Source organism: Halotia branconii CENA392 (assembly GCF_029953635.1).
GTDB classification, from domain to species: Bacteria; Cyanobacteriota; Cyanobacteriia; order Cyanobacteriales; family Nostocaceae; genus Halotia; species Halotia branconii.
Map to the genome: position 1 here is coordinate 5,824,823 of NZ_CP124543.1, position 115,343 is coordinate 5,940,165.

At 38.7% G+C, this 115,343-nt stretch carries 69 protein-coding genes and 3 pseudogenes (1 of these 72 cut by a window edge); 42 read left to right on the plus strand and 30 right to left on the minus strand.

Annotation, left to right across the window (positions count from 1 at the left end):
- From QI031_RS25670 to QI031_RS25695, 6 genes are all read right to left on the minus strand, one after another.
- A protein-coding gene (locus QI031_RS25670) for an ABC transporter ATP-binding protein/permease (RefSeq protein ID WP_281482411.1) crosses the window boundary here: on the minus strand, positions 1-556 show its 5' portion. 1,454 nt of this gene lie to the left of the window's left edge; 556 of the gene's 2,010 nt are visible here — the first part of the coding sequence; it begins with the start codon at positions 554-556; its stop codon lies off the left edge, out of view.
- A gap of 45 nt (positions 557-601) precedes the next feature.
- Complete coding sequence (locus tag QI031_RS25675) at positions 602-12,943, minus strand: non-ribosomal peptide synthetase (RefSeq protein WP_281482412.1); 12,342 nt, start codon at positions 12,941-12,943, stop codon at positions 602-604.
- A 332-nt stretch (positions 12,944-13,275) separates the two neighbouring features.
- A complete protein-coding gene (locus tag QI031_RS25680; RefSeq protein ID WP_281482413.1) occupies positions 13,276-17,541 on the minus strand; it encodes a beta-ketoacyl synthase N-terminal-like domain-containing protein in 4,266 nt (1,421 codons plus the stop codon).
- Between the two features lie 2 nt (positions 17,542-17,543).
- Positions 17,544-27,419: a non-ribosomal peptide synthetase gene (locus QI031_RS25685; RefSeq protein ID WP_425526045.1), complete on the minus strand. Its 9,876-nt coding sequence runs from the start codon at positions 27,417-27,419 to the stop codon at positions 17,544-17,546.
- A gap of 175 nt (positions 27,420-27,594) precedes the next feature.
- A complete protein-coding gene (locus QI031_RS25690; protein WP_281482415.1) occupies positions 27,595-27,846 on the minus strand; it encodes an acyl carrier protein in 252 nt (83 codons plus the stop codon).
- The gene (locus tag QI031_RS25695) at positions 27,843-29,411 is read right to left on the minus strand and encodes a class I adenylate-forming enzyme family protein (protein ID WP_281482416.1); all 1,569 of its coding nucleotides are present in this window, start codon (positions 29,409-29,411) and stop codon (positions 27,843-27,845) included. Before QI031_RS25695 ends, QI031_RS25690 begins: the two co-directional genes overlap by 4 nt.
- 732 nt (positions 29,412-30,143) lie before the next feature.
- Here QI031_RS25695 and QI031_RS25700 point away from each other — a divergent pair.
- The 16 genes from QI031_RS25700 (at position 30,144) to gntT (ending at position 62,688) form a co-directional block, all read left to right on the plus strand.
- Positions 30,144-32,105: a patatin-like phospholipase family protein gene (locus QI031_RS25700; protein WP_281482417.1), complete on the plus strand. Its 1,962-nt coding sequence runs from the start codon at positions 30,144-30,146 to the stop codon at positions 32,103-32,105.
- A gap of 591 nt (positions 32,106-32,696) precedes the next feature.
- The gene (locus QI031_RS25705; RefSeq protein WP_281482418.1) at positions 32,697-36,905 is read left to right on the plus strand and encodes a non-ribosomal peptide synthetase; all 4,209 of its coding nucleotides are present in this window, start codon (positions 32,697-32,699) and stop codon (positions 36,903-36,905) included.
- A complete protein-coding gene (locus QI031_RS25710; protein ID WP_281482419.1) occupies positions 36,906-41,675 on the plus strand; it encodes a non-ribosomal peptide synthetase in 4,770 nt (1,589 codons plus the stop codon).
- Positions 41,676-41,756: 81 nt separating this feature from the next.
- The gene (locus QI031_RS25715; protein ID WP_281482420.1) at positions 41,757-42,356 is read left to right on the plus strand and encodes a LysR family transcriptional regulator; all 600 of its coding nucleotides are present in this window, start codon (positions 41,757-41,759) and stop codon (positions 42,354-42,356) included.
- A 9-nt stretch (positions 42,357-42,365) separates the two neighbouring features.
- Positions 42,366-43,052 carry a cupin domain-containing protein gene (locus QI031_RS25720; RefSeq protein WP_281482421.1) on the plus strand — a complete coding sequence of 229 codons (687 nt, stop codon included), beginning with the start codon at positions 42,366-42,368 and terminating at the stop codon, positions 43,050-43,052.
- Positions 43,053-43,065: 13 nt separating this feature from the next.
- Positions 43,066-43,860, plus strand: a complete 795-nt coding sequence (locus tag QI031_RS25725; protein WP_281482422.1) for an SDR family oxidoreductase — start codon at positions 43,066-43,068, stop codon at positions 43,858-43,860.
- A gap of 129 nt (positions 43,861-43,989) precedes the next feature.
- Positions 43,990-48,897, plus strand: coding sequence for a non-ribosomal peptide synthetase (locus QI031_RS25730; protein ID WP_281482423.1), 4,908 nt, complete (start codon positions 43,990-43,992; stop codon positions 48,895-48,897).
- A gap of 7 nt (positions 48,898-48,904) precedes the next feature.
- Positions 48,905-50,140 (plus strand): aldo/keto reductase, encoded by a 1,236-nt coding sequence (locus QI031_RS25735; RefSeq protein WP_281486122.1) that lies wholly within the window; start codon positions 48,905-48,907, stop codon positions 50,138-50,140.
- Positions 50,141-50,168: 28 nt separating this feature from the next.
- Positions 50,169-51,971, plus strand: a complete 1,803-nt coding sequence (locus QI031_RS25740; protein ID WP_281482424.1) for an ABC transporter substrate-binding protein — start codon at positions 50,169-50,171, stop codon at positions 51,969-51,971.
- 130 nt (positions 51,972-52,101) lie between these two features.
- Positions 52,102-53,358, plus strand: coding sequence for a glycosyltransferase family 4 protein (locus QI031_RS25745; protein ID WP_281482425.1), 1,257 nt, complete (start codon positions 52,102-52,104; stop codon positions 53,356-53,358).
- 322 nt (positions 53,359-53,680) lie between these two features.
- A complete protein-coding gene (locus QI031_RS25750) occupies positions 53,681-54,658 on the plus strand; it encodes a hypothetical protein (RefSeq protein WP_281482426.1) in 978 nt (325 codons plus the stop codon).
- A gap of 96 nt (positions 54,659-54,754) precedes the next feature.
- Positions 54,755-59,323, plus strand: coding sequence for a non-ribosomal peptide synthetase (locus QI031_RS25755; RefSeq protein ID WP_281482427.1), 4,569 nt, complete (start codon positions 54,755-54,757; stop codon positions 59,321-59,323).
- 61 nt (positions 59,324-59,384) lie between these two features.
- Positions 59,385-59,978 (plus strand): adenylyl-sulfate kinase, encoded by a 594-nt coding sequence (cysC, locus tag QI031_RS25760; RefSeq protein WP_281482428.1) that lies wholly within the window; start codon positions 59,385-59,387, stop codon positions 59,976-59,978.
- A gap of 35 nt (positions 59,979-60,013) precedes the next feature.
- Complete coding sequence (locus QI031_RS25765; RefSeq protein ID WP_281482429.1) at positions 60,014-60,172, plus strand: hypothetical protein; 159 nt, start codon at positions 60,014-60,016, stop codon at positions 60,170-60,172.
- A 454-nt stretch (positions 60,173-60,626) separates the two neighbouring features.
- Positions 60,627-60,998, plus strand: coding sequence for a nuclear transport factor 2 family protein (locus QI031_RS25770; RefSeq protein ID WP_281482430.1), 372 nt, complete (start codon positions 60,627-60,629; stop codon positions 60,996-60,998).
- Between the two features lie 379 nt (positions 60,999-61,377).
- Positions 61,378-62,688, plus strand: coding sequence for a guanitoxin biosynthesis MATE family efflux transporter GntT (gene gntT / locus QI031_RS25775; protein WP_281486123.1), 1,311 nt, complete (start codon positions 61,378-61,380; stop codon positions 62,686-62,688).
- Between the two features lie 356 nt (positions 62,689-63,044).
- On the opposite strand, the gene QI031_RS25780 is transcribed toward gntT, so the two are convergent.
- Both QI031_RS25780 and QI031_RS25785 read right to left on the minus strand, forming a co-directional pair.
- Positions 63,045-65,126 carry a cation:proton antiporter domain-containing protein gene (locus QI031_RS25780; protein WP_281482431.1) on the minus strand — a complete coding sequence of 694 codons (2,082 nt, stop codon included), beginning with the start codon at positions 65,124-65,126 and terminating at the stop codon, positions 63,045-63,047.
- A 112-nt stretch (positions 65,127-65,238) separates the two neighbouring features.
- A complete protein-coding gene (locus tag QI031_RS25785; RefSeq protein ID WP_281482432.1) occupies positions 65,239-65,529 on the minus strand; it encodes a hypothetical protein in 291 nt (96 codons plus the stop codon).
- A 590-nt stretch (positions 65,530-66,119) separates the two neighbouring features.
- On the opposite strand from QI031_RS25785, the gene QI031_RS25790 reads away from it, so the two are divergent.
- From QI031_RS25790 to crtE, 3 genes are all read left to right on the plus strand, one after another.
- Positions 66,120-67,487 (plus strand): AAA-like domain-containing protein, encoded by a 1,368-nt coding sequence (locus QI031_RS25790; RefSeq protein ID WP_281482433.1) that lies wholly within the window; start codon positions 66,120-66,122, stop codon positions 67,485-67,487.
- A 735-nt stretch (positions 67,488-68,222) separates the two neighbouring features.
- Positions 68,223-71,756, plus strand: a complete 3,534-nt coding sequence (locus QI031_RS25795) for a WD40 domain-containing protein (protein ID WP_281482434.1) — start codon at positions 68,223-68,225, stop codon at positions 71,754-71,756.
- A 607-nt stretch (positions 71,757-72,363) separates the two neighbouring features.
- Positions 72,364-73,269: a geranylgeranyl diphosphate synthase CrtE gene (gene crtE, locus QI031_RS25800; protein ID WP_281482435.1), complete on the plus strand. Its 906-nt coding sequence runs from the start codon at positions 72,364-72,366 to the stop codon at positions 73,267-73,269.
- A 284-nt stretch (positions 73,270-73,553) separates the two neighbouring features.
- Here crtE and QI031_RS25805 read toward each other — a convergent pair whose 3' ends face one another.
- Positions 73,554-74,630 carry an AI-2E family transporter gene (locus QI031_RS25805; RefSeq protein ID WP_281482436.1) on the minus strand — a complete coding sequence of 359 codons (1,077 nt, stop codon included), beginning with the start codon at positions 74,628-74,630 and terminating at the stop codon, positions 73,554-73,556.
- Between the two features lie 272 nt (positions 74,631-74,902).
- Here QI031_RS25805 and QI031_RS25810 point away from each other — a divergent pair, with 272 nt between their 5' ends.
- Positions 74,903-75,700, plus strand: a complete 798-nt coding sequence (locus QI031_RS25810; protein ID WP_281482437.1) for a peroxiredoxin-like family protein — start codon at positions 74,903-74,905, stop codon at positions 75,698-75,700.
- A gap of 11 nt (positions 75,701-75,711) precedes the next feature.
- Here the strand turns inward: QI031_RS25810 and QI031_RS25815 are convergent, their stop codons facing one another.
- The 3 genes from QI031_RS25815 to QI031_RS25825 are packed head-to-tail and all read right to left on the minus strand — an operon-like array spanning position 75,712 to position 78,072.
- Entirely contained in the window at positions 75,712-76,329 is a 618-nt protein-coding gene (locus QI031_RS25815) for a response regulator transcription factor (protein WP_281482438.1), read from the minus strand.
- A complete protein-coding gene (locus QI031_RS25820) occupies positions 76,326-77,141 on the minus strand; it encodes a S1C family serine protease (protein WP_281482439.1) in 816 nt (271 codons plus the stop codon). Before QI031_RS25820 ends, QI031_RS25815 begins: the two co-directional genes overlap by 4 nt.
- A 25-nt stretch (positions 77,142-77,166) precedes the next feature.
- Positions 77,167-78,072, minus strand: a complete 906-nt coding sequence (locus QI031_RS25825) for a S1C family serine protease (RefSeq protein ID WP_281482440.1) — start codon at positions 78,070-78,072, stop codon at positions 77,167-77,169.
- Between the two features lie 605 nt (positions 78,073-78,677).
- Here QI031_RS25825 and QI031_RS25830 point away from each other — a divergent pair.
- The 3 genes from QI031_RS25830 to QI031_RS25840 all read left to right on the plus strand — a co-directional run bounded on the left by QI031_RS25830 (position 78,678) and on the right by QI031_RS25840 (position 80,227).
- A complete protein-coding gene (locus QI031_RS25830) occupies positions 78,678-79,268 on the plus strand; it encodes a ParA family protein (RefSeq protein WP_281482441.1) in 591 nt (196 codons plus the stop codon).
- Positions 79,265-79,543, plus strand: a complete 279-nt coding sequence (locus QI031_RS25835; RefSeq protein ID WP_281482442.1) for a CopG family transcriptional regulator — start codon at positions 79,265-79,267, stop codon at positions 79,541-79,543. The genes QI031_RS25830 and QI031_RS25835 overlap by 4 nt, the downstream gene beginning before the upstream one ends.
- A 66-nt stretch (positions 79,544-79,609) precedes the next feature.
- Positions 79,610-80,227, plus strand: a complete 618-nt coding sequence (locus QI031_RS25840) for a Uma2 family endonuclease (RefSeq protein WP_281482443.1) — start codon at positions 79,610-79,612, stop codon at positions 80,225-80,227.
- Between the two features lie 590 nt (positions 80,228-80,817).
- Here the strand turns inward: QI031_RS25840 and QI031_RS25845 are convergent.
- Complete coding sequence (locus QI031_RS25845) at positions 80,818-81,381, minus strand: GerMN domain-containing protein (RefSeq protein WP_281482444.1); 564 nt, start codon at positions 81,379-81,381, stop codon at positions 80,818-80,820.
- A gap of 174 nt (positions 81,382-81,555) precedes the next feature.
- Here QI031_RS25845 and QI031_RS25850 point away from each other — a divergent pair, with 174 nt between their 5' ends.
- Entirely contained in the window at positions 81,556-83,034 is a 1,479-nt protein-coding gene (locus QI031_RS25850) for an integrase (RefSeq protein ID WP_281482445.1), read from the plus strand.
- Positions 83,035-83,258: 224 nt separating this feature from the next.
- Positions 83,259-85,324: pseudogene (locus QI031_RS25855) on the plus strand (PAS domain-containing sensor histidine kinase); the annotation flags it as partial.
- Positions 85,325-85,331: 7 nt separating this feature from the next.
- Here the strand turns inward: QI031_RS25855 and QI031_RS25860 are convergent.
- The gene (locus QI031_RS25860) at positions 85,332-85,910 is read right to left on the minus strand and encodes a Uma2 family endonuclease (protein WP_281482446.1); all 579 of its coding nucleotides are present in this window, start codon (positions 85,908-85,910) and stop codon (positions 85,332-85,334) included.
- A 310-nt stretch (positions 85,911-86,220) separates the two neighbouring features.
- On the opposite strand from QI031_RS25860, the gene QI031_RS25865 reads away from it, so the two are divergent.
- Together QI031_RS25865 and QI031_RS25870 are read left to right on the plus strand one after the other, a co-directional pair.
- Entirely contained in the window at positions 86,221-86,859 is a 639-nt protein-coding gene (locus QI031_RS25865; RefSeq protein WP_281482447.1) for a Uma2 family endonuclease, read from the plus strand.
- Positions 86,860-87,161: 302 nt separating this feature from the next.
- Positions 87,162-87,437, plus strand: a complete 276-nt coding sequence (locus QI031_RS25870) for a hypothetical protein (protein WP_281482448.1) — start codon at positions 87,162-87,164, stop codon at positions 87,435-87,437.
- A gap of 36 nt (positions 87,438-87,473) precedes the next feature.
- Here QI031_RS25870 and QI031_RS25875 read toward each other — a convergent pair whose 3' ends face one another.
- Complete coding sequence (locus tag QI031_RS25875; protein WP_281482449.1) at positions 87,474-88,325, minus strand: DUF4351 domain-containing protein; 852 nt, start codon at positions 88,323-88,325, stop codon at positions 87,474-87,476.
- 98 nt (positions 88,326-88,423) lie between these two features.
- Here QI031_RS25875 and QI031_RS25880 point away from each other — a divergent pair, with 98 nt between their 5' ends.
- Together QI031_RS25880 and QI031_RS25885 are read left to right on the plus strand one after the other, a co-directional pair.
- Complete coding sequence (locus QI031_RS25880) at positions 88,424-88,840, plus strand: XisH family protein (protein WP_281482450.1); 417 nt, start codon at positions 88,424-88,426, stop codon at positions 88,838-88,840.
- Complete coding sequence (locus QI031_RS25885) at positions 88,828-89,163, plus strand: XisI protein (RefSeq protein WP_281482451.1); 336 nt, start codon at positions 88,828-88,830, stop codon at positions 89,161-89,163. Before QI031_RS25880 ends, QI031_RS25885 begins: the two co-directional genes overlap by 13 nt.
- On the opposite strand, the gene QI031_RS25890 is transcribed toward QI031_RS25885, so the two are convergent.
- Complete coding sequence (locus QI031_RS25890) at positions 89,110-89,433, minus strand: nucleotidyltransferase family protein (RefSeq protein WP_281482452.1); 324 nt, start codon at positions 89,431-89,433, stop codon at positions 89,110-89,112. The genes QI031_RS25885 and QI031_RS25890 overlap by 54 nt on opposite strands.
- Before the next feature lie 213 nt (positions 89,434-89,646).
- Between QI031_RS25890 and QI031_RS25895 the strand changes: the two genes are divergently transcribed.
- A complete protein-coding gene (locus QI031_RS25895; RefSeq protein WP_281482453.1) occupies positions 89,647-90,189 on the plus strand; it encodes an REP-associated tyrosine transposase in 543 nt (180 codons plus the stop codon).
- A 188-nt stretch (positions 90,190-90,377) separates the two neighbouring features.
- Here QI031_RS25895 and QI031_RS25900 read toward each other — a convergent pair whose 3' ends face one another.
- Both QI031_RS25900 and QI031_RS25905 read right to left on the minus strand, forming a co-directional pair.
- Positions 90,378-92,240, minus strand: a complete 1,863-nt coding sequence (locus tag QI031_RS25900; protein WP_281482454.1) for an SUMF1/EgtB/PvdO family nonheme iron enzyme — start codon at positions 92,238-92,240, stop codon at positions 90,378-90,380.
- Positions 92,241-92,302: 62 nt separating this feature from the next.
- Positions 92,303-92,686 (minus strand): Pepco domain-containing protein, encoded by a 384-nt coding sequence (locus QI031_RS25905; RefSeq protein WP_281482455.1) that lies wholly within the window; start codon positions 92,684-92,686, stop codon positions 92,303-92,305.
- A 195-nt stretch (positions 92,687-92,881) separates the two neighbouring features.
- On the opposite strand from QI031_RS25905, the gene QI031_RS25910 reads away from it, so the two are divergent.
- Complete coding sequence (locus QI031_RS25910) at positions 92,882-93,055, plus strand: CopG family transcriptional regulator (RefSeq protein ID WP_343217823.1); 174 nt, start codon at positions 92,882-92,884, stop codon at positions 93,053-93,055.
- Positions 93,042-93,380 (plus strand): type II toxin-antitoxin system PemK/MazF family toxin, encoded by a 339-nt coding sequence (locus QI031_RS25915; RefSeq protein WP_281482457.1) that lies wholly within the window; start codon positions 93,042-93,044, stop codon positions 93,378-93,380. The genes QI031_RS25910 and QI031_RS25915 overlap by 14 nt, the downstream gene beginning before the upstream one ends.
- 24 nt (positions 93,381-93,404) lie before the next feature.
- Here QI031_RS25915 and QI031_RS25920 read toward each other — a convergent pair whose 3' ends face one another.
- Both QI031_RS25920 and QI031_RS25925 read right to left on the minus strand, forming a co-directional pair.
- The gene (locus tag QI031_RS25920; RefSeq protein WP_281482458.1) at positions 93,405-93,719 is read right to left on the minus strand and encodes a HigA family addiction module antitoxin; all 315 of its coding nucleotides are present in this window, start codon (positions 93,717-93,719) and stop codon (positions 93,405-93,407) included.
- A gap of 11 nt (positions 93,720-93,730) precedes the next feature.
- The gene (locus QI031_RS25925; protein WP_281482459.1) at positions 93,731-93,874 is read right to left on the minus strand and encodes a type II toxin-antitoxin system RelE/ParE family toxin; all 144 of its coding nucleotides are present in this window, start codon (positions 93,872-93,874) and stop codon (positions 93,731-93,733) included.
- 205 nt (positions 93,875-94,079) lie between these two features.
- Between QI031_RS25925 and rsmA the strand changes: the two genes are divergently transcribed.
- The 3 genes from rsmA (at position 94,080) to QI031_RS25940 (ending at position 96,265) form a co-directional block, all read left to right on the plus strand.
- Positions 94,080-94,895 (plus strand): 16S rRNA (adenine(1518)-N(6)/adenine(1519)-N(6))-dimethyltransferase RsmA, encoded by an 816-nt coding sequence (rsmA, locus tag QI031_RS25930; protein ID WP_281482460.1) that lies wholly within the window; start codon positions 94,080-94,082, stop codon positions 94,893-94,895.
- A 19-nt stretch (positions 94,896-94,914) separates the two neighbouring features.
- Complete coding sequence (gene ispE, locus QI031_RS25935) at positions 94,915-95,859, plus strand: 4-(cytidine 5'-diphospho)-2-C-methyl-D-erythritol kinase (RefSeq protein WP_281482461.1); 945 nt, start codon at positions 94,915-94,917, stop codon at positions 95,857-95,859.
- Positions 95,860-95,953: 94 nt separating this feature from the next.
- Entirely contained in the window at positions 95,954-96,265 is a 312-nt protein-coding gene (locus tag QI031_RS25940) for a DUF3082 domain-containing protein (protein ID WP_281482462.1), read from the plus strand.
- A 5-nt stretch (positions 96,266-96,270) separates the two neighbouring features.
- Here the strand turns inward: QI031_RS25940 and QI031_RS25945 are convergent, their stop codons facing one another.
- The gene (locus tag QI031_RS25945) at positions 96,271-97,164 is read right to left on the minus strand and encodes a response regulator transcription factor (protein ID WP_281482463.1); all 894 of its coding nucleotides are present in this window, start codon (positions 97,162-97,164) and stop codon (positions 96,271-96,273) included.
- A 124-nt stretch (positions 97,165-97,288) separates the two neighbouring features.
- Complete coding sequence (locus QI031_RS25950; RefSeq protein ID WP_281482464.1) at positions 97,289-98,467, minus strand: PAS domain-containing sensor histidine kinase; 1,179 nt, start codon at positions 98,465-98,467, stop codon at positions 97,289-97,291.
- A gap of 1,863 nt (positions 98,468-100,330) precedes the next feature.
- Here QI031_RS25950 and QI031_RS25955 point away from each other — a divergent pair.
- A complete protein-coding gene (locus tag QI031_RS25955) occupies positions 100,331-100,597 on the plus strand; it encodes a HetP family heterocyst commitment protein (RefSeq protein ID WP_281482465.1) in 267 nt (88 codons plus the stop codon).
- Positions 100,598-100,728: 131 nt separating this feature from the next.
- Complete coding sequence (gene trpC, locus QI031_RS25960) at positions 100,729-101,595, plus strand: indole-3-glycerol phosphate synthase TrpC (RefSeq protein ID WP_281482466.1); 867 nt, start codon at positions 100,729-100,731, stop codon at positions 101,593-101,595.
- A gap of 185 nt (positions 101,596-101,780) precedes the next feature.
- Here the strand turns inward: trpC and yidD are convergent, their stop codons facing one another.
- On the minus strand, positions 101,781-102,035 hold the full coding sequence (gene yidD / locus QI031_RS25965; RefSeq protein ID WP_281482467.1) for a membrane protein insertion efficiency factor YidD: 255 nt from the start codon (positions 102,033-102,035) through the stop codon (positions 101,781-101,783).
- A 61-nt stretch (positions 102,036-102,096) separates the two neighbouring features.
- On the opposite strand from yidD, the gene QI031_RS25970 reads away from it, so the two are divergent.
- The 4 genes from QI031_RS25970 (at position 102,097) to QI031_RS25985 (ending at position 109,076) form a co-directional block, all read left to right on the plus strand.
- The gene (locus QI031_RS25970; protein ID WP_281482468.1) at positions 102,097-102,804 is read left to right on the plus strand and encodes a diacylglycerol/polyprenol kinase family protein; all 708 of its coding nucleotides are present in this window, start codon (positions 102,097-102,099) and stop codon (positions 102,802-102,804) included.
- Positions 102,805-102,937: 133 nt separating this feature from the next.
- Positions 102,938-103,648: a hypothetical protein gene (locus QI031_RS25975; RefSeq protein WP_281482469.1), complete on the plus strand. Its 711-nt coding sequence runs from the start codon at positions 102,938-102,940 to the stop codon at positions 103,646-103,648.
- 1,348 nt (positions 103,649-104,996) lie between these two features.
- On the plus strand, positions 104,997-106,817 hold the full coding sequence (locus tag QI031_RS25980) for a beta-barrel domain-containing protein (protein ID WP_281482470.1): 1,821 nt from the start codon (positions 104,997-104,999) through the stop codon (positions 106,815-106,817).
- Between the two features lie 96 nt (positions 106,818-106,913).
- Positions 106,914-109,076 carry a peptidase domain-containing ABC transporter gene (locus tag QI031_RS25985; RefSeq protein WP_281482471.1) on the plus strand — a complete coding sequence of 721 codons (2,163 nt, stop codon included), beginning with the start codon at positions 106,914-106,916 and terminating at the stop codon, positions 109,074-109,076.
- Positions 109,077-109,300: 224 nt separating this feature from the next.
- Here the strand turns inward: QI031_RS25985 and QI031_RS31800 are convergent.
- The 7 genes and pseudogenes from QI031_RS31800 to QI031_RS26015 all read right to left on the minus strand — a co-directional run.
- Positions 109,301-109,406: pseudogene (locus tag QI031_RS31800) on the minus strand (IS982 family transposase); the annotation flags it as partial.
- A gap of 16 nt (positions 109,407-109,422) precedes the next feature.
- Positions 109,423-109,998 (minus strand): retropepsin-like aspartic protease family protein, encoded by a 576-nt coding sequence (locus tag QI031_RS25990; protein ID WP_281482472.1) that lies wholly within the window; start codon positions 109,996-109,998, stop codon positions 109,423-109,425.
- Between the two features lie 678 nt (positions 109,999-110,676).
- Positions 110,677-110,868 (minus strand): RNA-binding S4 domain-containing protein, encoded by a 192-nt coding sequence (locus QI031_RS25995; protein WP_281486124.1) that lies wholly within the window; start codon positions 110,866-110,868, stop codon positions 110,677-110,679.
- A 73-nt stretch (positions 110,869-110,941) separates the two neighbouring features.
- Complete coding sequence (locus tag QI031_RS26000; protein ID WP_281482473.1) at positions 110,942-111,118, minus strand: hypothetical protein; 177 nt, start codon at positions 111,116-111,118, stop codon at positions 110,942-110,944.
- Between the two features lie 184 nt (positions 111,119-111,302).
- Complete coding sequence (locus QI031_RS26005) at positions 111,303-111,656, minus strand: S-layer homology domain-containing protein (protein WP_281482474.1); 354 nt, start codon at positions 111,654-111,656, stop codon at positions 111,303-111,305.
- Positions 111,657-111,736: 80 nt separating this feature from the next.
- Positions 111,737-112,510, minus strand: coding sequence for a nucleoside phosphorylase (locus QI031_RS26010; RefSeq protein WP_281482475.1), 774 nt, complete (start codon positions 112,508-112,510; stop codon positions 111,737-111,739).
- A gap of 320 nt (positions 112,511-112,830) precedes the next feature.
- Positions 112,831-113,526 (minus strand): annotated as a pseudogene (locus tag QI031_RS26015) (ISKra4 family transposase); the annotation flags it as partial.
- A gap of 589 nt (positions 113,527-114,115) precedes the next feature.
- Here QI031_RS26015 and QI031_RS26020 point away from each other — a divergent pair.
- The gene (locus QI031_RS26020; protein ID WP_281482476.1) at positions 114,116-115,078 is read left to right on the plus strand and encodes an NADH-quinone oxidoreductase subunit B family protein; all 963 of its coding nucleotides are present in this window, start codon (positions 114,116-114,118) and stop codon (positions 115,076-115,078) included.
- The last annotated feature ends 265 nt before the right edge of the window (positions 115,079-115,343 follow it).

Below are 115,343 nucleotides of genomic sequence, written 5' to 3' on the forward strand. Positions count from 1 at the left end.
TTAAAAAAGCTGTCATTTCCAGTACTTTTTCTAGCAAAGTAGCTGAAAAACTCAGAGCATTGCTGGCAATCGGTTCAATTTCTTGTGAAAGACGCTGATCTGGGTTGTCTACATCAGATTTGAAGTTGATTTTATAATAAGCCCGGCTACTTAAATATTTTGATAATATCTGGTTATTTAGCCATTGATACCAATCAAGGGCAATTTGTTTTCTGACAAATTTAGAAAACCCTACCAAGAGTGTTACCAATACAAGAGTGAAACCATAAAGCCATAAAGTATCAAAAAACTTAGAAAGGTCTTTATCTATGATGATAGTATCGAGCAAATAGCGATTAACGAAGCTATTAAAAACAGTTGTAGATACAAGGGCAATGATTAAGAATATTAACAAAAAGAGCATTCCCCACGCACGAATTACGTCTGAAAATGCTCTCTCACCTGCCTTAGTTGGATACCAATAAGGGCCTGCAATTAGTTTTACATCATCCCAAAATTGAGTAAAAGCAGAAGTATCTTTCTTTAAAGTTTGATTTTGAATTACTTGGGTTGTCATTTGCTCGAAATAATCTGAGATTTTACTTAATCAGTATGTTTGTCTTTAGATATTTGTTTGTGCTTGCTTTATGCAAACTTTCAAGCATTCAGCTAAAGCTTGGACATGGGGTGGATTCATCATCGTAATATGATTACCGGGAATAAAATGGAGATTTACGGGTTTAGTAGAAAATTTGCTCCAACCCCAGGTTGAATCTTGCAAAATCTGAGAATGTAATTCACTATCAGGTTTTTCAACCGCACCTTCATTAGCACGTAACAAAGTAATGTGGGTGGCATAAAACCGTTGTGGTACATAATTAACTAGAGAGTTAGCTTTGAGAATTTGCACCATATTATTTAGCTGCGTAATTTCAGCATCGGGAGGTAGAATATCAACCATTTTTAAACGCTGTAGAACGTATTTCAGTTGCTCCTCCCAAACTAAAGATCGCAGAATATCGTCAGCAATATCCAAGTTTTTTGCAAAAACTAATTCTGTTGCACGAGCAAATTCTACTAACCATTTAGCATTATCCCAGTCATGACCTATGAGGTTTTCCTGCTCAAACGGTGCTTTACTATCAATAATGGCAACTAAAGCTACTTCATGACCTTTGGAAATCAACTGTTGCGCCATTTCAAAAGCTACTTTACCGCCAAAAGAATGTCCTGCCAAAAAATATGGCCCCTGCGGTTGAATAGCTAAGAGTTCTTGAATGTAATTGACGGCTATATCTTCAACTTGGGTAATTGCTTCTAATTCTCCAGAAAGGTTATTTGCTTGAAAGCTGTAAAATGGCTGGTCTTGTCCTAAACAACGCGCCAAGTTAGACAAGTAAAAAGGCGTTCCACCAGCACCAGGTAAACAAAACAAAGGTGGTTTAGAACCATCTGGTTGAATTGCAACTAAACAAGAACAATTTGCACTATCTGAATCTTGCTGTAAAATTGTCGCTTGCTGTTCAATAGTTGGGTTTTGGAAGAGGGTGGCTATAGAAATATCTTTACTAAACTGTTGTTTTATTCTGGCGCTTAAATAGGGAGCTAACAGAGAATGTCCGCCAAGGTCAAAAAAGCTATCTTTTACTCCTACTTCCTCAACTTTTAAAATCTGTGACCAAATTTGTGTTAGTTGCAGTTCTAATTGGTTACGAGGTGCAACAAATCTGTCTGAATTACTGTTTTGAAAAGGTGCGGGTAAGGTTTTGCGGTCTATCTTACCGTTAGAGGTGAGGGGTAAAGACTCTAGCATCACAAAAGCACTGGGAACCATGTATTCTGGTAGTTTTGCTTTGAGGTATTGGCGTAGTTCTGTAGCGGTGGGAGATTGTTCTTTAGTTACTACGTAAGCAACTAAACGTTTACTTCGACTTCTCTGCGAGACGCTACGCGAACGCTCAGTACAAGTATCCCCTGGTTCATCCTCGCGCACCAATACCACAGTTTCCCAAATATCAGGATGAGATGCTAATAACGCCTCAATTTCTCCTAACTCAATCCGGAAACCACGAATTTTAACTTGATGGTCTATGCGTCCTAAATATTCTAACTCGCTATTGGGTAAATAACGCGCTAAATCCCCTGTTCTATATAGTTTTGAGTTGTGGTTAAAGGGATTTAAAATAAATTTTTGTGCTGTCAGATCAAAACGATTTAAATAACCTGTTGTCACCCCAGCACCACCGACATACATTTCACCGGGAACGCCTAGAGGGACTGGTTGAAGATATTCATCCAGCACATACACCTGTAAGTCGGGTATGGGACGACCGATAACGCTGGCTGTACTATGTAAATCGGCTTTACTCAAGGGACGATAGGTAACGTGTACAGTAGTTTCTGTAATTCCGTACATATTCACTAATTGCGGTTTGATGTCTCCATGTCGCTCAAACCAAGGTTGTAAACTCTGAATTTCTAAGGCTTCTCCACCAAATATGACTAGGCGTAAGTTTAATTCTCCGGTTGTTATTCCTGAGTTTTCCGCTTGAATTAATTGACGGAATGCTGAGGGTGTCTGATTGAGAATTGTGACTTTTTCTTGACACAATAACTCATAGAAAGATTCTGGAGAACGAGTAATTAAATAAGGAACTATTACCAATCTTCCACCATATAATAATGCTCCCCATATTTCCCACACAGAGAAATCAAAGGCGTAGGAATGGAACATTGTCCACACATCGTCTTGATTGAAGTGATACCAAGCATCTGTAGCAGCAAATAACCGCACGACATTGTAGTGGTTGACTAATGTACCTTTGGGGTTCCCTGTTGAACCTGATGTGTAGATGATGTAGGCTAGATTTTCTATTGTGCAGTTGTTAATAATATTTTTACTACTTTGATGAGAAATATTTTGCCAGTCTTTATCTAAACAAACTACTTTGGCGTTATGTTCTGGTAGGGTGTTGAGTAATTTTTCTTGTGTTAATAAAACTGGTATTTGTGAATCATTTAGCATATATGCTAAACGGTCAGCCGGATAGTCTGGATCTAATGGCACATAAGCTCCACCTGCTTTAAGTATGCCTAGTAGTCCGACTATCATTTCTAATGAGCGTTCTACACACAAACCCACTAAAGTATCTGCACTTACACCCAATGTTTTGAGGTGATGTGCTAATTGGTTAGCGCGAGTATTTAATTGATGGTATGTCAGTTTTTGCTGTTCATATACAACTGCTACAGCATCGGGTGTACGTTGAACTTGCTCTTCAAACAATTGATGAATGCATTTATCCGAGGGATAATTCGCTTGAGTATCATTCCATTGAGTTAATAACTGTTGTTGTTCAGGCTGTGTTAGCAATGGTAATTGCCAAATCCTCTCTTCTGGATTGCTGACAATTCCTGCTAGCAATATTTGAAAATGTCCCAACATTTGGGTAATTGTTGCATCATCAAATCTGCCAGTGTCATAGCTAATTTTTACTAAGAATTGCTCACGAGGGATAGCAACTACAGTCAAAGGATAATTGGTTTGTTCAACAGCGTGAATATTATCTATTGAGAAACCGTGATTTGCTAATTGCGTCGCAGATGCAGCATCAACAGGATAATTCTCAAAGACAACAATACTCTCAAACAAAGATTTTCCTCTAGGTACTTCACTCCAACCTTGAATTTCTACTAATGAACTATAGGAGAATTGCTCAGATTCAATTTGTTGTGTCTGTAAGTCTTTCAACAAATCCAGCACTTGAGTTTCTGGTGAAACTTGAACTCGCACTGGCAAGGTGTTAATAAATAATCCCACCATTGACTCTACACCAGTCAGCGCAGGTGGACGACCGGAAACAGTTGCACCAAAAACTACATCTGTTTCTCGACTGTAGCGACAAAGCAACATTGCCCAAGTAGCTTGTACCAAATTATTTAAAGTTAATTGATGCTGTCTAGCAAAAGTTTGTAGGGCTGCTGTTACTTGTGCTGGGAGTTGAATTTGCTGTTCGCTGTAGCTAGATTTTTGTTGCTTGCGGTTTGATAATGGTTTATCTACCGTCAAAGGCGTAGGTGCGGTAAAACCTTTGAGTTTTTCTCGCCAAAATTCCTCAGCTAAAGTTAAGTCTTGTTGCTGTAGCCAAGCAATATAGTCACGGTAGTTTCTAGTTGATTGCTCAGATAAACTTTCTCCTTGAGAAATTGCTTGATAGAACTTTAATAAATCTTGGAAAACTAAAGGTAATGACCAGCCATCGAGTAATATATGATGAGAACTCCAAATAAATTGATATTTCTCAGCACCCAACTTAATTAAATTCAGGCGCATTAATGGTGCTTGAGATAATGACAAGCCTTTTTGTTGCTGTGACTGCAAGAAAAGCTCTACTTCTTGTTGCTGTTGTTGTGGAGATAAATCTTGCCAATCATGGATTTTAACAGTAACTTTTAGCTGGTAATAAACTACTTGTAATGGTTTTTGCTCATTTTTCCAAACAAAAGCAGTCCGGAAAATTGAATGTTTGGCTACAATTTGCTGCCAAGCTTTCTCAAAGGCGATCGCATCTATTTTTCCTGATAGAGAACAATTTAACTGTTCAAAATATACTCCGGAATCTGGAGCATATAAACTCTCGAACAGCATACCCTGTTGCATCGGAGAAAGCGGATAAATATCCTCAATATTACGCCAGTTATTTTGGGCTTGTAAGCTGCCTAAAAGTTGGTCTAATTCTTGTTGATTGAGCTTAATTAACGGAAAATCGGAGGGTGTATAACCGCCATTTTCTGATGCTAAACAATGAGCAATTAACTTCTGTAATGTGTTGAAAAATTCTTGTGCTAAATTCTCAATTGTCTGGTGCTGGTGAAGATTTTTGCTATAAGTCCAATTTATTTGCAGACTTTCTTCAATGATAATGCTGTTGATATCCAAAAGATGAGGGCGATCGCTTTGCAAACTTTGGTTATACCCCGCAGACTCACTAGCTGGTTGTATCCAAGCATCTGTATTCAGGAGTTGATCGAATTGTCCTAAATAATTGAAGCTGATTTGCGCTGGTGGTAACGCTTCTAATTGAGCCGCAATTTCTGTATTTTGGCTCAAATAACGCAATAAACCATAGCCAATTCCTTTATTGGGAATCGCTCGCAGTTGTTCCTTAACAGATTTTAAAGCATCTGCGAGATTTTCTGTTGCTCCCAGTTCCAAAAGTACAGGAAAAATGGTTGTAAACCATCCGACAGTACGCGATAAATCTACACCATCAACAATATCTTCCCGCCCATGACCTTCTAAATTGAACAGCACAGAGCTAAAATTCGTCCATTTGCTCAAAACCAACGCCAAAGCAGTTAATAGGACATCGTTAATTTGAGTGTTATAAGCTTTCGGCACATCTTGCAATAAAGCACGAGTTTCTTCCTCAGTTAAGCAGACTAATACTGTATCAGCAGATGCAACTGTATTCGCTTCTGATGTAAAGTCAACTGGGATAGAAGGAACTGCGGCGCGAGAGTCATTGAGCCAATAATTTACTTCAGATTTAAGAGTTTTTGACTGAGCATATTCTGTTAATTTTTCAGACCAATCTTTAAAAGAACTGGTTTTAGCAGGAAGCGCAATTTTTTGACATTCAGCAAGTTGTTGATAAGCTGTTTGTAAATCTTCTAATAAAATTCGCCAAGAAACACCATCAATTATTAAGTGATGGATAACTATTATTAATCGCGCCCTTTGATTAATACCCAGATAGAAAAAGCCAACTTGGACTAAATTTTCTGATAAATGTAAACTAGCTTGTAAAGAATTTGATTGAGCTTCAATAGCTACTTTTTGTTCACTTTCAGAAAGTGTAGATAAGTCTAATTCAGAGAATGCAATATTACGATCTGGTTGGGAATAAGTTTGCTGCCAAGTCGAGTCAGATTGTATAAATCGTAAGCGCAAAGCATCGTGATGTCCGAGCAATTGCTGTAATGCTTGCTTTAACAAATCTGGCTTGGTGTCAGAGGGAACTGAGAGCAAAAATGTTTGATTAAAGTGGTGGGGATTGGAGAAATTTTGCTCAAAAAACCAATGTTGAATCGGCGTTAGCGGTAATGTTCCGGTGACTAAATCTTGTTCAGCCTCAACAGCTTTAATTGTACCTGCTACTGCTGCCAATTGCGCGATCGCTTGATTGGCAAATAGTTGTTTCAGACTCAGTTGTAAACCCGCTTGCTTGGCTTTCGCCAGAATTTGAATACTGAGAATAGAATCTCCGCCGAGTTCAAAGAAGTTATCATGAATACCGACTGGCTCGACTCTGAGAACTTCTGACCAAATCTGCGCTAATGTTTCCTCAATTTGGTTACGTGGAGCAACAAAACTGGCTTCCAATCCCTCACGGGTGTCTGGTGCTGGTAAAGCGCGACGGTCAACTTTACCATTAGGAGTTAAAGGTAAAGATTCTAGCAGCACAAAAGCATGAGGAATCATGTATTGTGGCAATTGACTAGAAAGGAGCGATCGCAACTGATTAATTGTCGGTGGATGCTGTGGATTTCCTACCACGTAAGCAACCAAGCGTTTACTTCGACTTACCTCGGCTCCGCTCGGCACAAGTCTCTCAGTACAAGTTTCACCTGGGTTATCTTCACGAGCAATAACACAAGCAGCTTGTACATCCTCATGTTGGTTGAGTAATTCTTCAATTTCTCCCAATTCGATGCGGAAGCCGCGAATTTTTACCTGATTATCGATGCGTCCCAGGTATTCAATAGTCCCATCTGTTAAATAACGCGCTAAATCGCCAGTTTTATATAATCTACTACCTTCTGCCTCCTGCCTCTGGTTGGTGAGCGCAGTCGAACCACTGCCTTCTGCCTTCTCAAACGGATTAGGAATGAATTTTGCTTTCGTCAACTCTGGACGATTAAGATAGCCTCGCGCCAACCCAGCACCGCCAATGTGCAGTTCTCCTGGCACACCCACAGGTACAGGTTGGAGATATTCATCTAAAATATAAACCTGCGCGTTAGCGATCGCACGACCAATAGGTACAACTTGTCTGTCACTACCACGTTGACAAGTCCAGAAAGTTGAGTCAATACAAGCTTCTGTCGGCCCGTAGAGATTGTATAAATTCACATTCAGCTTGCTTAATAAATCCTCTTGCAAAGCAACTGGTAAAACTTCACCACCACAAAAGACTTGTTTGAGAGAATCGCAAGTTTCAATTCCTCCCTGTTCTAAAAGGATTCGTAATAAAGATGGAACAAATTGAACGGTAGTAACTTTTTGTTGAGCAATTACATTTAACAGGTAAGCACCATCAGCATGACCTCCAGGTTGAGCTAATAGCAACTGTCCGCCAACTAACAAAGGGGCGTAAAATTCCCAAACAGAAGCATCAAAGCTAAAGGGAGTTTTTTGTAAAACCTTGTCTGTTTCATTTAGGGGGAATGTTGCTTGCATCCAGAACATATGGTTGCAAAGGTTGCGGTGAGTAAGCATCACCCCTTTAGGCTGACCTGTAGAACCAGAGGTGTAAATTACATAAGCCAAGTTACTAGCTTGTACATTGGTAATGCAATTTTCCTGGCTGTACTCAGCGATTAAATGCCAGTTAGTATCTAAACAGACAAATTTTGCTTGATGCTGAGGTAAATTCTTGCTCAAATGCTGCTGAGTCAACAATACAGAAACCTGAGCATCTTGCAGCATAAAGCTCAAACGCTCTTGAGGATAATCTGGATCAAGTGGTAAGTATGCTGCACCTGCTTTGAGAATCCCCAAAAGTCCTATGACCATTTCTAAAGAACGTTCTACACAAATACCCACTAAAGTATCTGGTTTTACACCCAATGAACGCAAATAATGAGCTAACTGATTAGCATGAGTATTCAATTCGTAGTAAGTCAGTTGTTGATTGTCAAACACCACAGCTACAGCATCAGGTGTACGCTCAACTTGTTCCTCAAATAACTGATGGATGCACTTATCTAATGGATAATCTGCTTGGGTATTGTTCCATTCAACTAATAATTGATGTTGCTCAGGTTGTGTCAGCAATGGTAATTTTGCAATCTTTTGTTCTGGGTTAGCAACAATACCTTCGAGCAATGTTACAAAATGCCCTGCCATGCGTTTAATTGTGCTGGCATCAAATAAATCGGTGCTATATTCCCACACCCCTATCATTCCATTAGGAGTGTTCTGCATTGATAAACTCAAATCAAACTTCGCTGTTGAACTTTCTGCCGCCAACGGAGTCACAGTCAAACCAGCCAACTCTATCTCAGACATCGGCGCATTCTGAAGAGCAAACATCACTTGAAACAGTGGTGTATAGCTGAGGTCTCTTTCCGGCTGCAAAGCATCCACCAGCATTTCAAACGGCAAATTCTGATGAGTGTATGCTTCCATTGCTGTTTCTCTAACACGAGTCAGCAATTCGCTGAAGCTGGGATTACCTGCTAAATTGCTTTGCATGACTAAGGTATTGACAAAAAAGCCAATTAACCCTTCTAGTTCAAAGCGATCGCGGTTAGCAATTGGTGTCCCTACCAAAATATCAGACTGTCCTGTATAGCGATAAAGCAAGGTATCATAAGCCGCTAACAGCGTCATGAATAGAGTACAACCTTGCTCCTGACTCAGTTTGACTAAATTATTGGTTAATTCAACTGACAGCGCAAACTGTTGATATGAGCCTGTAAATGTCTGTTCCGCAGGTCTTGGTCTATCTGTGGGTAAAGCTAGTAAAGCAGGTGCATTTGCTAATTGCTGTTCCCAATACGAGAGTTGACTTTGCAGTACATTCCCTTGCAACCAGTTTCTCTGCCAAATAGCGAAATCTGCATACTGTATGGGTAATGGTGCTAATGGTGACGGTTGATTTTGAGAATAAGCGTTGTATAGTGCTGCTAGTTCTTGAATAAACACACCCATTGACCAACCATCACTGACAGCGTGGTGCATACAAACTAACAAGATGTGTTCTGTATCATTCAGTACTACTAATTTTGCTCTAATTAACGCTTCAGAAGCTAAGTCAAACGGTTTAATAGCTTGTTGCTGCGCTAACTGCTGCGTGGCTACTTCCTGTTGGGTTGCAGATAAATCCTTGAAATCAACTATTGATAATGTTCCCTGCGATGCACTGAGCTTGTCGAAGTGTTCCCTAATTATTTGTGTTGGCTGTCCATCAACTGTAATGAAGTTGGTACGTAAAGCTTCGTGGCGATGAATTATTTCAATGAAGCTTTGTTCTAAAGCTGCTTGATTGAGATTCCCTAGCAGACGCAAAGCGATAGGAATGTTGTATAAAGCACTATTCGGTTCTAGTTGGTCTAAAAACCACAAACGTTGTTGAGCAAACGACAGTGGTAAATCTGAATTTTTTACTTTTGGTAAAATGGGCGGTTCAGAAAGTTCTTTGTTTTGTTGCTGTAATTGTCCAATCTGATGAGCTAATTCTGCTAATGTGGCTGTAGCAAACAAATCACGCAATGGTAACTCTACTTTAAAAATGCTGCGAATGCGTGAAACTAATTGCGTTCCTAATAGCGAGTGTCCACCTAATTCAAAGAAGTTATCGGTAATGCTTACTTGCGCTACTTTGAGAACTTGCGACCAAATTTGTACTAACAGTTCTTCGATTGGGTTGCGCGGTGCAATATAGTTGTCTGTGCTGGTACTGTATGAATCTGGTGCGGGTAAAGCACGACGGTCTACTTTACCACTAGGTGTAAGTGGTAGAGAATCCAGAAATACAAAAGCACTGGGTATCATGTATTCTGGGAGTTTTGCTTTCAGATATAGCCGTAGTTCGCTAATTGTAAGTGTAGAGTCTTGATTTGCGATCGCATAAGCAACTAAGCGTTTACTTCGACTTTGCTCAGTACAAGTATCACCAGGTGTATCTTCACGTGGAATCACGCAACAAGCTTGTATATCACTATGTTGACTGAGTGCGGCTTCAATTTCACCTAACTCAATGCGAAAACCACGTATTTTTACTTGATTATCAATACGCCCTAAGTATTCTATATTGCCATCTGGAAGATAACGCGCCAAATCCCCAGTTTTATATAATCTATTACCTTCTGCCTCCTGCCTCCGGTCACCGAGCGAAGCCGAGGTGCTACCTTCTGCTTCTTCAAAAGGATGAGGAATAAATTTTTCTTGTGTCAATTCAGGACAGTTGAGGTAGCCTCTAGCCAAACAGACACCGCCAATATATAACTCTCCTGGTACACCGACGGGTACGGGCTGTAAATATTTATCTAATATATAAATTTCTGTATTAGCAATCGGTTTGCCAATCGGAGGAAGCAACGGCCAAGTTTCTACGGGATTAGTTAGTGTAAAAGTAGTAACCACATGGCTTTCCGATGGCCCATAATGATTGTGCAGAGTACAATCACCAAGTTTGCTGAACCATTGAGAAATTGCGGGAGTAATCTGCAACTGTTCCCCAGCCGTAATTACTTCTCGTAAATGACTAGCAAATATTTCACTATCAACAGCTACTTCCGCTAGTTGCTGTAAGGCGACAAAGGCAAGAAACAACCTTTCAACAGCTTTTTGTTTCAGAAAACCTAATAAAGCCACAGCATCACGGCGCAATTCTTCCGTAATTAACAGCAATGTGCCGCCAGAACACCAAGTAGAAAAGATTTCTTGAAAGGAGACATCAAAGCTGATGGGCGCAAATTGCAGAGTTTTTGCCCCATGAGAAATTGTTGTGTTTTGCAGTTGCCATAAAATCAGGTTGCAAAGGGGAAGCTGATTCATTGCTACTCCCTTGGGTTTCCCTGTAGAACCAGAGGTATAAATTACATAACCTAAGTTATTTGCTTGTACGCCAGATATGAGATTGTTTTTACTGAATTGGGAAATTAGTCCAGCGTCAGTATCTAAACAAACGAGCTTTGCTTGATAAGAGGCAGAATAACTCAAGGCTCTCTCTTTCCCCCTGCCCCCTGCTCCCGGTCGCCGAGCGAAGCCGAGGTGCTGCCCCCCTGCCTTTTCACACTGGGGTAGTCTGTTAATGAGTGCCTGCTGAGTTAGCAATACTGAAACTTGAGCATCTTTGAGCATAAAACTCAGGCGTTCAGTGGGATATTCTGGGTCAATTGGTAAGTATGCACCACCCGCTTTCAGAATCCCCAATAGTCCCACAACCATTTCTAAGGAACGTTCGACACACAACCCCACTAGTACATCAGGTTTTACACCCAATGAACGCAAATAATGAGCTAACTGGTTAGCACGACAGTTCAATTCATGGTAAGTAAGTTTTTGATTGCCAAACTCTACTGCAACTGCATCAGGTGTATGCTGAACCTGTTCCTCAAATAATTGATGAATACATTTATCTTGGGGATAATCGGTTTTTGTATGATTCCACTCAACGAGTAACTTTTGTTGTTCGGGTTCTGTCAGCAGAGGTAATTGGGAAATTTGCTGCTGTGGGTTAGTAACAATCCCTTCCAGCAAGGTTTGCAAATGACCAGCCATCCGTTCGATAGTGGTTGCATCAAACAAATCAGTATTGTATTGCCAAACAGCTACTAGTCCTTGGCTAGTGTTCTGCATTAATAAAGTTAAGTCAAACTTGGCGGTTGTCCTGCCTGTCGCTAAGGGACTCACAGTTAAACCAGTTAATTCTGCTTGCGATGTGACTCCATTCTGAAGCACAAACATTACCTGAAACAGTGGTGTATAGCTGAGGTCGCGCTGTGGCTGCAAAACCTTAACCAACTCCTCAAAAGGTAAGTCTGGATGAGCGTAAGCTTCTAGTGTCAACTGGCGCACTCGATGCAGTAACTGCTTAAAACTGGGATTACCTGATAAATCGGTGCGTAAAACTAAGGTATTGGCAAAATAGCCAATTAACCTTTCAATTTCTATGCGATCGCGGTTAGCGATCGGCGTACCCACTACAATATCATCTGAGCCTGTATAGCGATAAAGTAAGGTGACAAATGCTGTAAACAGGGTCATGTATAAAGTAGCTCCCTGTTGCCTGCTGAAATTAACGAGAGCTTGGCTCAAATCCTGAGGAAGGTGTACATATTTAAGTGCGCCTTGGAAAGTTTGAATTGCAGGTCTGGGTCTGTCTGTGGGTAATTCTAATAAGGTGGGAGCGTTTTTAAGTAGTTGCTGCCAGTAGTTTAGCTGTTTTTGCAGTACCTCTGTTTGCAACCATTTTCGTTGCCAAACAGCAAAATCAGCATACTGAATTGGTAATACAGGTAACTCTGGAGACGAATTATGACAGATAGCTGAGTAAATGGTTGCTAACTCTCGCATTAACAAGTCCATTGACCAACCATCAATAATGATGTGGTGTATTGTTATTAACAATATATTTTCTATATCTGTGAGTTTCAGCACAGAAACTCGAATTAAAGGAGAATTAGCGAGGTCAAAGGGTTTGGTCGTTTCTTCTATAGCTAATTGCTGAGTTGCGATCGCTCTTTCACCCTCTGGTAAATCTGTTAAATCTAATACTAATATATTTAAAGTTAAGTTGTCAGCAATTACCTGAACTGGCTGGTCGTTGATGGTGCGGAAGTTGGTGCGTAAAGCTTCGTGGCGAGTGATAATTTGGTTGAGGCTTTGTTCTAGTGCGGTAATGTTTAACTGACCGTGAAGTTTTAGAGCTAGTTGTTCGTTATAAAAGGGGTTATCTGGTTCTAATTGGTTCAATAACCACAGTCTTTCTTGAGCAAAAGATAGAGGTAAGTTTTGAGTGCGATCGCATTTAATTAAAGGTGAATCTGTGTGAGTACTAATTTTATTTTTATTGTGTAGTAGTAAAATAAGTTCTGCTTTATTTTTAGCCAGTAAATCACGAGTTTCTGCTGTTAAAATTCCCTTAGGAGCATTAACACGTAACTGCTCACCATCAACCCACAACTTTACACCTTGCTTATTTAGATCGGCTACCAATTGCTCAATATTCACAGAAACATTACCTCCAACTCTTCACCTAACTTCTGCTTTACCTGTTCATTAAGGAATAAAAAAATAATTAAAAACGAACCACAAAGACACAAAGAACACGAAGTAAAAAATGCTTTAAAGAGTTATTGCATAAGTCATAATAATTTCAATAAATACAGTAGACTTAAACTGTCCGTAAAAATATTTTCTGTGTTATTTATTATTTTCTTCTTTGTGTACTTTGCGGTTCGTCATAATAATTTTTTGTTCACGACTTATCAGAAATTGCTTTCAATCATTCATCTTATGGGGTGGCCATCTTATCCACCCCAAATCTTAGTCAATTTCCTTCTCTAAATTGCAATTTCTTCTCTCTCAATCGCACTCGAATCAGTATCGAATTTTATTTGTTTCTCCAGCCTCAACGCTATTTCAGCTATTGTAGGAGAATCAAACAGATTTGCCACAGCTAATTGAATATCAAAAGCATTCCGCAATCGAGACATTACTTGAACAGCTATTAATGAATCTCCTCCTAGTTCAAAAAAGTTATCATAAATTCCTACCTGTTTTAGCCCTAACAATTCTTGCCAAATCTCCGCAATTTTATCTTCAATCTCATTACGGGGAGCTATATATGAGTTAGATAAATTAGGTCTTGAGTGGAATGTAGATAAACTGGCTTGCAGCTGTGATAAACTCTGTGATTTTTTTTCAAAGTTATTGCTAAATGCTGTTTGCACAGCAGCTTGAGCCATAATAATTTGATGTTCAAAAGCTTCACTTTGAGGAAAAGCAGCAACTTCAATAAAGCCTTGATATTGTAATGCTTCAAACCATTGTTCTTCAGTGATAAAAGGCTGACCAAGGCTGCGTCTTTTATCATCTAAAGGTTTCAGCAATAAACCCCAACTCATATCAAAATCTATCTTCGGCTGAGTTACTTCCCACAGTAAAAGGAAACCGCCAGGAGCTAATAAAGAGCGTACATGATGGAGAGTTTTATCGATGTTTTGAGTTGCGTGTAAAACATTAGAAGCTATGACTACATCAAAGCTATACTTCTCAAAACCTTGCTCAGTAGGCGACTTATCTATGTCTAGTAATTGGTAGTCAATAAATGGATATTCTTGAAACTTTTGTTGTGCTTGAGTTAAGAAACCGCTACCAATATCTGTAAAAGTATAGCTGGTTTGTTGCGCGGGTAACACTGGTAATATTGCTTGGGTAGACATACCAGTACCCCCGCCGATTTCCAAAACTCTTATGTGAACTGATGGCGGTAATAACTTAACCATCTGTTCTAAACTAAAACGCAAAATAGAGTTGTAATAAGCAACCAAAGGCGATTCTAAATGCGAACCGTTTTGCTTATCTTGGTAAACCAATTCATCAAAAAATTCTAATGGTTCTTGTTTACCAACAACAACAGCAGCTAAATTGTCACCGCAGCGTTGTACTAAATCTAAATCTATAGGAGTTGTAGCAGCAAATCTTTCTTTAACTTCTGCTAAATGTTCATCGATAAAATCTGGCGAACATGGTACAAATTCAGTAAATAATTGATGCTGTTGCTGTAGTTGTCCTTGTTCTACTAATATTTGCAACCATCTAAAAAACAATTGTTGATAGTGGGGTATAATTTGACATTCCGTTATCAAATCTTCTCCAGAATATCTTTTTTTGCGATTACTAAAAGCCCCTAATTGTTGGAAGGTAATATTAATATAGGCTGTACATAAACTATCTAAATACTGTTTGTTTTCCTGATATGTGACTTCATTGAGTTTTACATTTTGAGCATTGGCTTGTTTTTCACCTGCTTTTATCAGCGATGTCCATAATTTTGCTGTTGGAGGTACAATTTGCAACTCTCCCCAAGCTGTCTTTTGTGGTGGTTCAATCCAATAACGTTGGCGTTCAAAGGGATAAGTTGGTAAGGGAATCCGATAATATTCATTCTGACTATAAAATCCCAACCAATCTATCTTGACTCCAGCCAACCAAAGTTGACCTAATGTTGTAAATAAAATAGCCAAATCCGATTGTTTATCTTGCGGATGGCGTAGCGAATTTAAAATTGTTTGTGTTGCGGCTTTGTCTGGATGTCTTTTAGCTAATGTCGTGAGTGTGTGTCCTGGCCCTACTTCTAATAAGACTTGCTCAGGTGTTGCTAATAATTTCTCGATACCTTGAGCAAACAACACTGTAGAACGCAGATGTTGCGCGTAGTAGTCGGGGTTTGTGGCTTGGCTAACTGTAATCCAAGTACCTGTAAGGTTGGAAATATAAGGAAGTTTTGGAGGATTTAAAGTAACTTTTTTGACTCGCTCTGCAAATGCCTCTAAGATTGGTTCCATCATCTGAGAATGGAAAGCATGGGAAGTATGCAGACGGCGACATTCAACACTTTGATTAGCAAGCTGATGTTGTAGTGTATCTATTGCTGTTATAGAACCAGAAACTACACATTGCGATCGCTGATTAATCGCAGCTACAGAAAGCTCTGAGCCTAATAAGGATTTTACCTTTTCTGGGGGCAAAGGAACAGAAAGCATTGCGCCAGTGGGAAGTTGCTGCATCATCTGTCCGCGTGCTGCTACCAAAGATAAAGCATCTTCTAGGGAAAAAACTCCGGCGAGGGTTGCGGCAACATATTCGCCAATACTATGACCGATCGCAGCTTGTGGTTCCACTCCCCAAGACTGCCATAATTTAGCTAGGGCATATTCAATGACAAAAATTGCGCTTTGAGCAATGCTTGTTTGTTGAAGTTGCTGTGATGCTTCAGTAATTTTGTCATCACTAGGGTAAAGAATATGGCGTAAATCTAACCCTAGTAGGGGTTTGAGAATTTCTGAGCAATAATCAACTTGTTCTTGAAATACTATCTCTGTTTGATAAATTTCCCGCGCCATGTTGACGTACTGAGAACCTTGACCGGGAAACATAAAGACTACAGACCGTTCTGTAATCTCTGTATAGTTAGTAACAACTTGTTTTGACTCTAAATTGCTCAGAGATTGAACAGCATCGTCTAAATTTTGGCAAATCAACATCCGCCGATGATTAAAACCCCGACGACCGCTATTAAGTGTATAAGCTAAATCACCTAAATTAACTTCTGGATGCTCTTTTAAATGCGTGATTAAATTATCTGTCGCCTTCTCCAACGCACTAGCAGTTTTAGCCGACAAACACAATAGAAAATGTTGACTGTTGAGTGTTGACCCTTCGACTTCGCTCAGGGTCAAGGCTGAGCGGAGTCGAAGCCTTGACTTTTGACTTTTGACTTGTTTGGCTTCTTCCAAAATCACATGAGCATTCGTCCCCCCCATCCCAAAGGAACTAACACCAGCACGGCGAGGAGTGTTATTTGTTTTCCATTCGGTCAGAGTTGTATTGACATAGAAAGGACTGTTAGCAAAATCGATTTTGGGGTTAGGTGTTTGGAAGTGCAAACTAGGAGGCAGCGTTTTATTTTGCAATGCTAATGCTGTCTTTATTAAACCTGCAACACCTGCTGCTGTATCTAAATGTCCCAAGTTGGTTTTTAGCGAACCAATAGCGCAGAAACCTTTTTTATCGGTAGTTTCTCTAAAAGCTTGAGTTAAAGCGGCAATTTCGATGGGGTCGCCTAATGGTGTAGCTGTACCATGAGCTTCAATGTAGGTAATTGTTTCGGCATCTACACCAGCTACAGCTTGCGCTTCACCAATGACTGCGGCTTGACCACTGACACTAGGCGCAGTGTAACCCACCTTTGTTGCACCATCGTTATTGATAGCCGAGCCTTTAATGATTGCATAGATATGGTCGCGATCGCTTATTGCATCCTGTAATCTTTTTAATACCACAATTCCTGCACCACTACCGCCAATAGTTCCCTGTGCTTGAGCATCAAAAGCACGGCAATGTCCATCAGGAGAAAGTATCATTTCCTCTTGATATAAATAGCCTTTGTTTTGGGGAATGTTGAGGGTAACTCCTCCAGCTAAAGCCATGTCACATTCACCATTGAGAAGACTTTGACAAGCTTGGTGAACGGCAACTAAAGAAGTAGAACAAGCTGTTTGTACATTTATTGCTGGGCCTGTCAAGCCAAGTTTATATGCAACTCTGGTGGGTAAAAAATCTTTATCGCTGGAAATTCCTAATTGCAGAGGATCAAATGTTTCTGATAATTGATGATGAGGATAAATATTATTGAGTAAATATCTATTCATCCCCACACCACCATAAACCCCGATTAAACCGTTATAGATTTGTGGGTCATAACCAGCCTTTTCTACAGCTTCCCAAGCCAACTCTAAAAATAAGCGTTGTTGTGGATCTATTAACTCAGCTTCTTTAGCACTATACCCAAAGAAATTAGCATCAAATAATTCAATATCTTCTAGAGCCGCACTAGCTTTTACATAATGAGGATTATTTACTAAATCCGGTACAACACCAGCATTAATTAATTCCTCATCTGTCAACTGAGATATAGACTCTACACCATCACAAAGATTCTGCCAAAATTGGGCAATATCTTTTGCTCCTGGAAATCTCCCAGCCATAGAGATAATTGCAATTTCCGAATTATTAAATTCATTATTATTTAAATTTAAGTTCATTTTTACCTTTTTCTCTGAGAGCGATATTGTTGTCTTGACTGTAATCTTTGATTTTTTAATGGTTTTAATTCGCTATAAGCTTGTGTGCGGTTATGATTTTGTTTGGTTGTTTCTTCTTGGTTAATTTTATTAATCAAATGTTGGCTGAAACTATGGATAGTTGGGTAATTAAACATATCAACTATGGATAGTTCTACCCCAAATTTTTCTTGCAAATGCTGATTAATGCGTACTAGTAATAAAGAATGCCCCCCTAGTTCAAAGAAATTATGGTAAATTCCTACCTTTTCTATTGCTAAAGCTTGTTGCCAAATGCCAGCAATGATATTTTCTATCTCTGTATTTGGCATGACATAATCTGATAATTCTTGATGTAAATCTGGCTTGGGTAAAGCGTGACGGTCTACTTTACCGTTAGGTGTCAAAGGTAAAGATTCAAGAATCACAAAAGCACTTGGTAACATATACCCAGGCAATTTATCAGCCAAAAATTGACGTAGTTCACCTGTTGTAAGTGTCACGTTTTTTTGTGTCCCTACATAGGCGATTAAACGCTTACTTCGACTCCTTTCGACTTCGCTCAAGGCAAGCCGCTCAGTACAAGTATTTCCCCCAGTTTCTTCACGAGGAATAACACAACATATCTGCACATCATTATGTTGGCTGAGTGCTGCTTCAATTTCGCCCAATTCGATGCGGAATCCGCGTATTTTTACTTGATGATCGATACGTCCTAAATATTCAATTGTGCCATCTGGTAAATAACGTGCTAAATCCCCAGTTTTATACAATTTTGGACTATTAAACGTGGCTTTGCTTATTGGGATAGTTTTTGTCTCACGCAGAGGCGCAGAGACGCAGAGATTATGAGTTTGAGAAATCAAATTTTTAATTTTTATCCCTTCATTCAGCAACGCCTGAAACGGGTTGGAGATAAATTTCTCTTGTGTCAACTCTGGACGGTTGAGGTAGCCTCGCGCTAAACCTACACCATCAATGTGTAATTCTCCTGGTACACCCACGGGTACGGGTTGTAAATACTCGTCTAAAATGTAGATTTGTGTATTAGCGATCGCTTTTCCAATAGTGATTTTCTCATCTTCATAGGTGCATTGTGCGATCGTTGCACAGACAGAAGCTTCCGTTGGGCCGTAGGCATTAAAGAAATTTCTACCAACAGACCATTGCTTGATTAATTCAGGCGAACAAGCTTCTCCAGCGACAATAATTGTTTGCAATGTTGGCAATTCGTCACTCGGCATAACTGCTAACGCCGATGGTGGTAAGGTGACATGGGTAATATCATGTTTGCGTAATTGCTTAACTAATGGCTTTCCTGGGAGTAGAGAATCTTTTGTTCCTAAATACAGTGTTCCGCCTGAACCCAAAGCCATGATGATTTCCCAAATCGAAGCATCAAAACTGAAGGAAGCAAACTGGAGAACGCGACTATCAGAAGTTAAGCCAAAAGTTTGTATCTGAGCTTGAGCTAGGTTGCATAATCCTTTATGCTCCACCATCACACCTTTCGGTCTACCTGTTGAACCGGAAGTGTAAATCAAGTTAGCTAAATTAAAGGCTCTAACTTCACTAGTTGGGTTATCTTGATTGTTTTGGGCAATTTTATCCCATACATCATCTAAACAAACCTTGTTTGCTTGATAATCAGGAAGTCTCTCAAGCAGCCATTGTTGAGTTAGCAGCACCGAAACTTGAGCATCTTCTAACATAAAGCGCAAACGCTCTTGAGGATAATCTGGGTCAAGTGGTAGGTATGCTCCTCCTGCTTTGAGAATCCCCAAAAGTCCTATGACCATTTCTAATGAACGTTCTACACAAATACCTACTAGCACATCTGGCTTCACACCCAATGAGCGCAAGTAATGAGCTAACCCATTAGCGCGATAATTTAATTGGTGATAAGTTAGTTGTTGATTTTCAAATACTACAGCTACAGCATTAGGAATACGCTGAACCTGCTCCTCAAACAATTGATGAACGCACTTATCTAATGGATAATCTGCTTGAGTATCATTCCATTCAACCAATAGTTGATGTTGTTCAACTGCTGTCAGCATTGGTAATTGGGAAATCTGCGCCTCTGAATTAGCAACAATACCTTCCAGCAAAGTCACAAAATGACCAGTCATGCGCTCAATAGTGGACGCATCAAACAAATCAGTATTGTATTCCCACACACCCAGCAAGCCTTGAGTCGTGTTTTCCATCGACAAAGCTAAATCAACCTTGGCTGTTTTAGTTTCTACTGGTAATGTACTAACAGTTAACCCAGCAAGCTCTAATTCTTGTAGAGGCGCATTTTGCAGCATAAACACTACTTGGAACAGTGGTGTATGTCCCAAATCCCTTTCCGGCTGTAATGCTTCCACCAGCATTTCAAACGGCAAATTCTGATGAGTGTATGCTTCCATTGCTGTTTCTCGCACGCGAGTCAGCAACTCATTAAAACTAGGATTACCTGCTAAATTACTCCGCATGACTAAGGTATTGACAAAAAAGCCAATTAACCCTTCTAGTTCGGAGCGATCGCGGTTTGCAATTGGTGTCCCGACTAAAATATCTGACTGTCCTGTATAGCGGTAGAGTAAGGTATCATAAGCTGCCAACAGCATCATAAACAGAGTACAACCTTGCTCTTGGCTCAGTTTCAGCAATTTATCGGTTAACGCAACTGACAGTGTAAACTCATGATGTGCGCCAACAAACGTCTGTACTGCTGGTCTTGGTCTATCTGTAGGTAATGCTAATAAAGCAGGTGCATCCTTTAACTGTTGTTCCCAATACGAAAGTTGATTTTGCAGTACATTCCCTTGCAACCAGTTTCTTTGCCAAATCGCAAAATCTGCATACTGAATTGGTAATGGTGCTAAAGGTGACGGTTTATTTTGAGTATAAGCATTATAAAGTGCTGCCAACTCCTGGATAAACACACCCATTGACCAACCATCACTGACAGCGTGGTGCATACACACCAACAATATGTGTTCTGTTTGGGAAAGCACCACCAACGTAACTCTAATTAATGCTTCATCTGCGAGGTTAAATGGTGTAATTGCTTCTTGTTGCGCTATTTCTTGTACAGCATTTTCTGTTTCTGCTGTAGATAAATGCTGTAATTCAACAACTGATTCTATTCCCTGCGATGCACTGAGCTTGTCAAAGTGTTCCCTAATTACTTGTGTTGGTTGTCCATCAACTGTAATGAAATTAGTACGTAAGGCTTCATGACGATTAATTATTTCCTGCAAGCTCTTTTCTAAAGCTACTTGAGCAAGATTGCCTTGTAAACACAAAGCTACAGGAATGTTGTATAAAGCACTATTTGGTTCTAATTGGTCTAAAAACCATAAACGTTGTTGAGCAAAGGATAAAGGTACATGAGTCTTCTCTGTTCTGGGTACAATTGGGGGTTCACAAATTTCTATTTTTTGCTGCTGTAACTTATCAATTACTTGAGCTAATTCGGCTAATGTTGCAGTAGCAAACAACTCACGCAATGGTAGTTCTACTTTGAAAATGCTGCGGATACGTGAAACTAATTGTGTTCCTAATAGCGAATGTCCACCCAGTTCAAAGAAGTTATCGTTAATACCTACTTGGTCTATTTTCAGCACTTGTGACCAAATTTGTACTAACAGTTCTTCGATTGGGTTGCGTGGTGCAACATATTTATCTAAGTTACTGCTGTATAATTCCAGTGCTGGTAAAGCTTTGCGGTCTATTTTACCGTTAGGAGTTAATGGTAAATACTCTAGCAATATAAAAGCACTTGGAACCATGTAATCTGGTAGCTTTGCTTTCAAATATTGCCGAAGTTCGCTAATTGTGGGTGTAGAGTCCTGATTTACTACCAAATAAGCAACTAGCCGTTTACTTCGACTTAGCTCAGTACAAGTCTCACGAAGATTATCTTCACGGCAAATCACACAGCAAGCTTGTATATCAATATGTTGGCTAAGTGCAGCTTCAATTTCACCTAACTCGATGCGGAAACCACGTATTTTTACTTGATTATCGATGCGTCCCAAGTATTCTATATTGCCATCTGGTAAATAACGTGCTAAATCCCCAGTTTTATATAATTTTGAATTGTTGAAAGGATTAGGAATAAATCTTTCCTGCGTCAATTCTGGACGGTTGAGGTAGCCTTGAGCCAAGGAAGCGCCACCAATATACAACTCTCCTGGCACACCAATAGGTAGAGGCTGTAAGTTTGAGTCTAGAATGTAGGTTTTTGTGTTGGCAATAGGGCGACCAATGGGAGGTGATGCGATAGTATCTTGTGCATTAGAGATTACTAGCCCAGAAGTTGTAACAACAGTGTTCTCTGTTGGGCCATAATTATTCACCACCGTAAAAGGTATGAAAGCTGAAGGGTAATTATGCAGCTTATCCCCACCAACTAGCATTGTTCGCAAAGCTACGTTTTCATCCCATTCTAAAGATAGTAACTTCTCTGCAAAGGGGGTTGGTAAAAAACTGATTGTGATTTTATTTGATGTCAGCCAATTTTGTAAATCTATTGGAGAGAGAAGGGTTTCAGATGTTACCACATAAATACTTGCGCCAGTCGTGAGGTAAGGCCACAATTCCCACACCGCAGCATCAAACGCTGTTCCTGCTAATTGAGTGGCTTTGTCTAATGGGGTGATTTCAAAGTTGCATTGATGCCAAAAAATTAGATTTAATAAACTTTGATGAGTAACTAATACCCCTTTGGGTTGACCTGTAGAACCAGAGGTATAAATTACATAAGCTAAATTATTAGCTTGAACTTCGTTGATTGGATTATCTTGATTTAATGGGGAAATTTCTTGCCAATATGTATCTAAACAAATCAGCTTTGTTTGATAGTCAGGTAGTTGATTAACTAATTTTTCTTGAGTTAATAAAAAGGATAATTGGGCATCTGCTACCATGAAGTGCAAACGCTCTGTAGGGTAGTTTGGGTCAAGGGGTACATAAGCTCCACCTGCTTTGATAATCCCTAAAATTCCTACGAGCATTTCTAATGAACGTTCTACACAAATACCCACGAGAGTATCTGGTTTGACACCCAATGAACGCAAGTAATGAGCTAATTGATTAGCGCGAATATTTAACTGTTGATAAGTCAGTTTTTGATTACCAAACACCACAGCTACAGCGTCCGGTGTGCGCTCAACTTGCTCTTCAAATAACTGATGGACACATTTATCTAATGGATAATGTGCTTGAGTATTATTCCATTCAACTAATAACTGCTGTTGCTCAACTTCTGTTAGCAATGGTAATTGGGAAATCTGCGTTTCTGGATTAGCAACAATACCTTCCAGCAAGGTGACAAAATGACCTGTCATGCGGTCAATTGTGGACGCATCAAACAAGTCAGTATTGTACTCCCACCACCCGACTAATCCTTGAGTAGTGTTCTCCATTAATAATGTTAAATCAAACTTGGCAATTGTCGTTTCTACAACTAGTGGATGGAAACTTAAGCCAGTCAACTCTACTGGAGACATCGGTACATTTTCCAGCACAAACATCACTTGAAACAAGGGTGTATGAGCTAAATTTCGTTCTGGTTGTAATGCTTCTACCAGCATTTCAAAAGGTAAATGCTGATGAGTGTATGCCTGCATTGCCATCTCTCGCACGCGATTTAGCAATTCGCTAAAGCTGGGATTTCCTGCTAAATTGCTCCGCATGACTAAGGTATTGACAAAAAAGCCAATTAACCCTTCTATTTCAGAGCGATCGCGGTTAGCAATTGGCGTTCCCACCAAAATATCTGACTGTCCTGTGTAGCGATAAAGCAGAGTATCATAAGCCGCTAACAGCGTCATAAAAAGAGTACAGCCTTGCTCTTGACTGAGTTTGACCAATTTCTCAGTTAATTCAACTGACAGCGTAAACTGCTGGCGAACTCCTGTGAATGTCTGCACAGCAGGTCTTGGTCGGTCAATTGGTAAAGATAATACAGTTGGTGCGTCTTTTAGTTGCTGTTCCCAATAGGAAAGTTGATTTTGCAGTACATCCCCTTGTAACCAATGTCTTTGCCAAATGGCGAAATCTGCATACTGAATTGGCAATGGTGTTAAAGGTGACGGCTGACCTTGAGAATAAGCGTTGTATAGTGCTGCTAGTTCTTGGATAAATACACCCATTGACCAACCATCAGAGACAACATGGTGCATAAATACTAACAAGATGTGTTCTGTATCATTCAGCACAACTAATGTTGCTCGAATTAACGCCTCAGTTGCTAAATCAAAAGGTTGAATTAGTTGTTTTTGCGCTAACTGCTGTGTGGCGATTTCTTGTTCAGTCGCTGGTAAATCCTGGAAATCAACAATAGATAATATTCCCTGCGATGCACTGAGCTTGTCGAAGTGTTCCCTAATTACTTGTGTTGGTTGTCCATCGACAGTGATGAAGTTAGTACGTAATGCTTCGTGGCGATGAATAATTTCAGTTAAGCTTTGCTCTAAGGCTGCTTGATTTAGACTTCCTACTAAACGCAAAGCTGTAGGGATATTGTAAAACGCACTATTCGGTTCTAATTGGTCTAAAAACCACAACCTTTGTTGAGCAAATGAAAGTGGTAAATCTGCATTCTTCACTCTTGGTAAAATTGGGGGTACAGATATTTCTAAATCTTGTTGCTGTAATTGCTCAATCGTTCGTGCTAATTCGGCTAGGGTTGTAGTAGCAAATAACTCACGCAATGGTAGTTCTAATTTGAAGCTGGTACGAATGCGTGAAAGCAATTGCGTTGCTAGTAGAGAATGTCCTCCTAATTCAAAGAAGTTATCATCAATGCTGACTTGTTCTACTTTCAGCACTTGCGACCAAATTTGTGCTAACAGTTCTTCAATTGAGTTGCGTGGAGCGATATATTTTTTTGTGCTGGTGCTGTATGATTCCGGTGCGGGTAAGGCTTTGCGGTCTATCTTACCGTTAGAGGTTAGAGGTAAAGATTCTAGCTTTACAAAAGCGTTGGGAATCATGTACTCTGGTAGCTTTGCTTTGAGGTATTGGCGCAGTTCTATAGGGGTGGGAGATTTTTCTTTAGTTACTACGTAAGCAACAAGACGTTTACTTCGACTTCTCTGCGAGACGCTACGCGAACGCTCAGTACAAGTATCCCCTGGTTCATCTTCGCGCACCAATACCACAGTTTCCCAAATATCAGGATGAGATGCTAATAACGCCTCAATTTCTCCCAATTCGATGCGGAAACCACGAATTTTAACTTGATGGTCTATGCGTCCTAAATACTCTAACTCGCCATTAGGTAAATAACGCGCTAAGTCTCCAGTTTTATATAGTTTTGAGTTGTGGTTAAAGGGATTAAAAATAAATTTTTGTGCTGTCAGATCAAAACGATTTAAATAACCTGTTGTCACCCCAGCACCACCGACATACATTTCACCGGGAACGCCTAGAGGGACTGGTTGAAGATATTCATCCAGCACATACACCTGTAAATCGGGTATGGGACGACCGATAACGCTGGCTGTACTATGTAAATCGGCTTTACTCAAGGGACGATAGGTAACGTGTACGGTGGTTTCTGTAATTCCGTACATATTCACTAATTGCGGTTTGCTGTCTCCATGTCGCTCAAACCAAGGTTGTAAACTCTGGATTTCTAAGGCTTCTCCGCCAAATATTACTAGGCGTAAGTTTAATTCGCCTGTTGTTATTCCTGAGTTTTCGGCTTGAATTAGTTGGCGGAATGCTGAGGGTGTCTGATTGAGAACGGTGACTTTTTCTTGACACAATAACTCATAGAAAGATTCTGGAGAACGAGTAATTAAATATGGCACAATTACTAATCTTCCACCGTATAACAAAGCACCCCAAATTTCCCACACAGAGAAATCAAAGGCGTAGGAATGGAACATTGTCCACACATCGTCTTGATTGAAGTGATACCAAGCATCTGTAGCAGCAAATAACCGCACGACATTGTAGTGGTTGACTAATGTACCTTTGGGGTTTCCTGTTGAACCTGATGTGTAGATGATGTAGGCTAAATTTTGCCTTGTGGAGTTACTAACAGGATTTTCCTGACTTGCTCTAGAAATAATCTCCCAATCTTTATCTAAGCAGACAACACGGGCATGATGCTCTGGTAAATCAGCTAGCAATTTCTCTTGAGTCAAAAGCACTGAAACTTTTGAATCATCAAGCATATATAATAAGCGATCGCTAGGATAATCTGGGTCAAGTGGCACATAAGCTCCACCTGCTTTAAGTATGCCTAGTAGTCCGACTATCATTTCTAATGAGCGTTCTACACACAAACCCACTAAAGTATCTGCACTTACACCCAATGTTTTGAGGTGATGTGCTAATTGATTAGCGCGAGTATTTAATTGATGGTATGTCAGTTTTTGCTGTTCATATACAACTGCTACAGCATCGGGTGTACGTTGAACTTGCTCTTCAAACAATTGATGAATGCATTTATCCGAGGGATAATTCGCTTGAGTATCATTCCATTGAGTTAATAACTGTTGTTGTTCAGGCTGTGTTAGCAATGGTAATTGCCAAATCCTCTCTTCTGGATTGCTGACAATTCCTGCTAGCAAAGTTTGAAAATGTCCAGCCATCCGAGTAATTGTAGCTGGCTCAAATAGGTCAGAATTATACTCTAAACTTGCAGTTAGTCCTTGCTCAGTCTCGGTCATCAGCAAGGTTAAATCAAACTTAGCTGTCGGATTTTCTATTTCTAGCTGAGTCAGAGATAAACCAGGTAATTCCAATTTTCCCGGAGGTGTATTCAGCAAGACGAACATTACCTGAAACAATGGAGAGTAGTTCAGGTTTCTTTCTGGCTGTAAGGCTTCGACTACTTGCTCAAATGGTACATCTTGATGAGAGTATGCTTCTATTGCTACTTGGCGGACTCTTTGCAGTAACTCCCAAAAAGTAGGATTACCAGAAATGTCAGTACGCAACACCAAAATATTAACGAAAAAGCCAATTAAAGACTCAATTTCGCTACGGTTGCGGTTAGCGATGGGGGAACCGACAAGAATATCTTGTTGATTGCTGTAGCGCGATAATAAAATGACAAAGCCAGTTAGCAAAGTCATGAATAAGGTTGCACCTGACTGTTCGCTAAGGCTTTTGAGTTTTTGAGTCAGCTGTTCATCTAGCTGAAAGTGCAGAATACTACCACGATTTGTCTGCACAGGTGGACGCACTCGGTCAGTGGGAAGTTCTAGCAGGGGAGGCGCGTCTGCTAATTGTCGCTTCCAGTAGTTCAGTTGATTGTCAGTGACTTGACCTTGCAACCATTTTCTCTGCCAAACTGCAAAGTCTGCATACTGAATGGGTAGTTTAGGTAATGGAGAAGGTTTACCAGCCGCAAAAGCTGTGTACAAAGTTGTTAGTTCGCGCCAGAAAAGACCTTCAGACCAACCATCAAAAGCAATATGGTGGATACTCAGAAGTAAGACATATTCATTTTCATCTAGCTGCACTAGGGAACAGCGTAACGGCGAATTTTGATCTAAATCAAAGGGTTGTTGAACTTTGTTTTTAACTAGTTGTAAAACTTGAGTTTCCCTTTCTTGTTGAGAAAGTTCCTGAAGATTAATTACAGGTAACTTCAAGTTAAAGCTGGGTGCAATAACTTGAATCGGCTGATTATCCGCAGCGAAAAACCTAGTCCGCAATACTTCATGGCGTTGGATAATTTCATTAAAGCTATGCTCTAATGCAGAAATATTGAGCAAACCTTGAAGACGAAAAGCAAAGGAGACATTATAAGTAGAGCTATTTGGCTGCAATTGCTGAATGAACCATAATCTTTCTTGAGAAAAAGACAATGGTAAATGTTCATTCCGAGATACAGGCTGCAAAATTGGCGCTTGATTTTGTAATTCTAGAATACTGGCGATCGCTTGCCAAATATCTTTTCCTGTTTTAGCTGACTTATTCAGTTCTAATGGGTTGATTTCCGCAGAGTAGCTCATTGTAGTCTTCTGGCTTCAGGTCTTCAGGAATATGCAACAAAACAGCCGATACTCAAAACTATCAGCCTTGCTTGGCATTTATTAACTGCACAATCATTTCTATACTTTGGAAATTTTCTGCATTAATATCATTAACTGCAAATCTAATACCAAAATTACTCTGTAATTTTAAAACTAGTGTCATAGCATTAACAGAATCTAGACCCAGGCTAAAGAGATTACTAGATTCTGTTAAATCTTCTCTATTAATATTTGGCAATATATTTAAAACTATATTTTTAGTTTTTTCTGTAATTAAATCAATAGTTTTCATGATGTTATTTTATCAGATAAATTATCAATTAAGTTCTTTCTTAAAACCTTACCAAGTGGACTTTTAGGTATTTCATTGCGAAATTCGATAACTTTCGGTACTTTAAAATCAGCTAACTTGTCTTTGCAGTAAGATACAATCTCTTTCTCATCACAAATATCTTGGTTTTGAGTAACAATAACTGCTTTGATAATTTCTCCTGCATAAGAGCCTTTGATCCCAACCACTACAGCTTCCTTAACCTGATTGTGGGTTATCAATATTTTTTCGATTTCTAGCGGATCGACTTTATGTCCGCCTGTATCAATAAAGATTTGTTTTCTACCAGTAATATAAACCCGTCCCAATTCATCTTTTATGCCTAAATCACCAGTGAAAAATCTACCATTTTGAAATACCTGTTGATTGAGTTTTGGTTGATTACAATATCCTTTTGTTAATGCTGGACTTTTGATAACTATCTCGCCAGTAGTACCAATTGGTAATTCTTTCCCCGCATCATCAATAATTTTAATCTCAATGTTTTTTAAAGGTTCGCCTACAGAATTATAAGTGCTGGTTAAATCAGCATCGAGATTAATAGCAATAGAACCTGCTTCTGTACAGCCATAAAGTTGTCGCACCGGAATATCAAATCTTTGCAGGAATTTATCAAAAATCTCTTTTGCTAAAAAGTTACCCGCAGAAAAGCATAATTTCAGGGATGAGATATCAACTTGCGTATCATTTGGTGTTTCTGCGAGAGTGTTAAAAATATAGGGAACAGCAGGTAAAATAGTAATTTGCTCTTTTTCTATTAGTTCTAATACTCGTGCGCGTCTAAATACAAACGGTACTTCAATGGCTTTGCCTTGATTAGTAACTTGCTCTAAAACTGCCAAAGTCGCACCATTACTTAAAGCAGCTAATAAGCAATTACCTAATCCATGTGCGTGATACAGTGGCACTAAACATAAAATGTTATCTGCGGATGAGATATTAGTGGTTTGAGTAAAGTTGATGACTTCGTGATATAAATTATTTTGGCTTCTACATACTCTTTTTGGTCTACCCGTAGAACCAGAAGAATATTGATAAAGCACATCACCGCTAAAATTAGAGGCGCTTTCTGGAATTATTGAGTTATTTACTGGATAACTCAGTTTCATGTCATCAATAACAATTAATTCTATTTTTTTATCTAATTTAGAGATAATTTTACGACTAATATCTGCGCCATCACTATTGGTGATTATGGCACGAGCTTTGCTATCAATGATGTAGTAACTGAGTTCTTCTTCTTTGAGCAAAGGGTTGATTGGCAAAGCTATAGCATTTATTTTCGCAATGGCATAAAAGGCGATCGCAAACTCTGGAATGTTGGGTAAAACTAAGGCTATACAATCACCTTGGGTAATACCAGTCTTGCTTAAGTAGTGACTTAAATGTTGAATTTTAGCATACAGTTCTTGATAGCTAATCTTGACGTTATCGTAAGCGATCGCTGTTTTATTAGGGTAGCTTTTAACAACTTCTAAAAGTCTTTTTTTTAACATCACTGCCTCAATATTTAAAAATGATCGCACTCAAAATAATTCATGAATCATCATGAATTATGAGATTTATACACGAGAGTTTTATAATATAAATTAAATTATTTTGGTTTTAATTTTTGTTGACTTATGGATTATCTCAGCTTTATCTATAGAACGCAATACTAGTAACAATGTAATATTTGGAATTGAAAATAGTTAGTTATGAAATTTAAGACACTTAAGGCAATGAAGTAGACACTTAAGATAATTAAGGAGACAGTTAAGACAGTTAACTAGATAATTAAAATATTTATATAACTTTTTTAAAACATTAGATGAAAATTAATTATTAACTCTAATTACCTTGCATATAGAAATATAATTAGACTTACAATAAGCTTTTATTACGCTCTAATCTCTCAGATAGTTTTAGCAGTTAAAACTGAGGTACTTCCACCCACAGATCAACTAAATAATTGTCTAACTCAAAAATTTTCATTGCCTTTTCAGCAAATACCTGACAAAAATTTCATCGTATAGCGCCAGAGCTATGTTTTGATTTGAGAGTAGCTATTATAGTTAATTTATTCGTTCTAGTTATGTAATAACCCCAAGAAAGTTTGTAAAAATTGTAATTAAAAATACATTAGTTAGCTACTTTCTTCCGTAAGGTTAGTCTCGCAGCTAGTTCTCTGTCTCGCATAAATTTAACCTTGCTTTGACGAACAAATTTATTACTTTACATTCCCGTGCTTTAACTGAATAATTGGAGATAAAAATTTCGTGGTAAATCAAATAGTTGAGCAATCAGTTTTAACATTTAATGGTCAAAAGGATTATATAGATTTTGGCAGAAATGATGTTGGTGGCGTTTTCGCTGAGGGAAGTTCGGCTTTTACCATTTCAGGATGGGTTAATCCTCATCAATTAACAAATCAAGCCACTACATACGGAACACGCAATGTATTTTTTGCGCGTTCTTCCGATCGATACAGCGATAATTTTGAATTTGGTATTAGTGAAGCAGGTAATTTAGATATTTACATTGATGAGACTGTTAGTAAATATGTCAAAACATTTGGTAATCGAGAATTAACTATAGGACAATGGCACTTTTTTGCCATCATTTTCAATCAAGGCCAAGTAACTGTATATCTTGATGGTCATGAATACGGTGAATCTTTTACGGGTACTTCTTTAAATAAAGCAACAAGTTCTGTAACTTTGGGAGCGACTTTACATAATCACATATATTTTACAGGTCAATTAGCTCACATTAGCATCTGGAATTATCCTTGTACCCAAGAACAAATACAGAATCAACGTTCTGGGTTAATAGTCGGTGATGAACCAGGATTAATAGCTTACTGGAAATTAGATGAAGGCGAAGGAAAAACCGTCAAAAGCCAAACTAGTAACTCTTATCAAGGGACTGTGCGTGGTAATCCAAGTTGGGATTTAACACAAATTCCATTTGTAGAACAATCATCTAATGAAGGTGAAATTATCAGTGAAACTGCAACTAATTTTCAGGAAGATGTCGCATTTTTAACGACGACAACTGTATTAGCTAACGAAGAATCCGAGACTATCCCCAAAGAGGAAACTAAAACAGACCAAACTAAAGTTCCTATTAATACCCAATTAGCACAAACATTAATTCAGGAGGAATCCTCAGAAACTATGAACAATACATCTCAACCTAAATATAAAATACTGGCGATTGATGGAGGTGGTATTAGAGGTATTATTCCTGCACTCCTCTTAGCAGAAATTGAAAGACGGACACAAAAGCCTATATCTAGTTTATTTGATTTAATTGCGGGTACTTCTAGTGGCGGAATTTTGGCGTTGGGATTAACTAAACCCCGATTAAATACAGAGGTTTCTGATAATTTATCACCCGCTGAATATACAGCTGAGGATCTCTTCCAACTATTTCTTGAGTATGGCGCAGAAATATTCTATGAACCACTGTTTGAAAAAATACTTGGCCCCCTGGAAGATTTCTTTTTACCAAAATATTCTTCTGAGAGTCGAGAAGAAATTTTAAAACAATATTTTGGTAATAGCCCTCTAGAAAATAATCTTAAAGAAGTTTTTGTCACTAGTTACGATATAGAACACCGCATTCCGATATTGTTTACTAACAAATCAGCAAAGCAAAATATTGAATCCAAAAATTTCCGCAATTTTTGTGGAGGTTTTTCACTTTTAGATGCAGCCTTAGCCACCAGTGCTACTCCCACTTATTTTGCTCCCCATCGTATTGTCAATGCCCACAATAATGATAGCGTATATACTTTAATTGATGGTGGAGTTATTGCTAATAATCCAGCACATTTGGCTATTTTAGAAGCACAAATTAGTAATAGACAACAAGCAAATAGAGTTATCAATACAGAAGATATTGTAATAGTTTCTTTAGGTACAGGTTCGCTCACAAGTGCATTTCATTACAGCAAAGTTAAAAATTGGGGACTTTTACAATGGGGAAGACCACTTTTAAATATTGTGTTTGATGGCGGTAGTGAAGTGGTAGCTGGAGAATTAGAACGCTTGTTTGCACCTAATAATGAAGAAAAAAGTTCTTATTATCGGTTTCAAACATTCTTAGATGGGGATTTAGAAGAATTAGATAATACTAAATTAAATAATACCCGTCAGTTACAAGCTACAGCCCATCGGATGATTGCTGAAAATGGTCAAAAAATCGATGAGTTGTGTAGTGTTTTGTTAAGCTAAATCCAATTTATTAAATTTAAGGGAGGGTAAGATGCTCAATCCATAAAACTTTAATTAAAGTTAAAATTTGCAAAGAATATGTGTTTGAGCTTATCTGTCTCAATTGATTTGCTTAACTGTCTTATCTGTCCTTGTATGTTGGCCAAACTAATAAGAAAATATATGACTGTAAAAAGTGCCACAACACACTTCAAGATTCAGGTATTAGCTATTAAAGTAAAAATCAATGGATCTTGATAATATAGCTCAGATTTCCAAACGAGCGAGATTTATAAATCATTCAATTACATTAGTTTCAACAGCCTATTTTCTGTTGTAATGTCACTGCGATCGCGTATGCATTGACTGCATTGGGATATTGTGGATGAGATTTTCTACATCACCCAGCTACCGATCGCATCGGTTTTAAATTATGGCAATAACTGTCTTAACTGTCTTCTTAACTGTCTTAACTGCTATTGCATTTTATTGACAAAACTAAGATTATTTATCTAATGGATAATTGTAGACAAATAACAAATTATATTTATATTTTTTAATTAAAATTAATTGAAGATTATTAACATTGGAGAACTAAGGATGTAAAACCTAATGCAATTAGATAATCATAAACAGGTTTTAAAAGTTTTAAATAATAAAATTTTTACATACGAAGAAATAGAATTTGCTATTAGGTCGAGTTTGACTGTAGATGATTGTGTAGTATTAAATAGGCAAACAAAAAATTTAAAATGTGAGTTAATAGCTTATGTAGTTCCATTAGGCTTGTTTGCTATTGAACAATTGTTGTCTCACTTGCAAAAAGTTTTACCTAGCGAATTGATACCCGTAGCATTTATACCAGTTTCAAGTATACCTATTACTGATACAGTACAGTTAGATGAAGCAACTTTAGTTAGCTTAGAAGTTATTGATACTGATTTAATAACTCGCCTAGAAAAACAATTGTACTTGTTGCCAGAAATTGATAGTTTTGCAGTAGTTACTGAACCAGTGGTTATAAAGATTCCTCCTGTGCATTTGGAGGATTTACTGGACGATCATCAAGTATTCACAAATGAAAATAGCCAGCAAAATTTATCATCAATCAAACCTATTCAAAATATAGAAAACCAGAATTTATCCTATATCAACAAACTAGCCATTAGCCACGGAGAACCGCTACAATATTCCCCCGATGCTCCTAAAACTTTAGCAAAATTACTCGAAAAAACCGCTAAAAATACAAATAAAGGTATCATATATATTCAACATCATGACAGTGAGAAAATTCAGTCTTATCAAGAATTATGGCAGGATGCCCAACGAATTTTAGCTGGCTTGAGAAAGTTAGGACTCAAACCACAAGATAAAATAATTTTTCAACTAGAAGACAATCAAGATTTCCTATGTGCGTTTTGGGGTTGCGTGATTGGTGGCTTTGTTCCCGTTGCCATATCTGTAGCTAAAACCTACGAACAACTTAACACTATTACCAGCAAACTTCAGAATACTTGGCAGATATTGGGGAAACCCCTGGTACTAACTAGCGATCTTTTAGCACCCAAAATTGCTAATTTAGCAACGTTGTTAAATTTAGAAAACTTGCAACTAGCGACTATCGAACAGTTGTATGAGTGCGAAGCGGATGAAAACTTGCATCAGAGTCAACCAGAAGATTTAGCGATTTTGTTTTTAACTTCTGGCAGTACTGGTATACCCAAGTGTGTGATGTTGAATCATCACAACTTGTTGAGTATGACAAATGGCTTTGTAGTCATGGGTAATTTTTCCCATCAAGACAGTGTTTTAAACTGGATGCCTTTGGATCATGTTGGCGCGCTAGTCTCTCTCAGCATTTTGGCTGTTAATTTGGGTTGCCAACAAATTCATGTGCCTACTAATTTGATTGTAGAGAATCCCCTCAAGTGGTTAGATTTGATTGATAATCATCAAGCTACAATTAGTTGGACACCTAATTTTGCCTTTTCTTTAATCTGCGATCGCGCCAGTGAAATTCAGCAAAAGCACTGGAATTTATCGTCGATGCGTTTTATCATCAACGCTGGCGAACCCATTGTTACTAAAGTAGCTAGAAGTTTTTTAAAGTTGCTTCGTCCATACAGTTTACCAACCACCGCGATTCATCCAGCCTTTGGGATGTGCGAAACTGGTTCTGGTATTACCTACTCTAATAGTTTTTCTCTCGAATCTACATCAGATGACGTTTCATTTGTCGAATTGGGTTTGCCAATTGCGGCTGCTTCAGTGCGGATTGTTGACGAACATGAACAAATAGTGACAGAAGGCACTATTGGACGATTACAAGTAAAAGGTGCATCTGTTACTACTGGTTACTATCAAAATCCCCAAGCGAACCAAGAAGCTTTTACCGTTGATGGTTGGTTTAATACAGGTGATTTAGGATTTTTGCAAGAAGGGCGTTTAACTATTACGGGAAGAATCAAAGATGTCATTATTATTAATGGCTTAAACTACTATTGCCATGAAATCGAAGCTGCTATTGAGGAACTAGAAGCCGTAGAAGTTTCATATACAGCCGCTTGTGCAGTCAGACAACCAGGAAGCAATACCGATAAATTAGCGATATTTTTCCATACTTCTGTTAGTGGCGATCGCATCATAAATCTCCTCAAAGAAATTCGCGCCAAAGTTGTTAACAAAGTAGGCGTAAACCCAGATTATTTAATTCCCGTAGATAAAGAAATTATTCCGAAAACTGCCATTGGAAAAATTCAGCGATCGCAACTCAGCCAACGGTTTAAAAATAGTGAATTTCAATCAATTATTAAACAGATTGATATCTTGTTTGGTAACACCAATACTACTATTCCTGACTGGTTCTATAAAAAAGTCTGGCGACAAAAGCCAGCCAATATTTTGCAACCCTTACCTCAAGATGGTCTGACTGTAGTATTCCTCGACAAGCTAGGATTAGGTGAATTTATTTGTCAGCAATTACAACAGCAAAACCTACCATATACTTGTGTTTCACCCGGTTACGATTTTACTCAAATCAGTCATCATCACTTTTTTTTAAACCCTGGTAACGCTGAACATTATCAAAGATTTTTTAAAGCAATAACATCAACCAAACTAAAAATTAGCCAGATTATCCATTTCTGGAATTATCAAGAATATAGCGGAGAAATTAATAATCTAGCAGCTTTAGAAAAAGCTCAAGAGTACGGAATTTATAGTTTATTATTTATTGTTCAAGCCTTAGAAAAAGTTCGGAATGAACAACATTTCATTCAATTACTGTTTGTTTCTAACTATACGCAGTCTACGCAACTCACAGACAAAATAGCTTATGAAAAATCTCCTGTTCTCGGTGTCCTAAAAACTATTCCCCACGAAATCTCCTGGTTAAATTGTCGCCACATCGATTTGCAACTAAATTTAATTGAGGTCAACGGCAATCATATTCTACAAGAACTCCAGATTGTATCTAAAGAACAAGAGGTTGCTTACCGCGATAGACAGCGTTTTGTTGCAGGTTTAGAAAAAGTCAATTTAATAGACAAACCAAAACAAGCACTACCTTTTAAACAAGGTGGAATGTATGTAATTAGCGGTGGTCTTGGTGGGGTTGCGGTTGAAATTGCTAAATATCTGATCAAGTTTTTTGATGCTAAATTGCTCTTACTTGGTCGTTCTCTTTTACCAAGTACAGAGTCTAATATATCTGCATCAATATCAGACAAGATTCAAGCATATCAAGAATTAAAACACCTGGGAACGGTAGTTTATGAAGCAGTAGATATCTGCGATTTGTCAGCCACACAACAGGTAGTGGAAAAAGTCAAGAATATCTGGGGAAGTCAACTAGATGGCGTGATTCATCTGGCGGGAACTTACCACGAACAAATGCTAGTGGATGAAACACCAGAAAGTTTCGCTGCAATCTTACGTCCTAAAGTCTTAGGTGCTTGGGTGCTACATCAGGTGTTGAAAGGACAAGGTGTTTTTATTAGCTTTTCGTCTTTGGCGAGTTTCTTTGGTGGCGCGACAATTGCTGCTTATGCTGCGGCTAACAATTTTTTGGAAAGCTTTAATCAATATCAAAATTCTGTTGCTGGGTTACATAGCTATTGCTTTGCTTGGACAATTTGGCGTGATACCGGGATGAATAAGGGTTATCAGAGACAAGAAATTATCCGCACGCAAGGATATTATGATATGAGCCTGCAACAAGGCTTATATTCTTTCTTGGCTGGTTTATATCATGACCAAACAGGGCTGATAGTTGGTTTAGATGGCAGCCATGCTAAAATTCGGCGTTTTACTTCCCAGTTTCAAGGGTTACAGAAATTAACTGCCTATTTTACTTCCAAAGATAGTGCTGTTGTATCAAAGTTACCAGATTTGACGGTGTGCGATCGCTTCGGAACCATCGTTAACTGTGACTATGTGCAACTCTCACAAATGCCCCTCACTCTTAGCGGCGAAATTAATCGAGACTTATTAGCTAAGGGTATGGCTGATAAAAAAGCGATTACCCCACCTCGCAATGACACAGAAAGGCAGATAGCTCAAACTTGGCAAGATGTTTTAGGCATACCTCAAATCGGCATTCACGACAACTTCTTTGAACTGGGAGGAAATTCTTTGCTAGTCTTCCAAGTCATTGCGCGATTGCGCGAAGCTTTTGCTGTGGAATTATCGCCCAATCGTTTTTTTGCATCTCCGACTATCGCTGGTTTAGGAGAAAGCCTAGAAGCACTGCTAACTGTCGCCAAACAGTGGAATGAAGATATTGATGATGCAGAAAATGAATATGAGGTAGGGGTACTGTAAATGACAACAATAGAATTTGTCTCTTATTTAAATAGTTTAGGCATCAAAGTTTGGCTGGAAGACAACCAGTTAAAATTTGTCGCTCCCAAGGGAGTGATGAACCCAGACCTCAAAAACAAACTACTAGCGTACAAATCAGAAATCCTAGCTTTTCTAGAAGAAGCCAAGACAGCAACAGACTCCTCTTTTGAGCCAATAGTATCTATAGACCGTTCTGGGGAATTACCCTTATCTTTTGCCCAACAACGGATGTGGTTTCTTTATCAACTAGAGAGCCAAAGCGCATTTTATAACGAGGGTTTGCAGTTGCACCTTGAAGGTATACTCAACTTAGCTGCTCTCGAACAGAGTCTCAACGAAATTATCCGTCGCCACGAAATTCTCCGCACAACTTTTCCTGCCATTGATGGTAAACCCGTGCAGGTTATCTCTCCGAGCTTGAAAATCAACATCCCAGTGCTGGACTTGCAAGGTCTAGCAGCATCAAAGGTACAACAAATTGTCACCAAAGAAGCTCGTCAGCATTTTGATTTGAGTCATGGTGCTTTGTTGCGAGTGACTTTATTAAAGCTGGGGTCAAAGTCATATAAGTTGGTGTTGATTATGCATCACATCATCACCGACGGCTGGTCAATGGGGCTATTCATCCAAGAGTTATCTAATATCTACCGAGCTTTGACGCTGGATTCTCCTTTACTCCTGTCACAGTTGCCGATTCAATATGGTGATTTTACAGTTTGGCAGCGACAGTGGTTGACAGAGGAAGTACAAAAACAGCAACTCAATTACTGGAAGCAACAGTTAGCTGGCGCACCACCCTTATTAGAACTACCCACAGACAAATCCCGCCCCGCCGTTCAGACTTTTTGTGGTGCGACCCAGCAATTCCAAATTGACCGGAATTTGAGCGAACAAATCAAAAAATTCAGCCAACAGTCAGGGGCGACCTTATTTCATACCCTACTGGCGGCTTTTGTCGTTTTAATGTTTCGCTACAGCGGTCAAGATGATATCTGCGTTGGTAGTCCCATTGCCAACCGTAACCGCAGAGAATTAGACACATCGATTGGCTTTTTTGTCAATACATTGGTACTGCGTAACCGGATTGAGGGCAATCTCAGTTTTGTAGAGTTTTTATCCCAAGTGCGGCAAGTTGCAACTTCTGCTTACACTCATCAAGATGTTCCCTTTGAACAAGTGGTAGAAGCATTGCAACCAGAACGTTCTCTGAGTTACAATCCTCTGTTTCAAGTGGTGTTTGTCTTAGAAAATTTCTTGTTAGATAAAGTAGAATTGCCCGATTTGACTTTGACTCCTCAATTTGTAGAACGTGGTACATCTCAGTTTGATTTGACCTTGGCAGTGTGGGAGACAAAAGCAGGACTGATAGGTTCTTGGGAATATAACAGCGATTTATTTGAACCAGAAACCATTGCCAGGATGACGAGTCACTTCCAGACTTTGTTAGCTGCGATTATTGCCAATCCCCGTCAAAGTATTGGCGAATTACCATTGCTAAGTCAGCAGGAGCGACATCAGTTACTAGTAGAGTGGAATGATACTTATAGACCTTATCCTCACAGCAAATGCATACATCAGTTATTTGAAGAGCAGGTAGAAAAAACACCAAATGCTGTGGCTGTGGTCTATGAAGATGAATCGCTGACATATCAACAGTTAAATGAACGCGCCAATCAATTAGCACATTATTTACAAACTCTGGGGATAAAACCAGAAGTTTTAGTCGGAATTTGCATCGAGCGTTCGCCCCTAATGATCGTAGGAATGCTAGGCATTCTCAAGGCTGGTGGAGCATATCTACCACTCGATCCAGCATATCCCCCAGAGAGATTGGTTTATATGTTGCAAGATGCAAAAATACCAGTCTTACTAACTCAACAAGAGTTAATCTCACAGTTACCTCACACTCAAGCTAGAGTAATCTGTTTAGATACAGACTCAAAGGTAATTGAGACTTACAGTCAGGAAAACCCGACTATCGAAGTATCAGTTGATAACTTAGCTTACGTGATTTATACATCTGGTTCTACAGGACAGCCCAAAGGCGTTACTGTCATCCATCAAGCTGTCAATCGATTAGTCTGCAACACCAATTATATAAGTATCACAGCCGAACACCGGGTAGCTCAAGCCTCTAATGCAACTTTTGATGCTGCTACCTTTGAAATTTGGGGAGCTTTACTAAATGGAGCTAGGCTGGTAAGCATCGAAAAAGAAATACTGCTAGCACCACTAGAACTTGCCACACAACTGCGTCAGCAGCAGATAGATGTTTTATTTGTGACCACAGCTTTATTTAACCAGTTAGTTAATCAAGTACCGGGAATCTTCCAAACTTTAGAAACAGTATTATTCGGTGGGGAAGCAGTTGACCCGACTACAGTTAGAGCAACACTTCAAAATCAACCACCAAAGCGACTGCTTCACGTTTACGGGCCGACTGAAAATACTACCTTTTCATCGTGGTACTTAATCTCAGAAGTACCAGAGAAGGCAATTAACTTACCAATTGGTTCTCCCATCGCCAATACACAAATTTACATTCTGGATAAGCATCTGCAACCTGTACCAGTTGGAGTTATTGGGGAACTATATGTTGGCGGTGATGGTTTAGCTAGAGGTTATCTCAACCGTCCAGAGTTAACACAAAAAAGCTTTATCCAGAACCCATTTCATGATAAGAACTGCGATCGCCTGTATAAAACAGGAGATTTGGCGCGTTACTTACCCGACGGTAATGTAGAGTTTTTGGGTCGTATTGACAACCAAGTTAAAATTCGCGGTTTTCGCATTGAACTTGCCGAAATTGAGGCGATTTTGACTCAACACCCTCTGGTACGGGACGCTGTGGCGATCGCTAGAGAAGATATACCTAGTGTAAAGAATTTGGCAGCTTACGTCATCCCAGAATTGAAACAGCCAACTAGTAATGAGCTACGCCTGTTTCTCCAGTCAAAGCTTCCTAGTTACATGATACCTGCGTCATTCACATTTCTAGAAGCTCTGCCAATTACACCAAACGGCAAAGTAGACCGTCGTGCATTACCTGTACCGCAGTTAGAGTTAGATGAATCGACTGCTTTGGTCGCTCCTCGTACCCATACTGAAGAAGTCTTGGCAAAGATTTGGCAGGAGGTTTTATTACTTAAAAAAGTTGGTATCTATGACAATTTCTTTGAATTAGGTGGAGATTCGATCATTGGCATCCAAATTGTTGCTAGAGCTAATCAAGCTGGGCTAAAACTCACTCCAAAACAAATATTTCAACACCAAACCATTGCTGAATTAGCGACGGTTGCTGGTACAATTAATTCGGTTCAATCAGAACAAGGGTTAGTTACAGGATTTATCCCTCTAACACCTGTTTTACACTGGTTCTTTGAGCAAAATCAGCCAGAACCGCATCACTTTAACCAATCAGTTCTGCTAGAAGTTCCCGCAACTTTGCAACCGGAACTATTAAAGCAGTCACTACAAAAGCTACTCTATCATCACGATGCTTTACGCCTGCAATTTGTGCAGCAGGATGGAAAATGGCAGCAGTACAACAGTGATGCTGTCAATGAAGTCTCGTTGGACATTATAGATTTATCACATCTATCCCAAACAGAACAGTTAAAAGCACTGGCAGATAAAGCAGATTCAGCACAAAGAAAGCTCAACTTAGCAGATGGGTCGCTGATGCGGGTTGTGCTGTTTCAACTAGGCAATTCTCCCGGACGGTTACTCATCGTCATCCATCACGCGGCTGTCGATGGTATCTCGTGGCGAATTTTGCTAGAAGACTTATCGCAAGCATACAAACAGTTAGAAGTTGGTCAAAATATCCAACTACCTGCAAAAACCACCTCCTTTAAGGAATGGGCAATGCGATTGCAGGATTATGGCCGCAGTCAAGAACTTCGTTCACAGCTAGATTACTGGCTGGAATCAATGGGTTTTCCAACTGTGCCGTTACCGTTGGATTCTACTGCTGCTCAAGAAAATACTGTAGCCTCCAGTCAGATTGTCTCTGTAGATTTGAGCGTAGAACAAACTCGCGCTTTGTTACAGGATGTTCCCTCGGCTTACAACACTCAAATTAACGATGTGCTGCTGACGGCGTTAGCACAGACCTTCACTCGTTGGACAAATTCTCCCGCTTTACTGATTGACTTAGAAGGTCACGGACGAGAGGACTTGTTTGAGGATGTGGACTTGTCGCGCACGGTAGGCTGGTTTACCAGTATCTTCCCCGTGCTGTTAAAGCTGGAAGCACAAGACGATCTCAAAGAAGTTCTCAAGTCAGTTAAAGAACAACTGCGCCGGATTCCTAACAAGGGTATTGGTTATGGCATCTTGCGTTATTTGAGTATAAATGAGTGTCGTCATCAGTTACAAGCCCTACCCAAAGCCCAGGTGAGCTTTAACTACTTAGGTCAATACGACCAAACCCAGTTAGCCACCTTGGGATGGAAATATGCCCAAGAGTCTAGCGGTTCTATTCACAGTCCTCAAGGACAACGCAGCCACTTAATAACGGTGGATGGTTTAGTGATAGAAGGACGGCTGAAACTGGAATGGTACTACAGCGAGAAATTCCATCGCCGAGAGACTATAGAACATTTGGTGCATGAGTATATAGCAGCGCTAGAAGCTATTATTGCTCACTGCTTATCTCCAGAAGCAGGTGGTTACACTCCTTCAGACTTCCCGGATGTTGAGTTTAGCCAAGAAGCTTTGGACGAACTGTTAGCAGAAATTGAATAAAAACTAAGTTCTAGGAGGTTATCGAACGCTAAACAACTAATAAATCGCTGCCAAAAATATGATGATTACTCAAAAATAACTATGCTGGAATTTCAGATTGAATTTGAGCTTCATATCCCTACTTCAAACAATTTAGTTATAGGTACTTTGGGGCCTGCTGCTACTAGTAGTGACTATGCTTCTCAGTACATAATTAATCAACTAATTTCCGAAGAATTTACGGTATCAAATCAGTTGTTTGATACTTTTTTAGATGTTAAAGAAGCTTTGCTGCAAGACAAGATAGATTTAGCATTGGTTCCTCATGCTTACGACCGAATTAATGAGTTTTATATGGAGCCTGATTTTGAGTTAGGCTTTATTTTTATCTATCCTACTCCCGTTTATGGGCTGGCTAAAAAGAAAGATAAAGAGGCAGTTTTCAACGGTTCGAGAATTGTAACTCATCCAGCACCGCTACCTTTATTAAAACAACTCTTGCCAGATACTCAAGATCAAGCACAAATTAAAGTTGATTTATCTCCTTCTACTAGCGATTGCGCGATGCAAGTCAAGCAAGGGTTAGCCGACTTCGCTATTACTAATGAGAATGCAGCTAAAGTTTACGATTTAGAATTTATTTCTACTTATGGAAATATCCAGATGAGTTGGTCGCTTTTTCAGAAAAAAAGATTAAATTAACAACAAATTATGTCTAAATATTTTCCCCAACCAAAAACTATTATAATTAACTCTAATGTAGAGTTACTCGCCTTTCAATGTGAAGATACCGTTGTGCAGTTAGCTTCTATTCCTCCAAGCGCAACTTTTACATTACATCGACATCCCGAAAGTCAAATAGGAATGCAAATTAAAGGGCGGTTAGAATTTAATCTCAACGGTACAAAAGAAATTCTCGAACCTCTTGAGCAATTGTATGTTGCTGGTGCTAATGTGCTGCATGGTTCTACTAATCCTTTTTCAGAAACAGCATTAGCATTTGATGTAAAACGCATTACAAATTTGAAGGAACCTGAAGAGGCGATTTTAAAAGTTTCACCAATTTTCGATAAAATTACAGGGTTTGAATGTCAGTCTGTGGTTGGTTATTGGTTTGAAATTATTATTACTAAAATTCCTCCTAAAGCAATCATCCCAACTCGCCAAGCTAATGGTGAAAAAATGGGAATAGTCTTGAATGGTAAATTAGTGATCGCCATCCAAGACGAACAGCAACAGTTAGAATATGGTAGCGTTTATTATGCTCCTGCTGAGGCTTTATATGGAGGATATAATGCTTCTAATGAAACTGTAACTTTAATTGAGATTTTGATTAAGCCTTCCTCTTATCTTTCATTTAAAGAAAGTTTTTTAAAGACAGCACTAACTGCTTCCTAAAGGAATATGAATTATGGATTTAGGATTATCACAAAAAGTCGCCTTAGTAACAGGTGCAAGTGCTGGCATAGGTTACACCGTTGCTCAAAAGTTGGCAGTAGAAGGTTGTCATTTAGTAATTTGTGGTAGAAACTCTGACCGATTGGAACAAGCTTATCAAAGTTTGGTTGATTCTTCCACAAAAATTATCTCTATTTGTGCTGATGCTCAAAATGCTGGTGATTCTCAAAAACTAGTCCAAGAAGTTATTACACAATTTGGCAAAATCGATATTTTGGTCAACAATTCTGAAGGAGCAACATTTTCTCTTGAACCAATAGAAAATATCTATGATGCAGATTGGGAAAATGTCTTTGAGCGCAAGTTAATGGGCTATATTCGCATGACTAATCTGGTGCTACCGACGATGAAAAGTCAGCAATGGGGACGGATTATTAATATCATTGGTACATCAGGAAAAGAACCTTCTAGCCGTCTTGTGAAATCTGGGGTAGCGAATGCGGCATTAATGAACTTTACTAAAACTGTGGCGACGCAAGTTGCTAAATGGAATGTGTTAGTTACTGGTGTTAATCCTGGTTTGATTGATACTCCTAGGCATAGAGAATATTTAGAGGTTTTTGCCGAACAGGAAGGAAAGTCTGTTGATGAAATTATCGCCGGAAGTAATAAAATGATTCCGCTTGGTCGGCGTGGTTTGTCTAGTGAGGTGGCAAATTTAGTGGCGTTTTTAGCATCAGAATGTGCCAGTTATATAACGGGTGTGACTATTCCGGTTGATGGGGGATTATCGACATCGGCTTTTTAATTTTATTTATAATCAGTATTTAAACGAACCGCAAAGGGCGCATAGACGCGATAGCGGCTTCCCGCAGGGTAGGGCGCAAAGAGAAGAAAAGAAGAGAGAACACTTACATAAACCATAATTTTTAAACCAATGGTAGTTGCACAAAAGCCAAATAAAAGTAAAGATATTGAATCTATTTATCCTCTGTCGGCAATGCAAGAGGGGATGTTATTTCATGCTCTGTATGAGCCGGAATCGACGCTCTATTTTGAGCAGTTTCAATTAACTTTGCATGGTAATTTAGATGCAGGTATATTTGAACGTGCTTGGCAAGTTTTAGGGGAGCGACATTCGGTGTTGCGGACTCTTTTTGTTTGGAAGAATCGCAAGCAAGCCGTACAGGTAGTACGCAAACAAGTTAATTTATCTTGGTCTAATTTAGACTGGCGGATGTTATCTCAGCAGGAGCAAGAAATCCGGCTGAATTGGTTTTTAGAGGCAGATAAAAAGCAAGGTTTTGAACTTGACAAAGCTCCCATTATGCGGTGTGCATTAATTTGGGTAACCGATGAAACTTATGAGTTTGTTTGGAGTTTTCATCATTTGCTGCTTGATGGTTGGAGTTGGCCGATTATTTTCAGAGAATTATTTTCTATTTATGAGTCTATTCAAAATGGTAAACAGTTAAATTTAGCTCCGAGTCGTCCTTTTCGTGATTATATTAATTGGTTGCAGCAGCAAGATTTGGCTGGAGCAAAGGCATTTTGGCAAAAGAATCTTCAGGGTTTCTCTGCACCTACACCTTTGATTGTAGAACGAGCGATTGGGCAGAGTTCTCACCAACAACTATATATTGATGTTCTCTCCCAGAATCTATCGGCAAAGACGACAACAGCCTTAAAATCTTTTGCCCAACAGCATCATCTGACACTTGCAACTTTAGTTCAAGCAGCTTGGGCTTTGTTGCTCAGTCGCTATAGTGGCGAGTCTGATGTGGTTTTCGGCACTACTGTCTCTGGTCGTCCTCCGGCTTTATCTGGTGTAGAATCGATGGTGGGAGTGTTTATTAATACTCTGCCAGCACGGGTAAAAATTCCTGAGCAAACCGATTTGTTAACCTGGTTGCAGTTGTTACAAGAAGAGTACATCGAACGAGAACAGTCTTCATACACCCCACTGGTAGATATTCAGGGTGTGAGTGAAGTAGCTCGGACGCAACTTTTATTTGAAAGTTTGGTTGTCATTGAAAATTATCCTATTAATGCAACCTTGCAGCAACTCCCAGGAAATTTAAGTATCGAGGAAATTCAAGATAGAGGGCAAACTAATTATCCTTTGACGGTGGTGGCGATTCCTGGCGAGGAAATGACTGTCAAAATTAATTATGATCGCGATCGCTTCCATGCAGACATAATAGAGCGCATGGCCGGTCATTTCCTCACTTTATTAGAGGGAATTATCGCTAATCCCCATCGCACTCTAGGGGAGTTACCGCTATTAACTCAAGCAGAGAAAAATTTGCTGTTAAGAGAGTGGAATGCAACCGCCGCAGATTATCCCATCAATCGTTGCATTCATCAGTTATTTGAGGAGCAAGTTGCAAACAACCCTCAAGCTTTGGCGGTGGTATACGACAAGCAGCAATTGACATATCAGGAGTTAAACCAGCAAGCCAATAAAATCGCCCACCACTTACAACGTTTAGGTGTGAAACCAGATATCCCAGTGGGTATTTGCGTAGAGCGTTCGCAAGAGGCGATGATTGCTATTTTAGGTACGCTCAAGGCTGGGGGAGTTTGCGTTCCTCTCGATCCGCACTATCCGCCAGAGCGTTTAGCCTTCATGCTCAAGGATTCGCAAGCGCCAGTTGTATTAACTCAATCACGTTGGCGGTCATTACTTGAGGGTAGCTCGGCTCATCATCTAATTATGTTAGATGATGATGGAGACGAAATCAGCAAAGAATCTGCGGAAAATCCATCAATTGAAGTCACTGCTGATAACTTAGCCTACCTAATCTATACTTCTGGTTCTACTGGCACACCCAAAGGAACGATTGTTCCTCATCGCTCGCTCACTAATTTAGTCGCACACCATCAGGCGAAAATGGCTACAGGTGTTGGTGTGCTTCAGTTTGCTTCTTTGAGTTTTGATGTCAGCTATCACGAAATATCTGTGGCTTGGGGCTTTGGCGGCACATTGTATCTAATTCCAGAGTGCGATCGCAAAGATTTAGATAAATTAATCCACTTACTGGCTAACAACCCCATTGGTAAGGTTTTTCTCCCTGTTACCCTGTGGCAGCAATTAGCGGAAATCTACGGAGAACAAGTAGATTTATTTAACAATATTAGGGAAGCGATCGCTTGTGGCGAACAACTGCAAATTACACAGCCAATGATTAAGCTGTTTAAGCGTTTGCCCAATTGTACGCTCTACAATTTCTACGGACCTACAGAAGCAGATTTAGTTACAGCTTATACTTTTAGCCACAACCCAGATGAATGGCCGATTTATCCTCCCATTGGTAAACCAGCCGTCAATGTGCAAGTTTATTTGTTAGACCGCAATCTTCAACCCGTACCAATTGGCGTACCTGGGGAAATCTATGTGAGTGGTGATGGTTTGGCGCGTGGTTACCTCCACCGTCCAGATTTGACCAATCAAAAGTTTCTGCCTAATCCTTTTGCAAGAAGCAGGGGAGCAGGGGAGCATACTTCGACTGCGCTCAGTAACCGGGGGAGCAGGGGGGAAATTCCCTTTTCCGAGCGCCTCTATAAAACAGGGGATTTAGCAAAATACTTGCCAGATGGCAATATAGAGTTTTTGGGACGGATAGATGATTTGGTGAAAGTCCGGGGTTTCCGGGTGGAACTGGGAGAAGTTGAAGCCGTTCTCAGCAGACATCCGCAAATTAACCAAGCGGTAGCAAAAGTGTTTGGGGAAAGTGCTAGGGAAAAATATTTAGTGGCTTACTTTGTGCCAATTCCTGGCGAGACTATCACAGTTGAACAATTGCGAACTTTTTTGAGCGACCAACTGCCAGATTATATGATGCCATCGGCGTTTGTAGAAATGGAATCTTTTCCCCTTACACCCAATGGCAAAGTCAACCGTCGCGCTTTACCAGAACCATCGAACAGCAGACCCCAATTAAGCCAAACTTATGTAGAACCGCGCACACCCACCGAAGAAATTTTAGCGGGAATTTGGCGAGATGTTTTAGGGTTAGAAAAAATTGGCATTTACGATAACTTTTTTGATTTGGGTGGACATTCTTTATTAGCAACTCAGGTGATTGCTTTAACGCGCAAAGCATTTGGCATAGAGTTACCCCTTTTAAGTTTATTTGAATCGCCAGCGATCGCACCTTTAGCCCAAAAAATCGCCACAGCTAACACGCCACATCAACAAGATTTAGCCATCAAACGGATGCCATCGCAAGGCGAGGACATACCAATTTCTTTAACCCAGCTAGAATTGTGGTTTTTTGACCAATTCTATCCCGGCAATCCCATCTATAACTTACCTTTGATTTATCGCATCACAGGTGCGCTGAACGAAACAGCATTAGAAGATAGTTTAAGAGAAATTGTCCGACGACATGAGACATTGCGATCGACTTTTCAAGTTAAAAATGGACAAGTCGTTTATGCGATTGTTGACGAGCCTGTATTCGACTTTTGCGTAATCGATCTGCGTCATATTCCCGCAGCCAAACGCGAAACTCAAGTTAAACAACTGGCTGAGAAAGAACTTAAGCAGCCTTTTGATTTAGCACGCGGGGCGCTATTACGTAGCAAACTGTGGCGTTTGGATGAACAAGAATATTTATTTATTGCTGTTACCCATCATATTGTTGCTGATGGTTGGTCTTTTAGTATCCTCACTCAAGAATTAGCCGAACTTTATGCAGCTTTTTGTGAAGGTAAACCTTCTCCTCTCAAAGAGTTACCTATTACATATAGTGACTTTGCTCAATGGCAAAGACAGTGGTTAAAAGGAGAAGTTTTAGCATCTCAGCTTCAATTTTGGCAAAAGCATTTAGGCATTAGTCCACCAATATTGCAGCTACCAACTGATTATCCTCGTCCGCCAGTACGCACCTTTGAAAGTGCAGGTAAATCAGTAGTAATTTCCCAAAAACTAACCGATGCACTCAAAGCCTTGAATCAACAAGAAGGCGTAACTTTATTTATGACTTTGTTGGCAGCATTTCAAACATTACTTTTTTCTTATACAAGACAAGAAAATATTATTGTCAGTAGTGCTTTAGCCAATCGCACCAGAGTAGAAACAGAGACATTAATTGGTTTCTTTGTTAATTTGCTACCATTCTGCACCAATTTAGGAGGAAACCCCAGCTTCCGGGAATTATTAAGTCGAGTACGTGAAGTAGCTTTGGGTGTTTACGCTCATCAAGAAATGCCCTTAATCAAGCTAATAGAAAAACTCCAGCCAGTGAGAGACCCTAGCTATACATTAATCAATCAAGTAATGTTTGTCTTTCAAAATACTCCAGAAGACAATTTAGAGTTTTCCAATCTGATTTTAAAAGAGGAGTTAATTGCTAAAGATACCAAAGATACCGCAGAGTTTGATTTAGAGTTAACCCTGGAAGAAACATCAACAGGTATTGAAGGATTGCTGGTTTACCGAACAGATTTATTTGCAGATGCGACTATTACCAAAATGGTTGATAATTTCTTGAGTTTGCTAGAAAAAATAACTGTTAATTATAATCAACGTCTGGATGAACTTATCTCGACATTTGAAAAGCCAATTTTGACAAATCAAACTATTACATTACCAATAATAAAGGAATTTGTAAAGCCGCAAAATTCTATCGAAGAAACTGTATTAACTATCTGGCAGGAGGTTTTAAAAAAAGAGCAAATTAGTACTCAAGACAACTTTTTTGAATTAGGAGGTTATTCTGCTCTTGCTCTAGAAGTTAACTGCAAAATACAGTCAGCTTTCAAAGTAGAATTACCTTTAGTAACTCTGTTTGAAAAACCTACTATAGTTCAGCTAGCAGCAGCCATCCAATCAAAATAAATTTATGATGCAATATCGTAGATTCGGGCGAACAGAATTACCCTTGCCAGTCTTTTCTTGCGGCGGAATGCGCTACGCCTATACAGAAGATAAGGAGCTTAATATAGAACAAATTCCAAAGGAAAATCAAAGGAATTTAGAAGCTACTATTCATCGTGCTTTAGAGGTTGGCATTAATCACATCGAAACTGCCCGGCTCTATGGAACTTCGGAGATGCAGTTAGGTGAGGTTTTACCGAAGTTATCTAGAGAAAAAATAATTGTCCAAACTAAGGTTTGTCCAACGTCTGATGCTGACGAATTTTGCCGTTTATTTGATAAATCTTTGGCTTTATTAAAATTAGATTATATTGATTTATTAACCATACATGGCATTAATTATGAGTCACAATTTACAGATACAATGCGTCCCAATGGTTGTCTTGATGTAGCGCGACAATTACAAGCCGAGGGTAAGGTAAAGTTTATTGGCTTTTCTACCCACGCGCCAACGGATTTAATTATTAAAACTATTAATACTAATCAATTCGATTATGTAAATCTACATTGGTACTACATTAATCAATTTAATTGGACTGCTATTGAAGCCGCCACGCGTCACGATATGGGCGTATTTATTATTAGTCCATCTGATAAAGGTGGAATGCTATATAAACCGCCACAAAAGTTATTGGACTTATGCTATCCTCTCAGCCCAATGGCGTTTAATGATTTGTTTTGTTTAAGCCATCCGCAAGTACATACTCTGAGTTTAGGTGCATCAAAACCATCAGATTTTGATGAACATTTGCAAGTGATAGAACTTTTAGATAACGCTGATGAAATATTATTGCCTATTTTAACTCGGTTAGAAACAGCTGCGATCGCCTCTCTCGGAAAGGACTGGTATAGTACCTGGTACATTGGTTTACCCCACTATAGCCAAACTCCCGGTGAAATTAATATTCCCGTTATTTTATGGTTGCGAAATTTAGCGATCGCTTTTGATATGTGGGAATATGCTACAAGGCGTTACAACCACTTAAATAATGCCGATCCTTGGTTTCCTGGTAAGACAGCAGAACGAATTAGAGAATTTAATTTGAGTAATTGTTTGTGTCATAGTCCTCATGCTGACAAAATACCAGCTTTATTAGAAGATGCCCATAGCTTGTTATTTCAAGCTAGTCCCTCACGAAAAAATCTCACAACCAAACATGAAAATCTCTCTTCTCTAGCCCCTAGCCCCTATTTTTCAAGCTAGTTAAAAATAAATTGCGGAGTGGTTGCAAATGTCGTATTTTAAGTTATTACAAAAAAATAAAAAATATACTTTAATACGTCATCGTTGGCTAGTAATTAGCCTAGCTTTAGTAACTGCGATCGCTATAATTATCTCCAGTCAAATCAATTTGACAACTAAAGCAACACCAATATCTCAAATTATTATTTCTGTCCCTACTGAACCCACAACTTTTAATCCTGCTTTGATTCTCGAATCAGCTTATACTTTACTCTTTAACTATGAAGGTTTAGTTAAAGAAAATGGTAGGGGAGAAATTGAACCTTGTCTAGCCCAATCTTGGCAAACTTCATCAAATAAAACACAAGTAATATTCACCCTCCGCAAAGGTTTAAAATGGTCAGATGGTAAACCACTAACTGCGGAAGATGTGGTGTTTACTTACAATGAGATTTATGCCAATCCAGTCATTCCTACTTATGCTAAAGACTTCTTTTTGATTGGTAAAAACCGTACATTTCCCAAAGCACGAAAATTAGATGATTTGCGCGTTAAATTTACATTACCTGAACCATTTGCGCCATTTATTCGGGCGACAAAATTAGAAATTTTACCAGCCCATATATTTAGAGAAAGTGTTAAACAAAAAGACACCGAAGGTAGACCGAAATTTTTATCTACTTGGGGAACAGATACCCCACCAGAAAATATTATTGTCAACGGTCCTTATACAATAGAATCTTATACTCCAAGCCAGCGCATAACTTTTCGTAAAAATCCTTATTATTGGCGTAAAGATGCTCAAGGTAATTCGCAACCTTATATTGAACGTGTCATTGCCCAAATTATTCCTAATCAAGATACTTCTTTAATGCAATTTCGTTCTGGAGGATTAGATTACATTAACGTTAATACAAATTCTTTTTCATTATTAAAACATGAAGAAGACAAAGGAAAGTTTACTATTTATAATGGCGGTCTTTTTGTAGGCTCAAGTGCTATTACTTTTAATCTCAATAAAGGTAGTAGAAATGGTAAATTATTGGTCGATCCCATCAAGTCTCGATGGTTTAATCAAGTCGAATTTAGACAAGCGATCGCTTATGCAATTAACCGCCAACAAATCCTCAATAATATCTATAAAGGACTGGGTCAAATACAAAATTCACCCATTGCTGTACAAAGCAAATACTATTTATCCATTGAAACAGGTTTAAAAATTTATGAATACAACCTCCAAAAAGCCAAAGAACTACTCTTAAAAGCGGGTTTTCAATATAACAACCAAGGCCAATTACTAGACGACCAAGGAAATTTTGTTCGCTTCGCTCTCACAACAAATGCTAGTAATAATATCTTGCAAGCGATGGGAGTTATCATTAAACAAAATTTGCGCGATCTTGGCATAACTGTTGATTTCGAGCCTTTAGCTACTAGCATTTTCGTTAAAAAACTGACTCAAACTTTCGATTGGGAGTGTCAATTACTTGAAGTTGCTGCCGCTCAAGAACCCAATGATTGGGCTAATATTTGGCTTCCTGATGCTGGTTTGCACTTTTTTAATCCACTATCCCTGCCAGGACAAACGCCAATAACTGGGCGAGAAATAGCAGACTGGGAACAGAAAATTGGTGATTTATATATGCAAGCAGTTTCAGAATTAGATGAAGCAAAGCGCAAGGCTATCTACGCAGAAACTCAACGCATTACTCAGGAGTATCTACCATTTATTTATTTAGTCAACCCTTTATCAATGGTGGCAGTCCGAAATCGGATTCAAGGTATTGAACACTCTGCCTTAATAGGAACATTTTGGAACCCTTACGACCTGAAACTGACAAACAATAACTGAATCGGAAACTTCTAAATTCCTAAGTTTTTAGCACTATTACATCTACCATTAGTTGTTAAATACCAATTACTGTCATTGACTTTCATCTTTCCCTAAAAACAAACTTTCTTAATCAATAAATATAAAAAACATGAAAATTGCCTTTTTCGATTATCCTTGGACCCTTGCAGAACCACCTACTGTTGGATCGCTATGTCTATATTCTTACCAAATGGGGCGTTATTTAGCTCGTTCTAATGAAGTTGTTTTCTATGGTTCAAAAGCTCCACATCATCAAGAATTAGAAAACTACGAAGAAGGAATTTTTTATCGAAGAATCCCAAAAAGCTTTATCAATCAGCTATTAGAACCATTGAATTTACTTGATAATTGGCAAATATCGAATCCTAAACGTCCCTTTTTTGCTTCTAAATTATATTATTTAGGATATTATTTGCAAATTGCTAGAGATATACAGTCACAGCAATGTGATGTTATCCATATACACCTTGTTTCTCAATTTGTGCCTCTCATACGAGCATTTAATCCTCAAGCCAAAATTGTTTTACACATGAATACTGAGTGGTTGACACAGCTTGATTCTGTGATGATTGAACGACAAATTGAGCAAGTCGATTTAGTTATTGGATGTAGCGATTACGTTACTAATAAAATACATAAAACTTTTCCCAATATTCCATGTAAAACTATTTTTAATGGTGTAGATGTTAATATATTTTCACCTAAAAATGAATATAGTAAAATAACAGCAAAGAAAATTAAACAATTAATATTTGTTGGTAGAATATCTCCAGAAAAAGGAGTACATATTTTATTAAAAGCATTTAATCAAGTGATATTAAAGTATCCTCATGTGCAATTGAAAATAATAGGGCCAGAAAATGCTGTATTACCTTGGGAAATGATGAATAAAGAAGATCCCAATGTAGTAAAACTAGCTCCTTTTTACAAAGAAAACTATGGTTCGCAACTACGGAATATAATTTCTCCAAATGCTGCTAATTCTGTATTTTTTGTAGGAACAGTCGAAAACTTTAAGTTAATTGAATTTTATGAACAAAGCGATATTTTTATCTTCCCATCAGTTTGGAACGAGCCATTCGGAATACCAATTATTGAAGCAATGGCTATGCAATTGCCCGTCATTGCTACTTATAGTGGTGCTTTTCCAGAAATTGTGGAGCAAGGAACGACAGGTTTATTAGTGGAGAGAAGCAATGCTGATGCTCTAGCTGAGGCAATTCTGTGCTTACTCGAAAATGAGAATCTCAGCAAAGCAATGGGAAAAGCTGGACGACAACGGGCAGTTGAAAAGTTTTCTTGGGATTGCTTGAGTGAAAGCCTATTGGATCAGTATAAACAAATTTGTGAGAACACTATTGATTGATGAGCGAGTACTCCCAATCATCAAATGCGACGGGAAACCCACTCCTTCGTAGGATGTCCGGGATAGTCGCCCCGTCGCCGTCAGTTGCTAGTGGTCATACCATTTCACGAAATTACTGATACAAATTACTTTTCTTACTCCCCCTGCCTCCTCTGCTTCCCCTGCTTCCCCAAATGTATCAACTTTAAAGTGAAACGGTATCAGTGGTCAGTGGCAAAAACAACTGACTACTGACAAAGTAGCGCGAAATCTCACTCCTTTAGGTGTGAGATGAGCTTAAAAATTCTTGCCTTCCCAATAAATTAATTCAGGAGATTAGAAAATGACAACAATTTATTTACACATTGGTATGCCTAAAACCGGAACAAGCTCTCTGCAAAAAATATTATTTAATAACAGAGATAAGCTTTTAGAAGCTGGATATTTATATCCTATGTCCGGTATTCGGCATAATGCGAAAGAAGTAGAAGATCGCTATTGTCATAATCTTTTGGCTCTATGTTTTCTTGATTTTAAAGAAAAAAATGATTTACTTTCACAGTTTCCGACTTGGGAATCTCTTAAAACCGAAATAGATTCTATTAATCCTAACAACGTGATAATTTCGGCAGAGGCTTTTAATTTTTATGATGTCTTTTATAAGCCTGAAACAATTGCTAAAATCAAAGATTTATTAAATGATTATGAAATTAAGATAGTAATTTATCTTAGAAAGCAAGATGATTTTTTAGAATCCTGTTATCGCTACATGGTTAATATAGGAGCTTGTAGAGTAGGCATCCAAGAATTTTTTAATGAATTTAAACACATGTTTAATTATTATCAAATACTAGAAAATTGGGCAGGTATATTTGGATATGAAAACATTATTGTTAGACGTTTTGTCAAAAATAAATCAAAAAATAATAATTTTGATGATTTTTTAAAAGCAATTAATTTATTAGAAAGTAAAATTATTTTTGAAGTTAATAATATTGAAAATATAAATGTATCTCCTTCAGTCAAAATGACAAAAATACTTTTACATATAAATAATTTCAATGAAATATTTATAGAAAAAATTGTCAATATCTTTTATGATAACTATTGGCGAAAATATCAAGATTTTTTAAGATATTTACGTAACAATAAAATGATATGTGAATTATTCTCGACTTTACCCTCATTTTTAATTGACGGTATCCTTATCTCACCAAAAGAAAAACAAAAACTCATGGAACAGTTTGAGCAATCAAATAGTCAATTAGCTATCAAATATTTAGGTCAAAAAGATGGGAAGTTGTTTGAAAATACACTATAGTTTTTGGTTTGAATTTTACTTTTTTAATTCCAGTCTTTCTGTATAGTATTTTGAATTAAAAGAATTTGGAACAGCATTATAAAATTATGACTAAAAATGAAATATCTGAGTGATATTAAAAAACTGCAATTAATTAAAAATAAGAATATTGAATCTATATACCCTCTTTCTCATCTGCAACAGGGTATGCTTTTTCATACTCTGCGTGAGCCAGAATCAGGAGTATATTTTGAGCAGTTTTGTCTCACACTTGCAGGAAATTTAGATATTAACTTGCTTCAGGAAGCCTGTACGCGAGTAGTTAAGCGTCACCCAGTTTTGCGTACCCTGGTTATTTGGGAAAAGCAAGAAAAGCCTCTCCAGGTAGTATGTAAGCAGGTAGATTTACCTTGGCAAATATGTGATTGGCGTTCTTTATCTGCAACAACACAAAAAGAGCATCTAGAAGCGTTTTTACAAGCGGATAGAGTTGAAGATTTTATCCTTGATAAAGCTCCTCTGATGCGCTTTACTTTAATTCAAGTTGCTGATGATACTTATGAATTTATTTGGAGTTTTCATCATCTACTAATTGATGGCTGGAGTTTGTCAATTATCTGCAAAGAATTTTTTGCTTTTTATCATGCTTTAATTAAAGGTGAATATTTATATTTAAATACTTCCCGTCCTTATCGAAATTATATTAATTGGTTACAGCAACAAGATTTAAAAGCAGCAAAAACATTTTGGCAGCAACAGCTTGAAGACTTAACTAGTCCTACCCGATTGTTAATAAATCGGGGTGAGTCTCAATCAAAAACTTATTGCGAACACCAATGTTGTTTATCAGCAACAATAACTGCGGCTTTACAATCCCAAGCACAACAGTATCATCTGACAGTTTCTACCTTTATTCAAGCAGCTTGGGCGATTTTACTCAGTCGCTACACTGATGAATCGGAAATTGTATTTGGTGCAACTGTATCCGGTCGTCCTCCCACTTTATTGGGGGTGGAATCGATGGTGGGACTATTTATTAATACGCTACCAGTCAGGCTGAAAGTACCAACAGCAACACCTTTATGGCAATGGCTGCGGGAATTGCAGACGCAACAAATAGAGCGATCGCAGTATTCTTGGTTTCCGTTAGTAGATATTCAAGCTAACAGCGAAATTCCCCCAGAATTACCTTTATTTGAAAGCATTGTGGTGTTTGAGAATTACCCACAATTTCCATCCATATCAAATCTCGATACAAGCATCCAAATTACCAAACGGCGAGTCATTGAACAAACCAATTATCCCCTGACAGTTATCGCTGTACCCGGACAAGAATTATCTCTACGCATTCTTGACGATGGTAGCCGCTTTGATGAGGAAACGATTACCCGCATGATGGGTCACTTAGTGACTTTGTTAGAGGGTATGGTTGCAAACATTGAGCAGACAGTACCAGAAATATCTATGCTCACGGCTGCTGAACAGCAGCAAATCTTAGTATGGAATGATACGCAAACAGATTATCCTCAAAAATGTATTGCTCAGTTGTTTGCAGAACAAGTAGAACGAACACCAGATGCAGTTGCAGTCTCGTTTCAATCTCAACAACTAACTTATCGTGAATTAAATTGTCAGGCTAACCAGCTAGCGCACTATCTCCAAAACCTGGGGGTAAAACCAGAAGTGCGTGTGGGGATTTGCGTTGAGCGTTCTTTATCGATGGTCGTCGGAATTTTGGCAATTCTTAAAGCTGGTGGTGCTTACGTACCTTTAGATCCGCGATCGCCTCAAGAACGCTTGAGTTATATATTGAGCGATTCTCAAGCCTCGGTGTTGCTGACAAACTCATCAATTAGCTTATCTCAGCCATCATTAACAGTTATTTGCTTAGATAAATTAGAGATTTTCTGCCACAACAGCCAAGAAAATCCTCTTAGTGAAGTTACACCAGATAACTTAGCTTATGTGATGTATACTTCCGGCTCAACTGGTAAACCTAAAGGTGTCGCCATGAGTCAGCGTTCTCTGGCGAACCTTTTACATTGGCAAATCCAAGAAAGTGCCGTTATTTGTGCCAAAACCCTGCAATTTGCTTCTATCAGCTTTGATGTCTCTTTTCAAGAAATCTTTTCTACTTTATGTAGTGGCGGCACATTAAGATTAATTACCGCAGAAATACAGAAAGATGGGTTTGCATTATTACAGTTAATTGCCCAAGAAAAGATAGAAAGACTATTTCTGCCGTTTGTCGCCCTGCAACAATTAGCTTATGCTGCCTCCGTTTCTCAAATCTATCCTGCATCTTTGCGTCAAATTATCGCAGCCGGAGAACAGTTACAAATTACACCGGATTTAGTTAAATTTTTTGAGCAACTTCCTAGTTGTAGATTGCAAAATCAGTATGGGCCAACAGAGACTCATGTAGTAACAAGTTTTACCTTACAAGATTCTGTCAGCAATTGGGCGCAACTGCCGCCCATTGGTAGAGCGATCGCCAATACGCAAATCTACATCCTTGACCGCCATCTGCAACCATTACCAATTGGCATTCCTGGGGAATTGTATATCGGTGGTGTGGCGATCGCTCGAAGTTATATTAATTCTCCAAAATTGACTGCGGAAAAATTCATTGAGAAAGATGGGAAGCGTTTATACAAAACAGGCGATCGCGCCCGCTATCTCAGCGATGGCAACATTGAATTTCTGGGACGCATTGACAATCAAGTGAAAGTGCGCAGCTTTCGCATTGAACTAGGAGAAATTGAAACCGTACTCGCTGCACATCCCCAGGTAAAAGAAGCGGTAGTGATTGCAAGAGAAGACAAACCAGGAAACAAGCGTCTCGTCGCCTACATCGTCCCCAAACACCAGCACTTAGACACCAGCGAACTGCTTTGTTACCTCAAAGAAAAGCTACCTGAATATATGCTGCCTTCTGCTTTTGTCAAGTTGCTGGATGCTTTACCTTTAACCCCGAATGGCAAAATAGAACGCCGCGCTTTACCTGCACCCGCGAGTAGAAAAACGCGTAATGTTTCTCTAGACTTAATCCCACCTCGTACTGCTACTCAACAAGTGTTAGTAGGAATTTGGTGTGATGTTTTAGAACTACAACAAGTGGGGATTCATGACAACTTCTTTGCGTTAGGAGGTCATTCCCTCTTTGCAATGCAAGTTATAGCAAGGTTGCGTGAAACCTTTAAAGTAGAGTTACCCATCAGCTGTTTGTTCGATTATCCGACGATAGTTGAGTTAGAGCAGCAGATTTCCAAATATCTCCAAAACAAGTTAGAAGTTCTAACTCCATCTCTCAAACCACTACCCCAGAAAACAAAAGAATTGCCAATTTCCTTAACTCAGCTTGAGTTTTGGATATTAACACAATTAAATCCAGGCATTCCCGTCTATAACATTCCTTTAGCTTATCGCTTGACAGGTTTACTTAATGTCACAGCCTTGACGCAAAGCTTTGTAGAAATTGTCCGCCGTCATGAAGCCTTGCGAACTACTTTTGCAGTCGCAGATAAGCAAGTAATTCAGAAAATTACTCAGCAGCCAGTATTGCCATTTTCAGTTGTAGACTTGCGAAAATTGGCTAAATCAAAAACTGAGCGCAAGGCTTTAGCACAAAAATTTGTAAATGAAGAAAAAAACCAACCTTTCAATTTAGAAAAAGAGCCATTATTCCGCATCAAACTACTGCGGCTTTCTGATGCCGAGCATTTACTAATAGTCACTATCCATCATCTAGTTTTTGATGGTTGGTCTGTAGGAGTATTCTTACAAGAACTGACAAAATTATACGCAGCATTTTCTCACGGTCAGCCCTCACCGCTTGCCGATTTACCCATTCAATATGCCGACTTTGCCCATTGGCAACAACAATGGGTTGCTCGTCCAGCTTTCAAATCTGAGCTTGACTACTGGAAGCAACAACTAAGCAATAGCAAACTTATATTACAGCTACCTACGAATCATCCGCGCTTACCAGTCCGAACTTTTGCAGGTGCAAGTCAAACTTTTATCATCCCTAAAAGCTTAACAACTGCGCTCAAAAATCTCAGCCAACAGCACAATGTAACTCTGTTTGTGACCTTGCTAACAGCCTTCAAAATAGTTCTATTTTCTTACACCAAACAAACCGATATTATCGTCGGCACTCCATTTGCCAATCGCCAGCAACTAGAAACCAAAGAATTGATTGGCTGCTTGATTAATACCCTACCAATACGTACATATTTAGGGGGCAATCCTAGCCTGAGTGAGTTGTTACAGCAGGTGCGGGGATGCTTTTTAGCCGCAAGCGATCGCCAGCAAATGCCCTTTGTGAAATTATTAGAAGCACTACAGCCAAAACGAAAACCTAATCATTCTTTACTATATCAAGTGATGTTTAACTTTTTGCCGCCAGCAGATTTAAAATTGACAAATTTGACCGTTCATCCTTGGGAAATTGCAACTAATACAGCAGAATTTGACTGGGATATTTACCTGCAACAAACAACATTAGGAAATATTGAAGGGAAATGGTGCTACAAAATCGATTTATTTGATGCTAATACTATCAGCCGTGCAGTGACTCAGTTTTTGATGTTGCTGGAACTGATAATTACTAATCCCGAATGTCATCTGAGTGAGCTTTCTTTACTATTTTACAAACATAATTCTCAATACCATGCCATCTAAATACATCTAATTATTATAGTTTTGATATTTTGCCAACACTATCTATCAAATTTCAAGAATTATGCAAGAACAAGGAATCACAATCTGGTTTACAGGATTAAGTGGTGCAGGTAAAACCACTATTTGCCGAGCAGTCGAGCAAAAGTTAATCAATTTGGGATATAAAGTCGAAGTTTTAGACGGCGATGTAGTCCGCCAGAACTTATGTAAAGGACTTGGCTTTAGCCGAGAAGATCGAAATGAGAATATTCGACGCATTGGTTTTGTAGCTCAGTTATTAACTCGCAATGGAGTTATTGTTTTGGTTTCTGCGATCTCACCATATCGTGAGATTAGGGAAGAGGTAGGGCAAAAAATAGGCAATTTCATGGAAGTGTATGTCAACGCGCCTCTTGAAGTTTGCGAACAACGAGACGTAAAAGGCTTGTATAAGCGCGCTAGAAATGGAGAAATACCTAAATTCACGGGAATTGATGATCCTTACGAACCTCCTCTTAATCCTACAGTAGAGTGCAGAACTGACCAGGAGAGCGTGGCGGAAAGTCTTGAGAAAGTCTGGCAAAAGCTAGAGGAATTTTTGAAATCGGCAATGCCAGCAAATTTTACTCCAGAAATTTCTAGTAAAGCTGTGCAGCTTCATAAGAATATTGTTTAAAGTGTAATTTTTTGTATTGTAGTTGAACTGAGAATATGCAAACTCAAGCTGTTAGCGATCGCTCCTTAATGAACGATGCTTCTCCTCCATCTACTAATAAATTTTGGGATAATTTCAAAGCGATCTTTGGCCCTTATTGGTATCCCACGGAATCCGGTAAAGAGCATTTCCAGACGTACTACGTATATGGATAATGCTTATTTTCCTGATTATTTTAATCGAGATATGTTGGTAGTCTTGCTGCTGTCCATCTTCCAAATTCATAGATTCTGGTATATATATTGTGATTGAATCTTCATCTTAATATGTAAGATAATTTTTTGGTATTTTAATTATTGGCACGGTTTAATTCTCTTGCTTCTAATATTTATTGGTTTGATGATAACGGATTTATTTCAATTCTTATCAAACTTGATGACTGTCAATCAACAATTTACGGTCGGATATGCGATCAAAAGAAGTAATTTTTCTTTTGTCACTCCGGGAAGAGTAAAATGAGAAAAGAGGTCTGAAAAGCAGGAGGAAACTATGACACAGCCAAGAAGTCCCAAACCAAGCATCAAATTTGTGGACGAATATTGTGCAATCTACCAAAACCTAAATTAGAGAGTGGGCAAAACTTTAACCCAGACAATTAAATTTGTGATTATGGAAATTACTTTAGTTGAACAATTGGAAGAAAGGCTACGGCAGGCTATGCTTCAAAGTGATGTTTTAGCTTTAGAAGAACTAATTGCCGATGATTTAGTTTTCACCACCCACACAGGTGAATTAATTGATAAGCAGATGGACTTAGAAGCATATCGCTCAGATATTCAAAAACTTATCTTACTCCAAGGTCAACAGCAGCGAGTGCAACTCTACGGTAATACAGCGGTAGTAACAGTTAAGATGGAGGTTGCTGGCACTTTTGAAGGTAAAGCTTTTGTAGGTATATACCGATACACAAGAGTTTGGGCAAAGTCACAGCCACAAGGAAATTGGCAAGTCGTCGCTGGTCATGTTAGTCAAGTACTGTAATCTGAAGCTGATTTACAACCATTAGTACAATCAACCATTACTTGCCAAGGTTACAACAACTTCTAGTCCAGGCGATTGCGTCGTTCCACTCGCAATGACATATCACAAGTAATTTACCGGACATGATATCATTGAGATTATTCCAATATTTTGGATAGCAGATTTGACATACGTTATCATTAGCCAATCGGCGACAGTGGTATGTAATAAATGTTAAACTTTCCACTTTTGTTGTCTTAGCGATGCCAATTGCAAGCGTGAGTGCTGTAATCAAAGCTCTACATAGTTGATATAGTGCTTAGTTACCGCGAATGCAGTCGGCTAGAAATGCCAGCAAAACGATAGAATATTGTTTAATAAAATCAGTAATCTTGATATCTTGGCTCAACATTCGGTATTCATTCGCCATTTTTTAAAACTTGCATCTATAAATGTACTTTCAAATTTAATGGTTCCGTTAGCTGGACTGTTAGATGTAATATTTTTAGGTCATTTAACAGAAATCCGTCACTTAGCAGGTGTGGCACTAGCAACAATTCTGTTCAATTACATTTATTGGACATTCGGTTTCTTACGCATGGGTACAACTGGGATGGTTGCACAGGCGATAGGACGTAAAGATAATCAATCAGTTCTGCTAATTGGTTTACAGCATGGCATTTTAGCATTGATATTAGGACTGATCATCCTGATTCTACAGCAACCTTTACAATGGTTAGGGTTTACAATTTTAAGTGCGACATCCCAAGTGAAGCAATCTGGTGTTGAATTTTACAATGCTTTAGTTTGGGGTGCGCCAGCAACGTTAATTAACTTTGTCTTAATTGGTTGGTTTTTAGGACAAGCAAAAAGTAGTAAAGTGTTGTTGCTTTCAGCCGTTGGTAACTGTGCAAATGTATTACTTGATTATTTATTTATTGTTCAATGGGGATGGGAAAGTAGAGGAGCAGGTTTAGCAACAGCTATTAGTCAGTATCTGATGCTCATAGTAGGTATTGGGTTATGTTATCAAGAAATTTCATTTGGACAGATACGTACTTTAACTGGAAAACTATTTGACCTGTCCGCCTTCAAATCAGCCTTAATACTTAATGGTGAAATTATTATTCGGACTTTTGCCTTAATCTCGACAATGGCGATATTTACCAACCTCAGTTCAATATTAGGAACTTCAGTTCTAACGGCAAATACTGTACTGATGCAAATCGTGGGTCTGGCAGCATATTTTATTGATGGTTTAGCATTTGCTACTGAAAGTTTCGCAGGAATTTATCAAGGTAGTGGCAATACTACTTCTTTAAAACAACTGTTACAATTTTCTCTAATCAGCAGTTTGATTATAGGGTTAACCTTTGCTGTTGTATTTATTTCGGCTCCAGAACCACTGTTGAAATTGCTGACCAATCATACTGAAACTATTAATAATTTACATTCTTATGTTCCTTGGCTATTACCAGTTTTAGGATTTGGTTCAATTGCTTATGCACTAGATGGTTATTTTTTAGGACTAACTCAAGGTCATATACTTCGTCAAGCTATGCTGAAAGCTACATTAATTGGTTTTATTCCATCAGCTATTACAGCTTGGTATTTCCATAATAGTCATCTACTATGGCTATCAATGTCTTTATTTATGGCAGCAAGAACAATAACTTTAGCATTGCGTTTACCAGCAACATTGAATCAGTAACTATTGTTTGTATGTCAAAAATTCTTCGTTTCCATATTTACCAGTTTTTACGGGAGAAATAGAAGTAGTTAACGAAGAAGCAGAAAACTTTGAAGATGATATTTCCGCTATAATTTATAAGAAATAGCCTCAATTAAGCTGATAAGAAATGCTATTGAAAGAGTTCTGTTAATGAGAAGTCTAGTATATGTCTGCATAGTACAAGGAAAGATAAGACAGTTAAGCAAATCATTTAGTAGACAGATAAGATAGTTAGTAGATTTTACAAAACCCCGCTTTTGAAAAATAAAATCTACAATTATTAATATTTAATGACATCTCACTGTACTTTCAATACAGTTCGGATAAGCTGCATGTCACGAGTTAGGTTCTCCCAGTAGTACAATTGAACACTTCAATTCTTGAACTAATTGTGTTGTCACTTGGCTGACAGCTAGCCCACCGGCTGTGCGATAACGGACAGAACGTAAAACTGCTAAATCAAATGCTTGAGATTCCCTAATTATCACTTTAGCAATATCATTATCCCTAATTGTTTGAATGTTTGTATTCACTTGTAGCTGACTTTTACCAGCAATATCAGACAATTGAGATGTAAATTTTTCTACTAAATTTGAGGGTGTTTTGCGATCGCTCACATGTAATAGTACCACTTTTGCTTGATTCACATCAGCCAAAATTTGAGCGAACCGCACAGCACCTATGGTTTGTCGCGTTAAGTCTCCAACTGGTACAAGAATTTTTCTGAAGGTTGTAGGACTACTCAAAAGACGTGTCACTGCTACCTGACAATGAGAAGACCAAAAAACACTGTCAATTACACTACCAAACAAACGGGCACGCAAGCCTGTTGTCCGTGACCAACCCATCACTACTAAACTAGCATTTTGTTCTCGACTGGTGCGGCTAATTCCCAAAGCCGCATCATCATCAATCCGAATTATAGATGACACTTCTACCTCAAATTCTTGACTAATTTCTCTAGCCAAGTTCAATCTTTGCTTACTTTGATCTAGTGCTGTTGCTAATTGTGGATCGTCCATATCTATATGGGCTTTGGTAATAGCTAATGGCACAATTCGTCCAGATTCATGACGAGCTAGAAGTGCTGCCATTTCTATCAAATAGCGCTGGGTTTGAGGATTGTATACTGGTACTATTACAGTGAATGGCTCATCACTTTTTTCTATTAACTTATCCTCAGAATTTTCCCACCAAGTTGTTAGTTTATCTGTTTCAAAATCTGTAGGAGAAAGCTGTAATAAAGTAGCAAACCTCGCTGTGATTATCGGACCGAGGATTGCAGTAACTAACATCAAAACAATTACACTATTTAAGACTTCTTCATTTATTAACCGCTCGTTGGCAGGATTGACGGCTTGATAGGCAACCAATGTTGCTGCTAGTGTAGCTGCTACTTGTGGTAGTGACAATGACCACATCGTCAGCATTTCTGCTGTATTATAGCGATATAAAAGTTTGGCTAAAAATGCTGCTATAAATTTGCTACCAATCAAAGCTACTATAATGACTAAAGTTAGCCAAATAGAACTAAGAGTTTTGACAAATGCAGGAATATTAATTAATAGCCCCATATCTACAAAAAAACAGGGAATGAATAAAACACTGCCAATAAACTCAATTTTTTCTTTGACTGGGCTACGTCCCAAAACGTCATTAACGGCTAAACCTGCTAGAAAAGCACCAACAATTTTTTCGACTCCAATGAGCTGCGCTCCAACAGATGCCAAAAACAATGCTAGCAAGATAAATAAAAACTGATTACTTTGTTCATCTCCAGAACGTCGAAAAAACTCTTTTCCCGCCCAATCAAAACCAAACAGGACAACAGCAGAGTAAATTGCTAATCCACCTAACAAAGTTGCTAAACTTAAGGCCGAGAAGTTCCCTCCATGAATTCCAACACAAATTGCTAATATTAATAAAGCACCTGTATCAGTAAAAATAGTGGCACCAATAGTGACAGTCACAGCTTCATTTGTTACAACACCTAGACGGCTGACAATTGGATACGCTAAGAGAGTATGAGAAGCTAGCAAAGAACCAATTAGAACGGAAGAATTCCAGCTAAAATTGAATAAACGTCCTAGAATAATTCCAGCAATTAGTGGAACTAAAAATGTCAAAGTACCAAATCCGATTGAGCGGTTTCTAGTTTTACGAAACTGTTCTAAGTCTATTTCTAAACCTGCTACAAACATCAAATAAAGTTTACCGATATCCGAGAGTAGATTCATTGTTTCAGACTCAGAATCTAACAACTTTAACCCATTTTGTCCTAGTACTATACCTGCTAACAACAACCCCACTAATCCAGGTAGTCGCAGTCGCTCAAATATAGGGGGTATAGTAAAAATTACTGTTATAAGAATAGTAAATGCAATAAGTGGACTACTTGTTAGTAAGTTAACTGCCATTTGTCGCAAATTAGCCTAAATGGTAATTGATAATAGATATACAAAATTTTACATCGCTATCACACACTAATGATCAAGACAAGGACAAATAATTTCGGCTCTTTTAGATTAGTTACAGAAAACTAATACTTGATGTCAGGTTAAGTTCTTGCATAGTAAGGAATTCAAGAATCAAAAAGCATATAGCAGATTTCTCCAAACGTTCTGCACCCCAGATTAAAGATATCCTCAATCTGACCATACCTTTGGCAATACGGTACTGTGTGTATCTGCGGTAAGCGAAGCCATGCCGTAAGCTTATCGCTTTAGAAATTACCTCTGCTGGGATGGCTGTTTCTAAAGCTTTGAGTACTGTACATAATTCAATTGCTGGTGAAATTAGTGAGAATTCTTTGAGTTGCATTGAACATCAGTAGACTTGGGTGACAAACCTTAGTCTAGTTGGTTTTAAGCTTAACCGAACCGTATTGACTGTACTTTTAGTTTAAATGAGCAGTTGAGGTTTCTCAGATGAAAAGACTTTACCAATATAATTGGTTGTTTATTGATATTTTATAACTGATTATAAGTTTAAATATTTTACATCTACCTTGAGGTAGACAGTTTAACTTTACAGATTTAAATTTATTATATTGATTCTACTCTAAATTACGATTTTGGATAGAGCCGCAGCTAGATTTTTATGTGTATTTGCCTGAATAAAGACCTATAAAATATCCAAAATTGAATAACTTAAAAAAAGTTTTAAGTGTTAGTAAGCGTATATTATGATGTTTGTACTCAGTCTAATTAATTACTGCAAAGTATGGTCAATATTTATACAGCATTTTTTGTTGATAATTTTGGCTACAGTCAGTATTAGTCATATTAAATACCTAGTACTTGTATTGGATTATAATGAACTGGTGTTCCTTGAATGCTCACAAAAATTGGCTTAATTAATACTTTAGCGAGTAAATTTTGTGTTTGGCAAAAATTTTTGGTACACAACCTATGGAATTAAAGCAAAATAGAATCAAGAGAAAAAGAGGAGTTGTATTAACTCCCAAGGGACTCAAGCAATTACAAGAAGCGATTATTTCTAGTGAGATAGTAGAAAATCAAGGCGATCGCTTTACTTTAGAAAAACTGTCGCAACTTACCAATATTTCCCCTAGAACTATTAGCCGTTTGTGGTCTTTAAGTAAAGGTGTAGATCAAAAAACTTTAAAATTATGTTTTAATGCGTTTGATTTAGAACTTCAGGATGAATATTATAGCTTTGTACAAGATGAGGAGGAAAATCAAGCAGAAATCTTAGAGCATTTATCAGGCAATTCTCATATAAAAGCACAAAATTATTGGCCATATCCAGATAGACCTGTACCTCTAGATTCTTCTTTATATATTGAACGTCCACCTATAGAAGAACAAGTATATCGAGAAGTTACTCAACCTGGTTGTGTAATTCGGATTCGTTCGCCCAGACAGATGGGGAAAACCTCTTTGGTAATGCGTTTGTTAGCCTTTGCTCAAAAGCAAGGATACCATACTCTCAATATCAATTGCGATCAACTTGATGAACAATGTTTAACTGACTTAAATCGGTTGTTGCGTTGTCTTTGTCTGCAAATCGCTACACAATTAGGCACAGATACCAACCTTGATGATCAATGGGATGATGAGATTGGTTGTAAATTAAGTTGTAGTTTATATATACAAAATTATTTACTAAAACAAAGTGAAAATCCGATAGTTTTGGTTTTGAGTGAGGTTGACCGCTTTTTTGAGTATCCTCAGCTGGGTCGGGAGTTTTTTGCTTTATTGCGTTCTTGGTGCGATGAAGCCAGACAAAGTAACCATTGGCGAAAATTGAGGTTAGTGGTAGTTTACTCGACAGAACAGTATATTTCTTTAGATATTAACCATTCTCCATTCAATATTGGATTACCGATTCGTCTTGGGGAATTTACTGTGCAGCAGGTAGAAGAATTAGCTAGGCGATACGGTCTAGAATTGACTAGCCAAGAACTCAAGCAGTTAATGTCTTTAGTAGGAGGTCATCCAGGACTACTGCAACTAGCCTTGTTTAATCTTCTTTCTGGAAGTATGACTTTAAAAGAGTTGATAGCAGAAGCGATCGCCAACGGTGGAATTTACCGTTATCATTTATGGCAACATTGGGTAAATTTGCAAGCTAATCCTGGTTTGATTAAGATTTATGCTGAGCTAGTTACAGCACAAAAAGCTGTGACTATTGACCCTGTATGCGCTTACAAACTCGAAAGTTTAGGATTAATTGCCTTTGAAGGCGATCGCATCATACCGCGTTGTGAACTCTACCGCAATTATTTTGTCAAGCAGTTAGCTACAAGTGCATAAATAAATTTCATAATCAAGAAGATTTTTGATTTGTAAATCTACTTGATTTTGAAATCATCTTGGCTTTTACAGATGTGTAGTCCGAAGATTTTGGGTTACACATTTATGTTGACGATAGTTTTACTCATAGCTATTTGGTGAAAAACAATCTGAGATTAATAACTTCAGAGAAATCGAATGTGATTGCAGAAATAATCTTAGTACTTAGAGGTGCGTTAGCAATAGCCTAACGCACCCTACTATACTGCTGATTTTCCGCAAATCATTTGTTAGCAAATTATGTAACTATAGAAATCCGGTTTGATTTAATGAAATTACTTGGGTAGTGCGCGATCGCAAAGCGTCTCGCAGAGAAGCGCAGCGCAAGCGCGATAGGCTCTTTGAGGTGTACTGAATTTTTTCAAAAATTAAATATGAGTCCTATATAATCTTATTTATTTTGTCGAATTACAAGGACAGTTAAGATATTTAAACTAAAAAGTCAGGATAAATTTAAGATAGTTAAGATATCAAAGTGGAAAAATTTAAAGTTACATCGTAGTCATTACAACTGACAATAATTCAATAATGTGTAATAGTTAGTTCTGCACTACCAAATAGTAAATAGGCATAAAATATACGTTTTAAATTTGCCAAAACTTCTCTACAAATAATCAAAAGTTGTGTTAATCTCTCTATGTGAGATCACATATTTGATATGCGACATTGATATGTAATATAAAACACTTATATGATATGAAATACCAAGTAGGTGGTAGTTTGCCCAGTGATGATCCTAGCTACGTTATTCGTCAGGCAGACGAACAGCTTTATACAAGCTTAAAGGCTGGTGATTTCTGTTATATCTTTAATTGTCGCCAAATGGGAAAATCATCGCTGTTGCATCGCACAAAAGACCGTCTGATGCAAGCAGGTCATAGCTGCGTTTATATAGATGTCACACGTTTGGGTAGTGAAGATACCACAACTGAACAATGGTATAAAGGAATTATTATTTGTCTTTTCTATGGTTTAAATTTAGTTGATAAAATCAATTTTAAAGAATGGTGGGAAATGCAAGCAGGTCTTTCACCTGTGCAGAAGCTCAATCAGTTTGTCGAAGAGATTTTACTGTCACCAGAAGAAAGTAAGCGGATATTTATTTTTATTGATGAGATTGATAGTTTATTAAGTTTGAGTTTTCCAGTTAGTGACTTTTTTGCTTGGATTCGTCATTGCTATAACCAACGCGCCCACGAGCCAAAATTTCAACGCCTAGCATTTGCAGTATTTGGGGTAGCGACTCCATCTGACTTAATTGCTGACAAACGCCGCACACCTTTTAATATTGGTAAAGCAATTGAGTTATACGGTTTTAAACTAGAAGAAGCAACCCCATTACTTAAAGGCTTAGAAAAAGTTGTTTGCCAGCCACAAATAATATTACAAAAAATGATTGATTGGACGGCTGGACAACCTTTTTTAACACAAAAACTTTGTCAGTTAGTTGTGCAGATAGCAAAAGAAACACCGCATAACAAAATTGATTTACCGCCATCTACAGAAGGGTATTGGATTGAGCAACTAGTAAAAAAGCATATCATCCAACAATGGAAAGCCAAGGACGATCCAGAACACTTGCGGACAATTCGCGATCGCCTTTTGTATAACGAACAGCGTGCTGGCAGGTTATTAGGCATTTATCAGCAGATTTTACAGGCTGAGGCTGGTAATCCTCCGGTGGCGATTGATGATAGTCGAGAACAAAAAGAACTATTGTTATCTGGCTTAGTTGAAAAACATAATGGCTACCTTAAAATTAAAAATCCCATTTACCGCCATGTGTTTAATGCAGAATGGGTAGAAAGACAATTAGACAACCTACGTCCTTACTCGCAAATCTTTAATGCTTGGATCACATCAAATTATCGAGACGAGTCACGCCTACTGCGAGGAAAAGCTTTAAAAGATGCTCAAAACTGGTCACTGGGTAAAAGTTTAAGCGATTTAGATTATAAATTTTTTACTGCAAGTCAAGAATATGAACAGCGCGAAATTCAAACAACATTAGAAGCTGCAAGAGCCAAAGAAGTAGAAATACGACTAGCACAAGAGAAAAAAAATACTAAAGTGCAAAGATGGCTACTAATAGGAATGTTTATTAAATTCCTAATTTCTACGAGTTTGGCTATAGGTATTTATGTTTTATACTGCCAAGCCAAAACCAGCGAAACTCAAGCCAAAAATAGTGAAATTCGCGCCCTTGTATCTGCTTCTGAGGGAATGTTTGTCTCGAATCGCAGATTAGATGCACTTATAGCAGCAATTACAGCTAAACAGAGACTACAAAAACTAGAAAAACCAAATACCAATCTTGAGCATCAAGTAAACGATGTATTAGAACAAGCAGTATATAGCGCAGATGAATACAATCGCTTTGCTGGCCATCAAGCAGCTGTGATGGCAGTAGATATTAGTCCTGATAGTTCTTTGATTGCTTCCGCCAGTATAGATAAAACAATCAGATTATGGCGGCGTGATGGTACAGTCGTGGCAACTCTCACAGGTCATCAAGGCGCAATTAGATCTGTCAAATTTAGTCCGGACGGTCAAGCACTAGCTTCAGCCAGTGAGGATGGTTCGATTAAACTGTGGAAACGGCAAGGTACAGACAGCCAGTGGCAGATTTCGACAACATTTAAAGGTCATACTGCTTCGGTTTGGGGAGTTGCTTTTAGTCCTAATGGTCAGTTTCTTGCCTCTGCTGGTTGGGACAAAACAGTCAGGTTGTGGCAGCAAGATGGTAAACTTTTAAAAACATTTTCAGGTTATAAATGGGGATTTTGGGGAGTTGCTTTTAGTCCTGATGGTCAAACCGTAGCAGCTGCCAATTTAGATGGGACAGTAAAACTTTGGCGACGAGACGCTACAGGTTGGCAAAACCCCAAACTGCTACAAATTTTGCGGGGTCATACAGCTTGGGTTGTGGGAGTAGCTTTTAGTCCTGACGGTCAAATCATTGCTTCTGCAAGTGAAGATAAGACTGTGAAACTTTGGCGGCGAGATAGCACAAATGGCAGCTATCGCCTGGATAAAACACTGCAAGGTCATACGGCGGGGGTTGCAGGCGTAGCATTTAGTCCTGACGGTCAGACTATTGTCTCTGCCAGTCTGGATAAAACAATAAAAATGTGGAATGTTAATGGTACAGAACTGAAAACCCTCAAAGGACATAATGCTTCTATTTGGGGAGTGAGTTTCAGTCCTGATGGCAGCTTTATTGGTTCAGCAGGTGCAGAAAACTTAGTGAGACTCTGGCAAAGTCAAAATCCCTTCCAAAAGAGTGTAATGGCGCACAGTGCAGGGATTTGGTCAATAGCTATTACTGCTGATAGTTCCATTATTGGTACAGCCAGTCACGAAAACGTGGCGAAATTATGGAGTCGCGAAGGTAAATTGCGGAAAACTTTGACCGAAAAAAGTCTCATCCCTGAGGTTTCATTCAGTGAAGATGGCAAATTAGTTGGTCTGTTTGTTAACAATGAGATAGTGAAAATCCGGCGGCAAGATGGAAGTGATGTTGCTAGTTACAAAGATACTCACGGTACAATTACAGGTGCAGTCTTAAGCCCTAATGGTCGAGCGATCGCAATTGCAAATGTGGAAAAGATTGCTCAGATCTGGAAACGCGATCGCCCCCAATCGCAGGTTCTCCGAGGACATCAAGCCCAAATTTGGCAAGTTGCTTTTAGTCCTGACGGTAAAATGGTCGCAACCGCCAGTGCTGATGGTACAGCAAAGTTGTGGACATTAGAAGGTAAGCTAATCACTACCTTAGTTGGACATTCTGCATCTGTCTGGAGAGTGACTTTTAGTCCTGACAGTAAAATAGTAGCTACTGGCAGTGGTGATAATACTGTGAAGTTATGGACAGTAGAAGGTAAGTTATTGCATACCTTTAAAGGTCATACTGCTGCCATTTGGGGAGTAGCGTTTAGTCCTGATAGTAAGATAGTTGCTTCTGGGAGTGTGGATGCTACTATCAAACTTTGGCAGTTAGATGGTACAGAAATCACTACTCTTAGAGGTCATAGCGCCGCTATTCGCAAAATTGCCATCAGCGGCGATGGTACTTTTTTAGCTTCAGGGGGTGATGATAATACATTAATTATCTGGAATTTGCCGCGTATTCTCAAACTCAATCCCTTAGCTTATGGCTGTAACTTGGTGCAGGACTATTTGAAAACTAACACAGCACTGGAAGGGAGCGATCGCTCTTTGTGTAACTAATACCAAATCCAAGTATGATGAGCAGCCTATATTGGGTATTTTGACCGATGGCGATTATTTTGGCGATCGCACCTTAATAGAATCTCAAATGTGCTGCTGTTCTTGTTCCTTACGCACTCGACATTCTTGAAGATGTCCAAATCGGGCGCTGAAATCAGTGTACAGTAACTGGAAGGGAGTATTATGTCACTGGTAACAAATAGTAAGTTAGTGTATACTAGCCGTCCTCAAGTAACTTGTAAACTTTCTTTTTTCTCTCAGCGCTTTTGTGGTTTAAAAATAATTTATTTAACCACAAAGACGCTGAGGAGCCAATGTGTTGCGCGGCTTTGCCGACTTGAAGGAAGTGCCGCCGCGTTGTAGCAACTGGCGTGATACCGTTTCACTTTAAAGTTGATACATTTGGGCAAGCAGGGGAAGCAGCACTTCGGCTACGCGGCAGTTGAGTTTCGACTACGCTCAACTACCGCGTAGTCGAAACTCAGTGACCGGAAGCAGGGGGAGTAAGAAAAGTAATTTGTATCAATAATTTCGTGAAATGGCGTGACGCTGAGAGAAGTCTGATCGGCGGCTTTTGCTGACTTAAAAGTATTAAGGAGAATTATTTATGTTGAATACTCAAATTATTGAATTTGATTTAAAAGCTTATTTATCACAACGGCGCGATCTTGTTGATGCAGCGCTTGAACGTTCAATTACTGTTATTTATCCAGAAGTACTTTATGAATCTATGCGGTATTCTTTGTTGGCTGGGGGAAAACGCCTACGTCCAATTCTATGTTTAGCTAGCTGTGAGTTTGCAGGAGGTACATTAGACATGGCAATGCCTACTGCCTGTGCGCTGGAAATGGTTCATACCTTTTCGCTAATCCATGATGACTTACCTGCAATGGATAATGATGACTATCGACGCGGAAAATTAACGAATCATAAGGTATATGGTGAACCAATCGCTATTCTCACAGGAGATGCACTTTTAGCCTATGCCTTTGAGTTTATTGCGGTTCAAACTCAAGGAGTTCCGGCTTCGCGATTAGTGCAAGTGGTTTCTAAGTTGGGTCATGCGATCGCGGCAACGGGTTTAGTCGGTGGTCAAGTTGTTGACCTCCAATCTGAAGGATTACAGAATACTAATATAGAAACCCTTAACTTTATTCACTCCCACAAAACAGGAGCTTTGTTAGAAACTTCCGTGATTTCAGGTGCAATTTTAGCTGGAGCAAATAACGAAGTGCTGCAAAGGCTTTCTCGTTATGCTGCGTACATTGGTCTCGCTTTTCAAATTGTTGATGATATTTTGGATGTCATTGGCACACAAGAAGAACTTGGTAAAACTCCAGGCAAAGATCAACAGGCACAAAAAGTGACGTATCCCAGTTTATGGGGAATTGAGGAATCAAAACGCAAGAGCCAAGAATTAGTTGATCTAGCCAAAGCTGAACTTGTTGATTTTGGAGATAAAGCACAACCTCTAATGGCGATCGCAGACTACATTACAGCCAGAAGAAAATAGCTGTGACTTTGGTTACTGAAATTTAAGTTTATTGTTAACGTGATTAGATGAGTGTAATTGAATAATGTTAAGTTAACGCTGTTGATACTAATTTGCGTTTTATTGTAGTAGTTCAAAGTTGATGAGATTGCTTCCTTCCACTTTGTTCCAGTCGCAATGACGGAATATCATATTTGACTACAACTTGGTATGAATTGCCCACAACAGCGGTTTTCAGTGCAGTCGCAGACTGTAACACTCTTTAGTTTTATAAAACGATACTTTGGTTTACAAACTTAAAGAATCTATGATTTTTCTAGCATGAAATTCTCCTCATCAGGCTCTATATTCAATTTTCCCTCACGCCAAGCATCTGCAACACTTTTAATAAAACTTGCTAAAGGTATAGCAACTAATAAACCTAATAATCCTGCTAATTTGACTCCAACTAATAAAGAAATTACGACCCATACAGGATTTAAGCCTGTAAAATTACCAAGAATACGGGGTGCTACAAAATTAGAATTAAATTGGTCAATAGCTACTGCTACAACTGCTGCTTCTATTCCTAACCAAAAATCATTTAATGCGACTAAAGAACTAACAATACTAATTCCTATACCTGTACCAAAAGGAAACAAAGCAAAAAAACCAATTACGAGTCCAAAAAGTAAACCTAATGGAACTCTAAGCACCAAAAAAGCTAATGTCACTACTGATGCTAAGATAGTGGCTAATATGAATTGACCAATAAAATAATTTTGAAAATCCTCACGTATTGACTGACGGATATAAGTTCCAATGCGGGACGGGAACCACAAAAAAATTCCATCCCAGAGAGATTCTCCATTTAAAACTAAATAAAGAGTCAATACTAACGTTAGCAGTATATTAACAAGACTACCTATAGTGTCTAAAACTAAACTTAGTATTCTACCTGTAAAATTTTGAATTTGGGTAGATATTCGATCTAGAATTTGGGGAACTAGACCATTTAAGTTAATCGGTAATTGTTCTGTAGTCGCCCAGCTTTGAAAATTTTGTAGTTGTTTTCTTCCAGAATCAATCCAAGTAGGCAAGATGTTAGCTAGCTCGTTGAGTTGTTGTATAATTAGTGGCACTAAAATAATCCCGAAAGCTGTAATTACTACTACAGCTAATAATAAAGCTACCGTGACAGCTATATTGCGTTGTAATCTTTGTTTTTGAAAAAATCTAATTGGATAATCCAAAATAAAAGCTAGTAGTAAAGCGGCAACTAAAATACTAACTAATGGCTGAAAATATTTGATTACCTGAAGTAATACCCAGGCATTAAGGATAACCAGGGGAAATGCCAAACTCAAGGTTAACCAACGCGGTAATTTATTTGCTGTTTGCATAGTGCTAATTCCACAATATTTATTGTGGTGATCTTTAATGTAAGTAAGTCGGGGAAAATAAATCAAACTATATTAACTAATCTAAACTTAGCTCAATTTAGCTCGTAGTCAGGGCTTTAGTCCTTTTATTAGGACTAAAGCCCTGACTCCAAATATTAAATTTTTGACGTTGTTCTACTTACAATCTAACTGGTAGTAGTGAAAATTAAATAATATCCTTGTTATTGTCCGAATCATCTAAAATTTTATTAAAGTCTGTTGCCTTTAGGTACATGAATACTCAAACACGCGCCAATTTTCCAGATATCTTCTCGATTTTGAGTCAAACTCAACGCTTACGAGTTAGTGATGGAGAGGTTAAACCGATTTTAGATGGTTGCTCAAATACTGCAAAGTTGCTTGTACTTATTTGGTCGCAGTTGGGAGATTTTGATAATTTAGAATACGCTTGGTGGCTGCAAAAAGAAAAAGAAAAAATCGAAGCCAGAGGAATTACAATTCGCGCTATTGGAATTGGAAACTGCAATTCGGGGATCAAATTTTGTGAATATACGGGATTTCCTCAAGAATGGTTGTTTGTAGATGCAAATGCTGAAATTCACGGTTCTTTAGGACTTTATCGCGGTTTAACTATACAATTTCCAATACTATCAACATCACAAAAAGCTTGGTTGAATTTAATGCTAATGTGTGCTGGTATTGGTAGTCCGGGAACTCTGAAGGAAGTTTTTCGGGGTTATAAAGGTGATTATAATGCTCCTCAGTTAATTGCTGATGAGGAAGTTGTGAGGGATATACCTTTACCACCAATAAAAGGTTCGTTTTTCAAAGCTGTTGGAGGGAAAGGCTTTCAGCGTCCTTTTGAATTAGCAACTCTGCGCCTGCGAAACATGACCGAAGTTTTGAGCAACTGGAATATTTATATACCAAATTCATCTTATTTGACACAACGGGGAGGAACTTTTTTGTTTGATTCTCAAGGAAAATTAATTTATGAACATCGCGATCGCGGTATTCTTGGTTTTGCTGAAAATATGAGCAATCCCTTATCTTTTTTATATAAATATTAAAAATACAACTTTTACAACATAATCAAACCTAAACGAACACCAGCCGTTACTGCCTCAGTCCGAGTGGAAACACTCAGCTTTTGAAAAATTGATGAAACATGAAATTTCACTGTATGCTCAGAAATTTGCAGGCGTTTAGCGATCGCTTTATTTCCTAAACCAGAACCCAGCATTCCTAAAACCTCTATTTCTCGTGGAGTCAAAGTTTGCACAGGGTTAGCTATCACTTTTGTCGGCATCGGCAGCAATTCTAAAAAATCAGGGTGCAGTACCACCAAACCAGCAGCAATTGCCTCAATACCGGCAATAATTTCTGCCTCGGTGCTGGTATTAGATAATATGCCGCGGATACCCAAACGTAATGCTGTTTCTAAATTAATAGTATTGATATCCTCAGCAATCACCATAACTTGCTGTTCTTGAATTAACTGCAATTTTGACCACATTGATTCTGGGTTACTGCCTAAATCAAGCAAAACTACATCCGATTGTAATTGCTCAACTTCCCTAAACAACACATCTAAGTTAGATGCACTGCCGACGACGATTAGTTGGGGATTGCTACTCACTACCGCTGATAAACCTGCCCGTACCACGAAAGAAGCAGCAACCACTATTACCCGAATCATGTTGCCTCCACAACAGTTTTCCCAGTAATGTAAACTACAAATTGCTGACTATTACGTAGGACTTGTAATGGTATGGAGTTGTGAGTTTGATACAGATATTTAGCCAAGTCATCAGGGTGAGTCAAAGCCCGTCCTGAAACTCCAAGTAATACATCACCAATTTGTAATCCTACATTTTCTGCGATACTACAAGGAAGTATGGATAATACTAGTAAACCTAAAGTGCGTCTGCCTAAAACCACAGGTTGCAGTGTTACTCCTAATTGCAGACGATGACTACTATGTAAAAAGCGGTTGACAGTAGTACTGGGAATTGCCACAGCCAAATTGTTGACAATCATCGTATTTATACCAACAACTCGACCAAGACAGTCAGCTAAAGGCCCGCCAGAATTACCAGGATACAGTTGTAAATCTGCTATCACCGCCCGTGGATGATTAGTGTGAACAATCCCAAGTGTGACTGCACCACTATCGGCCAAGGGATTTCCTACCGCCAAAACCAGTTCGCCAATTCGTAAATTATCTGAATCACTGATAATTGCAGTATTTAAATTTGTGGCATTAATTTTGAGCGCAGCTAAATCTTGCTGGGGGTCAAAGTGCGATCGCACCGCTGCAAATACCCTACCGTCTGATAATTCTACGGTTGCCCGGTTACTAGTTGCTACATGGGCATTCGTAATAATCAACCCATCAGCTTGCCAGATAACACCAGAACCGACTCCCGCAACACTGCTTTTAACTTTGACTGTGCTTTGACGGAGTATAGTGGCTACTGCTGACAGTTCATCATTGAATTGTGTAATCATAATTGCCTTGATTGGTGGTAATTATTTACTCAGCAGGCCGTTCGCCCACAACAACATCTAACTCAACTAATGTGCCACCACGGATAATCTGAATTTTGACAGTTTTACCGATGCGATCGCTATTATTTAGCAGTGCTAGCACATCACCCGTATCGCTTACGGCAATACCATCAAATGTTACTAACACATCCCCCAGCAACAGTCCAGCCTGATCAGCAGGACTAGAGGGTTCGACATTAACGACAATCACTCCCGTTGCTGTGGGTAAATTTAAAGCAGTTTTCAGATTGCTAGGCAAGCGTACAGGCTGCATTCCTACACCCAAATAGCCCCGTGAAATATGCCCTTTAGTCAGTAACTGATTAACCACGCGATCAACTGTAGCCGCAGGGATAGTTAAAACTGTACCGCGTCGCCCCGATGTATTCATCCCAACTATATAGCCAGCTGCATCTACGAGTGGCCCGCCTGCAAAACCAGGATAAAGAGTAATATCCGGACGGATGAACTGGTCAATATTACCACCATTCATACTCCGCCAAGCACCACTTACGACACTGACTACTCCCATTGCTGCTCGTAAGTCACCTTCGCTACTTCTTGCCAGTCCCAGTACCAAATGACCAACTTTGAGTTTTGTGGCATCGCCAACTTGTGCCACAGTAAGTTTACTATTTTGCAATTGAAATACAGCTATATCAGTGCTAGGGTCATGACCAAGGAAAGAAACTGGTAAAGTATTTCCATCTGATGTTGTGATGCTAATTTCGTCATAACGCCCAAGTGACTCATCTGAAGTAACAATAATACCGTTGCGCCAATGAATTGCACTCGAAGCAATGCGTTTACCAGTATTTATAGCAACTACAGTATTTCCTGATTGTTCTACTGTGTCAGCTAAACTGTTGGATAGTGACAGTAATGAAGACATAAAAATCCTCTACCAATATTTTGGGATGCTTCTATCGTGCCGTTTTATATCTATAGATAGCATCAGAAAAATGGAGAGACTTTTACCTAGCAAAATGGCTAGTTTTGTTTGTAAATAAAAAACTTTACGCCACTTGCGGGATGAAGTTTTCGGGTATAGGGAACTTGTACTGAGCGTAGCCGAAGTATGGGGAATGGGGCATAGGGCATAGGGCATAGGGAAGAAGTAATCAGTTATCACTGTTAACTGATTACTGATTTAACTACCCATGAAGGGATGGAGTTTCCCATCACTTCGATGAATAATGCTTGATGGCGATCGCTATAAAGTTATCAATGAATTGCGAATCGGTGTTTAACTTGCCTGGGCGGTAAGCGGAGGGTTCTGAGAATCGCTAGTCAATACTTAGTTTTTTTAATACAACTATTCCTCAGTTTACTTACTAAATTTTGTATACGAATATTTTGTGTATTTTAATTAAGTACATAAAATATCAATGCACTTAACATATAAATGTTTAAACATCTAAACATCGAAGTAAAAAATAAATGTCCAGATGTTTATTTATGCAGTAAGATCTTGACGTTATTGCTATTAAATAAAAAATGATCATCACAGTAGCTGCCTTTAAAGGCGGTGTCGGTAAATCTACGACAGCGTTGCACTTAGCTACATATCTGCAAAACAAAGCTGACACACTGTTAATAGATGGTGATTTAAACCGCAGTGCTTTAGATTGGTCAAACCGGGGTTGTTTACCCTTCAAAGTTGCTGATGAAAAAGATGGGGTAAGTTTAGCAACACTTTATGAACATATAGTAATTGATACGCCAGCCAGACCAGATACAAATGAGCTAAAAACTATTGCTAAAGGATGCGATTTGCTGGTGATACCCACTACCCCAGACGCGATCGCTTTAGCTGCAACGCTGCAAATGGTTAACTTACTCAAACAATTCAAAACAAATTATCGAATTTTATTAACTCTCATCCCACCCAACCCAAATAAAGCAGGAGAAGAAGCAAGAACATCTCTAGAACAAGCAGGGATACCTATTTTCAAATCTGGGATTAGGCGGCTGGCTGTGTTCCAAAGAGCTGCTTTAGAAGGAGTTCCAGTCAATGTTGTCAAAGACTCTTATGCAAAAATTGCATGGCGATGTTATGCCGAAGCAGGTAAGGAGATATTACGTTGAACAAGAAAAAAACTAGTCGTTTTGATGACTTGATTGATGCTGCGCGTAGTCGTCAACAAAGAGATAAACTACAACCAACTGAAGATCAACCCATTTCCCAAAGCAAAAGTACTGATCCGGCTTATATTCGTACAACTATTTATCTACCTAAGCAACTGCATCGGCAACTAAAAGCCGCGGCGATTTCACAAGAGCGACAAATGAGCGATATTGTTGCAGAATTAATTGAGCAGTGGCTTGTAGCAGGGCAGCAAAGTAAAGAAAAGATTGACTAAAGTACAATTTTTTTATTGTGCTGCGATGCTAGAAATAATCAAGTCAAAACAAGCGGAGATTTTGATATGGCTCAAGCTTTACCTAAACTATTTACCTTTGAAGAATTTATTGAATGGCTGCCGGGAAATACCGGGAAGTGTTATGAATTACACGACGGAATAATTGTTGAAATGCCTCAGCCGAGTGGAAAACATGAAAAAGTTACGGGCTTTTTGGCAGGAGAAATTACTGTTGAGTATAAGCGATTGAAGTTGCCATACTTTATCCCCAAAACTGCATTAGTCAAACCACCGAGAAAATCATCGGGTTACTCTCCAGATGTGGTTTTAATCAACGATGCTAATTTACATAATGAACAATTTTGGGAAAAACAATCTACTGTAACTCAAAGTGAATCCATTCCTTTAGTGATTGAGGTTGTAAGTACCAACTGGGAAGATGATTACTATACCAAACTAGGGAATTATGAAGCAATGAAGATTCCCGAATATTGGATAGTTGATTATGCTGCTTTAGGGGCAAGAAAATTTATTGGTAATCCTAAACAACCAACTATTTCTATTTATCATTTAGTTGATGAAGAATATCAAGTTACTCAATTTAGGAATGAAGAATGTATTATATCTCCTACCTTTCCAGATTTGAAACTAACTGCTAATCAGATTTTTAATGGTGCATTGTAGAGCCTTTTTTTATTCAAGTATTCCTAACTAAGTAAGTAAGTCGGTGAAATAAAATCAAACTCTTTCTCCCCCAGCCCTTGGTCACTGAGCGACTTGTACTGATACCATTTCACTAAATTATTGATACAAATTACTTTTCTTACTCCCCCTGCCTCCGGTCACTGAGTTTCGACTACTTCGACTTCGCCCTTCGGCTACGCTCAGGCTAAACTCAGTACAAGTGCGCTCAACTACCGCGCAGCCGAAGTGCTGCTTCCCCCGCTCCACGGCAGTTGCTCCTGGGGGAAACCACGCCAGTTCCTTCAAGTCGGGAAACCGCAAGGGCGGACTGGCTCCCCAAGACCGCACTGCCTCCCCTGCTTGCCCAAATGTATCAACTTTAAAGTGAAACGGTATGAGTTTAGCCTGAGCGTTGGTTGCTGAGTTTCGACTTCGCTCAACTGCCGCGCAGTCGAAGTAAGCCGAAGTGCTGCCCCCTGCTTTATTCCAACGATAATTATTGACATCGACCTACTTAGGGTCTGCTAATCGCCATTCAAAGACGCGATTAATCGCGTCTCTACAAGGGTTCTGGATAACGCACATTTAAACTAACGCACAACTTCCTTACCTTGCTCGGTGAAGCGAACTTCTTTAATATTCCATTGGGCGTTACTAGTTAAGGTTTTACGCAAGCTACCAAATAAAGCAAACTGCTCACAACTGGAAAGAGACACTAATTGCCGTTTTGACTCAGGTGATAGTCTTAAATCAACCGTGGCAATGCCATTTTCAACTTTGACACGATAGCCAGACAAGCTCAAATCGGCGGTATTTTGTTCTTCTATAATTTTACTGACTGCACCTGTCACAGGTTCTGCTGCTGGTACTGAAACTTTTTGAGGAATCAATTCTTGACATTGCACATCACTGGTGTAGAGTGTGACATTAGTAGTCTTGGCAGTTGCAATAGGGGTGTTTTCAGGTGGCTCAATGTTGTTGGGTTTAGCTCTTAATTGCGCCATAGTAGGGGTTTGGCTAGGGGTTGGGATAGTAGTAGGCGCTGGTGTTGCGCTGGTGATATTGTCAGGGGTAGAAGGAGAATTACAACTGCTGAGGCTAGCTGCGATCGCTACAACAATAAATGGTAAAAAATATTTTGTACTTGTATTCATAATCATGGTGATGCTGTCTTTTTCTTTTAACTTCAGTGCTGCTGGTATCAATTCCGCATAAATTTAAAAATTTTGCTTGTAATTTCCACAGTACATTTTTTTACAGAGCTTGACAATCAAAACAGAAATTAAATCTTGAAGTTAAACTACTGAAAAAATAGTCAAATAAAGCTTATGCCAAGCCATGAATCCGGCACTTACGACCCCCGTAAAACTGTATGGGATGGTATACCGATTGAACAATGGGAACCATCTAAATGGAAACAGTGGAAGCCCAAACACACTGCTTCAGATGAAAATATCAAAATAGAGCGTGAGTATCTTAGAATCAAATATGCTATTCAACAAGCTAATTCGGCATTAAGTTTAGATAAAATCAAAATTAAACTTAAGCTGACTAGTTTGAAAACTATCGGTTTACAAGGGACTTTTCCCTGTAGAACTGGTGATATTGGCAAACATGGCAGTCCTAATAAACAATATACCATTTCGTGCGGTTTTGCTGCTAATGATACTGGGGTAAAAATGGCAGTCCTGAAAGCACGGGAATTAGATTTATTGCTAATTACTAAACAATTCCAGTGGACTCCAGAACTATTAGGTAAACAGTCCCAAAAAATATGGCCTATAGATGAAAAAAAATCTTCTAAACTCATTGGTGAATTGATTCAAGAATATGAGTGTGAGTTTTGGAAAACGCATGAAAAAAATCGGCAAGGGATACGTACTTGGGAAAGTCATTACATGCGGCATCTCAAAAAGTTACCTCCAGATATGCCAATGTCTGTAGAAGCGCTTTCAATAGCATTAGAGAAAACTAAAGCTAATACATCAGCAAGATTTTTTTTGGTTTGGCAACTGAAAAAGTTTTGCGAATTTTGCGGAATTGATGATTTTAAAACTATTTATGCTTATACGACTGCTAAACCTCAGCCTACGATTCGCAAAATACCTGCCGATGAGGAAATTATGCAAGGATTTCTCAAAATTGGAGCGCCTTTATCAGCTTATGCTAGTAAAGAGAACCTAACACAACCCGAACAATGGCAATGGGTTTATGGGATGTTAGCAACTTATGGGTTAAGACCTCATGAATTATTTGCTGTAGATATAGAAGCATTTACAGATTCAGCAAATACTTTTCATTTAGTTAGTTTGAATCCTAAGCTTACAGAGGGTACAAAGACTGGTGAACGCAGTTGCGGTATTCCACCTTTACATCCTCATTGGGTGGAATTGTTCAATCTTAAAGATGTGAAATTACCTCATAATGAAGGAACTTTAAGTAATAAAACAGCAAAAATTCATATCAAATTTAGAACTTCTAATATTGGTTTTAGACCTTATGATTTGCGTCATGCTTATGGGATACGTGGTCATCGATTGAGAGTCCCTATTAAGACAATGGCTGATTATATGGGTCATACAGTCCAAGAGCATACTAGGACTTATCAAAGATGGATGAATGAAGATACTAATTTAGAAATTTATCGAGAAGTGGTGATTCATAGACAAGGTACAACCAAAGAAGCCCTCAAAGAAAGAATTAATGAATTAGAAGCTGAAAATATAGCGTTGAAAGCTGAGAACGCAACTTTAAAAGGGCTATTAATTAAACATCAATTAGGTGAATTGATGAATCAAGAAATGTAGTAGTTTGACAAGCTCACCAACCGAGCAAAAGGTGAAAATATTACTCAATAATTGATTATCTTTAGTTGAGATTGGGCAACATAGATACTGAAGTTAACTTCAAACTCTAGTTAGTCAGTAGCAAAACTATGGCTCATCATTTGATTACAGTAGATAAAAATACCTATGAATCTCTTCAACAAGAGCTGATAGAACTGCGTCAGATAGTAGCGCGTTTGGAGAGCGATCGCAAGCAAACAGAGCAACAACTTCAAGAACAGGTACAGTTTTTGCACAGTATTTGGGAAGGTGTAGATTACGGCATCTATGTTTTGGATGTTTTAGATGATGGGGCAGAGTTTCGTTTTGTTAAGTTTAATCCCGCTATCCTGGCTATTAGTCTTATTCCTCTAGAACCCTTCTTGGGAAAGACAGTTGCAGAGGCGCTACCTGCCGATATGGCGCATCACTATCGCCAACGTTACCAAGAATGTATCAAGGCGGGCAAGAGCATATTCTTTGAAGAATCCTTTTGGAGTGATGAGAAGGAGACTTGGTGGCTCTTAAATATCGTGCCTCTTTTAGACAGCGCTTCACGCATTTCTCAACTCGTGGTTACAGTTACTAACATCACCGAACGCAAGCAAGCTGAACAAGAACGGCAAGCTTTTGTTTCCCTAATTGAAAATAGCAGTGATTTTATTGGTATTAGCAATATGGAGGGACAACCAATATTTCTCAACGAAGCTGGAAGAAAATTAGTTGGTATCGAGAATATAGAAACCTTGAAAAGCATCAATATACTTGAGTGCTTTCTTCCTGAAGATAGAAAAGACGTACAACAGCGTATTCTACCTATTGTCATGGAACGTGGTTTATGGCAGGGTGAATATTGTTTTCGACACTTTCAGACTGAAGAAGTAATTCCAGTTGATTACAATGTGTTTGTGATTAAGAGTCCCAAGACTGGTGAACCTTTGTGTATAGCAACAATTACTCGTGATATTCGTGAACGCAAACAAGCTGAAGCAGCGCTCAAAGCTAGTCAATACTTTATTCAACGTATTGCTGATTCTTCTCCTAATATTCTTTACATTTTCGACTTAGAAGAACAGCGCAATATTTATGCAAATCATGAATTAGCTAATATTCTCGGCTACTCCCATGAAGCAATTCAGCAGATGGGAACACAATTTCTACCTAAAATTACTCATCCAGATGATTGGACAAAAGTTGTAACTCACTTACAAAAGTTTCTTATCGCCAAAGATGGTGATATTTTTGACTTGGAGTTTCGAGTGAGAAAAGCTAATGATGAATGGTGCTGGTTTTACAGTCGAGAAACGCCGTTTAACCGCGCTGATGATGGCAAAGTCACGCAAATTCGGGTGTATCAACTGATATTACCGAACGCAAACAAGCCGAAATTCAACTGCAACAACAAGCCGAAAACTTAGAAAATACTCTGCGTGAATTACAACGTACTCAAGGTCAACTTATCCATAGTGAGAAAATGTCTTCACTAGGTAGTATGGTTGCAGGGGTCGCCCATGAAATCAATAATCCTGTCAACTTTATTCATGGTAATCTGATTCCAGCCAGTGAATATGCCGAAGATCTATTGCGATTGGTAGAACTTTATCAATTACACTTTCCTTATCCTCCAGAAGAAATTCAAGCAGAAATCGCAGACATTGAACTTGATTTTCTCAAGGAAGATTTAATTAAACTCCTTAAGTCTATGCGTGTAGGAACCCAGCGTATTCGTGAAATTGTCCTGTCACTGCGGAACTTCTCCCGCCTTGATGAAGCCGAATTTAAACAAGTAGATATTCATGAAGGTATCGACAGTACCTTGATGATTCTCCAAAACCGCTTGAAAGCTAAACCAAATCATCCAGAAATTGAAGTGATTAAAGAATATGGCAAACTTCCCCTAGTTGACTGCTATCCTGGCCAGATGAATCAAGTATTTATGAATCTTTTCAGTAATGCTATAGATGTTTTAGAAGAGTCTTTTGTAGGTGAACAAGGACAAATTCGCGTTTTTACCGAAGTTCTTAATAGTAATCGGGTAGCAATCAAAATTGCAGATAATGGTCAGGGAATACCCGAAAAAATACTTTCAAAATTATTTGATCCTTTCTTCACCACTAAAGCTGTTGGTAAGGGTACAGGGTTGGGATTATCTATTAGTTACCAGATTGTGGTAGACAAACATTTAGGAAATTTGTCTTGTAACTCCACACCTGCACAGGGAAGCGAATTTATAATTGAAATTCCTGTTCATCAACCAGAATCACGCAAGTAATATCAAATTATTCCCAAACTATTCGTAAATCTAAAACAAAACCCGGTAAGATATTTTCCCCTGATAATTCTGCGGGACATTCTAAGATTTCTACCGATTTGTTTTGACGATATATTTCAACTTGTTGTGCTTTACGATTAATTAGCCAACCCAGCTTGACTTGATTATCTATGTATTCCTGCATTTTGGCTTGTGTTTCTTGCAGGCTATCAGTTGGTGACATTAATTCTAAAACAAAATCTGGGGCAATCGGCGGGAATTTCTCTTTTTGTTCGGGTGTGAGTACATCCCATCTATCTTTTTGTATCCAAGCAACGTCAGGAGAACGCTTTGCACCGTTGGGAAGTTTAAAACAGGTGGAAGAGTCAAAACATATACCTAGTTGAGTTTGACGATTCCAAATCACAAAATCAGCTGCTATTTCAATATTGCGATTTCCTGTTTCTCCTCCTGTAGGTGGCATGATAATGATTTCTCCTTTAGCATTACACTCAAATTTAACATCCGGGTTCTCTCGACACAGTTGATAAAATTGGTCATCGGTGAGTTGAAAAATCGGGTTGAAGTTGACTGTAATGGCTGTCATAGTAATTGCATCAACTTATATATTGATAATTTGGAAGACTTTAGACACTTTAAGATCCCCCCTAACCCCCCTTAAAAAGGGTGGAACCGGAATCAAAGTCTCCCTTTTTAAGGGAGATTTAGAGGGATCTAAAACTTTTGATACCGACAAGAGGACTTTTCAAACATCTTCTTAAGCTAATTACATAAATTAACTTTAGTTTATATATAAAATAATTGCAGTATTTTTTTATAAAGTATAAACTTCATGTCAAAATTAAAATGTGTTGAAGTTGGTACTAGTTAGATTAACTATACAAGTGAGGAAGGTTATGTTACTTGAACTCAACCAACTAATTGTACCTGCTGGTCATCAGTTACTAATTAAAAATATATCTTGGTCAGGATATCAACATATTTTGGCAGAATTGGGAGAAAATCGTAGTTCTAGGGTGTCTTACAGTCAGGGAGTGCTGGAAATAATGGCTCCATTACCAGAGCATGAAGTAGCTAAAGTTATTATTGGAGATTTAGTAAAAGTTCTCTTAGAAGAACTCGATATTGAGTTTTGGAGTTTAGGCTCTACAACTTTTGATCAAGAAAAGATGAATGCAGGTGTAGAACCTGATGATTGTTTTTATATCCAAAATGAAGCTGCTGTTCGAGGTAAGGATAGAATTGATTTAACAGTTGATCCACCCCCAGATTTAGCAATCGAAATTGATATTACTTCTCGCACTCGTTTTAATAATTATGAAGTATTGGGAGTTCCAGAGTTATGGCGTTGGAATGGAACTAAACTAGAAATCAGCGTTTTGACTAACGGTAAATATATAACATCTACTATCAGTTCCATTTTTTCTGGTTTACCTATTACTCAAGTGATTCCCGAATATTTAATGCGAAGTAAAACTGAGGGTAGAAACGCGACAATGAAAGCATTTCGTGTTTGGGTAAGAGAACAAATATGATTTACTCACGTAGAGACGATGATATATTTAGTTGTAAAATAGATTTATGATCGCAGTTGTTTTAAGAGCTGATTATTAAAGCGATCGCACACAATTTATATTTGTATATTTTAGAACCCTGTCTTATTTAATAAGGCGGGGTTTTGAATTTTCACAAATCATTTAAAATTACTAAATTAACAAAATTTCTAGTTGACAAGTATAAAATTATACTTTAATATATAATCATGATAAAAGCGATCGCCCTCCAGCAAGAGTCTACGATCGCCTTTATCTAGCCCCCATATTAGGAGACAAATACAATGATGGCACAATTACTAAAATCCGCCCAATCCAAGTTAGAGCAGTATCTGCATGGCGAAGATACACCCACCTTCAATCAATCAACTAAAAACCAATTTCCCCAGAGAGAACCGATTAAACATTTACTGATTGGTTCTCCCAAAGCCGTTACCAGCACAATTCACTATTTGCAGGTGCTTGGCTACGCTCATGTTGGAGATTGGAGTCCACTGCTACCAACCGCCAATCCAGATGAGGTAATGAGTATTTTAACTCGGCAAATTTTGATGCAATAAATCTAGATGTAGAGACGTTACAAAGTAACGTCTCTACTACTTTAATGTGTTCAACCAAGTTTCTAAATCTGCGATCGCCTGAAAATCTAACAATGCTTCACCTAGATTTTCTAATTGTTCTAGAGAGAGTATTTCAATTCGTCCTATCAATGCTAAAGGTAATTCTCCCACACGACGAGTAAGTTGACGGCAAACAAGCGATCGCCCTTCTGCTAGTCGTCCCTCTTGTCGTCCGCGTTGTTCGCCTATTTGTTCTCCTTCGGCGAGAATTTCTTGATAAATCACTGATTCGCGCATCATATCCTCCCGAAATAAGTTTTTGATCAAGTCTTTTTTGTATTTTAACCCCGCCAAGATTTGCGTGTAGGCGGAGATTTGCGGCCGTTGTTTTGGTTCAAGTTGATTGACTCGTTCTACCACTTGTTGCAATAAGGCTTGGGGTTGGGTGGTGGCGGCTAGTGGTGCTAATGGTAATAAAGCTGGGTTATCTAAAAATACTTGGGGATTTTCTTCCCATAAGCGAATTACTCGATATTCATGATGGGTGGTTTCGACACTAAAGACGGTTTCAATTACTGTTCCTGGTGCGGGGGGAAGTAATAATACGACAACTTGCGTGATTGGTAGACGATATAACCGATACAACCTTACCCAATAATCGAGCATCCGCAGGGGTAAGGGTGGTGTGGATTCGAGTTTGGTTTGAAATTCCAGGTGGAGAATGCGTTCTTGGAGTTGTAGGAATGTGACGTGATCTGCACGTATCGGTTCAATGCTCAATTCAGTTTTGAGAATTATGACGTTAGTTTGCGGTGTACCTAATACCCAACTGGCGAAGGTAATGGGATGTTTTTCGGATAGGAGTTTGCACAGGTTATCAAAGGACATGAATTATGGGTAGTTTCATAAATTATTTTGGCTGCGATCGCACTACAATGGGCTGCGCTTACGCACTAAAATGTTAAGTAAATCCGACAAAATTAACGATGGCAGCTAAAGATAAATTTCATGCTGTGGTTAGAATTGCTTTAGAAAAGGAGCAGTGGAAGATAACCGATGATCCTCTGCGACTGGAATTTGGTGGTACTAAGTTTGAAATAGATTTAGGTGCAGAGCAACTGTTAGCCGCAGAGCGAGGTGAAGAAAAAATTGCAGTTGAGATTAAAACATTTCTGAGTGATTCACCACTAACAGATTATCATGCTGCGTTGGGACAGTTTTTGAATTATCGACTTGCCTTTGAAATCAGCGACCCGACTCGGATTCTATATTTGGCAGTGCCTGTAGGTGTTTATGAAGCTTTTTTCAAGCGGGAATTTGCCCAAATATCTGTAGAGAGATATCAGATTAAACAAATTATTTATGACCCAATCCAAGAGGTAATTTTACAATGGATACCGTAGAGTCTTATCGCTATATTATTCAGTCGTTGTTGACGGCTTATGCTGCTATCCCAATAGCAAATGGTAAGATTGATTGCTACACGGTTTTTGATACAAAACAAGACCATTATATGGTTATGAATGTGGGCTGGGATGGTCATCGGCGAGTTTATGGTTGTGTTTTACATTTGGATATTAAGCAGGGAAAAATTTCAATTGAGCAAAATATGACGGAAATGAGAATAGCTCAAGAACTTGTAGAGCGAGGTGTTCCTAAAGATAATATTGTTTTAGGATTTCAAGCTCCCCAAATGCGGGAATATACAGGCTATGGAGTTTTTTAAATCATGTAATGATTTAGTTGTGACAATATCAACTTTACGATTTAACAAATTTTCTAAATCTAGAATTAACCCGCCCGGAAACCAAGGAGAAATTTTATCTAAATCATAATCAATTAAAAAATCAATATCACTAGCTTCTGTTTCTTCGCCCCTAGCTACACTACCAAAAACGCGCAGATTATAAGCTCCATGTTTGGTTGCAATGTTTATAATTTCTTCTCGTTTTTCTTGTAGTAATTGTTTTAATCCTACTTTTTTATTTTCTGCCATAGTGTCATATTTTTCTGGAAGACTTGATTTTTGTTTCAGGTGTAGGTTGGGTTGAACAAAGTGAAACCCAACATTTAATAGGTGTTTATTCGGTTTTTTGCTTGTTCAATATCGCTTAACATTCTATTTTAATCTAGAAGTTGGGTTAAGCCCAGCGCAACCCAACCTACATTTACTACATTTACGTCAATTCAAATTGGGCAATTATAACAAATGCAATATCGCCGAGCAATAACTAAAGGTGGTACTTACTTTTTTACGCTTGTTACACATAACAGACAAAAATTATTCTGCTTACCTACCAATGTGGCTTTGTTGAGGAATGCTTTTCGGTATGTAATGCGACAACACCCATTTATCATTGATGCCTTTATTTTATTGCCTGAGCATCTTCATTGTATTTGGACATTGCCAGCAGAAGACAGTAATTTTTCTACTCGTTGGCGTTTAATCAAAAGCTATTTTAGTCGCCAATGCAATATCTTATCACAAGAATACTTATCTACTTCTCGGCAAATAAAACAAGAAAGGGCGATTTGGCAGCGTCGTTTTTGGGAGCATTTAATTAGAGATGAGGTGGATTTTAAAAAGCATGTTGAATATATTCACTACAATCCTGTAAAACATGGTTTGGTGCAAGCTCCCAAGGATTGGGAATATTCAAGCTTTCATCGTTCAGTTCGTCAGGGAATGTATGACGTGATGTGGGGTGCAGGGGAAGAATTTGTATTTGATACCCACATTGGCAAAGAATAACCATGTAGGTTGGGTAGAACGAAGTGAAACCCAACTTTTCTCATGTCATTGCCACAAGATTTGTTGGGTTTCGCAAAGCCTCAACCCAACCTACGAGTAATCTATAATATTTGCGGTCTACAGCGGAAGAGGGAAAAGTAAAGAAGTGTAAAGGACAAGAGGGCAAAAGAGCAAAGGGAAAGGAGTCCTCACGCGAAAGCAAGCACGACACGAAAACCGACATCGTAGTTACGGAAGTCGGCTGCATACCTGAGGCGGTACGCAATGCGACAGTTTACTGGGAGGTAGCCCCAAGAACCACCACGCAGCAGACGGCGAGATTGATTATCATTATCATTGAGCCATGCACTGCCATTTGTAGGTGCGCCATTGTAATTATCATGCCAATGGTCTTGACACCATTCCCAAACATTGCCATGCATATCGTATAAACCAAAAGAGTTAGGCGGAAATTTTCCTACATCTGTGGTTTGTTCACGATATTGACCTTTTGGCCCTTTATCGTAATTGCCAGGATACAATGTGCCTTCGTAATTCCAATCTGTTCCTCTATAGTTTGCTAAATCTGTAGTAATGGTTTCACCAAAATAAAACGGCGTAGTTGTCCCAGCACGACAAGCATATTCCCATTCTGCTTCACTAGGTAGTCTATATGTTTTTCCTGTTTTCTGACTCAATTTTTGACAAAACTCTACCGCATCATTCCAACTCACTGTTTCTACTGGTCGTTTTTCACCTTTGAAATTGGCAGGATTATTATTGTTATTACCTATAATTTTTTGAAAAATGTTACCACCCATAACCGCTTGATACTGCGCCTGGGTGACTTGATATTTACCCATGAAGAACTCAGGCACAGTTACTTGATGCTGTGGTTTTTCACTTAAATACGCTTCCCCTTCCGGTAAACCCATCATAAAGGTTCCCCCTGGTATCTGCACCATTTCTAAGGTGACACCATTGCCTAAGTCTTCAACCCAATATTTCGCTTCGCAGTTGCGGCGGTTGGTGATGTTTCCTTGTGCGTCTACCGTCACCGTTTCAAATTGAAAGGTTTTTAAGGGATTTTTTTCAACTGTAGATGTTCCCTTGGTAGAATTATCAGGAGTATTTCTAGAAGGTGGTGGAGATATTACTTGACCTTCCCAGCGTAAACGTTCAATTCTTTGTAACGCTCTGACTGCTTCTATATCTGTACCAGAAGCCGCAGCTAATACCCGAATCCATAATTGTTCGGATAAATCCAGATTCCCTTCGTCTTTAGCACGATAAGCATCATTTTTGAGTGTGGCGATATCTGCTAAAGTTGCATATCGTGGTACAAGTATCAGGTGAGATTTATTTACAGGTTCGGCAATAATATAAGGTGTTTGTCTCCCATTGTTATGCTGACGCACAATTTCCGGCACACGAAAATTAAGATACTGATTCAACCTCTCAACGGTGGCGCATTGACCTCGAACTCCTAACCCTTCTAGTAATGCCGTAGTAAAAGCACCTTGTTGAAATGCCTCAATTTCATAAGAATATTCCTGTGGACTACAGGAAAATATACTAATAACTCCTTGTTGACTTGCTTCCTCGGCTGTCTGTCTGCCTATACCTTCACCTGCACGAGTTCCCAAACTGCGACAAGCATCTAAAATCAAAACAACATTATCAGCACCACAGCGCCGCAACCGTTCAGTGACAAAGTTAATGGGAATCGCTGTTTCTGCAATATCTCCTGGATGACCATCACTAGGCATGAGATAATCACGTTCAGCATGGCGCATTCCATGACCACTGAAGAAAAACCAAAAGTTATCACCTGCACCCATGAAGGGTTGATTAAATAACTCTAAGAAGACTCGACGTAAATTTGCGCGGGTGGGACGAGTCGATTTTCCGCCAATTTCAGGAGAGTCATCGGTAAAGAAAAATATCTTCTCAAACCCGGCTTCGCTGCGAAGAAACTGCTGAATTAACTGTGCATCCCGCTTGGCATAGTTTAACGGTTGTAAATAATCATATCGGTTAATGCCGATCGCGATCGCCCAATTTTTTGACATCTCACTTTATTGATTATTTTCACGCAGAGGCGCAGAGGCGCGGAGAGTTAAGAGCAATATCTCTACTTTGGTTCTTGCCGTTTGAAGGTCAGTTTTATTGCACCTTTGCCACTTGCTTTTACACCACTGCCAATTAATTTAACTTCGCCTTCGCCGTTAATTTCTACCGATAATTCAATTTCTTCTAGCTGCATTTGAGAATTTGCTTGCTGTTCTGCACGGCTAAATAAGCGTCCTACGACTTGCAAAAAGCTAGTCATGTTTTGCTCTAATTTCTCAGCGCTAACCTGAACGGCATCTCCTACTACTTTGTTATTGGTATCTCTTGTGGGTTCATCTCTCCAACTTCCCCGTGTAGTCGTTCCGCCTTTCACGCCTTCAGGTATGGATATTTGAGGCATTTCATCGGTAACAATCCAAATGGTGTCTGAAGGTGTGTCTAACATATTACTTTCAGTAATTATATGAAGTTGTCCCATTAATATAGATACAACGGTGAAGATGGCGATTACAAGAAAATCCTCAGATTAAAAAATACTACTTTTTAGACTACTATTTAGTCATACCAATTCAAAAAATGTTTGCAACACATGCAGGTTGAAAAGCTCTCAATTTCCTTATCAGCTCCTCTGGTGAGGTTTGTGGAAAGTTATAAACTAGCCAAAGGCTGTAAATCTCGCTCTCAAGTGATTGAAATGGCATTGCAATTGCTGCGCGAACAGGAGTTAGAACAAGCCTACCGAGAAGCATCTGCGGAGGTTGACAATGATTGGGATGTCACAATTACAGATGGATTAGCAGATGAAGCGTGGTGATATTTATTATGCAAATCTCAGTCCGGCGGTTGGCTCAGAGATGGATAAATGTCGTCCAGTGCTGATAGTTAGTAATGATGCGAATAATCGTGCTGCTAATACGGTGACAATCTTACCAATTACATCCAATGTCAGGCGTGTTTATCCGTTTGAGGTTTTACTCAATTGTGAGGATAGTGGTTTACCTAAAGCTTCTAAAGTACAGGCGCAGCAGATACGAACAATTTCTCAGCAAAGAATTGTAGGAGAAGTGATAAATAGTTTGAGTCAGGAGTTGATGCAATTAGTAGATGCTGCGTTAAAACTGCATTTAGGAATTAGCTAGATTGGGTTGATGCACCTGACAAAACTACAAAACTTGTTCTTGGCGGATAAATGTTAAGATGGCGTTTAGGTCTTCTTCTTCTTGTTTAAAGGCGTGGTATAGTTCACAATTTTGTTGTAGGTTTAACCAAAATTCTGCACTATTACCAAAAAATTTTGCTAATCGCAAAGCAGTACTTGGTGTCACGCCTCGTTTGCCATTTACAAGTTCATTGATACGCTGATAGGGAACATGAATTGCTCCAGCAAGTTCGGCTTGTGATATTGCCAAAGGTTCTAAAAAATCTTTTAGTAAAACTTCTCCAGGATGATTAGGAGGACGATATTTAGGAAATCTCACTGCTGCTTACCTCAATCGTGATAATCTACTATTTCAACTTCACAAGTACCTTCGGCTGTCCACATAAAGCATATTCGATACTGCTCGTTAATCCGAATACTATGCTGTCCTTTTCTCTCACCTTTTAAGGTTTCTAAAATGAATGTCTCGCGCAAAGGCGCAAAGACGCAAAGGAAAATCTACACTGATTGTAGTGGAGCGATCGCCATCCTCAAAAGTAATGTCCACTTACCACTAAAATTGTGTTTAGTCAAAATAAATACAGGTAAAAGTATTAAAATTTTACAATTCAAAGTAAGAAAAAAGTAAGAAACGCGTTTTTGATAAAAACCTGAAAATTAGATATAGTAAGGAAAATTGATGGTACGACCGCGCAAGCTATTTGCTCAGCATTGGCTCAAAAGTGAAAAGGTATTAGATGCAATTGTGAAGGCCGCAGCATGTCAGCCAAATGATCGCATCTTAGAAATCGGTCCAGGTACAGGCATCCTCACACGGCGTTTATTACCTTTAGTGCAATCTTTAGTAGCAGTCGAAATAGACTTTGATTTATGCAAACTCTTAGCAAAACAACTCGGTAAAACTGAAAATTTTTTACTACTGCAAGGTGATTTTCTTACCCTAGATTTACCATCTCATCTAGTAGCATTTCCTAACTTTCAAAAGCCCAATAAAGTAGTAGCTAATATTCCCTACAACATCACAGGACCAATTATTGAAAAGCTATTGGGAAGCATCGCCAATCCGAATCCAGAACCCTTTGACTCGATAGTGTTATTAGTACAAAAAGAAGTAGCACAGAGGTTATATGCTAAACCAGGGTCGAAAACTTTTGGAGCCTTAAGTGTGCGAGTACAATATTTAGCTGAGTGTGAATTAATTTGTACAGTGCCAGCTGGTGCATTTCATCCACCGCCAAAAGTAGATTCAGCAGTCGTGCGGTTGTATCCAAGGCAGATAGCAACACCAGCCATTAACCCCAAAAAATTGGAGAACTTACTAAAATTGGGGTTTGCAGCCAAACGCAAAATGTTACGAAATAACTTGCAATCAGTCGTTGATCGCGATCGCCTGACCCACTTACTGGAACAATTAGAAATAAATCCCCAAGCTAGGGCTGAAGACCTCAGCACTCAGCAATGGGTAACACTAGCAAATCAGTTAACTGACAACTGACAACCGACAACTGACATATATGCGTTCTTACACCTTAACTGCCCCTGCCAAAATTAACTTATACTTAGAAATCATTGGCGATCGCCCTGATGGTTATCATGAATTGGCAATGATCCTCCAAAGCATTGACTTGGCTGATCAAATTGAAGTGCATTCCCTTAGCGTTGATACTATCCGCGTTCATTGCAACCATCCCCAAGTACCCACAGACAAAAGTAATTTGGCATATCGGGCAGCAGAATTAATGGTAAACCAATTTCCCGAAGCCTTTAGTACTTATGGAGGTGTAGAAATTAAGATCAAAAAGCATATACCTGTAGCTGCGGGGTTAGCGGGAGGTTCAACAGATGCCGCAGCAGTTTTGGTAGGGATAGATTTACTGTGGAAGTTGGGATTAACTCAGTCAGAATTAGAAGAACTAGGCGCTACTTTAGGTTCAGATATACCATTTTGTGTAGCTGGTGGTACAGCGATCGCCACAGGTAGAGGTGAACAACTTGCTCCTTTATCAAGTTTAGATCATATATATATAGTATTAGCCAAATATCGCAGCTTAGAAGTTTCCACCGCTTGGGCATACAAAACCTATCGTCAGCAGTTTGGTAGTTCTTATTTGCAAGACGATAGTTTGACAGCGCGTGCCAGTAAAGTCCATTCCGGAGAAATGGTCAAAGCTATCCTCAACAAAGATGTTACAGAAATTGCCCAAAAACTGCACAATGATTTAGAGCGTGTAGTCTTGCCAGAATATCCCCAAGTTCTGCAACTGCGAGAACTCTTGGCCAATCAACAACAAGTGTTAGGAACAATGATGTCTGGTTCAGGGCCGACAGTTTTTGCACTTACAGAATCTGAACAACAAGCACAAACAGTTAAACTAAAAATTAGAGAAGCAATTCCTGACAAAGATTTAGAATTATTCGTAACTAAAACGACTACACATGGCATTCAGATTAATTCGTAATTCGTAATTAATAAATTTAAATTTCATCTGGATTTTCACACTTTGAATCTGTAGCCCCATGCCCAATGCCCAATGCCCCATACCTTAATTTAAAATGAACGACCCAAATTTAACACCACAAACAGAAACTCCACCCAGTTTGTTACGCTGTGTCACTGGAGCAGTGATTTCCGGAGGACTGAGCTTTGCAGTATACTCGTTGATGATTGCGATCGCGACCAATTTTGCCACTAAACCAATCCATTCAGATAATGTATTAACACTGAGAATTTCCTCTGCTGTTCGTACCTTAGTTGTAGGGGTGTTTGCCCTAGGAAGTGGGATCTTTGGCATAGTAGCAATCGGTTTATTGGCTTTGGCAATACAATCGATAATTCAGCAGTTGACAAAGCCTAAGAGCAATTAACAATTTTAGCCAAGATTGAAAGGTATGTAATCTCCTAGTTGAGAACGAGTATTGATTGATTGCAAATTCTGGTTTCGCGAAGCCTGAAAAAGTTTATTTTGCTGATTTTGTTGCTGTTTTCTCCAATTTTTGGGAGGTAGCCCGTGATGTTGATGAAATTGGCGAGAAAAATGACATGCATTTTGATAGCCCAATTTTATCGCAATCTGCTCAATTGTCTGATCAGTATCCTGCAACAAAGGACGTGCTGCTGCCATCCGGCGCTTGACAATCCAACCGTTAACAGTATCTCCCGTTTTTTTGGCAACTCTACTGGTTAAGTATGCTGACGAATAACCAACAGCATCGGCCACATCAGATAAAGTAATCCCTTGATCGTAGTTAGCTTCAATGTAATCAAAAACTTCTTTCAGTTGAGGAACCAATGGAAAAAAGGACTCAGAAGCTATATTATTTGTCGGCAGTGCTTCTGAGACTTGATGAGATTTAGTCGCATACCAATGTTTGAAGATTGCTTGTTTCTTTTCTAATCGAACGGCGATCGCTTTGAGTAATTCGTCTACTGTACAGGGTTTGGTAAGATAGTCATCTGCCCCCAATTCCATACCTTTACGAACAGATGCTTTGGCATCCCTACCAGTAAGAAAAATGAAGGGAATAATCGCTGTTAGAGGATCTTGACGCAGCGTATTCAAAACACCGTAACCATCCATATCCGGCATAGCAATATCGCAAAGTATCAAGTCTGGTAAATGCTTTTGTGCTTGTTCAATGCCAACTAGACCATTTTCAGCACCTATTGTGTCAAAATCTTCAGCCTCAAGAATGTCTAAGAAAAGATGGCGGGTAGGAGCATCATCTTCAATCACAAGAATTGTTTTCGACGATTTATGCATCATTTTTCTCTCACTATAATTTTTGGCAGGGAATAATGACCAAACTCTGTGCTGACTACACTATAAATTCTTAGGAATAGGGAACTACAATTAACTTTGTTTAGGGACTTAGAGAAAATCTACATATTTAGGATGGCAACATAACAGTCACAGTAGTACCTACACCAACCTCACTTTCTATTGCAATTTGACCACCATGTAAATCCACTAGAACTTTGACAATCGATAAACCCAGTCCAGTACCAGATATATTCTTGATATTGTTACCTCGATAAAATGGCTCAAAAAGTCGTTGTCTATCTGCTGCTAGAATGCCAATTCCTCTATCAATTATCTGGAAAATTACTTTCTCATCTTTATAAGCAAGTTGTAAATTAACCGCGCTACCAGTTGAAGAGTATTTAATCGCATTATCAAGCAAGTTCTTGAGAATACGCTCCAGCAGTTCTTGATCCACATTAGCGCTTAAAGAGTTACATTGACTCACAAAATTGATGACATTCTCAGCGCTACTCTTTTGCACTTGTGCCACTAACTCATGACAAAATTGAATCAAATCAAGTGGTTTGACATCGAAGTTAACTTTTGCTGCTTCTGCCTGTGCAAATAATAGGATATCATTTAAAATTAGGCTGAGTTTTTCAACTCCTGTTTGAATGTGATCAACTAGCGATCGCGTTTTTGCTATTGTTAGTTCATCAATGCGTTTCTGGAGTAAGCTGTTAGAGACTGAGACAACATTCAGCGGTGTGCGTAACTGATGGCAAGCCATAGAAACAAAATTTGCTCTTTGTTCACTCAGTTGCTTTACTTGTTTTAAAGCTTGATGAAATCCCGATTCTGCTTGTTTGTAGTCAGTGACATCAATACCTGCAATCATTTCCACTGGCGTACCCTCAAAATCAAACATTGCAACTGTACAAGCTAGCCAACGTTCAGTACCATCTTTGGTGAGAATATTAATCTCTTGATATTCAGAGTTTTTATTTTGGAGATGTCTGCGTTCTTTATTTTTGATCAGTTGGTCAATATCAAAGCCAGTTAGTAACTCTTTTTTTGTATAGCCAGTAAGTAACTCCACTGCTGGGTTGATATAAGATAGCTTTGAACCTTTAATGATGAAAATAATCGCATCCGTCGTTTCTACCAAAGTGCGAAATCTAACTTCATTCAGCCATAATATATCCTCTTTCTGCAATTTAGAAACTTCCTGTTGTGTATGCTCTACAGCATCGTTTAATTCATCAAACCATTTTTCCATTCTCAACTCTACTATTTCATCAGCGAAAGTTGGCGATAAACCCACTCCCAATACTCTCCTTTGTGCAATGCTAGTGCTATAATCATTAGATTTGCAATTGCTTATATGAAAAAGCCTTATACCCGTGCTAGCTTGACTGAACAAGAAATCAACGGATTTTAATTTTACTTTTGGCTGTAGTGCCAATTGAGATTTAGATTGAACTAAAGTAGAATCACCAGAATTCATCCTTATCACTCCACTCCTTTTAATCAGTTGGTAATACAGCCATTAATTAGTTACGAATCAGAATCATCTAAATTCTGATTTCACTACTAACTATCAAAAAACAAATTAAAGTAGAAAATAGTTAACAATGTTATTGTAAATATAATTTTACCAACATAGAGTAAACACTTTATTATCAGTTACATAAATAAACAATTTTTGATTGTGAATTTGAATAGACTAATTTATGTATAAAGTATCTGACTTTCTCCGGAGAAATAAGCTCTTGTAATGGTGAAAAAATTCACTAAAAATAATACATTCGTTGTGACGATAAATATAATCAGTTGTAACTCCACATTATGGCGAAAACAAATCTATTTGACAATTTCAGCTTATTGCATATTGATTTATTCTTTATTTTCATATTGTTATTAATTATTGATGTTTTGTCTATCGAAATCTAGATTTTTTTATTTAACATCAGCAATTTTTTGCTTGTAATTTTAATTTTACTCCTTCAAGGATTGAAGTACATAATAATATGCTGAGTCATCTTTCACAGGACGTACATTTTTATTAAAGTCCATATATATACTGCTAAGACATCTTTCAAAAGAAAGATAAAATGTTAAAACCGTATGTGTTGAGCAACACATACGGTTAATTTGAAGAGACAGGAAGTAGCAAAATAATCGTAGTAAGCTAGTACTATCAAGCTTGTAGACCTTAAATAACTTGCTAGTATAACCATATAATTTAGGTTGTAAATAAACATTATCTGCTATGGAAAGCCTTTAACTCTAAAATTGCTGATGTTTTAGCGATGGTAGTTATAACTTGATTTTAGGCATCTATAAAAACGAAGGATTACAAAGTTTTTAAATCTAGTAACTTTATTTATCCATAAATTATAAAGTAATTTTTTTGACTTTTAAAATAAGTGCAGAAGTTAATTACTATAACTATCAATTATCCCAACTTAATCAACCGTTTATCTTTGCTCAGTAAGCATTGTAGACGTTGAATTATAGTTAATATTGGTATTACGACTACGTATACGACTACCGTATAATTTGTTTTATAAACACAGCATTATTGTTTTGGTTCTACTTGTGATCATTATTAAGTAAATCAAGACGCATAAAGCAAATCTCAGTATTCAGTAGAAACATATATTACTAAGTGCTAAGGATGAGACGCTAACTTGCGATCGCAACAGCGAGATATAGTAAATTAAAAAGACAAAATCAAAAAAGAATCTTTAGATTGACATTTTTTTGTGACTGAATATAAATTTGTATAATTTTTAATTCTTAGATAAAATAGTACTCAATAAAGTTTTTCGTTTACAAGAAGTAATAAACTACAAAAGAGAAAAAAGAGATAAGTCTACCAAAAAATTAGACATATATCTGTGGATAAAGATTGAGTATTCTTAAAAAAGAAGCTACTTCTGCAATACGGGTCATCTGTAGGGGCTGGTTTAACTGGATCTTTCTGAGGCAGATAAAAATGCTGACTGGTTAAATTCACCCCTATTTTTAAAACCTATTTGCAATCATTACAAGCTTCCTAGTCTAGTAGGTAGTAAAAAAACTCTGAAAAACATAACTTTTGATTTTAGATAAAAAACATCAATCCCCAACAAAATCACTGTCTCAACTCAGAACTGCAAATATAACAAAATGAGGAAAGACTATGCATCAAAAAATGAATACTACTTATAGTTCGCAGACTGGCAATAAAATCAATACCGAACAAATCGAACAGATAATTAAAGCAATTATTGCCGGCAAGTATTCCTGGGCATGTGTTTTAATTCTGCGTTTTTCTGGTTATAACCCTATAGACTATATACCCTATCGCACGTACATTCGACTCTTGAAAAACAACTATTTAACTGACAGTTCTAAAACAAAAGAAGCTGATAATTTTGACATGAAACCAAATTGGATGAGGCTCTAAATTTAGAACGTCAATAGACAGCAATTACCCACTGTACTCCATACTCGCAACAAGTTTGATTAGTAAAGTTAAGCAGCGGTTTCATGCTTCATACTTTTTGAGTCACCCCATCTCCCGATTTGTCGCAGCTTATGATTTATCCACTCACTCCTGGTAATAACCGTCTGCACCCCATTCTCAGAGAGATTGTGTGGCACAAAAAACAAGAAGTAATGCAAATGCACCAACAGATGTCATTGGCTTCTTTGCAACGTCAATTAACTGCTGCTCCAACTGTGCGAGATTTCTTGACAGCCTTGCAACAAAATCCTCATCGACCCAGCTTGATTGCAGAAATCCAGAAAGCCTCACCACTTCATGGTATTATCCGAGCAGATTTTGACCCAATGGCGATCGCCAAAGCATACGAACAAAGTGGTGCAGCTTGTATATCTGTGATCACTGAAGCGTCATTCTTTCATGGCAGTTTTGAAACTCTGCGTGCCATCCGCCAGAGAATATCTTTACCCCTACTGTGCAAAGAGTTTATTATTGATCCTTGCCAAATTTATTTAGCACGAGCAGCAGGAGCAGACGCGGTGCTACTCATCGCCGCCATTTTGACAGACAGGGAACTCCAAGACTTGTTGCGAGTGATTCATTATTTGGGGATGAACGCCTTAATAGAAGTTCATAACTTGACTGAACTAGATCGGGTATTGAAGCTAGACGACATTCGTTTAATCGGAATTAACAATCAAAGTTACGAAGATTTTACAATCGATACCAGCACTACTCAAAGATTAATAGCAGCCAGGCGATCGCAGTTACAAAATTTGGGTGTGATGATCGTCAGTGAATCGGGATTATACACATATACTGATTTATTACTGGTGGGCGAAGCTGGTACACATGCGGTTCTTATAGGAGAATCTTTAATTAAAGAACAAGATATAGAACAAGCCGTGCGTCATCTAATGAAACTTGATCCTCCTAGTGGCCTGTCAACCCAAAAATGACAGGTGGAGGCAAGCAGGGGAAGCAGCACTTCGGCTACGCGGTAGTTGAGCGCAGTCGAAACTCAGTGACCGGAGGCAGGGGGAGTAAGAAAAGTAATTTGTATCAATAATTTCGTGAAATGGTATAAGTTATCTGCCAAGACAATTTTGCATGGTGGTTCGCATAGAGGAAAGAATTTCCTTCTTCATCTCCTCTGCCCCTCTGCCCCTCTGCTCCCCTGTTCCCTAAACTCTGGTACAGGATCATAACCACCAGGATGAAATGGATGACAACGGAAGATGCGCCGAGTTGCCATCCAACCACCACGCCACACGCCAAACCTTTCAATTGCTTCGATGGCGTACACAGAACAAGTTGGTTGAAAGCGACAAGTAGGGAGAAACAGCGGCGAAATAAACATTCTGTAACCCCGAATCAGCCAAATAAATAATAATTTCATTGCGATCGCCTAAATCTTATAATTAATAACAAAGGTAAAAATTACCCATTTTGTAAGATATTTGTTGACTTCAATTGTTGATTTAACCTCGATTTCCTCTTTGTGGCTGCAAATTACCATAGTTGCAGTTTGGGTGTTACTCATCCTCATAATCGCATGGTTAGCAAAACGTTTCGTTAGTGATGAGCCAGAAATATTACGCAAGATTGTTCATATTGGTACTGGCAATGTAATTTTGCTGGCTTGGTGGCTTGATGTACCTGCAAGTATAGGCATTACGGCTTCAATTATAGCGAGTGCCGTCACCTTATTATCATACAAATTTCCTATTCTTCCTGGTATTAACAGCGTCGGTCGTCAAAGCTTAGGCACATTTTTTTACGCTGTCAGTGTTGGTATTTTAGTTGCTTATTTCTGGCACTTGCAACAGCCCCAGTATGCAGCAATAGGAATTATGGTAATGGCATGGGGCGATGGACTAGCTGCCTTGATTGGGCAACGTTTTGGTAAACATAAATACAAAATCTTGGGAGCGCAAAAAAGCTGGGAAGGCTCCTTAATTATGGCTGTAGTCAGTTACCTTGTTAGTAGCTTAATTTTACTGGGTGTAGAAGGAAACATCTGGCAAACTTGGGTAATATCACTGGTGGTTGCTTTAGTCGCTACTGCCTTAGAAGCTATATCATTTTTGGGTGTTGATAATTTAACAGTTCCCTTAGGCAGTGCAGCCCTTGCTTTTGGGTTATTTCAGCTATGGCCACTAAAGTAAATTTGACACTGCTATACTCAAAAAGTGTAATTGTCTACTCTCCAAAGATAGAGATTAAAAAATATTAAATTATTGGTTAATTTTACTAAAATCATGCTTTAAAGTTAACCATAATTTTAAATAAAAATGCTGAATGACTGTTTTACCCATCTCTCAACCACTACTGCGTGATAAACAAGAAGCTTTAGACTTTCAAGACTTGCAAGGTTTATTACGTCTCAATTTGAAAATTGGTCAATTGAGAGTATTATCTGGATTTTATACCCGCATAGATCAGGTCTTTATCCTTTGGGGTCTAATATGTGCAGGTATGTTTTTGACAGCCCAGTTTTTACCTATTAGTTGGTATACACAAGCAATTTTGTGGTCAGTACTTACCTGCCTCGGTACGATGGGCATGGTAGTTTTGACTTGGTTTTGGGTAAGTGTAGAAAAGGTGCGTTGGCTGATATATTGTTGGGTGATTTTGATGTTAGGGGGAGTTTTAATCACCGACGCAAGCATTTTTTTGGGTTGGGGCGAAATTTTGATGCGTCTGTGTGCCTTATGGTTGGGATTGAGTAGTATTGGTTACTTGTGTACAGCATTAGCTTTGCGATCGCGTACTTTTTTGATGACAGCTATAATTCATCTGTTAGGAATTATGGCTATGCCTTACTTTGGTCAATGGCAATTTCTCGCTACTGGTATCATCATCATCATGAGTTTACTAATATTAGCCGAGTGGCAATGGGATATGCGCCAACCAATTGACAGCGATATTCTAACACCAGAACAAAAGCAATTTAACAAACAGCAGCAGCAACTTCGGCAGTTAGCAGACCTTTTAGATATTTCCCAATAAAGTAAATTGGTGTTCTCGTAATCATTAAACCTCTCTTCGTCCTGGGGAGAGGTTGTTAGTATAATTTATGACTTGACAATTTTAGATAATACCAATTTGAAGAATGATTGCTACAAATGTAGGTTGGGTTAAGCGACAGCGAAACCCAACATATATAAGGCTTTGAGGTGTTGAATTGAGGGACGAAACCCAACCTACGCGTCTGTCGCATTCTTTTCGGAAATTGGTATAACTAGAAAAAAATATTTATTATACCTTATATCCAATTTTTTAATAAAAAAATGTTTGACGTAGGGGTTTATTTCTCTATCCATTTTGTTCATACATTTAATGAATATTTGTTTAAATGCTTGAGATAACTTCAAAAGCATCCATAATTGACTATTTCGCCTCTAAGGATATTAGTATTTCTATAAAAAATGGAAGTTTTTATATCTACTTTGAGGAGTAAATATACAACTTTGATTTCTACCTCTAGGTTTATGAAATCTTGACAAACAGTACTTATAGTTAGGTACTTAGGTGGTCTGTCTATTTGAGTGTGTAAGTGAGGCTAACAATCATGTCACATAAAATAATTGCATCCAAAATCTACTCAGCAAAAGTTCTTAGCTGAACGATAGTCTTTGAAATGAATTGCAGCAATTTTGCTCTAGCAATTCGCCGCTTAAAGCAGCAACAGCAATTTCTTTAATCAGAATAATGTGCAGCATCAGATGTTGTAGGCTTGATAAAGCTATTTCTAGAGTTATCACAAGCCTAGCTTTTGCCAACAAAACTTTGTATATTTGGGCAACACTTAGTATTTAAGAGTTGTACTAGTAGTGCGTCAAAGACAAATTGACGTATAGAGACATCAAATTATCGTGTCTCTTTAACCGTCTGATTTTTACCCTAACTAAAAACCCAAGACTTTAACTCAATACATCAAACAATAATAAATTTGCGAGTAAGTCTCTACAATCCTTTTTTTAAATATAAAAAGGGGACTGGAGGAGATTATTGCTACTCGCTCAACGTAAGTGAGGACTTTGAGGGAGTTTGAGCGTTTTCCTCCGTGGTCTCAACGCCTTATCCACGTTTGAGATTTGAGAAAGATCATTTTTGCGTGTCGCGCATACCCTTCTCATTCCCCTTTGATGATTATAACCGATCGCAAAACAAGATTGTTGCTACTGTTAGCAGCATACATTGCCATTTCACTAAATATTGCACTCAAGACCCATTTTACAGGAGTTTTCCTACTCCTCCTGAATGAGCAATTTGCCATCAAGTCATATAAATCTACCTGTAGTGTTATTCAAAAATCAACAGAACATTTAGATAACCATAATTAAGGTAAAGTACCGTGAACTTTATAGGTAGCGAAGAAAATAATTTTTGGCATAGTTTAAATGAACCGATGCCAGAGCAGCTCCCTACAGTTGAAGCTAATGAATTTCTTCCGCACATCGGTAAGTGGATCAATGTCGGTGGAGGGTTTCTACTGTGTATATTTGTAGCAGCTTTGAGTCTTACATCTATTCTCAAATACAAAATTACAGTCAAAGCCCCTGCAACTATCCGACCCATAGGAGAACTGCGGGTTGTGGAATCTGCCATTACTGGAATAGTTGAAAAAATTGGAGTTAAAAACAATCAAGTTGTCACCCAAGGGGAAGTTATTGCTTACGTCGATGATTCTCGTCTGCAAACTCAAAAAAGCCAGCTACAAAACAGTATTCAGCAGAGTAAATTACAACTAAGTCAAATTGATGCTCAACTCAGTGAAATCGATACTCAAATAGCAGCCCAAACAGACCTGATTAACCGCACAATTATCGCCGCTCAAGCTGAGTTAGGAGGTACTCAACGCAACTATGAAGACCAGCAAATCAAAGCTTTAGCTGATATGAACCAAGCAAAAGCCGCATTGACTTTAGCCAAGGTACAACAAGACCGATTACAGCGAGAAAAACTCTTAACAGCAACTGTGCAAGAAACAGAAGTTGCCTTGGCTTTAGCTAAGATGCAGCGAGATAGATTACAGCGAGAAAAACTCTTAACAGCAACTGTGCAAGAAGCAGAAACAGCCTTAAACTTTGCTAAGTTACAACGAGATCGATTGCAGCGAGAAAAAGTATTAACGGCAACTGTACAAGAAGCAGAAGCAGCTTTGACCTTAGCTAAGGTGCAACGAGATCGATTGCAGCCGATAGTAGCATTGGGTGCAATTTCTCGTAATTTTTATGAAGAAAAAGAACAAGCAGTGATCTCTGCTGAGGCTAAGTTAGAAGAAGCCAAAGTTAATGCTAAAAATCTTTTGGAGGACAAAGAACAAGCAGTAGTATCTGCTAAAGCCAAGTTAGAACAAGCTAAAGCTAATGCTAAAAATCTTTTAGAAGAAAAAGATCAGGCGGTGATCTCTGCCGAAGCCAAGCTAGAACAAGCCAAAGCTAATGCTAAAAATCTTTTAGAAGAAAAAGACCAAGCCCTAACCATCGCCCAAACTAATCTAGAAAAAGCTCAAACCGCGATTAATCCCAGTAATGCAGCGGTTACAGTAGTATCTGAACAAATTAAGCAAGAACGAGCCAAGGGTGAAGCTACCCTAGCCGCTTTGAAAAAAGAAAGAGAAACTTTACTCCAACAACGCCTAGAATTTCAAAAGCAATTCACTAGTACTGTTAAAGACCTACAACAAGTAGAAAATGACCTGAACAAGACTGTAATTCGCGCTCCGATCGCTGGGACTGTACTGCAATTAAAACTTCGCAACCCTGATCAGGTAGTCCAACCCAGTGAAGCTATTGCTCAAATTGCTCCTCTAAATGCCCCAGTAGTGATTAAAGCAGAAGTAACAGCTCAAAATATTGACAAAGTAAAAGCAGGTCAAAAAGTCCAGATGCGGGTTTCTGCTTGCCCCTATCCAGACTACGGCACTCTCAAAGGAACCGTCAAAACAATTGCACCAGATGCCTTACCAACTGCCCAAAATAGTGCAGCACCCAACACATCACAAGCGGCTACCTACGAAGTCATGATTGAACCGCAAACCTTAAATGTAGGTAGAGGCGATCGCCACTGCGATCTCAAGCCAGGCATGGAAGGTCGAGCCGATATTATTTCCCGTGAAGAAACAGTGCTTCAATTCATACTCCGCAAAGCCAAATTAATCACCGATTTTTAATTCCGGCGTTGCTGAATCGAAGCATGAACTTGAAAAACTCAAAATCAAAAACTCTTAACCTTTGCGCCTTTGCGCCTTTGCGTGAGACAAATTCATATGTTGAATCTATTCAAAAAAAACTATCAGACTGTTTTACAGCTGAGCGAAGAAGACTGCGGAGCAGCTTGTCTAGCGGCGATTTGTAAACACCACGGTCGGTTTTTAAGCATCAATCGTAGCCGAGAAGTAGTAGGAACTGGGCAACTAGGAACTACTATGTTGGGACTAAAACGAGGATGTGAAACTCTAGGGTTTAACGCTAGAGCTGTTAAAGCTTCGCCAGCCATCATCGACAAAATCAAAGAAATTCAGCTGCCAGCGATTATCCATTGGCAAGGCTACCACTGGGTTATTTTATATGACCAACAAGGCAAAAACTATGTCATAGCTGATCCTGCTGTGGGCATCCGTTACGTCAGTAAAGAAGAGTTAAAAACAGCTTGGAATGGGGTGATGCTCTTACTAGAGCCAGATCCAGACCGCTTTTATGAGCAACCTAAAGAAGAAGCTAAAGGTGGTTTAGGACGCTTTTTTAAGCGGATTCTGCCTTATCGTGGATTGTTAACTCACGTTTTAATGATCAACGTTGTTTTGGGTCTACTTGCGCTGGGTACTCCCATCTTGATCCAAATCCTCACCGATGATGTATTGGTGCGCGGAGATACCCAATTACTAACTGTTGTAGTGTTGGCTGTTATGGTTATGACCTTGTTCAGCAGTAGTTTACGATTACTGCAAGCCACCATGATTGCTCATTTTGGTCAGCGGCTGCAATTAGGGCTAGTCTTAGAGTTTGGGCGAAAAATTCTGCAATTGCCCTTAAATTACTACGAAGCCCGCCGTAGTGGCGAAATTAGTAGCCGACTGCGAGATATCAATGATATTAATCAGTTAGTATCGCAGATTGTGGTTCTATTGCCCAGTCAGTTTTTTGTTGCTGTGATTTCTTTCAGCTTCATGTTGTTTTATAGCTGGAAGTTGACCCTAGCAGTTATCTTTATTGGTACTTTAATCGCCTTATCCACCCTACCTTTTTTACCTATTCTCCAACAAAAAACTCGTAGTCTTTTGGTTTTGAGTTCTGAGAATCAAGGTGTTTTAGTAGAAACATTCAAAGGCGCACAGGTACTCAAAACTACCAATGCTGCTCCCCAATTTTGGGATGAATTTCAAAGTCGTTTTGGTCGCCTTGCTAATCTCACTTTCGGCACTACCCAAATTGGTATTATCAATAATACTGTTGCGAATTTTCTTTCCACCATTGGCGGTATTATTTTACTGGGTATAGGAAGCATCCTAGTGATTCAAGGAGAATTAAGCATCGGTCAGCTGCTAGCTTTTAACGCCCTACAGATTAACGTTTTGAATTTAATTGACACTTTAGTTGGCTTAACTGATGAATATTTTCGCTCTCAAACAGCCATCTCCCGCCTCTTAGAAGTGATTGATGCTACACCAGAAGTAGTGGGAGGTAGTCAAAAGCCAATTGCCCAAATCCCCGGTGACGCAGATATTCGTTGTTCTCATCTCACATTTCACCATCCTGGCAGAGTTGACTTATTAGAAGATTTTTCCATCAAACTGCCTGGAGGCCAAGTCATTGCTTTGATTGGAAAATCTGGCTGTGGTAAAAGTACTTTAGCAAAACTAATAGGAGGCTTATATCAACCAGATTCTGGCAATATTCGGATTGGTTTTTATAACATTCAAGATATTTCTCTAGATTGTCTGCGACAACAAATCGTTTATGTACCCCAAGAACCGCATTTCTGGAGTCGCTCAATTTTAGAAAATTTCCGCTTAGGAACGCCTTATATATCTTTTGAAGAAGTTGTCAAAGCTTGCCAAATTGCTGATGCAGACGGCTTTATCAGTCAACTTCCGAATAACTATCAAACTGTCTTAGGAGAATTTGGCGCAAATCTTTCTGGCGGACAAAGACAAAGATTAGCGATCGCCAGAGGAATCCTCACAGATCCACCTATACTGATTTTAGATGAAGCAACTGCGGGATTAGACCCAGTTAGCGAATCTCAAGTACTAGATCAGCTCTTACAATCCCGCAAAGGCAGAACTACAATTTTAATCACCCATCGACCCAGCGTTATCAATAGGGCAGATTGGATTGTACTATTAGATAAAGGTCAAATACAAATGCAAGGCACTCCAGAGAATTTCCTCTCGCAACCAGGAGAGCATTTGCAGTTTTTATCATTGTGAAAATTTTACTTGAAATATAGTAGTAGCGCGACAAGTTTAAAATGTTTAATTCATCAGATTGAAAAACCAACATTCAATCATGATTGATTACTCAACCCAACAACTTATACTAGACGCGCTAGTAGGTTGGGTTAAGCGACAGCGAAACCCAACAAAGTATTACTCTACGCATTTTTAATTTCTAATCTTGATACCAATTAAAAAAAAACATAAGTTCGATGGAACTAAAAAATGGCAGGAGGCAGTGCATGTAAGTCTTTTGGGCAAATAAGTGTAAGCAGTCAGCCCTACCATCACATTAACCAAAAAGTTAAATGGACTACGATATTTTTGAATTGACAGATCACTAGCGAGGATGAAATTCCACTTCCCGTTCTAAAATTGTCAAATTGTAGTTACCAAAGAAATCATGACCTAGTAACCCAATACCTGCTTTTGGAGCGATCGCTACTTCAAGATTATTGGCTATAACTCCACCTACAGCAATAGAGTTGACTTTACTAGTAGAAAATTGTACTTGGCTACCATCTGCTATTTGGGCTTTCATCAAACCTGTGGGTTCGAGTTTGAGTGTACTCGCCATACCAAGAGTAATCAAAGTACCACTAGCGCCTGTATCTACAATCATCTCAAAAGTTTGCTTGTCATTAAAAGTGACATCAATTATGGGAGTTCCACCAAGGCGGCGTTTAATGGGAACTCGAAAAACTCTGTTGTCTAAAGGTGCTGAATCTGAAGGTGCTTTTGTAGTACTACAAAGTTTTGCTAGTCTCACAGTTCTCCCAGCAGAGTTAATCATAAAACACGCTCCTGGATCTTCGGCCATAGCACGATGGAGAAATGCTAAAGATATCAACGTTGGTATTGCCGCTATCACAGCTAGATTACTAATTTTAATCCAACGTTTACAAGCACTCTTCATTTTATCTTGCTCTCCAATATTTTCTATTTTTGCTAGTCATTAGTAATCACAAATAATATGAAAACGTAATATTAATTAACCCCTGGTTAAATAACTAGAGGATAATAAATATTATGTAGATTTTTTGGCTTTGGTATTATTCAGGATATATATAAAGATTTTTTTATTTTTTCATATATTTTTATAAGATGAAATCACACCTTACTAAATACATCCTACCTGTAATTACTAATAGATAAATTGAAGATTAGGTAAAGACATGATGAAACTACTTAAGCTACAACCAAAAGCTTAATAAATAGTTGTATTCCCAAAACTGAAAAACCAGATTTGGGAGTGCGTTACGCCAACTTACTAAGATATAGGGTATGATCAAATAATTACGAATTAGTAATTACTTGGTGTCATAGTCCCCACCTAGAAGCACTATGAATTACGTAAAGCCTGCGGCATAGCTGCGCTGAGATGTAGCGGTGCGTAGCCCATTATTAGTTACGAATTATGTTAACTCTTTTAATACTCTGCGATCGCTCTACTACTCTGTCAAGATAATTTTGCTGGGTTAATGTGAAAAAGTCCAGTTCTTTTCTCCCCCTACTTCCCCTGCTTCCCCTGCTTCCTCTGCTTCCCCTGCTTCCCCTGCCTGCCTCCACCTGTTATTTTTGGGTTGACAGACCACTACTGTATCAACTCTCCAACCTCGAAAGTTTTCCCTTCTACTGTTACTTGATCGCCTGATACTAATTTCCGTCCTCGCCGAGTTTCAACTGTATCATTAACTTTGACACCACCATCAAGAATCATCAGTTTGGCTTGCCCTCCAGTTGAGGCTATACCCACTAACTTTAAAAACTGGTCGAGTTTAATCATGTTGTTAGTTGTTGAAAGTAATTCACGCTGCATCACAACTTAATTGAATGATGGTATCAATTTTTTGTTGTCTTTATGGCTCTTTAGAATTAATATCACCACCAATAATTGCTTGAAACACATTTGCAAAGAAAAAGAAAAATGCTGCAATTAACAACATGATCATCAAACCTGCAAGAGCAGCGAAGGGAGAAACAATAAATAATAGTAATAACCCAAAGACCAAAATTGTTAATATTGTCTGATTCATGTTTTTTTGCCTGACATAGTTACTAATATTAACATAATCAGTTTAGTCATCAATCCGTCTACAACCAATAGAAGTAATTCGTCTTAATGCTTGAGGATGACTAACTATTCCATCTTTTGATATTGCGTGTAGGCGTATTCCGTCGTCAACATTGCATCGACTAATCCCAGTTCATAATGGCTACTTATTTTGTGACAGGTAAAGTATCAACTTGCTGATTAAGTTCTCGAACTTGTTCGTTTAATTTCCTCTGCCGTTGTAGCAAAATTTCCAAATCTTCCTTTGTTGCTAAATCCTTGCGGTTAGCGGGAATTAGTCGATTTAACTGATTGAGGCACGCATTTAAACCAGCCGCAAATTCATAGCGTGTAACTGGTTGCGAACCTCGATATGTATTGTCAGGATAGCCAGATAAGCAACCTGACTGAGAAGTTGTGTTTCGTCCTTCAGTTGGTGTTTGTGATAGCGTTCTTGATGGATAAGAAAGAATTGTGACTAGTGCCAAAGCACTTAAAATGGTGGATGATATTTTAAACATTGAGCTTAACTATTATTTGTCTACTTATTCACTTTAGCAATTTAAGACTTAATAATTGGCGCTCTTAAGGTAGAAGTAATTTACTTAAAGTTTGCTGCTACATGTATAGCAGTAATAATCGCGTTTTTAATCGCAATATCTTTTTGCGCTAACATAATATTTTCAGCAACAGTGCGCTGAGCAACTACACCGCAAACAGCAGCGGCCGCAAATTTATACACACCACCCATTTTAAATAATGTGCCACATTCCATTTCATAGTTCAAAACATTCAACTGTCGATATTCTTCTGTAATACCTTGTAGCGATCGCATTAAATTGGGATTGGCTGAATCAGTACGTTCTTGTCCTTCATAAAAAGTATCAACTGATGCCGTAATTCCTATGTAGTGTTCAAATTCTAATTCTCGTGCTGCTTTAACTAAGGCGACTGTCAAAAAAGGATCAGCACAAGCAGGATACTCTACAGGCGCAATATCATTGGCTGCACCTTGGCGACACAATGCTGCACTACTAATCACAATACTTCCGACTGGCACATAAGGTTGAATTGATCCGCAAGTCCCGATGCGAATAATTTGCTGGATTCCTACTTGTACCAACTCGTTGACGACAATACTTAAAGAAGACGCACCCATACCACTAGTAATAGATAAAATGGGGCGATCATTGGGTAAATATCCCATGTAGCTATTGAGTCCGCGATTTTCCGACAATAAACGCACATCTTGTAAATGGGTTTGAGCAATTGAACGCGCCCGTTGAGGATCTCCCGATAACAGCGCCATTTTGGGAGGCGATGAACCCAAATCACCTAGCCCAAAACCAATGTGATAGAAGCGTTTATTGGTCATACTAGTAAATGCACTATAGGACTCCTATTTGATTTTTGAACACGATTCAGTACATATCTATCCCTTCTTAACTGTTCCCTGTTTCCTGTTTCCTGTTCCCTACCTAGGGCTTGCTGAAAAAGAAAAAAAAGTTGGTAGTCTGTAGAAGAAAAGACTGTAGAAGTAGATTCAGGTGCAAGGAAAGAAGGTAAAATAGCCCAAAATCCTTGCATCACAGTGGTCAGTTTGAAGACACTGTATCCGAAGTTACCATGTACCGACAATCAGAATCAACTCCAATTCCGCCAGAAAGTTTTAAACTGCCATTTGAGGGAAAATTATCATCTGAGGTAGGCACAGCGATGGGCGAGGACTTGAGGCACATTTTCTCGTTTCCATTGTGCCCGGTAAATTTTCGTTCGGCGGTCAACCTGTTTAACGGCAGATTCAACTGAACCAGAACCAATCGAACAAATTTCTTCAGCTTGATAATATTCGTAGTTAATAATGCGATTGCGATGTTTATCCAGATAATGGCAAAAGTTTTGAGCTTGTTTACCTTTACAATTGGTAAATAGGGCAATAGTAGCGTTAACTTGGCCTTTCCATAGTAGAGCTTGTGCTTGTTTCAAGCGTTTTAGCGAACCCCCAACTTGATGTAAGTTTTCTATCAAATGGAACCAATCAAGTACTTCTCGACACTGTACATCAGGGGCTAGTTGGTCAACAATATTCCAAATTCCATCATGTCCATCACCAACACAAGTAACTGTGTTAGCCAGCGGTTGGTTATTAACCCAATCAATTACAACCTGATTGTCTTGAAAGGACGTTCCAACCATTCCATTGTGATGTAAGCTAATTGCTTTATAGCCAAGCCAAGCGGATATTTCACCTTCAGTAGTGCGAACACGAATGTTTCCACCCCTTCGGGGTTCGCCAGTCCACTTGGCGGCATAGCCGCACGTGTGGCTGGACTCACCATCGACGCTTAATTCTTCAACCAAGTCTTCTTGTATTGGCAATTCAAAGTTTTGACAACGATACCCCAGTTATTAGCTTTGGGTTTAAGTATTGAGCAGATAGCTCAAGCGTTAGGCTTAGACGAACAAATTGTTAGACAAGCTGCACAACCGAAATCCGAAAATAATTGATATTTATTTGAAAGGGCGCAAGACTCTGCACCCCTATATTTGACTCCTAAAGTGGGGGTTAGAGAAGGCGATCGCAGACTCCTGTCCGAGGGGTGATCGCCTTTCTTATATATAAATATAAAATTATACTTAATATTTACTGATTTGCAAATTATTATTAATAACTTCAGAGTTTTAAGAGAAATGAATTAAACAGGTAAACCTTGTCCAAAATTAAGAGTTAAGAACAGAAGATAATTTTATTTTTACTACTTTTTGATTTTTTAAATGTGTTACACATATAACAGACATAACCCTTTAAACTAGTCTTAAGATGATTTGAGTTATTGTTAATAATTAATTTTTATTTATTGAAATATAATTAAAGAAAAAAATATCTTATGCTAGTAAGTAAATATTGATAAACAGGTGAGACTCAACAAGCATTATCACCTACATCATGCATGGTAAACAATAGAAAAACGTGTAGCTAATGACTAACGTACTATGGCTGCAAGGTGGGGCTTGTTCGGGCAACACCATGTCATTTCTTAACGCCGAAGAACCGACAGTTTGTGATTTGATTGCCGACTTTGGTATTAAAGTGCTTTGGCATCCTTCCCTAGGATTGGAATTAGGCGATAACTTGCAAACTCTGCTACGAGATTGCATCTCAGGCAAAATTCCCTTAGATATCTTGGTATTTGAAGGCAGCGTTATTAATGCCCCTAACGGTACAGGCGAATGGAACCGTTTTGCCGATCGCCCGATGAAAGATTGGCTAATAGACCTTGCCCAAGTTGCGAAATTTATCGTCGCCGTGGGAGACTGCGCCACCTGGGGAGGAATCCCCGCTATGTCACCCAACCCCAGCGAATCGGAGGGCTTGCAATTTCTCAAGCGTCAAGAAGGCGGTTTTTTAGGGAAAGACTTCCTTTCTCAAGCCGGATTACCTGTAATCAATATTCCAGGATGTCCCGCCCATCCTGATTGGATAACGCAGATATTAGTAGCGATCGCTACTGGACGCATAGCAGACATTGCCCTAGACGAACTAAATCGTCCCCAAACTTTCTTCAACACTTACACCCAAACAGGCTGTACCCGTAACGTCCACTTTGCTTATAAAGCCTCAACTGCCGAATTTGGTCAGCGTAAAGGCTGCTTATTCTACGACTTGGGCTGTCGCGGCCCCATGACTCACTCATCCTGCAATCGCATCCTCTGGAACCGCGTTTCTTCCAAAACCCGCGCTGGGATGCCTTGTTTAGGTTGTACAGAACCAGAGTTTCCCTTCTTCGACCTCAAACCAGGAACCGTATTTAAAACTCAAACAGTCATGGGGGTTCCCAAAGAACTACCACCAGGAGTCAACAAAAAAGACTACGCCTTACTCACAATGGTTGCTAAAGATGCAGCACCACTTTGGGCAGAAGAAGACTTTTTTACAGTTTAGGGCATTGGGCATGGGGCATGGGGTATTGATTTATTCCTCTTCATCTCTCATCTTCTTACCAATTAAAGCTAGTAAATATTAGTGGACTGACACGACCAAAATGATGCAAAAAAATAAAAATGTAGGTTGGATTAAGCGCAGCACAACCCAACATGAATGAAGGTGTTGGGTTTCCTTACGTCAACCTAACTTACGCTAACTAATGTGCTGAAGAAGATTTTTTTACAGTTTACTCAATAGCAACTGACAACTAACAACTAAAAAC

Excerpts from the sequence above, each read along its gene's own strand:
- QI031_RS25730 (WP_281482423.1), top strand. The coding sequence starts at position 43,990 with ATGGTAGTTGCACAAAAGCCAAATAAAAGTAAAGATATTGAATCTATT.
- QI031_RS25735 (WP_281486122.1), top strand. The coding sequence starts at position 48,905 with ATGCAATATCGTAGATTCGGGCGAACAGAATTACCCTTGCCAGTCTTT.
- QI031_RS25875 (WP_281482449.1), bottom strand. The coding sequence starts at position 88,325 with ATGTCCTTTGATAACCTGTGCAAACTCCTATCCGAAAAACATCCCATT.
- QI031_RS26010 (WP_281482475.1), bottom strand. The coding sequence starts at position 112,510 with ATGACCAATAAACGCTTCTATCACATTGGTTTTGGGCTAGGTGATTTG.
- trpC (WP_281482466.1), top strand. The coding sequence starts at position 100,729 with ATGATTTATCCACTCACTCCTGGTAATAACCGTCTGCACCCCATTCTC.
- QI031_RS25865 (WP_281482447.1), top strand. The coding sequence starts at position 86,221 with ATGTTACTTGAACTCAACCAACTAATTGTACCTGCTGGTCATCAGTTA.
- QI031_RS25860 (WP_281482446.1), bottom strand. The coding sequence starts at position 85,910 with ATGACAGCCATTACAGTCAACTTCAACCCGATTTTTCAACTCACCGAT.
- QI031_RS25845 (WP_281482444.1), bottom strand. The coding sequence starts at position 81,381 with ATGAATACAAGTACAAAATATTTTTTACCATTTATTGTTGTAGCGATC.
- QI031_RS25795 (WP_281482434.1), top strand. The coding sequence starts at position 68,223 with ATGAAATACCAAGTAGGTGGTAGTTTGCCCAGTGATGATCCTAGCTAC.
- QI031_RS25815 (WP_281482438.1), bottom strand. The coding sequence starts at position 76,329 with ATGATTCGGGTAATAGTGGTTGCTGCTTCTTTCGTGGTACGGGCAGGT.
- QI031_RS25905 (WP_281482455.1), bottom strand. The coding sequence starts at position 92,686 with ATGTTAGACACACCTTCAGACACCATTTGGATTGTTACCGATGAAATG.
- rsmA (WP_281482460.1), top strand. The coding sequence starts at position 94,080 with ATGGTACGACCGCGCAAGCTATTTGCTCAGCATTGGCTCAAAAGTGAA.
- QI031_RS25870 (WP_281482448.1), top strand. The coding sequence starts at position 87,162 with ATGATGGCACAATTACTAAAATCCGCCCAATCCAAGTTAGAGCAGTAT.
- QI031_RS25765 (WP_281482429.1), top strand. The coding sequence starts at position 60,014 with ATGCAAACTCAAGCTGTTAGCGATCGCTCCTTAATGAACGATGCTTCT.
- QI031_RS25750 (WP_281482426.1), top strand. The coding sequence starts at position 53,681 with ATGACAACAATTTATTTACACATTGGTATGCCTAAAACCGGAACAAGC.
- QI031_RS25770 (WP_281482430.1), top strand. The coding sequence starts at position 60,627 with ATGGAAATTACTTTAGTTGAACAATTGGAAGAAAGGCTACGGCAGGCT.
- QI031_RS25805 (WP_281482436.1), bottom strand. The coding sequence starts at position 74,630 with ATGCAAACAGCAAATAAATTACCGCGTTGGTTAACCTTGAGTTTGGCA.
- QI031_RS25840 (WP_281482443.1), top strand. The coding sequence starts at position 79,610 with ATGGCTCAAGCTTTACCTAAACTATTTACCTTTGAAGAATTTATTGAA.
- QI031_RS25740 (WP_281482424.1), top strand. The coding sequence starts at position 50,169 with ATGTCGTATTTTAAGTTATTACAAAAAAATAAAAAATATACTTTAATA.
- QI031_RS25780 (WP_281482431.1), bottom strand. The coding sequence starts at position 65,126 with ATGGCAGTTAACTTACTAACAAGTAGTCCACTTATTGCATTTACTATT.
- QI031_RS25785 (WP_281482432.1), bottom strand. The coding sequence starts at position 65,529 with ATGCAACTCAAAGAATTCTCACTAATTTCACCAGCAATTGAATTATGT.
- QI031_RS25755 (WP_281482427.1), top strand. The coding sequence starts at position 54,755 with ATGAAATATCTGAGTGATATTAAAAAACTGCAATTAATTAAAAATAAG.
- QI031_RS25715 (WP_281482420.1), top strand. The coding sequence starts at position 41,757 with ATGCTGGAATTTCAGATTGAATTTGAGCTTCATATCCCTACTTCAAAC.
- QI031_RS25810 (WP_281482437.1), top strand. The coding sequence starts at position 74,903 with ATGAATACTCAAACACGCGCCAATTTTCCAGATATCTTCTCGATTTTG.
- QI031_RS25995 (WP_281486124.1), bottom strand. The coding sequence starts at position 110,868 with ATGATTAAACTCGACCAGTTTTTAAAGTTAGTGGGTATAGCCTCAACT.
- QI031_RS26000 (WP_281482473.1), bottom strand. The coding sequence starts at position 111,118 with ATGAATCAGACAATATTAACAATTTTGGTCTTTGGGTTATTACTATTA.
- QI031_RS26005 (WP_281482474.1), bottom strand. The coding sequence starts at position 111,656 with ATGTTTAAAATATCATCCACCATTTTAAGTGCTTTGGCACTAGTCACA.
- QI031_RS25790 (WP_281482433.1), top strand. The coding sequence starts at position 66,120 with ATGGAATTAAAGCAAAATAGAATCAAGAGAAAAAGAGGAGTTGTATTA.
- crtE (WP_281482435.1), top strand. The coding sequence starts at position 72,364 with ATGTTGAATACTCAAATTATTGAATTTGATTTAAAAGCTTATTTATCA.
- QI031_RS25825 (WP_281482440.1), bottom strand. The coding sequence starts at position 78,072 with ATGTCTTCATTACTGTCACTATCCAACAGTTTAGCTGACACAGTAGAA.
- QI031_RS25975 (WP_281482469.1), top strand. The coding sequence starts at position 102,938 with ATGACTGTTTTACCCATCTCTCAACCACTACTGCGTGATAAACAAGAA.
- QI031_RS25945 (WP_281482463.1), bottom strand. The coding sequence starts at position 97,164 with ATGATGCATAAATCGTCGAAAACAATTCTTGTGATTGAAGATGATGCT.
- QI031_RS25890 (WP_281482452.1), bottom strand. The coding sequence starts at position 89,433 with ATGGCAGAAAATAAAAAAGTAGGATTAAAACAATTACTACAAGAAAAA.
- QI031_RS25915 (WP_281482457.1), top strand. The coding sequence starts at position 93,042 with ATGAAGCGTGGTGATATTTATTATGCAAATCTCAGTCCGGCGGTTGGC.
- QI031_RS25690 (WP_281482415.1), bottom strand. The coding sequence starts at position 27,846 with ATGAAAACTATTGATTTAATTACAGAAAAAACTAAAAATATAGTTTTA.
- QI031_RS25880 (WP_281482450.1), top strand. The coding sequence starts at position 88,424 with ATGGCAGCTAAAGATAAATTTCATGCTGTGGTTAGAATTGCTTTAGAA.
- QI031_RS25725 (WP_281482422.1), top strand. The coding sequence starts at position 43,066 with ATGGATTTAGGATTATCACAAAAAGTCGCCTTAGTAACAGGTGCAAGT.
- QI031_RS25850 (WP_281482445.1), top strand. The coding sequence starts at position 81,556 with ATGCCAAGCCATGAATCCGGCACTTACGACCCCCGTAAAACTGTATGG.
- QI031_RS25955 (WP_281482465.1), top strand. The coding sequence starts at position 100,331 with ATGCATCAAAAAATGAATACTACTTATAGTTCGCAGACTGGCAATAAA.
- QI031_RS25745 (WP_281482425.1), top strand. The coding sequence starts at position 52,102 with ATGAAAATTGCCTTTTTCGATTATCCTTGGACCCTTGCAGAACCACCT.
- QI031_RS25680 (WP_281482413.1), bottom strand. The coding sequence starts at position 17,541 with ATGAACTTAAATTTAAATAATAATGAATTTAATAATTCGGAAATTGCA.
- yidD (WP_281482467.1), bottom strand. The coding sequence starts at position 102,035 with ATGAAATTATTATTTATTTGGCTGATTCGGGGTTACAGAATGTTTATT.
- QI031_RS25885 (WP_281482451.1), top strand. The coding sequence starts at position 88,828 with ATGGATACCGTAGAGTCTTATCGCTATATTATTCAGTCGTTGTTGACG.
- QI031_RS25720 (WP_281482421.1), top strand. The coding sequence starts at position 42,366 with ATGTCTAAATATTTTCCCCAACCAAAAACTATTATAATTAACTCTAAT.
- QI031_RS25830 (WP_281482441.1), top strand. The coding sequence starts at position 78,678 with ATGATCATCACAGTAGCTGCCTTTAAAGGCGGTGTCGGTAAATCTACG.
- cysC (WP_281482428.1), top strand. The coding sequence starts at position 59,385 with ATGCAAGAACAAGGAATCACAATCTGGTTTACAGGATTAAGTGGTGCA.
- QI031_RS26020 (WP_281482476.1), top strand. The coding sequence starts at position 114,116 with ATGACTAACGTACTATGGCTGCAAGGTGGGGCTTGTTCGGGCAACACC.
- QI031_RS25895 (WP_281482453.1), top strand. The coding sequence starts at position 89,647 with ATGCAATATCGCCGAGCAATAACTAAAGGTGGTACTTACTTTTTTACG.
- QI031_RS25990 (WP_281482472.1), bottom strand. The coding sequence starts at position 109,998 with ATGAAGAGTGCTTGTAAACGTTGGATTAAAATTAGTAATCTAGCTGTG.
- QI031_RS25705 (WP_281482418.1), top strand. The coding sequence starts at position 32,697 with ATGCAATTAGATAATCATAAACAGGTTTTAAAAGTTTTAAATAATAAA.
- QI031_RS25820 (WP_281482439.1), bottom strand. The coding sequence starts at position 77,141 with ATGATTACACAATTCAATGATGAACTGTCAGCAGTAGCCACTATACTC.
- QI031_RS25940 (WP_281482462.1), top strand. The coding sequence starts at position 95,954 with ATGAACGACCCAAATTTAACACCACAAACAGAAACTCCACCCAGTTTG.
- QI031_RS25900 (WP_281482454.1), bottom strand. The coding sequence starts at position 92,240 with ATGTCAAAAAATTGGGCGATCGCGATCGGCATTAACCGATATGATTAT.
- QI031_RS25710 (WP_281482419.1), top strand. The coding sequence starts at position 36,906 with ATGACAACAATAGAATTTGTCTCTTATTTAAATAGTTTAGGCATCAAA.
- QI031_RS25985 (WP_281482471.1), top strand. The coding sequence starts at position 106,914 with ATGTTGAATCTATTCAAAAAAAACTATCAGACTGTTTTACAGCTGAGC.
- ispE (WP_281482461.1), top strand. The coding sequence starts at position 94,915 with ATGCGTTCTTACACCTTAACTGCCCCTGCCAAAATTAACTTATACTTA.